Below are 112961 nucleotides of genomic sequence, written 5' to 3'. Positions count from 1 at the left end.
GCGGCCAGGCGTCAAACCCGGGACGCTAGCTGTTGGCGGCCCATTCCAGGGCCTCGACAAGACTCCCGGACGACAGGACGGTCGGCAGGACGCGCGGTTCACCACCTGACGCCGGATAGAGCAGGTAAAGCGGCACGCCCGCCTGGCCATGATCAGCGATCAGATTGGCGATTGTCTCATTGCGATTGGTCCAGTCGGCGCGCAGGCTGGCGACCCCGAAGCGGTCAAACGCATCTTCCACCGATGCCGAGTCCAGCACGGTCAGCTTGTTGATCTGGCAGGTCACGCACCAGGCCGCTGTGACATCCACAAAGACAGGCTGGCCCACGGCCTGGAGCTCGGCGACGCGCTCATGCGACCACGGTTCGACCCGACCCGACAGGGTCTGGGTACTGGTCGTGGTGGGCAGGCGGGCAATGGCCACAACACTGATCACACCGCCAAGCAGCGCTGCGATCGCGATGACCGACCAGATTGTGTGACCCTGGCCATGCGCCCAGATCGCGAAGCTCATCGCCAGCATTGCGGCGCCGAGGAAGACCAGGGCAATCGGACCGGATTGCAGGGTCAAAACCCAGCTCAGCCAGATCACCGAGGCAAACATCGGAAAGGCGAGGAACTGGCGGAACGTGACCATCCAGGCGCCTGGCTTGGGCAGGAAACGGAGCAGGGTCGGCGACATGGAGAAGATGACGAAGGGCGCTGCAAGGCCCAGGCCCATGGCCGCAGCGACCAGCAGCACCACCGGTGCCGGCTGGGTCAGTGCCAGCCCCAGCGCCCCGGCCGCAAGCGGTCCCACGCACGGAGCAGCAACCACGACCGCCAGAACACCGGTAAAGAAGGCACCCTTCCAGCCCGGCTGATCGGCCAGGCCGGCTCCCAGGCCCATCATCCTCGCTCCCACCTCGAAAGCGCCCATCAGATTGAGTCCGATGGCGAACAGCAGGAGCGACAGTATGGCGACGACAACCGGGACCTGAAGCTGAAAACCCCACCCCACCGGCAGGCCGACTTCACGGAGCACGACCAGCGCACCGGCCAGACCGACAAAGCTCAACAGGACGCCGGCAAGGAAGAAGCCGCCCTGACGTCTCACTGCGCCGGTGTCGGCATGAGCCGCCTGGACGAATTTCAGCACCTTGATAGACAGGACCGGGAAGACACAGGGCATCAGATTGAGGATCAAACCGCCACCGAAGGCCAGCAGGACAAGCGTGAACAATCCCGTACTCACGCCATCGGCCGATGTCATGTTGCCCGGGACAGGCGCGAGGCCGTAACCGCCACTGCCCGGCTCGGCCTCGACCACGATGGCCTGCCGCACGTCCGACCCGCTGACCTGCCAGCTGACGACACCGTCCTGACGGTCTTGGCCCGCGCTCGACACCGCGTAGCCAGGTTCCATAACGACAAGGGTTGTCCCCTCACCGGCCTGGACCCGCTGCTCGCCGGCATTGCGGATCACGCCTGTTTCATAGGGGAAGTAGCGCAGTTGTTCGATCGCGTCCGGATTGGCGAACTCACCGCCGGCAAGTTCCAGGATGACGCGGCCGCCCTCGATCGAGAGACTCGCCGTTACAGACGGATCCAGCTTGGGTTCGGCGTCCAGCGCCTCGCGGATGAACCAGTAACCGGCCTCGTTCCGCTGGCCCTCAGGGCCGACATCAAGGGTCAGTGAGAGGCTACGCTCTTCCGGGACACAAATGACTTCGCAGACCAACCAGGTCGCGTCAGCCCGCAAGCTGAGCGTATCGGCGGCATAGTCGGCAGGCAGGGAAACCGGCATTGGCAGGACCAGCTCGCCCTTGTAGCCGTAATCCATGATCACATCAGTCAGGGGCAGCTCGATGGGCGTCGGCCAGACAATCTCGCCGACCGACACGCCATCCGGCATGGTCCAGTCGATTTCCACTGGCAGACCGTTATCGCCAGGATTGCGCCAATAGGTGTGCCAGCCCTCCGGCATGATCTGATGCAGCCCGATATGGAAGCTGTCGCCCGGTGCCACGACCGATTGATCGGCAATCAGTTCGGCCTCGACGATGACGTCCCCGCGCGACCAGCCCGATTGGGCAGAGGCGGCGGCAAGGCTGCTCAGGGCAGCCAGCACGGCCATCAGGATAAAACCGGGAAGTCCATTCAGGACGCGCATCAGAAACCTCGTGAAAATCAGCCGAAACCAGCGTTGGCGAGGAGGATATAGTCGGTTTTCGGCAAAGGTCGAACCACGATCCCGCAACCGTGATCACAAATGCAAACGGCCGCGCCAGAAAGGCGCGGCCGTTCGTCATTCGACTGGGTCAGGCGATCAGGCCTGGGCCGGCGCCGCTGCGTTGGCAGCACTCGACGTGCGGCGCAGGATACGTTCCCAGCGCTGCAGCGAAATGATGTGCGAAACAACAGCACCAAGATCGCCATTGGTCTGCATTTCCTTGAGCTTGTCGGCCGGAAGGGCGTCAAACTTTTCCGAGGAGACACCGAAGTACTCGGCGACGGTGACCGGGTTTTCCGGATCCTGCGGATTGGAAACCTTGACGTCTTTCTTCTCGAGGAGGTCCAGCGCGATCATGCGCTCGACGAAAGCTTCCGTCGTGCGGGCGTCATTCTCGAAGGCGGACACGAAGTCGATCGCCTGCTGGGTGTAATCCGTCGGCTCGCCATTGGCGTCGAAAAACGGACGCTCGGCGTTTTCGGAGACAACGAAATCAGCATCGAGATCGACACAGACCGTGGACGGCTGGTCGTTCGGATTGGCCGCGCTCACGAACGGATAGCGACGGACATAAGCCGGAATGTAGTGCTCGGTGTCGAACTGGCCTTCTTCATTGACGAACAGGTTCGAACCCTGACGCAGGCCCATCACCAGAACCGGCATTTTCTTGTCGCCAAGGAAAATGATCGGATAGCTGCCACAGGCAAAGGCAAACTCGGCGCTGATGGCCGGAACGAAATGCCATTCCTTCAGGAAATTGAACGGCTGTGAAACCGTATTCACCCCGTATGTGGCATGCTTTTGACGGTTGAGCGGCTCTACATTCTTGTAGAGCGGAACAGTTCCGGTAAGGCGCGGCTCGGTGGCGGCAGCGTCGACCATGATAGAAACCCCTTCAGTTCTTTGCGCATTGGATAGCGGATTAGCCCTGCTCCGGCAACGGATCGGCGCAGGCCTGTGCATCCGCGTCCACGCAAGAAAAATGCCGGACCGCGAACCGGTCCGGCATTGTCCTGAAACATCGGCCGAAAAAGATCAGAAACGGCGGCCGAAACCGACGCCGAAAACGACCGGATCGATCTGCACGTCGGCGGCAATCGCGCCATTGATCGTCACGTCTGTGTCGATATCGATGTATTTGACGTCGACATTGAAGAACCAGTCCTCATCGATCGCAAAATCCACGCCCGCCTGGGCGGCCAGGCCAAAGCTGGCATCATAATCGATCGAGGTCAGCGTGGTTCCCGAAGGCAGGTCCTCGTTGAAAAAATGGGTGTAGTTCACGCCGGCGCCGAGATAGGGGCGCACCTGACCGTCCGGATTGAAATGGTATTGCAGCGTCAGCGTCGGCGGGAGCAGGGTGACATCACCCAGATCAACATCGCCGAGCGCAGTCCCGACTGCCATGACATCATGCGGCGTGACGCCGAGAATGAGTTCGACTGCCCACTGATCCCGGACGAAATAGGTGATGTCCAGTTCCGGCACGATCGAGCTGTCGATATCAACATCGCCGCCGATCGTCGCAATGTCGGCCGACTCATTCGGCGCAACATTGATGGCGCGCAGGCGGACCAGCCAGTCACCGCTCTCGGCAGAGGCGGGCGCAGCCGCGGCAAGCGCGGCGAGAGCAGCGGTGCAAAACAGGCGTTTCATGGGGTGATCCTTTCGTCCCTAGAATTTCTAGGGCCTTTCTGGACCGTCCCGCCTGTCAGCGGGAGTGCGCGTTTCGCCGCGCGTCAGCCCGCCGCGCGGCAGGCTGACGCAGGCCAATGCCGGATCAGAAATCGAGGACCAGGGCAGCGCGGAAATTCCGACCTGGCAGCGGCACCTGGTCCTTGAGGAAGGATGTGTGCAGTCGGGCTTCAGCGTCATTCAGGTTCCGGGCTTCGAGAATGACCCGCACGTCACGCGTGGGGATTGGCTCGAAAGACCAGCGTGCATTGACCAGAACATAGGACTGGGACTTGAATTCGAACGGTGCGGTATTGTCCTGAACATCCGCCCACTCGGTCTCGAGATGGAGCTGATGCCCCTCTCGCGAGGCCGTGACACCGGCCGTGAAAGACAGCGGCGGCAGGCGCGGCAGGTCACCGCCGGCATCGAGGCTGGCCTCGACATATTCACCGGTCAGTTCGCCGTCAAAGTCCCAACCACCCCAAGCGCCCAGCGGGCCCTCGAGACGACCCTCAAATCCGGAAAGCACGGCATCTTCCTGACGATAGGCGTACACCGGGAAGCCATCATCCTCTGCCCCGGTCGCGAAGGCGGCAATGAAGCCGTCATAGTCAGCGCGGAAAAGAGAGGCTTCCAGGGACCAGTCCGCAATTCGTGTACGGGCGGTGATCTCCGCGGAAAAGGCGCGCTCGACATCAAGCGTGGTATCGCCGAGTTCATAGGTCCGGCTTGCGACATGCGGACCATCGGCAAAAAGCTCGACATCGGTCGGCGCGCGCTCGCTCGAAGACAGTGTCAGGGCGAGGAAGGTATCACGGACGGGACGCACAAAGACCGAACCCGACAGGCTGGCCGTCTCGAAACTGCGGCTGTCGGTGGCGGTATCGAGGTCGCGGCTTTCGAAACGCAGCCCGCCTTCAACTCCCCAGCTCTCCGCATCCCAGCGCTCGACCAGAAAGACGCCCCAGTCGGCGGTCTCGGACGGCGGGACATAGGCTTCCTCGCCAATCGCCGCGAAGTCACGATTGAAAGCCTGGAGCCCGGCCGCGCCCTCCCAGACACCGCCCCACAAATCGATCGGCGTGTGGCGGGCTTCGACCCGGCCTTCCCAGCCCTCATTTGTGAAACGGGTCCCGACTTCGTCGCCTTCCAGCTCGACATGCTCATAGCTGCCGGTTCCGAAAGAGACTTTCACCCGTTCGATATGCTCGCCCAGATCACGCCATTCGCCGCGCAGATCGAAACGGGTCTGCTCGAGATCGATGCGAACCGCCTCGTCATGGCCGTGTTCTTCATCCTCGTGATCATCCCCATGATCGTCATCGTCGTCGTGGTCGTCATGCCCCTCTTCATCGCCATGAGCATGACCGCCCGGGATGCCATAGAGGGCGTTGGATTGTTTGACCGCGACTCCGATGAAGCCGCTCTCGCCGACCCAGGAAATCCCGGCCGAGGCAGATGTGAAATCCAGTCCGGAATTCTCGACCGTGCCGTAAGGATGCTCGTCTTCTCCATGCTCCTCATCATGATCATCATCGCCGTGGTCTTCTTCGGCCTCTTCAAAGAGACGATAGGTTTCAGACTCGGCATAGCCGGGAATGTCATAGGGCTGGGCCGTGCGCATCAGGCCTTCCAGATTGATGACGAAGTCACCGGCGTTGAAACGGACCCGGCCGGCCGCGGTCTCGCCCTCGTCGACCGAGGTCATGGAGCCGTAGAAACGGCCGTCCAGACCGTCCTCGGCCCGTTCTTCGGGAATGCGGCCGTCGATCACATTGACCACTCCGCCAATAGCGGCGCCGCCATAGGCGATGGCCGCCGGCCCGCGCAGGATTTCGACCCGCTGCGCTTCCAGGGCCTCAGACGCGACCGCATGGTCCGGAGAGTTGGTCGAGGCGTCGATCAGACCGACACCATTCACCAGGACGCGGACACGGTCAGCGCCGAGACCACGAATAACCGGACGGCTGGCGGCCGGACCGAAATAGGTAGTCGACACACCTGGCTCATGAGCGATGGTATCGGCAAGGGAACCGGCCAGATTGTCTTCCAGATGGCGGCGGTCGACGACTTCGACCGCACCGGCGATCTCATCCGCGGCAATGCCCAGCGGCGCGGACGTCACAACAATCACATCCTCGGACCCGGTTTCAGACTGGGCAATCGCGGCGCTGCTCGTCCCGGCTCCGGCGAGCAGGGCGATCATGGCGGTGGAGGTGGTAAGGCGCGCAAGCATGGTTTCCCCGATATGTAATAACAGAACAATTGGAAGCGTGATATTATAACATTCGGATCACTGCAATGCCGAAGCGCTGGGAAATGCCGCAAAGCGTGATTAAATATCTGCAAGATGACAGCTGATTCCCTGACCAAGGCGCTCGCCGCCGCAGAAATTCATTGCGTTGAACGGGGCGAGAAACTCACCCCGGTCCGCAAACGCGTGCTCGAGCTCGTGCTCGAAGCTGACGGGCCGGTGAAAGCCTATGACCTGCTCGAAGCCCTCAAGCCGGGGCCCGGCTCCGCCAAGCCGCCCACCGTCTATCGTGCCCTCGACTTCCTCATGACCGCAGGCCTCGTCCACAAGGTCGAGGCCCTCAATGCCTTTGTCGGCTGCTCCCATGCCCATGATGATGGTGGTGCCGAGCTCTTCATCTGCTCGACCTGCGGCTCGGTCGAGGAACGCCATGGCGCCCCCGAACCCATCAATGCCCCGGCCGGCTTCATGATCCAGCGCTCGGTGGTCGAACATTTCGGACAGTGCGCCAATTGCCGACCCGCTTGAGGGAGTGCCCGCGATGATCGAACTCTGGCGCGGCTGCGTGAATGCCTGGGAATGCGACGAGTTGGGCCATTTCAACGTCCGCTTCTATCTCGCCCGGGCGAGTGAAGCCCTGGCCAATCTGGCCGAAGCCGCCGGCCTGAACCCGATCCAGCGCCCCGATGCTTTGGCGACCCTGATCCCGCAAACCCTGCACATCCGCTTCCTTGCCGAGGCGCACCCGGGTGCGCCGCTCTATATCGAGGGCGGCTTTGTCGACCATGACCGCTCTTCGGCCGACGTGATCCTGGTGATGCGCCATTCCGGCACCGGCAAGCCGGCCGCAAGTTTCGCCATCACGCTCAGCCATGCGGCCCCGGACACGGCCGCAGCTTTCGCCTGGCCGGACCGCTTCGCCAAGGCGGCCAGGGCCCTCAAGACCGACACTCCGGGTTTTGCTGCGCCGCGCGGACTGGCCACGACCCGTGGCACCCGACCGATCTCCTTGAGCGCCGCCGACGCGTTCGGCTTGACCAGGATCGGCCAGGGCCGGTTCGGTCCGTCGGAAATGGATGCCTTTGGCTGGATGCGGACCGAGTTCCTGCTGGGCCGCGTCTCCGACAGCGTGACCAATTTCGCTGCCGCCTTCCCGGAAGAATGGGACATGCATGCCGGTGAACCGTCGGGCAATATCGGCTCGGCCCTGCTGGAGTGCTGCATCCATGTCCACCGCTGGCCTCGCGCCGGCGACGGTTATGCCATCCGCTCCGGCCTCAAATCCGCCGGCAGCAAGGTCCGCAATATCGTGCACTGGGTGCTCGAGCCCGCCACCGGCAAACCCTGGTGGACCATGGAGGGCGTCGCCGCCCCGATGGATCTCGACCAGCGCAAGCTGGCGGTGATTGATCCGGAGACGCAGGCGAAAGTGGAAGCGGCAGTGGTGCCGGGGATTGAGGCTTGAGACGTCGCCTTGCCTCGCTCTGCTGCCTAGCTGTTTTGATGGCCGGCACGCCAGTGCTGGCAGGAAGCGACAACCGAGATCACCAGGAGGGCAACGGCCTGAAAAGCCTTGCCAAGGTCACAGCCGAGCTCGAAAGCCAGCTCTCGCCTTTTCTCGCCGAGATTCCGACGCGCACAGCAGATTGACCCCCACCCGGGCTTCAAGCGACGGCTTCCGGACAGCAGAGCAGGTCCTCGCCCTTGATGGGCGAGGTGGCTTGTCGCGTTAGCGGCAAGCCGGAGTGGGTGACGGGCGGTCGTCGCAGGAACGCTGGCGTTTCACCCGATCCGCCCCCTCCTCCGCCAAGGCTACGGAGGGCCCACCTTCCCCATCAAGGGGAAGGAGCTGGCGTCATGCCCCTGTGCCCCGCAGGCCACACATCTCGCCTCAAACGCGAAACTGTCCCGCCCCTGCCTTGCCCTGCCCGCCCGGTCGGGCTACCCACCGCCTCCCGGATCAATCGGCACAAGTGAGCAGATCCATGCGAACCATCATCTAGGCAAAACAGGTAGCCGGCGCGCTGCCTGACCCTGAATACGCTTCGACCGCAACCCGGTCGCCGCCTTCGGGACTCCGCTGCGTCACTTGCCTGTCTTCCAGATGATGATTGCCATGAGGACGGACCCCGCAGCGCCGCTGCCACCGGGTCCGCTGCTGAGATGTCCGACTTTCAAGACCACGATGAAACACCCCGCGCCCGCAATTTGACCAATCTGCAGGTGCTCGCCTATCTGGGCCGCCAGTGGGGGCGTCGCCCCGTCCTTCTGAGCGGGATGATCACCTTCATGGTTCTGGCCACGATTGCCGAGCTGATGATCCCACTCGCTGCCGGCGGGCTGATCGATGCCCTCGCGGCCGGTCCCGAAGAGGGCGCGCCCTGGCCGGCCTTCGCCATCTATCTGGGTGCGGCGCTGATCTATTACGCCCTGCGCCAGGCGGCCTCGCGCTGCGAAGTGCCCTTCTCCTCGGCCAATATGGCCGATCTGACCACGCATGCCTTCTCGCGCGTCCAGCGCTTCTCGCTGGACTGGCACGCCAACACCTTCGCCGGATCGGTGGTCCGCAAGATCACGCGCGGCATGTGGGCCTATGACAATATCACCGTGCACATCTTCATGGGGATCGCGCCTTCAATCGGTGTGATGCTGGGCATCGCCGCAATGATGGCCCTGCGCTGGCCGCTGGTCGGCGGTGTGGTTTTCTTTGTGATGGCCTGTTTCGTGACCTCGTCCCTGCTCCTGAGCCGCTACTACATCCGGCCGCAGAATATCCGTTCGAACGCGCTCGACAGCGAGATCGGCGGAGCGCTGGCGGATGCCATTGGCGGCGTGGCCACGGTGAAGAGCTTCGGCGCCGAAGGTCGCGAGGATGCCCGTTTTCACGAGCTGGCCTGGCGCTGGCGCGCCGAAACCAAGAAGACCTGGGGCCGGTTCGTGAATTCCTGGCTGGTCAATATCGTCACCGATCTGACCATGCAGGCGGCCCTGGTCGGCCTGCTGGTCTGGCAGTGGTCGCGCGGTGCGGCCTCGGCCGGCGATGTGGTGGCGGCGCTGACCGCCTACATGATTGTGTCCGGCTATATGCGCCGTTTCGGTGAACAGGTGCAGCAGGTCCAACGCGGCATGGACGAGATCCAGGATCTCGCCGTCTTCGACCTGCAGGAAAGCGATGTCGATGATCGCGAGGGTGCGCCCGACTTCCAGCGTCAGCGCGGGGCGATCCGTTTCGACGAGGTCGGCTTCACCTATGCCGGCCAGGCGCGGCCACTCTACAGCGACTTCTCGCTCGATATTGCACCGGGCGAGACGGTGGCCCTGGTCGGTCCGACCGGCTCGGGGAAGTCGACCTTCGTCAAACTGGTCCAGCGCCTTTACGACGTCACCGAGGGCGCGGTGCAGATTGACGGTCAGGATGTGCGCTCGGTGACCCAGGAAAGCCTGCGCCGCAATGTGGCGCTCGTGCCCCAGGACCCGGCCCTTTTCCACCGGTCGATCGCCGACAATATCGCCTATGGAGCGCCCGATGCAACGCAGGCCGATATCATGGCCGCGGCGAAGGCCGCCCATGCCGAGGCCTTCATCGACCGCCTGCCGCAAGGCTTTGACACACTGGTTGGCGAGCGCGGTGTCAAACTGTCCGGCGGCGAGCGTCAACGGGTTGCGATCGCGCGGGCCATCCTCACCGATGCGCCCATTCTCATTCTCGACGAGGCGACATCCAGCCTCGACAATGAGACCGAGCGCGATGTGCAGGCGGCGATGGAAGCGGTGATGGAAGGTCGCACGACCATCCTGATTGCCCACCGCCTGTCGACCATCCGAAACGCCGACCGCATCCTGGTCTTTGATCAGGGCCGGATCGTCGAGCAAGGCACGCATGACGAGTTGGCGGCGAATGATGCGGGTCTCTATGCCCGGCTGGCTGCGCTCGCAGCCGGCTAGGATCACAATCGCGACAGGAACAGGCGGATGCAGCGCGTCCGTCTGTTCCGGCGCGCGTGATCATGCTTGACTGATCCCCGTCAAAACCGAGGAAGTCCTGTCATGCGTCTGGCCGCCCTGTTCGCCGTCCTGAGTCTGATTGTCGCCGGCCCCGCACGGGCGGATGATGAGCACCCGCGTCCCTTCGACGAAAATTTCGAAGCCATGGATGTGGTCGATGCCGCGCTCGCCGAAGCGCTGGCTGCGGACAAGCGCCTCATCCTCGTTCTGGGCGCAAACTGGTGTCACGACAGTCGCGGCCTGGCGCATCATTTCGAGGATGCGGAACTGGCTGCCACGCTTGAAGCCCATTACGTGACCCGCTTCATCGATGTCGGGTGGCGCGACCAGAACCACGATATCATGCGCCGTTTCGGCGTCGCGGCGATCTATGCCACCCCGACCGTCTTCGTGATTGATCCGACCGACGAGACCCTCCTCAATCGGGCTGAACGCAATGTCTGGGGCTCGGCCTATTCCACGCCGATCGAAGAGGCCCGCGCCTGGTTTGTCCGCTGGGCCAATGCCGTACCGGCCACCGGCGGCCTGGTCGAAAGTTCGCTGGTCTACCAATCGATGATGATCGAGATCGATATCTTTGAAGAAGAAGAGGGCCATCGCCTCGCCGCGGCCTATCGGGATGTCGGCGCATGGCGCCTTGCCGATGAGGCGGACCGGCCGGAGAATTATCGCGACCTTGATCGCGAGGTCGAGCAATGGCGCCGCAACCTGCCGCGCGATGTCGCGCAATTGCGTCAGGAAGCCCGGGCGATGATGATTGGCGCGCTGAACGCGCGCGCCGAAGGTGAGGCTTTCACGGTCGAGACCATCGCCGCGCTCGATGCAGAGAATCCCGACCTCGCCCTGCGGTTCCGCCCCCATCAGAGTGAACGCTGGTAGGAGTCGTAACCGCCATGTCCGCGCGCCTGCCCTATTACGAAGTCCACAGCTTTGCCATTCCCGGCCAGCCCCATACCGGCAATCCGGCCGGCGTGGTCCTGATGGAAGCCTTCCTGTCCGACAGCGAGCTGCTGGGCATCGCCAATTCCAACAATCTCTCCGAAACCGCCTTTCTGGTCCCGCAGGCCGAGGATGTCTGGCATCTGCGCTGGTTCACGCCGGCGGTTGAGGTCGATCTGTGCGGCCATGCCACATTTGCGGCTGGCGCCATCGTGCTCGAGGAGGGCCTCGCAAAGGGTCGGACCGCGCGATTTGATACCCGGTCGGGCCGACTGGCCGTGAGCCGGGACAATCAGGGCGATGGCTATGCCATGGACCTGCCCGGCATCGGCTTTGAACCGGCCTGCCGGTCAGACGCGCTGCACGCCGCCCTCGGTCTCGACGCCGCGCCGGAGGCCGTGTTCGACGTTACCCGGATCCACGGCGCGCACTATCAAATGTGGGTCGTCTGTGATGAGGCGGCCGTCCGCCGGGCCGAGCCCGACCACGCCAAGCTTCGCGCCCTTGATACCAATATCATCCTCACCGCGCCGGGTGATCAGAGCGATTTCGTGTCCCGCTTTTTCGCCCCGGCCTCCGGTGTCGACGAGGACCCGGTGACCGGATCGGCGCACTGCACGCTGGCACCCTACTGGTCCGAGCGGCTGGACAAGATGCGGCTCAGCGCCCGCCAGATCGGGCCGCGGCCGGGGGCGCTGCAAGTGGCGCCCAAAGGCGAGCGCGTGACCCTTCTGGGCCACGCGCCACGCTATCTGGACGGGCAGATCACGGTCTAGGACTACCAGCGATTCCGGTCATGGGGATACCGCGATCCCGGCAGGGGGAAACTGTGCCGCCCCGGGAGGAAACGGCGACCGCGGAAATCGCGCGGATAGTGAATCTGGACATCGATCCAGCGTGTTGTACCGCGATAATCGCGGACGAAATAACCACCATTGCCAGCGACATAGACTGTGCCGGGGCTGCGCGGTTGCGCGGCTATGCTCAGATATCGACGGTCGCGCTCATAGCGGTCCGGCTCATAATTCCAGGCATGGGGCGGGCAATCGATGACGCTACGATCACGCCAGTCTTCACGGCGGTCGAAATAACCGGTCATGCGTCGGCTGTCATACCGGTCTTCACGCAGGTCCGGGCAGGCTGCCGCATTGAGATGCCAGGTGCCGGCACTGGCGGCGCCGGTGGCGAACACCGAACCGGCCAAAGCCAGTCCGGCCATTGTCAGGCGGGTCAGGGTGATCGTCATGATGGTCTCCTTCAAAGCGCCGGCGACGGGCCGGTCTGTCAGGCTGACATCCAAACAGAAGCCGGCTGACCCGGGCTTGAAGGCAATGTTCAGCTTCCAGTCATCGACATGAATGTTACATGTCCCGAACACGTCGCTTCGGGGGAAGCGCTTGGTTTCGCCGCACAAACGGCCGATAAGCGGGGGAGCTTCCGGGCAGAGGAGTTGATCATGCGCCATCATTTCTGGATCGCGGCACTGGCCGTGGCATTGGGTTCATCCGCCATCGCCCAGGACGCGTCACCGCCTGCAAATGACACCGTGCCGGAACTGGCCGGCGCGCCGGATGACGACCGCCTTTCCAGCCGGGAAATCCGCAACTGGTTGCGCCAGGCCGGGGTCAAACCGCCCAAGCCCGGTGCCGACACCCGACCGACGTCCCGCTATAGCGGCAATGATAGCTGCCAATGGGCCAATGATGGCGAATGCGATGATCCCGGCATCGGGACCGGCGCCTGCCAGGTCGGGACGGACTACTCCGATTGCTGGCGCCTGGTGGAAGGCGTCGAGGACAATACCTGCCGCTGGGCCAATGATGGCGAATGCGACGAGCCGGGCTTCGGCACCGGGGCCTGCAGCCAGGCGACCGACCTTGCCGATTGCGGCAACATTATCCACCTGCGTTTTCGCAATGACAGCTGTCAAACCGCCTTTGACGGCGTTTGCAACGAACCGGGCATCGGTGATGGCGCGTGCGCCGAGCGCACGGACCGGGCCGATTGCTTCGGCCGGGAACGTCCATTGACCATCAATGACCATTATTTCGGCCGCGATGACCGGGTCTTTCACGACACCACCACCTTCCCGTGGAATGTGGTCGGGCAGGTCGAGTTTGACACCGGCGGCGCGTGCACGGCCACGCTGATCGGACCGGATATCCTCGTCACTGCCTCGCATTGCATTGATGATAATGGCCGCCCGAATTCGCGCGGCACCTTCCACACCGCCTATGGCCGACCGGGCGGCACGCTGTCAGCACGGGTCATCGATCACCTGATCGATCCGGACTGGGATTCCCGGCGCTTCTCGTCCGGCGATGATCTCGATGGCACGGATTGGGCGCTGCTGCGCATCGACCAGCCCCTGGGCGATACGCTGGGCTTTGTCGGTGTGCGAGCCCTGGTCGAGACCGAGGGACGCCGCGGCGCCATGCAGGCAGACCTCTATCAAGGGGGGTATAGCTGGGATACCGGCACCCACCTGTCCGGCAATATCGGCTGCAACATGGTCGAGATCGCCAATGACAACACCATGGCCCACAATTGCGACACCACCCGCGGCGACAGCGGCTCACCCTTCATGGTGCGCGAAGGGGACCAGTATTTCGTGGTCGCAACGGACAGTAATTTCCGCTCCAACCCCAATGGCCCGATGATCTATATCGCCGCCCGTTCGGACCGCTGGATCCCCTATCTGGAAGACTTCGCCTCCGGTCGCCGCAGCTCGACAGCCGCCTCCCGCCCGGCAGGCGGGGTGAAACCGCCGAAATAGGCTAGTCGCCATCAGACCCCAGCAGCGCGACCAGGCCATCGGCCAGCGCGCTGCGCCAACCGGCAATGTCATGACCGCCTGCATAGACCACCAGCTCGGCCTCATAACCCTGCGCGTCGAGCGCTTGGGCCATGGCGCGATTGGTGTCCAGCATCACATGGCCGCGATTGGTCGCCGTCACGACAGTTTCCAACCGGCCGGCGGCAAGGTGGAAGACCGGTGCCGGGACAGGCGCCCGGGACAGCTCGCGGGCCGCCCATTCAGGTGCCTCCCCCTCCGGTGCCCAGTAGAAAGAGCCGGACAAGGCGATCACCCCGCCGATCAACTCAGGCCGCGCCAGCGCTGTCAGGCTGGCTGACAGCCCCCGCCGCGAGGCACCAGCCAGAAGCGTGGTGTCGCGCTGTGGTGCCAGACCGGCCTCGGCGCGCAGGGCAGGCAGGAGGTCGTCGGCGATGAAGACGGCCTGGTCGGCATAGGCACGGGTCGCACTGACCGGATCGAGCTGATCAATCAGGACAAGGTGGGTGGCCGGTATCTCCCCCGCCTCGGCAAGGCGGGCCAGGAGATCACTCACCGGCGCCCGCTGCCCCCACAGGAAGGCATCATAGAGAATCAGAAGCGGCGCATCCGGCGCGGCGTCGGGGGCACGATAGACCGCCACGCTCACCGCCCGGCTCAGCGCCTCGCTCGCGACATGCAGACGGAGCGGCGAAACAGCGGCGTCAAAGGCCAGGGGTCGGTGAATGTCGGCGCGGGGCGCCCGGTCCAGACGCAGCAGCGACTCCCCGTCACGGCCACCCAGGCGCACAGGATTGGCCGGGTCGGACCAGCGTTGTTCCCCCCCGGCATCGCTCACCAGGAAGGAATAGACCGCCTGCACATCACGCGGCACGGACAGGGTCAGTGTCCAGATATCCGCTCCGTCCATACGTCTCATCGGCAGGGTGAAATCGGCGCGATAATCGGTGACCGGCTGACGTGCCCGATCAACATTGATGACGCTGTCGAGGCGCACCGCCCGCGTGGTCGGGCCTCCCCGCCAGGCGAAGGTTACAAGGGCCCGGTCCGGGTCCTGGGGATCCGGCGCCATGCGTGGCAGTCGCGGATCCGACAGGCTGCGCCAGGCCTCGTCGCGCGCATGCGGACGTTCGCGCAGCATCGCCTCGAGCGCCCGCACGGCTGGCGCGTTCAGGCCATCATCGGCATCCATCGCCTGGCCAAGGGCTGGCACGGCCGCACTCGCAGCCAGAACCATCGCGACCAGGACGTGGCGGAAATGCACACCCATTCTGCCCTGTCCCCTTTCCCCGCACATCAAAGCCAGTCTAGCGTGACAGACCGAATTGGGGGGAGAAGAGATGACACTGATCACACAGGCCTGGCCGAAAGACCGCGTCTCACGCCTGATCCTGACGGCATCCGGCCTGTTTGCACTGATCTATCTCTTTGATGATTTCGGCCTTTCCGCGCCCTTCCCCGCCAATGTCGTGATCAAGGCGGCCGGTGTCGCCCTGCTCGCTGTCTACGCGTTTCGGGCCGGGCATCTCGTCCTGGCGGCGGGCCTTGCACTCGGTGCCCTCGGAGACGTCTTCCTGGCGCTGGACCAGAGCGTCCTGCCCCTCGGCATCGCCGCCTTCGGACTGGGGCATCTGGTCTATATCTGGCTGTTTGCCCGCTGGCGCATGGAAGCCGGACCGCGTGGCGGCATTAGCCGGATCGCCGCGCTGGCCGTCGCCCTCGCCGGGCTGGCCATGATGAACTGGCTGCAGCCCCATTTCGGCGAATTGCAGATCGCCGCCTCGGTCTATAACGGCATCATCCTGGTCATGGCCGTGCTGGCCATTCTTGGCCGCTCGCCCTTGCTTGCCATGATCGGCGCCCTGCTCTTCGTGGTCTCCGACAGCGTGCTGGCCGTCCGCCTCTTTGCCGGCGAGCTCGACTGGGCCGGCCCGGTGGTCTGGGTCTGCTATTATCTCGGCCAGGCGGCAATCACATTGGGATTGGTGAACCGGTCCGACACCTGATCGCTTTGCGCGTTACGGCGAAATAGCCCCGCGGTGTGACAGATCACCCTCATGCCGGCTGCCCAGTCGCCCGGCCCTGCTTAGAAGTCGCGGACGATGGAGACGTTGAGATTGCTGTCGGTGGGCTGGGTGCCCGACTGCGGCTCGAATTCATGCTTGATCCGGTAGGCCAGCTCCATGCCCCAATCGCCGGCAATGGCCGTGGTCAGGGCGAAGCGTTGGTCAGCGCGCGAGGCGGGGCCAGCCAGCATGGTGATTTCAGCGGCAAAATCCGTGGTCTCGGTCAGGGCGAGATTGAGGATCGACCCCAACTCGAAGATCCAGTCGGTCTCGGCGTCGCCATCATCGGGTAATCGATAGCGCATGCCGGGACCCGCCCGCACATTCCAGGCGAGGCGGTCACTGTCGACGGGCTGGTGCAGCGCTCCGGCGGTGGCAAAGGCCGAGTGCTGATAGCCGGACAAGCGGTCCTGTTCATAGGTCGCACCGAGATAATAGCCCCAGGCATCAATCCGGTTGCGCTCGCCGCGCACCTCGACCAGCCAATTGTCCCGGGTGACGACTTCGGCGCTCTCGGTGAAATGATACTCAACCTTGCTGTCCAACCCCCAGCCACGCTCAAGGTCCCGGTCGAGTTCCAGGGCGAAATTATAGTCGGTCTGCTCGGTATTGCCGGTATTGATCGTGACGCCGAAGCGCGAGCGGCCGGCCCATTCTTCCGGCTCGATCCAGGCCATGGCCTCCGCCAGCTTCTTGACCGGCAACCAGCCTTCCGGGCCTGAGGAGGCCTCGGCCGTCCGAGCGTCCACCTCCAGCCGGATCGGCGCGGCGAGTGGGCTTGTCGGCGTCGCCGTCAGCGTGGCGTCGACCGGATCCGCATCAGTCTCGACCCAGTCAGCCAGCAGGGCTTGCCGGTCCGGCGCAAGTTCGGAAACGACTGCGAGGACTTCCGCCTCACCGCCCTCGGCGAGGCCGGCAATCAGCTCAACCGTCTTGCGGAAGTCCGGATCGCTCTGCGTCTGGTCGGCGGCCAGGATCAGGACGCGATAATCATCAGACAAGTCCGCGGCGGCCGGCGAAAGACATCCGCCAGCCACTGCCAGAAACAGGGCAATCAGGTAACGCATGGGCAAGTCCTTTCGTCACGTATCGTCCTACTTTTGACGAGTACGCGCGTCCAGTCATGCCTCAGGCAGGGTTTCTGTATTCTTGACGCTAGTTGAGCAGACCTTGCTCGGCGGCCATGGACTTCATGGCCTTTTGCAGCTTCTCGAACGCGCGCACCTCAATCTGGCGGATGCGCTCGCGGCTGACACCATAATGCCCGGCCAGGTCTTCCAGCGTCTTGGGAGCGTCGGAAAGGCGACGCTCCTGCAGGATGTGCTGTTCGCGCTCATTGAGTTCGCCCATGGCCGCCTGCAGCAATTGCATGCGGGTGTCGAATTCATCGCTCTCGACCAGCTCGTCTTCCTGGCTCTCGGCCGTGTCGTCGGACAGCCAGTCCTGCCACTGCCCCTCGCCTTCCGTGCCACGCAACGGCGCGTTGAGTGAGGCATCAGGCCCGGACAGGCGGCCATTCATCGACATCACCTCATCATTGGTAACGCCCAGCTTGGTGGCGATGGCCTCGACCTGTTCCGGCTTGAGGTCACCCTCGTCGAGGGCCTGCATCTGACTTTTCATCCGGCGCAGATTGAAGAAGAGCTTCTTCTGGGCCGCCGTCGTGCCCATTTTCACCAGCGACCAGGAGCGCAGGATATATTCCTGGATCGAGGCGCGGATCCACCACATGGCATAGGTGGCCAGGCGAAAACCCTTGTCCGGGTCGAATTTCTTGACCGCCTGCATCAGGCCGACATTGCCTTCCGAGATCACTTCAGCGATCGGCAGGCCATAACCGCGATAGCCCATGGCGATCTTGGCGACGAGGCGCAAATGGGAGGTCACCAGCTTTTCAGCCGCGCCACCATCCTCATGCTCACGCCAGCGCTTGCCCAGCATGAATTCCTCGTCCTTTTCCAGCATCGGAAAACGACGGATCTCTGACAGATAGCTCGACAGCCCTTGTTCGGGCGAGAGCGTCATTGAAACTGCATTGGCCATGACACGTATCCTATCCCATCAAGACGCTTGTCGACATGCGCAATCTGCACGTCCCCCACGCCTTGTCCGAGACCTATTTGGGGAGCCTGCCCGCCGAATGTAACCCCCTCACGCCGCTGTGATGCGAATGGCTGTCATTCGTGAATGGGGGAAAGGCTACTCGGGGATGGGCACTCCCGCGCTAAACGCTGTCCCTCGCCTGTCCACGCGCTATCTGGAGTTCGACGCGCTTGAGTTCGCGCAGGATACGGTTGTTCTGCATCTGCAGACCCAGCCCGCCCTTCATGAAGAGGCCGACATTGACGGCAACCAGAATGGCGATACCCCAGCGCATCGTCATGACAGGATCCGTGGTCTGGAACATCTTCCAGGCCGCCCAGATAGCCAGGCCGGCCCCGATGATGTTGACGATGTAGGCGATCCACATCACCCAGGCGAGCTTGCCGCGGAACAGGCCGAATGCCTGCGCAAAATAACCCGGCTCCTCGCCCAGTTCGGCAAGAATGCCGCGATCTTCCTCATCGAGCGCTTCCAGGATGAGCCGGTCGAGGTCTTCGGTCTTGGTGGTCATCGCGATCTCCTTTCACGAATGTTCGGTGTCCGGCATGGCCGGGTTGAGCGCCACGGCGAGCTTGCGCCGGGCATGCATGAGGCGGGTCTTGACGGTGCCCGCCGGTGTTTCGGTGATGACGGCGATCTCGGCGACCGAGAGGCCGTCCTGATGATAGAGCGCCAGGGCAAGGCGTTGCTCGTCCGGCAGATCGGTCATGGCGCGTCGGATGGCGCCTGTGTCGGCGCCGCGTTCGGCCTCGCCTTCGCCGTCCACGGTCGCGCCAGCCAGTTCGGCTCGGAGCCCGTCCGCGGTGCGCCGCGAGGATTGCCGCATCCGGATCTCGGCGGCGCACTTGCGCGCCACGATCCGGTAGGCCCAGGCGGGGAAGGCGGCCGGCTCACGCAGACCGGAGAGGCCTTTCAGGATATCGCACCAGGCCTCCTGAAGAATGTCGCGCGCGGCCTCACCATCACCGATCAGACGCGCCGCGTGACGTGTCAGATCGCCGTGCCAGAGCCGGCACAAACGATCCAGCGCCGACCGGTCGCCACCATGCGCCGCGACAATCAGATAGTCCGACAGGACGCGTTTGCGGTCGCGCTTCATGAGGTCTCCCGGGTAATCGCAGAAAATGCGGCCCTTCAAACTCAAGGTGCGCACGGGTCACAAAAGGGTTCAATCAGTTTGCGCCAAACCCTACGCACCCCATGGGTGTGCTGTCGGTCATAATCACCTGAAATTGCCAAAATGGCGATTTTGCGCGAAAATCCGTCCGATCAGACATGGAGGTTGCACGATGGCGATGTCGAAGATCGGAACCGCACTGGCAGGCCTTGTTATGTTCGCTCTGGCAGGCTGCAATACGCTGACCGCCCCGCCGCCACCCGCGGCTTTAAACGGTGCAAGCTTTTGCCTCTCCGTCGCAGGGCCGATTGATAGCGCGAACCCGACCGCAGGTTATGCATTCGAAATTCGGGCGCGTGACTATTCGGACCAAGGCACGGCGCTGGCCGATGATCTGGATTGCCAGCTCAACGAAATCATGGCCCGACAGGCGCTCTACAACCAGCGCTACAATGCGATTGCCGGCGAGCATAGGGCCATCAATCTCGGCAGTATCGGCTCGGCGCTGCTGGGCGCGGGGTTCGCGACGTTTGATGCGCATCAAGACAATGTCAGTGCGGCGGCACTCTCGCTTGGCGGTTTGACCGTGCTTCGCAATGGGCTCAATCAGGCCGAGTTGATGGACGCCTATGCGGATGGCGCCAGCGCCATGGGCTGCTACGCTGAGCCCGGACAACGAATTTATAGCGGCCTCAGGCTCGGTCATGATTCAGAGCTGCAGGCCTACCATGAGGAGTTGGCGGGACTCGTGGCTCAAGGTCATATCCGTCTGGAAAACCAGCCCGAATCGAATGGCGATTCAGATCAGGACAAGGCCGCCCTGCGTCAGGCCATATCGCTAGCGGGCACCGTGGTCACCGAAATACGCACCAGCCGGGCTGCCCTCAATCAATTCTCTACGGAAATCGGGCGCAGTTGGCGCTCAGCCGATCGTGCAACGCTGGCCCGTCTGCGCAATCAGGCCCCAAATATCGCCTCGCTGGTCGAGGCCGCCCAGGCCCTGACCAATCCCGGCAACGGCAATCAGACCAGTGGGAATGCGGCACAGCCACCTGAACGCTCGTCGGCTGCCGCAGCGAACCGAACGGCGGCGGTCATAACACGAAACCTGACCGCCCAGATCGGAGAAGCACGAGCCTTCATGGAGCGGAACAGGTATCCCGCTGCCCTGGCGGCCCTTGCCCAATGCCAAGCCCTGGCAGCGGGTTGACTGGATTGGGCACTCAATGACCGACGCATTAGCCTCCGGCCTCCAAGGTGCCCACGGGGTCAAATGGAGGAATGGCGCAACTCTGCGGTACCACCTCTACGCGCGACCGTCCGCGCGCGCGGCGAACGCGCTGGACCGTGAAGTCTTCGACCACGCCCTCTCGATGTGGATGGCGGGTGGCTCGGGTCTGGCAATGATGGCGGTGGACGACCCCGCACAGGCAGATATCCGGGTCATGTTCAGCCGATCGCGAGGGCGCTGGTCAATGCTGGGTGCCGAAGCGTTGGACATCACCAATAGCAGGGAACCGACCATGAATTTCGACTCGCATCTCGATTATGGCAGCGGATTGATCGCAGCCCTTCACGAGATCGGACACATGTTCGGTTTTCGACACGAGCACCAGACACCGGACACACCGTTGCGCTGGCATGAGGCCGCCGTGGTCGATCATTTTCGCGCTAAATCGGGATGGTCAGAAGCTTATACGCGTCGCAACGTGGTCCGTCGCCACGACATGAAGCGGAAGAGCCGTCACCCCTGGGATCCGAAATCAATCATGCATTATGGATTCGCGACCGACTTGATCGCGGAACCCGCGGGCTGGAAAAACCGGGCGATTGCCTCCCCGACCGAGTTGTCAGTCGGCGACCGCGCCGAATACCGAGCTTGGTATCCGCCGATCTAAACCGCGCCTAGCCCTTGTTCGGCAAGGTTTTGTGGAATTGCAGATAGCCGCGTTCGACCATGCGCCGCATGGCTTCATAAGCTTCGGAGAGCTCATCATAGGCCGAGCGCAACAATTGCAGACGGGCGACTTCCTCGGCGGTCAGGGGCGAGCGCGAGCGGGCCGCTGACATGGCTGCATCGACCCAGGCCGAACGGGCCTTGGAGGCTGACAGGGCCAGATTCTGGAAATCCTCGATCCCGACATGATGGATCGTCTTGGCGATCACCGCCTGATTGGCAGCAAAAATCGTGTAGTCGATCTGTTCCAGATGACCGCGACGTTTCTTCTGCTCGGCCGGGTCCTCGACCAGGTCCGGCTCGAAATGATCCGAGACCCGGCGATAGCTGGACGTTGATATCTTGCCCATGACGACACCTCCTTATCGGGTATCAGGGCCTTATTGTCTCACGCCAGGCCTTAACGGGTGGTTTCACAGCCATTTTTCGCAACCGGATAGCACCCGCGCACGATCAATCGAAGGCGTAGAGCAGGGACACGTCGAGACGGACATCGGTCGGATCAAACCCGGCCCGTTCCTCGAATTCATGCTCGATCCGCAAGCCGGTCTGCACCGCCCAGTCGCCGAACAGCCGGTTGGTCAGGGTGAAGCGCTGGTCAACCCGTGACCCGCCGCCCACAAATGCCGTGGTCTCGGAGCCGAAGCTGGCAGTCTCGGAAATCGTGTAGTGAAAGCTCGATCCGGCCTCGCCGACCCAGTCGGTCAGGGTCTCACCGGTCAGCCCGGCTTCGCGATAGCGTTGGCCCAGGCCGGCGCGGAGCACCCAATTCGCTTTCGGCGTCTCGACCGCATGCCAGATGCCACCGCCTGTGAGAAAGGCCGACTGGGCGTATATCCCGATCAGGTCCCGCTCGTAGGAGCCGCCAGCATAGTAGCCAATGCCGCTGTCGAGCTCGCGGGTGGTCCGCAATTCGACCAGCCAGTTATCCCGCGTGGTCCGGGTCGCGCTTTCTGACAGAAAATACTCGAACTGGCTGTCGATCCGCCAGCCGTCCTCCAGCTCGCGATCGATCTCGATGGCGAAGGAGAAGTCGGTCAGTTCGGAATTGCCCCGCTCGAGCTGGATGCCGGCACGGATATGGCCGGCCCAGCTGTCGTCAGCGAGTTGGCGGATCGAGCCGGCGAGCCAGCCTCCCGACCCATCCGGCGCTTCGCCAAGCACGACCGGGGCGCCGCCAAGATCGCGGTGCTCCTCATGTTGGACGGTCGACGGCGCTGCCACGGCGGCAGGAGCCGGCGCGGCAACGGGTGCAGGCAACGGCCAGTCCGCGACAGCCCCGGATCGATGCGGCAGCTCGGCATTGATATAGGCGTGAACCGCCGCGCGCCCCCCTTCAACGAGAACGGAGACCATGTCGGCCGTTTCCAGAAAACGCGCATCATCGTCCTGGCGGTCGGCGGCTTCCGCGAGCAAGGCCTGGTACGCTTGCGGCACATCGGCGCTGGCCACACCCGGCACTGCCAGAACCAACAACGCCCCACAAACCGGAATTGCTTTCAGCAAAGTCCACATCACATGACCCCTGGGCCCCAGACATTCGTGGCTAGGCCACACCAAATCGGGCGGGATAATGGATGATCAAGCTTAATAATTCATGGCCTTGCGCCCTGGTGGCTTGCGGCGTCCGCGGCCGGCTCTAGTTCGGTTTCACGTTTTCCAGATGGAATGAATACTGGGTCGCGGCGTCCCCTTCACCGCCACCGGTCATGACCAGGTTGGCAGTTGCCCGCCCCTTCTGGTCAACCGGCTGCGCGGCTGGCAGGGGCGCGGTCGCCCGCTCATAATGGGCGGTTTGTGTCTCGACCTGGCGCGGCGCTCCGGCCAGATCACCCTCGAACTTGTCAGCCTGACCCTGCGATTGATGCCGCACCGTCCGCCGCGAATCCGACCGGAGGTCGAGGACATTCGGCACGGCCGGCAGAAGACCCGAGAGATCGTCCTGTGATTGGGCCACAGCCCCGCCCTGCATGAGGAGTGCGGCGCCGGCTGAAAGAATGAGTGTCCGTATCATGATGTCGTCCTTCCCGTGACCACACGCTCGATTGGCGATGGCGGCTTTTGATTTCAGTCTTTTTTAGTCTGGGATTTGTCGATTGATGGCCTACTCGACCCGGCGGATGTTCCACCGCTGCGAAACGTCACCGCCGGTCCAGCATGTACCCTCGGACCCCCATTCCCCGCCGACGTCCTCGATCGGTTCGCCGATCGGGTAGTCTGGCCACGAGTAGCACTCCGGCGCGCCTTCACCGGCCGCGTCGGGATCGAGCCAGAATATGTCCAGATCCACGCGGATGCGTCCGTTGGAGAACTCCACCCAGGCGCCGGTGAACGGGTCCTCTCCCATCGCATCCGTGATACCGCTGACCGTGACATTGCCGCCGCCGTCAAAGGTGATCGTCGCGGTCTGTCCGGTGTAGCGCACCCAATCGCCGTAAGTGGCGACGCCCGTCGCTTCGAAGACCTGGCCTTCCGGTCCATCACTCTCCAGAGCTGCCGCGCCGCCCGTCAGGGCGAGGGCGAGGGTCATCGTCGTCATCAATCCGGTTCGCACCATGTCATCATTCCCCAATCTATCAGGCGACAAACCTGTCGCCCCCCTTCAAGGGCATGAATAGGTGAAGGAATTTAAGATACCCGCCCGAAGATCGATAAAATTCGAACAAACGGAAATCTCGCCATCCGGCCTCGCCTTGACCCAGAGCCGCGCCTATACCCTCGGTCACATCACTCTGCCCAACGGACCCGTTTCATGACGCCAGCCCCCTCGCGATCACCCGCACGCCCTGTCCTCACGGACGGTGGACTGGAGACCTGGCTGATTTTCGATCGCGGCGTCGAGTTGCCGGACTTCGCCGCCTTTCCGCTGTTGGACACCGCCGACGGTCGGCGATTGCTGACGGAATACTGGGACCTCAACCTGACTGTCGCCACGACGCAGGGCCTCGACTTCATCCTCGGTGCACCGACCTGGCGCGCGAGTGCCGATTGGGGCGTGCGGCTGGGCTATGACGCGGCCTCGCTTGACCGTATCAATCGCGACGCCATCGCCTTCATGCAGGCTCTGCGCGACCGGCATCAAACCGCATCCATCTCCCTGCCGGTATGGGGCTCGGTCGGACCCCGGGGCGACGCCTACAATCCGGACCGACCAACCGGCGCCTCGGAGGCCGAAGCCTATCACCGCCCCCAGATCGAGAGTTTCAAGGCGGCTGGCGCCGACGCATTCACCGCCCAGACCCTGACCCATTCCGACGAAGCCATCGGCATCGCCCGTGCGGCGAGGGCGGCCGGCCTGCCCTGCACACTCAGCTTCACAACCGAGACCGACGGACGGTTGCCGGGTGGCGAAGCCCTTGGCGACGCGATCCAGCGCGTTGACGGTGCCACCGATGCCGCGCCGGACAGCTACATGATCAATTGCGCCCATCCCGATCACTTCCGCCAGGCCCTGGCCTGTGGCGAGCCCTGGTTGCAACGCCTTGGCGGTGTTCGCGCCAACGCCTCACGGCTCAGCCATGCCGAGCTGGACAATGCGACCGAGCTGAAGTCCGGCGACCCGGTCGAGCTCGGCGCGCTCTATCGGCAACTGCGTGAGACCGTGCCCGGCTTGACCGTGCTGGGCGGCTGCTGCGGGACGGATCACCGCCACATCGAGCAAATCTGCAAGGCGTGTGTCTAGGCCGCGCCCAATCGCCGCGTCCCCAAAGCGTCAAAACGCACCAGCGACTCGGCCGGCCACTCGGCCTGCATGTCGTAAAAGACCCTGAATTGTCGCGCCTCGGCCGGGATCTTTGTGAAGGAAAGCGCGCTGCGCGTGAAAATGTGCAAATCAGGCGGACACCGCTCGGGGTCATCCAGGGTCGCGACGCGGATGAAGACCATCACCTCGCGGCGACCATAATCGCTCCAAACCGCGCTGCCGCACTCATCGCAGCGCCAGATGTCATGCGGCTTGCCGCTGCCGGTCTTCTGCTCATGCCGCACAGGTTCACCGGCGATCACCTCAACCTCCGACCGTTCGATCAGCGCATTGATGGCATAGGGCCCACCGGTCTGTTTGCGACAGTCCCGGCAATGACAGGCATGCACGATCATCGGATCCCGGCGCAGGCGATATTGAACCTCGCCGCAAAAGCACGAGCCGGTGTGGTCGGTGTCGTCGGTCATGGTGGTTTCCCCGGTGTTCCAACGCGATTGTGCGGGCCGGCCTGATCGCTGTCCAGCGACGCCGACTTGCCTCGGAGCACTGCACTTGTCACCTTCCTGTCGCCCGCGTGTCGTGGGCGACAGGGCGTCCGGCGACTAGACATCGCCCTGCAATCAGGCCTTCACGGGCCTGGCCGAGACAAGAGAGTTACCCGATGGGATTGAAATCACTGCGCCTCGAAAAGGGCTGGTCACAGGAACAGCTTGCCACGATCAGTGGATTGAGTGACCGCACGATCCAGCGCGCCGAACGCGGTGAAACGCCCAGCCTGGAAACCGTGCGCGCCCTGGCCGCCAGTTTCGATCTCTCTTCGGCGCAATTGCGAGACCTGATCCAGTCCCACGAGGAGACCGCCGACATGGCCGCCAACGACACGACGTCCCTTGAGACCGCTGACACCACAGCGCCGTCAGCCGAGCCACTCATCACGCACGAATGGAAGCGGGTCCTGCTCGCCGCCGCCGTCTATGTGGTGATCATGACCTGGCTCGCGCTGATGCAGACCTTTGCCGGCTGGGACCCGGAACTCCTGCCCTTCATCGCACTCGTCGGCGGCGGCCTCATCGCGACCGCAGCCTTCATGGCGCTGGGCGGCGCCGAGGACGAGAAAAAATCCGGATCAGACAAGGACGGGCGAGACCCAGCCGATTGATTGGCCTGCCGGGACCGTCGTTCAGCGGCTCAATAACCCGCTGGCAGGTGGAAAGACACCTCGCCAACCGGCCTCCAGTCCTGTGCACCGCCATACCCGTCGGACTCGCCGACATTGTACTCGAACGCCTCGCCGATATCGGCATAGGTGGCGTCCGGGTCCGGCTGGCCACTATTGAGGGTAATATTATAGCCCCCGCCGCTGGCCGGAACCCAGGCTCCATCGACGACGTCGACAGCAATCGAGGCCTGATGGACGGTCATCTCGACCTGGTCCGGTGCTGAGAAGGTGAGGTTGAGACTGATCTCGTAGGTCAAATTATACTCGACCTGCCCGGGAACGACGTCCTCGGCCAGTGCTGGAGCGCCCGACAGAAGAACCGCCGCCGCTGCGCCCAATACCGCTTTCATCATGTGCCTGTTCCCGTATCTGGTGTGACTTGCGTAAACCTTGACACTCAAAGCCTAAAATCGCGCATGGACGGACCGGATAATTTTAGCGATCACCCCGACAAGCCCGGCTCCGGTCCGACGCTTCGAGCCAGAGGGGGCAGGCGTGAAGCTCCGCCTCAACGCCTACTGCGTGCGTTCCACAGACAACACGTATTCGCTGGTGATCCAGCACAGCGATTGCGGATCCACGCTGGCGCCCGGCTCAACCTGTGGCCAGCGGTCACAGCTCACTTCGCTCTCGCCTTCCGCAAGGAGTTGCAGGTCAGGAGCCGACGGCATCGGGTCGCCGGGATCGGGGTCTGACCGGTCACCGAAAATTGTTACCGCGCCGGTTGACCCGATCCAGTTACCCGTCCCGCCGGGACTGTCGGCCTGGCCGATACCGCCCTCCGTATAGCTGTCGATTATCCCCCCGCTGAACGAGAAATAGATTGCTCCGCCATAGACAGGAGGAACGTCGCTGAAATGCACCCGGTAGACCTGCCCTTCGGGCCCGACTGTGGCCCCGTCCTCAAAGGCCAGTGCGGCGCCACCGGGTCCGACACTCGCCAGTCCGCAACAAGCCAGCACACACACCACCCAATTAGACTCACGTCCTGTCCGCATTTTCATCTGACGCTCTCCCGTTCTGACCGTCAGCGGTTTGCCTAGCAGACAGGCATGAATGGACCGTAAGCGGTTGCTGAAAGGCGGGACAGGAGCGCGGTCAGTCCCTCCCGCTCCTCGCATCCGGATCCCTATCCAGTCGCATCACCGACATGTTCAACAGTCAGAGGATCGAACATGTCTCAGTCACTTTTCGTACAGGCCGTATTGGCGGCCGGCGGCGCGCTCTCGCTCGCCTCTGCCGCCACAGCCCAGCTACCGACCGAAGGGACGTATACCTTCACCCTGAGCTCGGCCCATTACGGCACCCTGCAAGGTCAACTGAGTTTCGAGGCCTCGGATGGCGGGCTGCGCGCCCGAAATGATCAGTATGCCTTCACCTTCGACGAAACGGGTGCCGGCGCCCTGACCTTTGCCGATGGCCGGCACCATGAAGCACGACTGGTTGTTGGAGCGGATGGTCCGGTCATCGTGACGACCAGTGGCCTGCTGCGCGGCGAGTGGCAGCTGGAGGCGCAGGCCCCGGCTCCGGAGCGCGACTATTCCGCCCTTGTTGACGTGATGGAGCAGATCTCGACCGCTTGGATCTATGACCCGAGACTGATCCAGACGCCGGAATTCACCACGTTCCGGCAGGGTTTCACGGCCTGTATCGACACCGTGTCCGATGATGCCGGCCTCATCTATTGCTTTGACCGGAACTGGGATGGCTCGCTCTTCTCCCACTATGAAATCCTGCGGCCGCTCAACACGATGGAAGGCCTGCTCGACGAAGCCGACGCCGCCGCCGAAGACCGTCCGGTCGCCCGCCACGAAGCTGTGGAACCGGGCATCGCCCTGGTCACCATCGACAGTTTCTTCGGGATCGCGATCGAGGCGCAGATCGATGCCGCGATGAGCGCAGCCATCGACTCCGGTGCCCACAGCCTGATCGTCGACCTGCGTGAGAACGGTGGTGGCACGGCCGCAGCCATCCCGGTTGCCGCGCGTATCCTTGAGGAGCGCCAGGTGCTGGGGACTTTCATTGCCAATGCCTGGTGGCGTGACAACGAGACCCTGCCCGGCAATGAGCTGCTGGAGGTCCGGCCGGTGATGAATGGCCGCTCACAACAGGAAGTCATGGGCGAGTTGATCTCGACCGGCTACACCGCCGCATCGCTCGATCCGGCCGAAACCGTATTCGACGGCGATGTTTACGTGCTGATCAGCGAGCGCACGGCCAGCGCTTCGGAAGCCCTGGTCGGCATGATCAAGATGTCGGGTCGCGCCACCCTGATCGGCGAGACCACGGCCGGGGAAATGCTGTCCAGCAACTTCTTCCCCCTGCCCTCCGACTTCTCCCTGCGCCTGCCAGTCGCCGACTTCTATCTCAGCGACGGGACCCGGATCGACGGAAATGGAGTGACACCTGATATCGCTGTCGCCGCCGAGGACGCACTTGATCGCGCACTGGCCGAAGCCCGGGCGCACTAGGACATTGGCAGGGGCCGCTGAGAGACACGGCCCTTCGGGCTATCCGCTACCGTGTCTGCGGCGGCCACTGCAACCATCTGACATGACGGCTTTCCGGCCCCTCAAACGGGCTGGCCCCGCTATTCGATACGCGTGATGTCCCACGCCAGCGAGCCGCCGTCCGGGCCAAGCCAGCACACGCCGGTCGCTTCCCAGTCCCCGCCGACTGACTCGATGTTGGCGCCAATCGGATAGTCCGGCCAGCTGCGGCAGATGGGGCGTTCGCCCCAGGGGTCCATCCAGAAGATATCAGCGTCGACATAGATTTCCCCATTCGACTCTTCACCCCACTCCGAGGTCCAGGGGTCGCTGCCCATCGCGTCCTGGATACCCGAGACCGTGACCTGTCCGCCGGACTCCAAACGGATCGTCGCGGTATCCCCCACGCGGGCAAAGTCTGTGTTGCGCGTGGCGACGGCCTGGAAGGTCTGACCGGCCGGGCCGTCCTGCGCCACCGCGGCGGGAGCGAGCAGGCCAAGGGCGAGGCTGGTGAGGAAGAGTGTTTTCATGGGTCTGTCCTGAAACGGTTGAGTGTCGGCCTCACGTCTAGCGCCACAAAATTAAAATCCGGTCAGCGCGACGGGCCGCTTTTTGACCATCGCGGGAGAGCGTCCAGCCATCCTCCTCCTGACGCCAGACACTCAGGATACGACCCCGGGTCACGGGGTCATGACCTGGGCAAAAGGCTCGAGGATGAACGCCTCCTCCTCCTCCCGCGTCATGGTGCCGGAGCGCGCCGCCTCGATCTGCTCCAGCCTGTCGATCCAGATATTGCCGCGGCGCACCGGCGGCATGGATTTGAGCAGGACCGTCGCGGTGCGCACGGCCTGTGCCGTCTCGCCGGCGTGAAATTGCCGGTAGAGGCATTGCACCATCAGCTTCAGCGCCGCGTGTTCATAATTGGCGAGGACGGCGTCAAACGTGTCCGCCTCCTCGGTGATGGAATTGCTGTCCCGGGCGTGGGCAGCGCCCGAATAGCGCTTGGCGGTTCGCGGCGTGTTCTGTCGTGTCATGGAGAGATCCCTTGTCTTGAAGCCGCGCTGTCTCACCGTTGAGCGCACAGGGGTGTGCGCTTCGCGCGGGGTTCGCCGAAGAAATGGGAGGCAGGCGGGATGCCGGCGATGCCGGTAACCGGTATGGGTAAGTGCGTGACATCGTGACATCCCGCCTGGCGGAGTTTTCCCGGGCTGTCTCCACCCCGTTTCCAATCCTCACACGTACTCGGGTCGGTCGTTTAGTGCCCTCGGACGCGAAGAGAGGACGCCCTGCCAGCGCTCACGATCGTCACATCGATCGCCCGGACAGGCTCCGCTCGCTCCCGGACATCAGTGACGTGGCCAACGCCTCCCGTCCCGGGAACCGCCAACGATTATGCGGGCGAATAGAGGGGGGGCGGACAAGGTGAGGCGGTTTTTTCGGGTTTTGCTGTGTTGGCAGGGGGTTGGGTGGGCGCACAACGGGGATAAGGGAGGGGTTATAGGGGGCCGCAGGTCCTTCTCCCCAGGGAGAAGGTGCCGCGCAGCGGCGGATGAGGGGGATCAGCGCCCTGGCACCGGGATTTGCCCCTCACCCGGCCTCCGGCCACCCTCTCCCGGGGGAGAGGGAAAGAGGCGCCTTTTTGTGCCAGCTTGCGGGGTGAAGGGCGGGTGCGGCTCAAGACGCGGATGTGGCCAGAAACATCGTCTCACCCTGCCCGTCACACCAGAGCTGGAGTGCAACCGGGTCACCAACCTGCAACGCCATGTCCGGACGAGCGATCATGAAACGCTCGCCAGTGCCTGTTTCGGCCAATTGCTGCTGAACGGTATCGGTATGATACCATTTTGACGCCCGCGGTCGTTGGGCAGACTGGATCACGGTCGCCTCAACAACGCCGCACCGGGTCTTGTCGATCCAGTAAGTCTCCTGCGACCAGATCAGCAGGCTGACCGCAACGACCAGAACCACAATCCCGGCCAGCTTCAGCCAGCGCCACGGCGTCATGCCGCGCATGTGATAGTGCCAGTGATCCCTGAATCCCGGTCGCATGAGTCCCTCCCGAATGCCTTGCTTCAGCAGACAATGGCCCGCCCGGCGGCACCAGTGGGACAAGGCAGCCGGGTTTCCCATGGACGTGCAGGTCCTTCCCCTTGATGGGGAAGGTGGGCCGTCGCAAAGCGACGGGTCGGAAGGGGTGAGACGCGCCAGCGTTCCGGATCCGACCGCCCCCACCCACTCCGTCTCGCCCTGGCGGGCGATCCACCTCGCCCGTCAAGGGCGAGGACCTTGTGCGAGCTGGATCACAGGTGGCGCTTCGTCGGCTGTGCTTTCCTCACCTCATGAGAAGTCCGCTCACCCAACGCGCCCGCGCCCTGCGACAGGACATGACACCGCATGAAGTCCGGCTCTGGGCCTGTTTGCGGGCCTGGCGGAGCGAGGGCATCAAGTTCCGGCGGCAGGTGACGCTGGGTCGCTTCATCGTTGATTTCGCCTGTTTTCGCCCGAAACTCGTCGTGGAACTCGATGGCGGCCAGCACACCACGGACGATCATGCGGCAAGGGATGCCAGGCGCGATGCGTGGCTGCGAAGCAAGGGCTTTGTCATCTTCCGGGCCTGGAACCATGAGGTCGATGACAATATCGACGCCGTCCTCGATGGCATTCGCTCGCTTGTCGATGAAGCGCGCCAGGTCCTTCCCCTTGATGGGGAAGGTGGCCCGAAGGGCCGGAAGGGGTGAGACGCGCCAGCGTTCCGGCACTGACCTCCGATCACCCACTCCGTCTGGCCGCTGACGCGCCCAGCCACCTCGCCCATCAAGGGCGAGGACCTGGAACGCCAACCTTTTCTTCCCCATCCCATGGGGACGTGGCCGACGGCAAAGCCGGCGGACAATGGGGCCGAGCGCAGCGAGGAGAGGCCGGAAGGGGTGCCAACTCCCACAAATACCACCGTCATCCCACGGTCGCGGCAGCGCCGCGATCCGGGGGACCCCATCCACCCGGCCAGACGCCCTGCCTCCAACAGCCCGCCCAAGCAAACATCCCGGATAGCCGGGGTCCCCCGGATGCCCGCTGCGCGGTCACCGTGGGATGACGGTGAAGAGAGGACGTTACAGCTCAAAACGCGCGCCCCGGCGCGGAGGGAGGCATAAAACCCTTGCCAGCAAGGGGCCGTATTGAAGTCCCGCGGTCAAGNNCTTGACCGCGGGACTTCAATACGGCGGGGTCTCGGCATGGGGTTTATGGGGTGGTTTGGGGGGGGGACCCCGTTTTCAAGATTAAAATTGGTGTGTGTCCCCATTAATCCAGGAAATTGGTGTGTGTCCCTGTTTCTTATGCAGGACCCGCTTTACAAGTTGGGTCTCGGCATGCGGTCGGGAATTTGTATGTGTCTCTGTTTTTTTCCAAGGCCTAAGGGGTGCACTATTTTCCCTTCCCACTTTTCGTTGTACTCACTGTCCCGGTTCGAAACTAATAAGGCCGACTACGATGCTTCCGAGTCTTAGCGTGAAAAACTATCCAGAAATGCTGGCCAAACTGAGCTTTTTCTTTTTCCTGAGCACGGCATTCTGTTTTTTCTTGATGAGGTATTACATCCCTCCGATTGCAGGGGCATTTGATACCTTAGCGGCCCAATTTCCGGAGAACCTAAAGCTTTGGGATTTGAGCTTGAGTGATGCGATTCCTCTGGTTATTGCGATGGTTCTTGCCTGGCTTGCACACGGCATTCGCTGGCACGACCGGCTATCCGACTGGTTTCGGATACGACAACGCTTTGATATGTATCAGATCGTGATCCCCACCGCACTGTTAGTTGGAGCCAATGTGGATTCAGCTCGCTACGAGCGGATTATGGCTTCCCGCGACCACCTTATGAGACAGATCTTTTATCAGTTCGCTTCCTCTGGTGATGGTGATGAGCGCATCGTATCGAACCACACCCTACGAGAAGCGCTAACCACTTGGTCATGGTACTGGGTCCTTCTCGAAGCAGTATCGGCGTTCATCCCAACCGCAATCATTCTATGGCTCTACGGAGCGTATCACGCCGCCTTCATGCTGGCGCTGGGATCGATCATCTCGATAATTTTAATGCAATATTACTACGGTGAAACAAGTAGATACGCCAAATCGCAAGTATTTGACATCGTTGATGACAAACAGCGCTCAGATCAAATCCGAGATCGAATTGAGGCGCTCTAGTGCGCTACTTCGTGGACGGCGGAACGGAAGTCCGTACAGAAAATGCCGCGCTTCCGATCAATCAGCTCAGCAGCCCGATTGTCGAGAGATTGCGAGCGCTCCCTCGCGTCGGGCTATGTGCGGATTACGGAACTGGTAAAGGTCGATACGCGCCCTTTCTGGCAGATAATGCAGACGAGCTACACCTCGTCGACTCAACTATCCAGTTAGAGCGAAAACAACGGTTTGGAAAAGACTACCACTCGTTGGAGGAGCGGTACCAAGAGCACAACGCGGTATCTACAATGAACACTAAACAGTTCATAGAGTCGGGCGCTAGTTACGAAAGAGTGGCCTTACTCAACGTCCTGCCTGTAATTCCGATTCAGTCCATCGCGGACGAAGTGCTCAAACGGTGCTGCCGCGCCGTGAAAGTGGGTGGCGAAATCTGTGTGGCGGTGAACTACCGAAACTCTGAGTACACAAAATCGATCAAGAGCGAAGCGGCCAAACCTACTCAGGGCGGCTATCTCATTAACGGATATCGCGGTCACTTTTTTCTTCGACTGTTAACACCACCCTACATCGATGAACGACTCTACGCGCTCAACTTTAGGATTGAAGAGCGTATCCGCATCGAGGGAACGATGCTGTACATCGCACGCAAGTTATGAGTCATCCTCGCTGAGATAAATCTCCGACCCCTTCGCCTTGAACTCCTCAGCCTTCTCGGCCATGCCGGCCTCCACAGCATTCGGCGCCCGCGCCGACCCAAACCGGTCCCGGATCTCCCTTGTAATCTCCATCGAGCAAAACTTGGGCCCGCACATGGAGCAGAAATGCGCCACCTTGTGGGCCTCCTTGGGAAGCGTCTTGTCGTGGAAGTCGCGCGCGGTTTCGGGGTCGAGGGCGAGGTTGAACTGGTCTTCCCAGCGGAATTCGAACCTGGCGCGTGACAGGGCGTCGTCGCGGATCTTGGCGGCGGGGTGGCCCTTGGCGAGGTCGCCGGCATGGGCGGCGATTTTATAGGTGATCACGCCGACCTTGACGTCATCGCGGTCGGGCAGGCCGAGATGTTCCTTCGGCGTGACATAGCAGAGCATGGCACAGCCGAACCAGCCGATCATGGCGGCGCCGATGCCGCTGGTGATGTGGTCATAGCCCGGCGCGATATCGGTGGTGAGCGGTCCCAGCGTGTAGAAGGGCGCCTCGTGGCACTCCTTCAACTGCTTGTCCATATTCTCCTTGATCTTGTGCATGGCGACATGGCCCGGCCCCTCGATCATGACCTGGCAGCCTTTTTCCCAGGCGATTTTCGTGAGTTCCCCCAACGTTTCCAGCTCGGCAAATTGCGCGCGGTCATTGGCGTCGGCGATGGAGCCGGGGCGCAGGCCGTCGCCCAGCGAGAAGCTGACATCATAGGCGCGCATGATATCGCAGATGTCCTCGAAATGGGTGTAGAGGAAGCTCTCCTCATGGTGCGCCAGGCACCATTTGGCCATGATCGAACCGCCGCGCGAGACGATGCCGGTGACGCGGTCGGCGGTGAGCGGCACATAGGCCAGGCGCACGCCGGCATGGATGGTGAAATAATCCACCCCCTGCTCGGCCTGCTCGATCAGCGTGTCGCGGAAGACCTCCCAGGTCAGGTCCTCGGCAATGCCATTGACCTTCTCCAGCGCCTGGTAGATCGGCACGGTGCCGATCGGCACCGGCGAGTTGCGCAGGATCCATTCGCGGGTGTTGTGGATATTCTTGCCGGTCGACAGGTCCATCACCGTGTCGCCGCCCCAGCGGATCGACCAGACCATCTTGTCGACCTCTTCCTCGACCGAGGAGGCCACGGCGCTATTGCCGATATTGGCGTTGATCTTGGTCAGGAAATTGCGGCCGATGATCATCGGCTCGAGTTCCGGGTGGTTGATATTGGCCGGGATGATGGCGCGGCCACGGGCGATCTCGTCGCGGACGAATTCCGGCGTGACGTGTTCCGGGATCGAGGCGCCGAAACTCTCGCCATCGGCGAGACGTTCCGCGGCGCCCTCGACAGCCTGCTTGCGGCCAAGATTCTCGCGCTCGGCGACATAGACCATTTCCGGCGTGATGATGCCGGCGCGGGCAAATTCGTATTGCGTGAGCGGTTGACCCGGGGCGCCCTTCAACGGCCTGTGCGTGGCCGGGAATTCGCGGGCGAGATATTTGCCCGTGGCGCCACCATTATCGAGCGGCGAGAGCGGGCGGCCCTCATACTCGACCAGCTGGCGATCCTTGTACCAGGCGAGGCGATGACGCGGCAGGCCGGTCTCGACGGTGATCGTCGCCGCCGGATCGGAATAGGGACCGGACGTGTCATAGACCCGCACCGGCGGCTCATTGGCGGTCGGGTGCAGGTCGATCTCGCGATGCGGCACTTTCAGCGACGGGTCCGCCTTGGGCGAGGTATAGACGCGCCGCGAGCCCGGCAGAGGCCCGGTGGTGACGGTGGGAGTCTCGAATTCGGATTGGGAGGTGGGCTTGTTCATGGGTGACCCTCAAAGGTAGGTGGACTTGACGAAGTCAAAGACCCCTTCCGGGTCATCGACGTACAGAATGGAGAACATGTGTTCGAGATCGGGATCGTTCGGGCGGAAGCAATCGACACTCTTCTCCCCTGGGGACAGAGGGGTGACCTGGGCCTCGGTGATCTCGTCGCGGGCAATTTCGTCCATCACGCGGCCCTGCTCGTCGAGCAGGCTGATGCGTTGATCGGTGAAGACGAAATTGTGCATGTCGCCCCAGTGGGTGGTCGGCGAGCCCCGAAAGAGCAACCAACCGACAAACGCGAGGAGCAGCAGGATCACGACGAGCGACATGATCTGCTCGGCACGCCAGATACCGGACCACATCTCGGGCCCGCGGCTCGCGAGGCTCAACATGGCCAGCAGGAAAGCTGCAACGGCCCAGCCGATACGATTGACCGGACTGCGCCCCTCGCCCTCGTCCCGAGTGTTGGTCACTACAGCCACATCACGAAGCAGGGCTTCTCCCGATCTGAGTCGCCAGACCAGGCGAGGTTGCATGGGTTTCTTCATCGGGGGCGGCTCCCGATCGCCCGAGACTTCGGCTTGGTGACGCCCTTAAAAGACCCAAACGCAGACTGAGTTGCAAACATCGTCACGGGAAACGTCCTTGGGCTCAGTCGTGGCTGTGGGCTGGGATGGGGCGGGTTTCACCGGCTTCGGTGAAGAAGTCCTCGCCGCTCGCATCGAGCCAGTCGGGTTGGTTGATGGGGATGTGGATGCCGGTCACCGCCTGCGCATTGAGGCGGGCGCGCGTGGTCTCGCCGCCCCACTCGCCCAGCACCCAATAGGGCGGGAAGGCGTGCTGGGTGGTGCGGGCCGCGAAATGGTCGCTGTGGGTGTCGTAGATCGCCGGCTCGGGCGTGGCATCGCCGAGATGCATCACCGTCGCCGCACCATTGAGGGTGACCCGGTGGGCCATGTTCTGGATGCCCGCCCGGCCCGGTCCGCCGGCATGGGGGATGTGCACGGTCTCGACGCGGATCGCGTCGGCGACACCGTCCGCCGCGAGGACGAGGTCCTGCGGGCTGGCGATGAAGGGCAGCGCATGGATGCGCGCCTCGAAGGCCGCATCCCAGCCGGCTGCCGCCTGCATGTCCAGCCGCGCCTGCCACGGTCCGACCAGGATCACGTCCGGGTGGGCGGCGAGATAGGCGTTGACCGCCTCGGCATCGAAATGGTCGCCATGGACATGGCTGACGAAGACCGCGTCCACCCCGTCATAGGGCGGCGTGCCGGCCATGATCGCCGCACGCACCTCCGGCGCCACCAGCGGATAGCCGTAGGAGACGCTGAACAGCGGGTCGAACAGGATGCGCGTCTCGCCCGCACTGACCATGATCGCCTCATTGGCCAGGAAATGCGCGGTGGCGGGGTCATCCTCGGAGGGATGGGCGAGGGCGGCGGGGGCGGCCGAAAGGGTCAACGCACACGTCGACGCACACAGGGCGGTCGCCAGTCGCAGGGCAGAACCAGGAAATTTCATCATCGCCGCCTCATCTCGCTCGCAGGCGGTCAGACGGCAGCGGCCAGAAAGCCAGGGCCCGGCCCACAGGCGAACCTGCGACGCAAAGGCCTGCTCCATCCCGACGCCGGCATGACCCGGATCCGGTCCTAAGGGTGATGTCTCAGCCCCGCCACAACATCAGCGGGACACCCCTTGGAACTGTTGCGCGCAGCGTGGACGGGCCGCGCTGATTTGGCAAGCGGGGACGGACGGCAGGACCGATATCACCCTGCCTGGCCGGCATACCCCAGCCAGACAAAGCCGACGCCGATCGCGGCTACCAGCAACGCCCAGATCCGCATCAGGGCCTTGTTGCCGACCAGGCCTTCATAGGCGCCCAGCAGAGCCGGTGGGGCGAGCATGAGGAAAACGCCCTTGAACAGGCTGATCCAGCCAATGATGGTCACGACCATCGCCTTGCCGCCGCCCAAATTGGCATGGGTCGCAAGGATCACCACACCGAAGGCCAGGGCCATGATCCCGGCCATGAAGCGCAGCAGGAAACTGTCGCGAATCTCGGCCGCCAGACCGGCAACCTTGTCGAGTTGAAGGAAAAGGCCCGTCCCGGCGACGAGGAAGTAGAGACCGATGACACGCAGCCAGAAATCGGTCATGGACGCTGTATCGAACATGGGTACACCCTCCGTTCGTTGTGCAACGTCACCCTGCACGAAAGCGGGCCGCTCGCCAATGTGGCTGATTGCCACAAAGGCCAGCGGCCCGCCGCTCGATCATGTCGCGTTCAGGGTCAGTCGGCCCGCGTGAACGTCCCCGTCCCTGCCCAGTTCATACGCACGACAGCACCGCTCTCATCACGTTCGAACCGGAATTCCTGGACCGCTTCGAAGGGCGAGGCCTGACCGGCAAACAGGTCCGCCACGGCCGGCACCATTGTGCCGCTCATATCCCCCCAGTTGAAGACCAGGGCCGGGCCAACCTGGCGCAGCTCGACATCGAAATAGGGGTCACCATTGGTCCAGCGGCCGGCATAATCGGCCAGTTCCTCGGCTCCGGGCGTCCAGCTCCAGCCGCCCCAGCGGTCCTCGGCCATCACCGCATCGCGCCGCTCCATACGGACGTCCAGATAGCGCTGGATACGCTGCGGATACTGCTCGATGCGGATCTGGCGCATGCGATCCGCGGTCTCGTGCTCGGTCAGGAACTGGAAATACATGTTGATGGTGCGGCTGGTCAGCCAGCCGGTCATGTTGTCGGAGTTGGAGAAGGCCGCAACGCCGACACCGAGATCGGGCGAGAAGGCCATCTGGGTGCGGATACCGGTATAGCCGCCGCCATGGACGTAGAAGTCGTGCCCTTCGAAGTCACAGATATTCCAGCCCAGCGTGTATTGTGAACAGGGCAGTTCAGCTGCATTGCGGCGATCCTCCTGATGGGTCTCGACAAAACCGGTCTGGGCCATGCTCACCATGTCGGCCGTGATGCCCGAACCCTCGGGCCCCTCGCCGCGCAGCTGCAACTGCAGCCACACCGCCATGTCATCGACCGATGTAACCAGCCCGCCGGCCGACTGCATCATGCCGTCGGTCTTGGGCCGGATCTCGTACCAGCCATCATCCTCGCCCAGCCAGTGATGCCCCCAGGACAATTCATCCAGCGAGAAGTCCGAGGTCCGGGCCGATGTGCGATCCATCGCAAGCGGCTCGAAAAGATAGGCATCAAGCCAGTCCTGCCAGGACCGACCCGTCGCGGTCTCCAGGATCGCGCCATAGATGTTGTAGCCCAGATTATCGTATTCAAAGCCGGCTTCCCGGGCCCGGGAATAGTCGGCAAGCAGGCGCGGATAGTCAGCCGGATCGACATAGCCGACATAGGCCTCCAAGCCGGTCACAACATCATTCCCGATCGGCACCTGGTGGGTGATCAGGTCGCGCAGGGTCCAGTCCGCCGCGGTCACTCCGTCCGGCAGTGCCAGGTCCGGCCAGTAATCCGTGATGACACTGTCCAGCGGCAGGATGCCCTCGGCGTCGAGCCGCGCCGCCAGAAGGCCCATATAGGCCTTGGTCTGGGAGGCGATATAGATCGGCGTATCGGTCGTCATCGGATCACCCGACGCCGCCCGGCGTTCGCCCTGTACACGGCGCATCAGCACGTCATCGGCGGTCACCACCACGACGGCATAGCCCGGACCCAGGTCCGGAAACTCATCAAGGAAAACGTCAAGGCTGGCGGCGGCGCCTTCCGGCGTCTCTGCGCCGGCATGGGCGGCAAGGCAGAGCGCGGCGGCACTGACAAGGCTCACGGTTCGAAGCATACAATTTCTCCAGATCAGACCCGATAATCGGGGGATTTCTGGCCGCAACCTAGCTGTGCGATGTGAATGCGTCTTGAACACGTGTAACCCGTCGACGCAGCGCCAACCGCGTCTCTTGGTCAGGCTGCGAGCAGCCCGCGCAAATGATGGGGCGTGAAACCGGTCTGGGCCCGGACAGCCCGGGTGAAGTGCGACTGGTCGGCGAAGCCTGCTGACATCGCAGCATCCGCGAGATCGGAGCCATCCACCATGTCGGCAATGGCCCGGCTGACTCGGGATCGCAAACGATATCGACTCGGCGGCAGGCCAAAGCGGGCGCGAAAACTGCGTGAGAGGTGAACGCGATGAACGCCAGCCTGATCAGCAAGGCTGGCAAGATCGGGCTCGTCCGGATCATCGCGCAATTGCTCACGGACGCGCTCGAGCCAGCGCGGGGATACCGGCCCTTCCACAGCTCGGGCATGCGGGTCGTCCAGAGCCGGGTCCAGAACCGGGGCCAGGGCACAGGCCGTGATGTCGGACACGGTCATGGCCGACCCGGCCCCTGCGGCATTGAGTGCGGTCGACAGTTGGAGGATTTCAATCGGCGTGTCTGATGATGCTTCAGCCCAGCTCCAGTCCCCCGGACCAGGCAGATCGGAACAGGCCGGGCCGTCCGGATCCATGTCCACAGCCAGCACCAACGCCCCGCCGGCACCATAGACATTGGCATGGCGGAAACCGGCCGGTTTTACACCCCGGCTGGTGCGGATGACCTCATGTTCATGACGGCCACCGGTTTCGCGCAACTCCCCGCACAGCAGCCAGGATATCTGGTGACAGCCGTGGGTGTGCGGCGCCATCTGCTCGCCCGGGCGGTACCAGGTCAGCCGCACATCCAGGCCCGCACCGGTGATCAATGTTTTTTGCCGTCGCATTTCGCCTCCAATCGACATCGTTACAATACCGATGCAAGCAGCAAGCTTTTTGGATGATGACGAGGCGGTCAGGTGACAGCGATTAGCGTCAATTCACAGCGATTAGCGTCAATTCAATGCCACCCGGCGCGAATGGCAGGCGTCATACAGGCCCAGAAAGGCGGTCGCGTCCGTATTGCCGCGGCGACTGGCGTCCGTGAGATAGGCGCGCGCGCGATAGGGATCGTCAATCCCCTGCCCGTCCGACAGCATCAAGCCGGCCAGCAAGGCTGCGAGATCGCCACCCCGCTCGTCGGAGATGCGCGTCATCGCCCGCTCGGCCCGCTCCGCCTGACCGGGCCAGCGTGCCGTGGCCAGGGTCAGCTGAGCCAGGGTGCGCGTGTCACCGGCCTGCATCAGGGCACCGCCCCAATAGAAGGCCGCCGCCTGGACCGGCACTTGGCGCTGCACGGCCATGGCATCGAGTTGCTGCTCCATGCCGGCACTCACCCCCCTGAGATAGCTGTCCCGGTGCTGGCCGTAGCGCTGGCAATCCGCTGACTGGGCCTCCGCATCGCCAAGACCAATTACCGCGGCACCGACCGCCCAGCCACAGGCCACCAACCACGCAATACTTGTCCGATTTCGGGCCATTTGCCCCTCCCAGATCCACATCTGGCAGGAAACTGGCAGCCCGCTTTTAACGTCGAACCAATTCTGCGGCCCAATATTTCAACAATTTCAATATATTAACCCTAATACCAGATAGAATCTGCGTAACTCGCCTCTAGCGCGAAACTTGCAAGGATCGGGGCAATTGAAAGGCGCGGCGACAATGAAATTCCTGTTTCATGACGGACACGGTCATCTCGAAGAGAAGTCCAATAATTTTACCGCGATGCGGATATTGTTCGCGCTGATCGTCCTGTATGGCCACGCCCTGATGATTCCGCTCGGCCTGCCCTTTGACGGGGCCTGGGCGATGAGTGTGGACTTCATCGTGCAATGCGCCCTGGACGGATTTTTCATCCTGTCCGGCTACATGATCACCGCGAGCGCCATGAAATCACGCAGTATCGGTCATTATGCCAAGGCCCGCTTCTTCCGGATCTTCCCTGGTCTGATCGCCACGGTTCTCATGCTCTGGCTCGTCGTCGGTCCACTTTTTACCACCTTGCCGGCGACCGAATACTGGGCACAGAGCCAGACCTGGCTCTTCCCGCTCAAGCTGATCGCCCAGATCGACCCGATGGCCGGTCTGCCCGGCGTGTTCGACGCCTCGCCGATGGGCGAGAGCATGAATGGCCCGCTCTGGACGATCCGCTATGAGTTGATGGCCTATGTCGGCGTCGGCGTGCTGATGGCTGTCGGCCTGTATCGCAAGAACGCGCAAGTTCTCCTGTGGACCGCGCTCACCCTCGCCTTCGGCATGCTGGTCGAGACGTTCGGCTATCGCGGTATCGGCGAGGAAACGATCGGGACGCTGGCCCGTTTTGCGCCGGCCTTCATGGTTGGCGCCGCTTTCCATGCCGGCCGCCGCTATCTGCGCCTGACTCCGGTTTTTGCCGGCCTGGCCATCCTTGCCGCCATCGCGACACAACATCTGCCAATCGGCTGGATGATGCTGGATATCGCCCTGGCCGCCAGCTATCTCCTGATCGGCTATGCCCGCATTCCGGGCCGGGCCGGCGAGCAGGTCCGCAATGTCGAGGATGTCTCCTACGGCATCTATATCCTGCACTGGCCGCTCGGCATGATGGCTTTCTCCCTTGTGCCTGGCCTGACCACGACAGAATTGGCCATGCTCATGGTCCCGCTGGCGGTCATGGGTGGCTGGGGATTGCGTGTTCTGGTCGAGAAGCCGGCCATGGTCCTGCGCACACGGCTGAGCCGTCGGCAACCTGCCGCCACGCTGACCCCGCCCGCACAGCCAGGCTGAGACACCCCCCGGACTGGGAATCGCTCCCGAAACGTGCAGAACTCATGATCGCACGTTCGGGGGGACGCATGGACAAGCCGAATACCGGGCGATTGTCGGCGTTCTGGGGCTCGCCGCACTCGACCCGGCACTTGCGAGGAGTGGTGTGGACGCCCTTCCGGCGTTCGCCCTGACCGCCGCTATCCTGCTCGGTCCGGCTCTGATTTCCGGCGGTCTTGCCTGGGGCATTTACCGGCATTCGCGGATTGCAAGCCTTGCCGCGATCATCTGGACGCTCACACTCTGCATCGCACCGATTGCCCGTCTGGTGAGCGGCCTGCCACTGGGCGCACTCCTGCCACTCCTGTTCAACGCGGCCATGCTCACCACACTGGCCTGGGCGACCATGGCCAATTTCGCCTGGCACCGCTTCCAGCGCGGCGACCTGGCCGATCCCGACGTATTTGAGTGAGCGGGCCCGCCCCGGATCAGCTCCGGAAGGGGTCCTGCATCAGGATAACATCCTCGCGCTCCGGCGAGGTCGAGACCAGGGCGATCGGGCATTCGATCAACTCTTCGATGCGGCGGACATATTTGACCGCCTCGGCCGGCAGATCGGCCCAGGAGCGGGCACCGGCGGTTGAGCCTTCCCAGCCCTGCAGCTCTTCATAGACCGGCTTGGCCTTGGCCTGGGCTTCCTTGCCCGCGGGCAGATGGTCGAGGCGCTCGCCATCGACCTCATAGGCGACGCAGACCTTGATCGTCTTGAAGCCGTCAAGCACGTCGAGCTTGGTCAGGGCGACGCCATGCACACCGCCGACCTGCAGGGTCTGGCGGGTGATGACGGCATCGAACCAGCCACAGCGACGCTTGCGACCGGTGACGACACCGAATTCATGCCCGCGCTCGCCCAGCATCTGGCCATCGGCGTCATGCAGCTCGGTCGGGAACGGCCCTTCGCCGACGCGGGTCATATAGGCCTTGGCGATGCCCAGGACATAACCGACATCACGCGGACCGACGCCGGTCCCGGCCGAGGCCTGGCCAGAGACGGTGTTGGACGAGGTGACGAAGGGATAGGTCCCGTGATCGACGTCCAGCAAGGCGCCCTGGGCACCTTCAAACAGGACTTTCTGGTCCGACTTGATGGCGTCTTTCAGGACGCGCCAGACCGGGGCCGCATAGGGCAGGATTTTCGGCGCGATCTCGGTCAGCTCGGCGACCAGGGTCTCGGCGCTGTATTCAGCATGGCCCAGGCCGCGACGCAGGGCATTGTGGTGATGGAGGATGTCCTTGACCCGCGCCTCGAGGGCGGCCGGGTCGGCCAGGTCGATGACGCGGACGGCGCGGCGCCCGACCTTGTCTTCATAGGCCGGGCCGATACCACGACGCGTGGTGCCGATCGGCTCGCCATCATCGCGGTTCTCGCGCAGGGCATCGAGCTCGCGGTGGATGGGCAGGATCAGGGTGGCCGTCTCGGAAATCTTGACCACATCCGGGGTGATCATCACCCCCTGCTCGGCGATGCGATCAACCTCGGCCACAAAGGCCCAGGGATCAACGACCACGCCATTGCCGATGACCGACAATTTGCCGCGAACAACACCGGAGGGGAGCAGGGAGAGCTTGTAGACGTTTTCGCCGACAACGAGCGTATGGCCGGCATTGTGACCGCCCTGGAAACGGGCGACCACATCGGCGCGGTGCGACAGCCAGTCGACCAGCTTGCCCTTGCCCTCATCGCCCCACTGGGCACCCACCACGGTAACATTGGCCATGAAAGCCTCCTCGCCTGCGGGTCCGCACGCGCGCGAGCCCTGTCCGCGGGCCGATTATTTGTCACGAAGCCGTTATTGGGGCCAGAGCCGTTTGCAGGAATACGGTGGATTGAGTAGCCTCGTGCCCAGAAAGTCGCTGGGGAGCACGATCAAAGGGGAAAAATCATGGTTTCAGCAAAATCCGTTCTCATCGCTGCCGGCTTCGGCCTTCTGGGCGTGGGCTCGACCTTCGCCCAAGCCGCCAGCCCGGCGCCCGACGCCTGCGTCGGGGCGCCCTGGGACGCCTTCGATTTCTGGGTCGGGACATGGAATGTCTACGCCCCGGACAATGGCGACACGCCCGGCCCCTATCTCGGCCATAACGTGATCGAGCGTATCAATGGCGGCTGCCTGGTGACCGAACACTGGGTCGGCGCCAGCGGCAATGCCGGCGACAGTCTCAATGTCTATGACCCGCTGGTCGGCGCATGGCGCCAGGTCTGGATGAGCAATGGCTGGTATATCGACTATACCGGCGGGCTTGATGATGACGGCGCCATGGTCCTGACCGGCGAGGCCTACACGATCCCGACCGACACCCGCGCCCCGCTGCGCGGACGCTGGACCCCAAATGCCGACGGTACGGTCACCCAGCGATTCGACCAGGGCGATGCGGAGGGCAATTGGACGACGGTCTTTGTGGGACTCTACGTGCCCGAATCAGCCGATCCGCGCGCGGGTGACGCGGCCGCCGCACGCGGCGACTAGCCTCCGGCCTCCGGTCTCGGACCTCAGGCCCCCGGGAGGGTCCGGCCGATGGCGAGGAAGCGTTCGCGGCGCTGCAGGCGCAGGGCTCTGGAATCCATCTGCTCGAGCTGGCCGAGATGCTTCTCGATGGCATTGCCCACTGCGGTCATCGTCGCCTGGGCATGACGGTGAGCCCCGCCAACCGGCTCGGGAATGACCTGGTCCACAATCTTCATCGAGAGGAGGTCCGGCGCGGTGATTTTCATCGCCACGGCGGCATCCTTGGACCGGGTGGAATCATTCCACAGGATGGAAGCACAGCCTTCCGGCGAGATCACCGAATAGATGGAATGCTCCAGCATCATGACCGTATTGGCACTGGCCAGGGCCACGGCCCCGCCGGAGCCGCCTTCACCGGTAATGGTGGAGATGAGCGGCGTGCCAAGCGTCAGGCAGCGCTCGGTCGAACGGGCGATGGCCTCGGACTGTCCGCGCTCTTCCGCGCCAAGGCCGGGATAGGCACCGGCCGTGTCGACAAAAGTCAGAACCGGCAGGTCAAACTTCTCGGCCAGGTCCATCAGGCGGATCGCCTTGCGATAGCCTTCCGGACGCGCCATGCCGAAATTGTGCTTGATGCGGGTTTCGGTGTCGTGACCCTTCTCATGGCCGATCACGACCACGGAACGACCGCGGAACCGGCCCATGCCGCCGACGATGGCGGCGTCTTCGGAGAAACGGCGATCACCGCACATTTCCTCGAAATCCTCGATCAGCGCCTTGCGATAATCGCGGAAATGCGGGCGCTCGGGATGGCGGGCGACCAGCGTCTTGCGCCACGGATCGAGCTTGGAATAGAGCGAGGCGAGCTGTTCATTCGCCTTATGACGCAGACGCGCCGTCTCTTCCGCCGTATCGGGAGCATCGTCACCCGCGAGGGATTCAAGCTCTTCGATCTTGGCTTCCAGCTCGGCCAGCGGCCGTTCGAAATCGAGATAGGTACGAGTGGGGTCGGACATGTCCTGCCAACGCCTGTGATCACAAAAGTGGAGGGCAACCTAACGACCCCGCCGCGGGGCCACAAGTCTCAAAAGCCGCGCTTACGCATACGTCAAGCCGAACCGCCATCCTCACTGTGTCGCGCCAGGGGGTGAGCCGACTGGACGAGAGATTTCAGCCTTTCATCAAGGACATGGGTGTAAATCTGCGTGGTCGATACATCGGCATGGCCGAGCAGCATCTGTACGCTGCGCAAATCGGCACCTCGCGCCAGAAGATGGGTCGCGAAAGCGTGGCGCAGCACGTGCGGCGAAACCCTGGCCGGATCCAGCCCCGCCGCCAATGTCAGATCGCCGAGTATCTGGGCGAAGCGTTCACGCGTGAGATGCCCCCCCTTCGCGGTCTGCGAGGGAAAGAGAAAGCGCCCGGCCTTGCCGGCCTTGCTCTTGTCTGCCGGCATGTGCGCCTCGCGAACCGTCTTGTAGACGGCCACGGCATCCAGCGCCGCCTGGGTCAGCGGAACCAGTCGTTCACGGCCGCCCTTGCCGGTGATCTGGATACAGCGTTCGGCCCGCACGAAAGCCCCCAGCGGCAGGGAGACCAGCTCGGTCACCCGCAATCCGCCGGCGTAAAGCAATTCCATCAGCGCCCGGGTTCTTGCCCCCGCCGGGCCGGGCAGATCGGCCGCCGCCGCGAAAAGTGCATCAACATCGGCTTCGGAGAGAATCTTGGGCAGCGCCCGCCCCTGCTTCGGCGCGCGCAAAGGCGTGGCCGGATTGTCGGCCCGCACACCGTCGGAAAGCAGGAAACGGTAGAAGCGCTTGATCGCCGACAGGCGCCGGGCCGCAGTGGAGGCCGCGAGCCCGTCGGCGGCAAAGCCGGCCAGAACGGATTCGAGATGCGCGGTGTTCGCCGTCTCCAGCTCCGCCCCCTGGCCGCCCAGGCGGCCGGCGACATCCACCAGGTCGCGACGATAGGCATCGAGCGTATTGACCGACGCGCCGCGCTCGGCCGCCATCATGTCGAGAAAGAGCGCAATCAGGGTCCGGTCCTGCGACCGGCGTTCCGACTGCGCATTGCTCATCGCGCCCTCGCGATCACCCGCTCCAGCACGAGGGCGCGGGCATTGTCGCGCAGGCCAGCCGCGTCCAGCGCCGCTATGGCACGGCTGAAGGTGACCGGGTCGGCGGAGGTTTCCGGCCGGTTGAGGAGGCTGACGGCCAGCAGTGTGGATTCCGCGCGGGCGCCGGCCCTTTGGCTCATTTCCATGACCGCCAGATCCGGCGTCCCGGCCATTTGGCCCAGACCCAGGACCGACAGGCGTGCCGAGCCGGGCAATCGGGCACCGAGTTCGGCCAGTGCCAGACGTTCGCCCAATGCCTCATCGCCCTGGCTTTCCAGCCAGGCCGCCAGAACGGCATCGAAATTCCCGCCGCCCAGCGCATCTCGCGCGATGGCAAGAGAGAGATCAAGCGCAACCATGCGGCGCGGCGACGGCGCTTCCCATTCCATTTCGGGCTCGACCGCGTCGACCGGCGTCCCATCGGCATAGACGAGGCGTCCATCGGCCGTTTCCAGAATCGGCTGGCCGACACGTTCGGCCGCTCCCGGCCGACGCGGCGGGCCGTCGATCAACGCATCACGCCAACGCGCAGCGGCCCGCAAATCGCCGACAATCACAGCGGCCAGGGCGAGGTCATAGCCGTGCTCGAGGGTCGCGGCGGTCACCGGCAGGGTTTGGATCTCCCGACCATGATGACGCGCAACATGGATGAAACGCGATGCCTCACGCTCGTCGGACAACAGATAGCCAAGCGCTTGACCGGCCAGTTCCCGGTCCCGGGCCTGCACCATGAGGTCTTCCAGCGCGTGATGGCGATCCGGCCCGCTCAGGGCCAGCGCGGCCTCGAGGGCGGCCACACCGTCGTCAACCGGCACGGGTTCATAGATCGGGCGGTGCGCCAGCGAGGCCAGCCAGGCCGGCGCATCGTCGGCGACAACCGGCAGGAAAGCCTCCGGATCGACCAGATAGCGCGACATCGCAAAGTCCAGCCCGCTATCCGGTGCTGCGACACCATCCGCGACCGGTGTGCCCAGCGTCATGGCGAACAGGCGGGCGTCAAAATCATCATCTTCGGAGGTCGCGCGCGCCAGTTCAGCGGTCAGCTCCGCCGCAGCGCCCTGCCCGTCAAGCGCCAGGCAGAAAGCGCGCCGGCGCAGCCAGTCCGGCGCGTCCCGGTTCTCGATCAGGGCATTCGCAGTCTGGCAGGCCCGGTCGGTATCGCCGAGGGCAAAGCCCAGTTCGGCATGGCTCACGGCAAGGCTCGGGCGCCGATGAATACTCGGCGTGCGCTCCAGCAGATCGAACGCGTCATGCGGCCCGCCTGCAGCGAGCAACCGGTCCACGCGCAATTCGGCGAGTCTGGCATCACCGCGGCCTGCGGCCGGCGGACGCCCCCCGCTCAACAGGATGAGCCGCGCCGTATCGCCAAGCGCTTCGCTGGCATAGCCATTCCCGTCAGTCCCGGGCAATCGGGTCAGGACCGCTTCCGCCATGTCGCGGTCGGTCCCGGACCACAGCCGGTCACCCAGTCCGCGATCCGTCAGCGAGACCTCGAGCGGGTCCAGCGCATCCAGCTGCTCAACCTCGATCGGATTCTGGGCGACGGCAGTGCCGCCCAGGAGCGCTGCCAGCAGGCTAGCGCGGGAAATCGTCTTCCAGCTCGACACGCACATTCTCCCGGGTCGGTTCAAGGCCGTTGGCAATCAGGACCAGCGTGCCGAATCCGATCGCGACGAGACCGGCGATAACCGCCACACCCACCAGAAAACCACGCATGAAACCGACTCCTTGACCCCGTGAAGACCCACCTTCGCACTGCGGGCCGTACCGCGCACGAGCCTAACCCTGATTGCGGCGATTTCCAGACCGTTTATACCGCTAGCATGTCGCGTGTTCACATACCGCAGAAATCGCTCGTCCTGATCGGACTGATGGGCGTGGGAAAAACCACGGTCGGGCGTCGGCTTGCGCATGCGCTGAAGCTGGACTTCCGCGATGCCGACGAGGAGGTCGAAAGGGCCGCCGGTCGCAGCGTGTCCGAGATATTCGAGGATTTCGGCGAAGCCGCCTTTCGGGACGGCGAACGCAAGGTCATTGCCCGCCTCCTCGAGGAACCGCCCCTGGTCCTGGCCCTGGGCGGCGGCGCTTTCGTCGATCCGGAAACCCGCGAGCGGGTGAAGGCACGGGCGACGTCGATCTGGCTGCAGGCGGATGTGGAAACCCTGGTCAAGCGCGTCTCGCGCCGCGACACCAGGCCGCTTTTGCGCGGGGACGATCCGGAAACCGTGCTGCGCGCCTTGCTCGACAAGCGTCAGGCCGCGTATGCAGAGGCTGACATCCATGTGGATGCCTCCGGCGGTTCCCATAATCTGACGCTGGATTTGATTTTGCGGGCTCTGGATGCCCGGGAGACGTCAGCGTGAGCGAGATCTTGCGGGTCAATGTCGGTCTGGGCGAGCGCGCCTATGACGTGCTGGTCGGATCCGGCGCCCTCGCGGCTGCCGGCGCTGAGTTGAGCGAGCGCTTTCCACGCGGCCGGGCCATTCTGGTCACCGACCGCCATGTCGCCGGCCTGCATCTCGAGCGCGTCAGCGACCAGCTCGCCAGCCTGGGCCTGCGCGTGGACCCGATCATTGTTGAACCCGGCGAAACCTCGAAAAGCTGGGCCGGGCTGGAACGTGTGGTCGACGCGCTTCTGGACCGCAATGTCGAGCGTTCCGAAGCCATCATCGCGCTGGGCGGCGGTGTGATCGGGGATCTGACCGGCTTCGCGGCTGCGGTTGCCAAACGCGGCGTCGACTTCATCCAGATCCCGACCACGCTTCTGGCCCAGGTCGACAGTTCGGTTGGCGGCAAGACCGGTATCAATACGCGTCACGGCAAGAATTTCGCCGGCGCCTTCCATCAGCCGCGCCTTGTAATCGCGGACCGCGACTTGCTCGCCACCCTGCCTGATCGCGAAAGACGCGCCGGCTATGCGGAAATCGTCAAGGCGGCGCTGATCGGCGACGCGCCTCTCTTCGACCGGCTCGAAGCGGCCGGCGATCGTGTGCTCGACGGTGCCGATCTGGACGCTGCTGTCGCAGCCGCCATAGCCTTCAAGGCGCGTATCGTCGCCGAGGATGAGCGCGAAGGCGGGGTCCGTGCCCTGCTCAATCTCGGCCATACATTCGGTCATGCCTTCGAAGCCGACGCCCCCAAGGACGCCATCCGGCATGGCGAGGCCGTCGCTGTGGGGATCGCCCTGGCCTTTGCCTATTCAGCGCATCGCGGCGACTGCCCCGGCACCGACGCCGACCGTGTCGCCGCTCATTTGCGGGCCGTGGGCCTGCCGGCGAGCCCCGCCGAGCTTGCCCACACGGATTGGGATGCCGCATCCCTGGTCGCCCGCATGCGCGACGACAAGAAGAATCGTGATGGCCGCATCACCCTCATTCTCGCCCGCGCCATTGGTGACGCCTGGATTGACCCGGCAGCCGATGAAGCCGACCTTCTTGCCTTTATGGAGACCCAGCTCTCATGAGCCTTGACTGGACGATTATCGGACCGGCCCTGACCATTGTCGGCCTGCTCCTTCTGTCAGCCTTCTTTTCCGGTTCCGAAACGTCGCTGACCGCGACATCCCGGGCCCGCATGCTGCAGCTCGAGCGCGACAAGAACCCGGCCGCGGCACGCGTGAATATCCTGATCTCCGACGGCGAAGGCCTGCTCGGCTCGATCCTGCTCGGCAACAACCTCGTCAACATCCTGGCCTCGATGATTGCCGGACAATTGTTCGAAACCCTGCTGGGCGGCAATAGCGTTGTCTGGGCGACGCTGGTCATGACCATCCTGGTCCTCGTCTTCGCCGAGGTGATGCCCAAGACCTACGCCCTGTCCAACCCGGAACGCTTTGCCCTCGCCGTGTCGCGACCCATCCTGCTGGTGGTTCGCGTCTTCGCGCCGGTGGTCGGGGCAGTGCAATTCGTGGTGCGCAATGTGCTGCGGACCGTCGGGGCCGATGTGGACGGTCCGGTCCTGTCCTCGCATGACGAATTGCGCGGCGCGATCGCGCTGCATCACGAGGAAGGCGGCGTGGTCAAGGATGACCGTGACATGCTCGGCGGCGTGCTCGACCTGAGGGACCTGACCGTCGACGACATCATGGTCCACCGCAAATCCATCCTGATGATTGATGCCGACAAGCCGTCCGAGGCGATCGTCACCGAGGCCCTGCACTCGCCGCATACCCGACTGCCGATCTACAAGGGCGACAACGAGAACATCATCGGCATTCTCCATGTCCGCGACATTGCCCGCGCCCTGCACGAGGCGGACGGCAATGCGTCGGTCATCGACATCGACTCATTGCGCCGCGATCCCTGGTTCGTCCCGGAGACGACCGAAGTCCTCGACCAGCTCAATGCCTTCCGCGAAAAGCGCGAACATTTCGCGCTCGTCGTTGACGAGTATGGCGCCCTGATGGGTCTGGTGACGCTGGAAGACATTCTCGAAGAGATCGTCGGTGCCATCGAGGATGAACATGACGTCGCCGTCGAAGGCATCCAGCCCGACGGCGACTCCGTGTGGATCGTGGATGGCACCCTGCCCATCCGCGACCTCAATCGCGCCCTGGACTGGGAATTGCCCGATGACGAGGCGGTCACCATTGCCGGCCTGATCATCCATGAAGCCCAGACCATCCCGGAACGCGGACAGGTCTTCGGCTTCCATGGTGCCCGGTTTGAAGTCGTCGAACGGCGTCGTAACCAGATCACCAAGCTGCGCGTCTCTGTCAGCCCGGACGATGTGGAAACCGGCGCCTAGGACGGCGGCATGTCCGGGCCGGGTGTGGCGTCCGCATCGACCAGGTCGCGATAGGCATCACAAGTGCCGCGCGGCGTCTCTGTCTCGACCGTGTCCTGCCCGGCGCGGGCTTCGTCGACCAGATCGCCCAGCGCATCGGCGAACACGCTCGACAAATCCATCACATCGGCAAGATTGGTGAAGGCATCGGGGCCATCCAGAATGGTGGTGACGCCGCCACCCGAGGCGAGATGATTGCGGGACGCCCAGCGGATCGCAGCGACCTGGCGACCGTCGCGGTCGAGAATTTCCGCTTCCACGCCCAGGGCGCCGATCCCCAGCGGGACGCGCGGATTGAGCGGGCCCGGCACAGCCGCGCCGAGAAGCCGCGAGACGCCGGTGGTGGCAATATTGTTGCGACGGATGCCACTGACCGCAGCCTGGACCTCACCATCGATGTCGGCATCATGCGCCTCACCGCTATGGCTCATCCCCGACAGCATCGGCCGGACATCGAAACCGGCCCGGGCCAGCCGCTGACAGACATCGCGGGACAAACGCACCCGCACATCATCCAGGCGGGCCGGCGCGAGATCGCCGTCGATATCGGCTTGCGGCGCGATGCTGACCGGCGGGAGGTAGAGGACACCCATTTCGGCGAGCGCAGCACTGTCGGCATACTCCTCGACTGCCAGAAGACGCCGTTCGCCCGGCGCCAGTCGTTCAGTCGAGGACAGCGTGGTGGGCGTTTCGAAACTCGTGCTGCAGGCGGCGGTACCGGCAGCAACAAGTATTGGAAGCGCAAGCGTGCGCGTTTTGCGAAGCATGATGTGGTCCCTTGTTGCCAGAGCGCCGCCTCGCCTGACCCGGGACGCGGTTACTCTGCTTATTCGGTTGAAGCCCGTGCCCGGATCACAAGAGCATGGACGGGACCGGCCAACTCCTCGGCCAGCGCCTCATTGACAAGGCGATGCCGGGCCACCCGGGTCAGCCCGTCAAACCGGCTGGCGGTGATCTCTACGGTGAAATGGCTTTGACCGCCGGGCCTGGCCCCGGCATGACCGGCATGCAGATGGCTGTCATCGATCACCGACAAAGTGCTCGGCGTGAAGGCTTTTTGCAGCTTGCTCTCGATCCGCGCGGCGACGTCGCCCATAAATACACCTCTTTGTTCATCGGCTTCATTGCCGCTTTACAGACGCATGACCATAATTGGGGATCATGTCTGAAGCCTACAATTATAAACCGCGGTTCCGCGACATCCGCATCAAGCCGCCCAAGGACAAGCCGGCGCCGGAAGAGCGTGTCTGCGAGTGGCCGGGCTGCCGCAAGCACGGCGATAGCCGGGCGCCGAAATCCAATGATCGCCTGAATGATTTCTACTGGTTCTGCCAGAGCCACGCGTCTGAATACAACAAGTCGTGGAACTTCTTCGAAGGCATGAGCGAGAACGCGGCCCAGTCCTTCCGCGAAAGCGCGGCCTATGGTCACCGCCCGACCTGGGGCTGGAAGAATACGCATTCCGCGTCGGCAAAGGCTGCGAAAGCCAGCCGTGACTTCGCTGACGGGTTCAATGATCCCTACGGCATGTTCGGCGACCGCAAGGACCCGCACACCGAAGCACCGCGCGAGAAATCACTGGGTCGACTGCAGACCAAAGCCCTCGAGACCATGTCCCTCGATGCCGATGTCGACCCGTCGACCGTTCGCAAGCGCTATGCAGAGCTGGTCAAGCAATTGCACCCGGACGCCAATGGCGGTGACCGTTCCAGCGAGGAACAATTGGGCCGGGTCATCGCCTCCTACCAGATCCTGAAAAATGCCGGCATGGCCTGACCACCGGATGAAAACACGGTCATCAGGCTGACACACAGCCGATAATCAGGCTGTCTATCTTGCGCGGATCAGCAGGCACAAGGGGACTGATACTCATGGACTGTGGAGCAATCGCAGCGGCGATTTTGGCACTGAGCACCCAGACGGGCGAAACTTACGAATGCGCCGACAGCGAGGCCGGGCTGGCAGTGGCGCGCGACAGGGCCAGCGCCGAACATTTTCTGCAGGCGATGGAAACCGGTCAGCAGGCTTTCATCCACCATTTCGACCGGACACCGGCTCCCGCCGCGATCGTGCACGGCAATGCGGCACGCAACAGCCTTACCCCGGCACTTGAAGCTGCGGGCTTTGGGCGCGTTCTGCCCTGGATCGATGTGGCGGAAGAAGCCGAACAGCAACGCCTGCGCATCCGGGCGCAGATCGAAGCCCAGGCACCCGGCCTGCCGGATGCGCAAATCGACGCCATGGTCGCCCGGACCCAGGCCGGGCGCGCCGATGAAATCACCACCATTGAACCCGAGATCGAGCGTGCCGCGATCGCCCATGAACTGGGCCATCTCTGGTATATCGACAATTTCTGGCCGATCGAAAGCCATGGCGCGGCTCACTATGGAGGCCAGGCTCCGGACTGGCTGGACGAGATGGCCGGCGTCGCACTTGAGACCGGCGCCTTGCTGGACGACCGCAGGGCGCAGCTGCGTGACAGCGATGGCCAGACGCCACTCCCGCTCGAGGAATTCCTGCGCATTGAGCATCCGCTGGCAACGCTTGCCGCCGCCATCGCCGAGCGGACGGAAATGATGTCCGGCGGCTCCACCTCGGATGCCGCACCGGAAGGCGGAATGCGGATGATCCGATTGTCCGGTGACGATGCCGAAGCGCTGATGGCCGAAGCGTCGATTGATCCGAGCAGCTACTACATCATGGCCCGCGGCTTCCTCGATTATCTGTCAGATCGCGCAGGCGCGGCGCCGCTCGCAGAAATCTCGACCGCACTGGGCAATGAGACCGATTTCGAGACATGGTTGGCCACCGAGGGCGCCCGCCACGGCCTGCCGACCAGTCTCGACGCGCTCGACGCCGATTGGGAGACATGGCTGGCAAATCGCTGACCCGCGGCCGAGCGCCCCGGAATGGCGGCGCACGGCCACGCATCAGGGCTAACACTTTGTTTGCCTTCCCGACCGATCCTCGGTCCGGGTCAGCAAGCCGGGACATTTCATGTCTGACAGTTCAGGGACAGCCCTGCCAATACGACTCATTGCGATCGGTCTCGCGACGCTGCCCCTGCTCTACATGATGTTGTGGTCCGTCATGATTATCGGCAGCTTTACCGGCCTGTGGCATCCGCGCCTCGGGGATCTGGATGTCGGCAGGGCAATCCTGCGCGCCGCGCCCATCGAAATCATCGGCTTTGGTGCCATGTCCCTGTTCTGGCTTGTCGGCGTCAACCTGCTCGTGCGGAACCATCGGGCCACCGTTTTCGCCCTGAGCGCCGGCAGCCTTGTCCATATCGCGGTCTGGCTGAAAATCACCGATGGCCAGTATTATGCCGGCCAGTTCGGCCTGGTCATCATCCTGCTGGAAATGCTCGCGATCACCCTCGCTCACTACATCACCCGCGGCCGCCGGGTGATCTGAGCGGCATGCAGTGTCTGTCATTGACTTGAAGCCGGTGCGGGCGTGCGATACCTCCGTAATGTCCGACGATCACGCACCGCAGCAAATGACGTGTGCGTCCAGCCATAAAGACCGGTTCGATGAGCGATAGTTTCCCCCTCTCCACGCCTGATGCCAAAGCCAATTGCGAGGCGCTGTTCGGTTTCGATCCGGGCTTTGAGGTGGCGATGTTCTCGACACCCGACGAACACACGCCGATCCTGGATCCGGACTATGTCTTCGATCCGGCCACCACGCGCGCCATCCTGTCGGGCTTCGCCTTCAACCGCCGCGTCATGGTCCAGGGCTATCACGGCACCGGCAAGTCGACCCATATCGAGCAGGTCGCCGCGCGCCTCAACTGGCCGATGGTCCGGGTCAATCTGGACAGCCATGTCAGCCGGATCGACATGGTCGGCAAGGACGCGATCGTGGTGAAGGACGGCAAGCAGATCACCGAATTCCAGGAAGGCATCCTGCCCTGGGCCCTGCAGCGCCCGGTCGCCCTCCTGTTTGACGAATACGATGCCGGCCGTCCGGACGTGATGTTCGTGATCCAGCGCGTGCTGGAAGCCTCGGGCTCGCTGACCCTGCTGGACCAGACCAAGGTGATCCGGCCGCACCCGTCCTTCCGTCTGTTCGCGACCACCAACACGATCGGTCTGGGCGACACGACCGGCCTCTATCATGGCACCCAGCAGATCAATCAGGGCCAGATGGATCGCTGGTCGATTGTCGCCACGCTGAACTATCTGCCACGCGAGACCGAGAATGCCATCGTGCTGTCCAAGATGAAGACGCTGGCTGGAACCGAAGAGGGCCGCAAGCAGGTCGAGGACATGGTCAAGGTCGCCGACCTCACCCGCGAGGCCTTCATCAATGGCGACATTTCCACCGTGATGAGCCCGCGAACCGTGCTGACCTGGGCCGAGAACCACGAGATCTTCGGCGATCTCGGCATGGCCTTCCGCCTCACCTTCCTCAACAAGTGCGACGAACTGGAACGCCCGGTGATCGCGGAAATGTACCAGCGGGTGTTCGGCGTGGATCTGCCGGAAGCCCCGGTGAAGAGCGCGGCCAGCGCGGCTTAGGCGACGAGCGCTTTTTCTCACGCGAAAGTTGACTTAGCATTCCCGAAAAGGGGATGCGAATGAAGCGCTTTTGCCTGGGGGTCGCCCTTCTGATCGGTTTCACAGGCAGCGGCCCAGCGGATGCCTGTCGCGCTTGGCTTGGCAATCCAGCCTACGAACCGACCATGGCAAACTTTGTGGGATCGTATCCGGAAATCTATCTGGCCCGGGCGGTTTCAGCGGTCCGCGCGCCGGCCCCCGAGCAGCCCTATCCCGATCTGGAGCCTCTGTACGATTATCAGTTCGACATCGTCGAAGTGCTGCGAGGCCCTGATCAGGGCCAGATCTTTCAACGCGGATCCACACCGTTCTCAGGTCCGCCAAGCGTCTCCTGCCTCGAACAGGGGCAATCCCTGGATGACCGCGCTTGCAACGTCGAAGTGACCAACTTGACCCGGCGCAATTGGGCTCACCAGCTAGCCGACGGCGGCCACCGGGACTGGTCGAGCTTCCATTCCATGTCGCCCTACGCGCAGGCCGGAATGGGAGCAGCCGAGGCCATTCCTGCTGACGGCGCGGAGGACCTCATCATGATTTCCTGTGGCGGTAAAACGCCCAGCTTCGAGATCGGCGAGACCTTCCTGATCATGCGCGGCAATCCGAACGTCTGGGACGAACGCTTCGGGCTCAACTACCAGCTGATCACGCGCGATGATGACCTCTGGCTGGAGGGCGTTCGCTACCTGGTTGAGAATCCGGACGCAGCCTTCCTCCCGGAGAGGCGCGTTGCCGACATTCTGGCCGAATTCGGCACGCCGGAAGTCGTGACTTTCGGAACCTGCGAGCATGACCCCGACGAGGTGTTTTACGACGAAGTCTACATGGCCGGGTTCAGCCGCATGATGCCGTTCGCGCGTTTCAGCTATCTCGACGACGATACGATCGTGACCTTCCATCAGCGCGATGAATTCGCGAGCGAGGCCCTGACACACTGCCAAAGCGGCGGCGCCTTCGTGCTCTTTTCAGAAGCGCTCGGCTTCGAGCGCGACAATGAATCTTACGCGCTTATCCCGCCCTTCCCGGTTCGCGACGGGGTGGTCGATTTCACCCACCTCCCCTCGCAATGGGCCGTTGAAGGCCCGAACCAGATCCCCTTGCGGGACGTGCTCAGCTGGCCTGCCGTCGTTGCGGTCGAGGCTCCGACGCCTTAACCCACGCTCTCATCCAACTCGGCCGCTATCACTCGCAGCCCATCCTCGCCGCGGGTGACCGTAACGATGAGCGCCGCACCCGGTTGGAACAGCTCGATATCCACCGCCTCATCGATCGCAAACGGCATGACCATGGCGCCCATGCCCAGTTCCGGCATGGCTTCATGGCGCAGGAGCGTGGTGCGGGCCTCCGTATCGACGGTGCGGACATCAGCGGACACGACTGACTGGGCGGCGGTCTCGGCATCGGCCATGGCGTGGCCGCCATGATGGCCGTGATGATCGGCGGCGGAGGCGGCGAGCAGGAGGCTGGTGGCGAGAAGCGTGATCATGGGTGATGTCCTTGATGCGGGTTGGTGGAGGCCGGCGCGTCTGACGTGTCCGTCGTGTCAGGGTCGATCCCGTCGCGGGCCAGCTCGTCGGCGCGGGCTGCACGAGCCTCGCCCTCGGGATTGTCATACCAGCCCGGATCGCCGTCGCCGGTCAGACGGTCGCGGACTTTCAGGATGGTGAACATGCCGCCCATGGTGATGTAGTCGCGCGGACCGGGTGCGCCGACCATGGGCAGGGAGTTGTCCGGCACCGGCATATGGCCCATCTCGATATGCTGCCCCATCTCGCCCATCCCGTCCTGGCCCATCGTCATATAGGTCGGCAGGAGCGCACCGACGGCCCGGTCGATGCGGCGGGCATTGACGCCGGTGAGATTGGGAATGCCATGGCCCATCTGGTTCATGACGTGGTGGGTCATGTGACAATGCATGGCCCAGTCGCCGGGATTGTCGGCCACGAAATCGACCGTCCGGGTCGAGCCGGTCGGCACCAGCACGGTCGTGTCCGGGTGGCGCGCCGAGACGGGGATCACCCCGCCATCGGTCTCGGTGATGGTGAAGGCATAGCCGTGCAGATGGATCGGGTGATGATCCATGGCCGACAGATTGCCGAAGCGGATCCGGACCCGCTCGCCGCGCTCGGCGACCAGGGGCGAAGTGCCGGGATAGCAGCGCGCATTCATGGTCAGGATGTTGAAATCACCCATCGCATTGGGATCGGGACGTTCGGCGCCGGGGTGCAGCACCCATTCCGACAGCATGATGGCGTAATCGCGATCGGGACGCGGTCCCGTCGGCTGGCGCGGATGGACGACGATCATGCCCATCATGCCCAGCGCCATTTGGGTCATCTCGTCATGGTGAGAGTGGTACATGAAAGTGCCGTGCTGGCGGAAGGTCCACTCATAGACGAAAGTCTCGCCGGGATGGATGGCGCGCTGGTTGAGACCGCCCACCCCGTCCATGCCCGACGGCAGGATGACACCATGCCAGTGCACGGTCGTCGGTGCCGGCAGGCGATTGGTGACATAGACCCGCACCCGGTCGCCCTCGACCGCCTCGATGGTCGGGCCGTGGGTGCGGCCATTATAGCCCCAGGTTTTGGCATCCAGACCCGGCGCGAAACTGTGCTCGACCTCTTCGGGGATGAGATGGAAGACCTTCACCCCTTCGACAATCCGGTAGGGCAAGGTCGCCCCGTCCGGTGTGACCACGGGTGTGTAATCGCGGCCCGCCCGTCCCGGGGAATAGGTCCGGTCATGCGGCACTGACGCGCTGTGGGCACGCGGTGGAACCGGCTGGGCGGAGGCCGAGCCTGTGGCGAGCCCCGTCGCAGCGAGGCCGGCGGACCCGGCCAGCAGGGCATCCCGTCTGGAAATCCCCATCAATGGCCTCCCTCGCCCCGGGTCGGGGCTGTATCGCGGACATCACCGACCGCCACCATCGCAGGTGATCCCCCCGCGCGGATCTGGTCGAGCGCAATCCGCGCCCGATGCCAGTCCGCCAGGGCCTCAACATAGGCCTGGCCGGTCCGGCTGCGCATCTGCACCGCGGCCATCAGATCAAAGACGCTGACCTGCATGGCATTATATTGGCGCATCGTCGCATCCATCAGGCGTTCACTGGTCGGCAGGGCCTCGTCCTGAATATGCATGACGCGCCGTTCTGCCAGCCCTGCCACAGCCTGGGCAGACTCCACGGCATTGAGAATCTCATACGCCAGCGCAGCGTGTTGATGGATGGCCTGCTCCGCCCGCAGCTGTGCCGCCGCGCGACGGGCCGAGCCGGCATCAAAGACAGGCAGGGCAAATTCCAGCATCCAGCCGCGGGACCAGTCACCGTCCTCGCGTTCGAAGACGCCGCCCAGCTCGACATGCTCGAGAAGGCTGGCCCAGTTCTCCAGACCGGCCTCGCCGGCGGCGGCCTCGACACTGGAACGCGCGGAGGCGAGTGGAAGGCTGGCGCTCAAGGCTGCCTGCACGTCGAGCCCGTGCAGCGGAGCCTCGCCCGGCTCCAGGCGAACGGGCAGTTGGTCTGCGGAAACGGGGCTCCCGAGTTGGCGGCCCAGGTCGAGCCGAGCCTGGAGGGCGGCATGCTCCGCCTCCAGATAATCCAGCTCGGCTTGCTGGGCGAAAATCCGTTCGCGCTCCAGCTCGACGAGCGGCGCATTGCCTGCCGCGCGAATCTCCTCGGCCACGACCAGGCTGGCCGCCGCGGCATCGCGAATGCGCTGCTGAAGGTCCAGGCGCTGGCGCGCGGCGACAGCAGCGACCCAGGCCCGGCGGGTTTCGGCGACGAAATCCAGGGTCGCCAGGACTGTCTCGGCCTGCTGTTCCTCATACCGGTCCTGCGCAGCGGCAGCCCGCCACGGCGTGGCCGCAATCCCCAGCAGGGAGGCGCCGAGATCAATATCCCAGACCCGGCCATGGCCATCACCCGGCAGCGTCACGACCTCGACAACCGGATTGACCGGACGCGATGCCATCACCTGATCGGCCCGGGCCAGGCCCGCCTCGTTCAGGCGGGCAAGAAGACGGTGATTATTGGTCAGCGCCAGACTGACCGCCCCGGCTTCACTGAGCGTTTCACCCTCGCGCGGCAGGACCGGGTCGGCGACCGAGCCGGTCCGTTCGGCGAGGCTGGCCATCACATTGGCTCGCTCGGCCGCCGGATCAACGGTCATGCAGGCTGAAACCACAAGAAGGCTCGCCAGGATTGGCAGGGCGTTGAGACGTGTTCGGTTCATGCTCTTGCGCTATCATACCCCCCGGGGGTATACAAGATGAATGTCGGAAACCCACACACCCCTCACCCCTGCCCGGGAAAAATCCCTGGCCCGGCTCAAACGCATTGAAGGCCAGGTGCGCGGTATCGGCCGCATGCTGGAAGACGACCGGTATTGCATCGACGTGCTCACGCAATTGTCAGCCGTGAAATCGGCCCTGGCGGCTGTCGAAGGCGAAATCCTGCGTGATCACGCCGGTCATTGCGTCGCCCACGCCATCGAGAGCGGCAATGCTGAAGCGCAAAAAGCCAAGATGGACGAGCTGATCGGCCTGCTGGCCAAGCATTACCGCCTCTGATCATCCATCATGCGCTCGGCCAATGCCCGTCCTGACATGAAGGCGGCCTCGACCCGCGGCCCGAGACACCAGTCTCCGGCCAGTCCGATCCCGGTCTCGCCATCCCATAGACAGGGCGTTTCCAAGGCTTTGAGGACCCGCGCATAGCGCCAGCGGTGAACCTGGCTGGCCTTGATCTCAGGCAAGGCACCCGCCCAGGATTCGAAGGCATCGTGAAGCAATCGGCCGACAGAGGCGGCCGGCTCCTCGAGATGGGTTTCGCTCCAGCCCGGTCCGGCCTGGATGACCCAATTCTCGCCATCGCCCGCACGGCCGGGCTTGGTCGCGTCGCAGGCAATCCACGCGCACGGTCCATCCGAGGCGCGATAAACACGGGGCGCCTGTTCAAGCGGTTCCGCCAGCGAGAGCATCAGCGTCCAGCAGGGAGCATAGCCGACACCATCCAGACCATCGGCCAGCGGCGTGACGCCCGTCAGCAGCGTCGCGGCCTGGGGCGCAGGGATCGCGACAGCAAGGCGGTCAGCCTCCAGCGTTTCGCCGCCATCGCAGGCCACGCTCCAGCGTTGACCGGCTCGCTGGACCGACCGGACATGGCAGGACTTGCGGATATCGAGCCCCTCGGCGAGGGGCGCGACCAGCTTGCTCATGCCCGGCGATCCGACCCACCAGGTCCGGTCGACGCCCAATTGCTCCCAGGGGGCTGCCAATGTCGCCGCCCCGGCCCGCTCCAGATAAGCGGTAAAACCGGGATCGCGGGCCGTGACATACTGGGCGCCGTGGTCAAATGAGCCGTGATCGGTCCGGCGCGTGGCCAGACGGCCGCCCAGACCACGCCCCTTGTCCAGCACGATGACGTCCTCCCCGACATCCGCGAGATGCCGGGCGCATGTCAAACCAGCCATGCCGGCGCCAATGATGATTGTGGTCAAGGAAACGTCCCCGAGAAACTGACTTCCCGGCGAACTAGGCCGATTGGCCCAGGCCGACAATACGGGACCTTACTGGAAGAAGCTCAAAATCACCCGTGGTGACCGATTGGCAACTTCCAGGGCCTGCATGCCGAGCTGCTCGCGAACCTGAAGCGCCTGCAGTTTGGCGCTTTCGCGACCGAGGTCGGCATCGACCAGATTGCCAATTCCCGCGCTGGTCACATCCATCTGCTTCACCAGCAATTCTTTCTGGATTTCCAGCGACTTGAGACCGACCCCGAGACGAGAGACCGCGGATGTCACATCGGTCATCGAGCTTTCGAACGCGGTCACATCCGCCGTCGTCGGCTGGGTCACAATGATTGAAGCGTCGGCTTGCGGCAGATTGGCTGCCAGGCCGGCATCGAAAATACCGCCGCCATCGGTGAGGTCCTCGGCGGCAATCGCAAGCGTATTGCCCGGATCCTTGCCGATCAGGACCGACAGGTCGTCACCCCCGCTTTCCAGCAGGTTGCTATCGTTGAAACTGGCATTCTCAGCCAACCGCGTCGCCTGGTTACCCAGGACAATGAAATCGGTCATCAAGCTGCGCCAGCTTTGCTCGTCCAGCGTGGTGTCGGTCGCCGCGACCAGCTTGCCATGCATTTCGACCATCAGGTCCGAAATGCCTTCGGCGGCAGCCAGGGCCGTCTCGACGACGCCGGCACCCAGATCAATGGAATTGAGGGCGCTGCGACGGGAATCATTATCCGCACGCATGACCTGGGCTCTCGCCCAGACTGTGCCATTATCACTGGCACTACCCACCTTAAGCCCCGTCGCGATCCGGTCCTGCACTGCGGCAGTCTGGCTTTGCAGCTTGGTCATGTGCTGCAGCGCGGAGTTCACGGAGGTCATGGAATGGACCGAAAAGGTCATCCGTCGACACTCGCCACCATCATTACGGCCTGTCCGGCATTTTTGCCGGTACGGGTCCACGGACAAGTCTTCCATGATAGGGTTAGCAAGAAGTTGACGCCGTGCCGGCTCGGCGACTGGCAATCGATTGAGTCGATGGCTCGATTTCCGCGTTCAATCGGCTAGATTTGCCGGCATGAGCCAGCCACCTGCCGATCCCGACGCTTTCAAGCGCGCCCTGTCCATCACCACTCGCGTCATTGCCGGCGACCGGGAGCTCGACGTCCGGTTTGGCGGTGAGATCGCCGGCCTGTCGGGTGGACGCATGGTCCTGCCCAATCCGGGCAGCGAGCCATCGCCCGAAGCCGCCGCGGCAGTGCGTGGCCGGGCTGATGCCCTTGCCCTGCGTCTGGCCCATCATGACGAAGCCGCTCATGTCCGCGTCCTGCCGCCCGGCGCAACGGCGCGGGCCATTTTCCACGCGGCCGAACAGGCGCGCGTCGAGGGCCTGGGCGCCCGGGACATGCGCGGTATGGCAGCCAATCTCGATGCCGCCCTGGCCATTCGCTGCAAGCAGAAAGGTTGGCAGCGTGTCGAGGACCGTCAGTCCGCACCGATGGAGGAAGCGCTTGCTCTCCTTGTCCGTGAACGCATAACCGGACACCCCTCCCCGCCCGAAGCCGACGGATTGCTGACACTCTGGCGCGACCAGATGGAAAGCGTGGCCGGGCTCTCGCTCGATGCCCTGGCCGAAAATGCCGACGACCAGAAGGCCTTTGCCGATCTCCTGCGCACCGTGATCCAGGATCTCGACCTGTCTGACGAGCTGGGCGGCGATCCCGAGCAATCGGAAAATCCCGAAGATGAGGATGAAGGCGTCGATCGCGAGGAACGCACCGGTGATGATGCCGAGGGCGATGATCAGCAGGGTGACCAACCCGACACGCCCGATGCCGCTGGCACTGCGGGCGACGAGGAAGAAATCAATGCCGACACGGATGATGCCGACACCCGTGTCGATGCCATGGACGATGAAGGCGCAGCGCAGACGGCCATGCGCCCGAACTGGCAACCCGCCAATGATCCCAACGCCAAGTCCTACAAGGTCTTCACCCGCGAGTTTGACGAGGTCATCCAGGCCTCCGATTTGTGCGAGCCGGATGAATTGGAGCGCTTGCGCAAATATCTCGACAACACGCTGAAAGGTCTCGACCAGGTCGTCGGCCGGCTGGCCAATCGCCTGCAGCGGCGCCTCATGGCGCAGCAGGAACGCGCCTGGAAATTCGACCTCGAGGAAGGCGTACTCGATGGCTCCCGCCTCGCCCGGGTCATCGCCGATCCGACCCTGCCTCTCTCCTACAAGCAGGAGAGCGATACCGAGTTCCGCGACACCATTGTCACCCTGGTGCTGGACAATTCCGGCTCGATGCGCGGCCGGCCGATCATGGTCGCGGCGGCCTGTGCCGACATCCTCGCCCGGACGCTGGAACGTTGCGGCGTGAAGACCGAAATCCTCGGTTTCACCACCAAGGCCTGGAAGGGTGGACGCTCGAAGGAAAAATGGCTGGCCGACGGCAAGCCGCCGCATCCCGGCCGGCTCAATGATCTGCGCCATATCATCTACAAGGCTGCCGATACGCCCTGGCGCCGGGCCCGGGTCAATCTCGGCCTGATGATGCGCGAAGGCCTGCTCAAGGAAAACATCGATGGCGAGGCCCTGCAATGGGCCTGGAAGCGCATGGCCGCCCGACCGGAACAGCGCCGCATCATGATGGTGATTTCAGACGGCGCGCCGGTCGATGACGGCACCCAGTCGGCCAATTCCGCCGGCTATCTGGAACGCCATCTGCGCGAAACCATCGCCATGATCGAGACCCGCTCGGAAGTCGAGCTCATGGCCATCGGCATCGGCCATGACGTCACCCGCTGGTATCGCCGCGCCGTGACCATCAATGATGTCGAGCAACTCGGCGGCGCCATGACCGACCAGCTCGCCGCCCTGTTCGAGGAAAATGGCGGCAAGGGCACGGGCTTCACCAGCGGAGCGCAGGCGATGAACCGCACGGATTTCGCGTCGATTGCTGGACGTGTCTAGGGCCGGGAGAGACCGGGTGGCACAACAGCCGGGAGCTGGCCCCGGAGGGGCTGGTTCGCACCGCCGCACCGGTCTAGACAAGTGACTTCCTCGCCGTTGCGACCAAGGCCTTACCGATGCGCTCATATCTGCTTCCCCTCTTTCCGCTTCTTCTTGCGGCCTGTTCGCCCGACATTGACCTGGCTCCAGCCGGCAGCCAGGTCGTTCCGCTTTATGAGCAATCGCCCGAACGCACCGACCTGGACCGACTGAGCTATCTGGGCGGCGTCGTTCTGAACAACCCGGATGAGCGATTCGGCGGGTTTTCCGCCCTTGCGGTTTCCGCCGATGGGTCCCGCCTTCTGGCGGTGTCCGACAGCGCCTACTGGATGACCGCCAATATCGGATGGAGCGAGGTCGACGGGACCCTCTTGGTCAGCGAGTTTTCGATGGCCTCCATGCTGTCACGAACCGGGAACCAGCTGGACGGGACCGCGGCAGACAGCGAGGCCATCGCCGACTTGGGAGACGGTGTTTTTGCCATCAGTTTCGAACGCGAGCACAGGATCAATACCTATGCGATCGGCGAGGACTGGAGTCGTCTGGACACTGCCGGAGAGGCGCTCCTGTCGCCGCCGGGGGCTGACGAATTCACCAATAATGGTGGCATGGAAGGGCTTACCGCCCTGCCGGGTGGCGGCCTGCTCGCCGGCATCGAGGATGGCAGTTCCGGGGCTTACCCTCTCTGGCTGCGGGAAGCGGGAAGCTGGTCCCTGTCGGAACTGGCGGCCCAGCCGGATTATGGCCTGACCTCGCTGGATTATCATGACGGCCAGATTTACGCGCTCGAACGGTTCTGGCGTTCGGACATCGGGACCCATATCCGCATCCTGCGCTTTGCGGTCGACGCGCTGGGCAGCGGCGAGCGAATCGAACCGGAGCTGCTGGGCACGCTGGAGGCCGGGAAGACCGTCGATAATTTCGAAGGAATCTCCGTTACCGAACGGGACGGACGGACTGTCCTGCTGATCATGTCCGACGATAATTACAACGAGGCCCAGCGGACGCTGCTTCTGGCCTTCCAGCTCGATTGAGGCCCGACCGCGCCACGGCGCTGACCCTTGCGCCGCCGTCCTGCCGATGGCCACGCGGGTCAGGTGATAGGTCCCCCATTGGTCCCGGATGGCGCTGCGCGCCTCCGGGAAAAATGAAATGAAGGCGGCGTATTCCTTTCCCAATCATGGGGAGGAAAGGTGCCCCCTACTCGCCGCCGTGATGGAAACTGTCCGGGCTTTCATACACGACCTCACCATCAACCACGGTCATCCACGCTTGGACGGTGAGAATTTCCGCTTCCGGGATGGTCATGATGTCTGCGGAGAAGACTGTGAAGTCGGCGCGCATGCCGACGGCAATCGTGCCGAGATCGTCCTCGCGGAAAGAGGCATGGGCCGGCCAGGCGGTGAAGAGTTTGAGCGCATCCTCGCGTGAGAGCGCTTCTTCGGCGTGCCAGTTCTCACCCTGGAAACCGGACAGGTCGGCGCGCGCCACGGCGGCGTAGAATTCGATCCGCGGATCGCCCTGCTCGACCGGCGCATCCGAACCGCCGGTGAGATGGGCACCGGCATCGAGCAGGCTCTGCCAGGCATAGGCACCGACCAGACGGTCATCGCCCAGCCGGTCCGGCGCGAAATGAAGATCCCCGATGGCGTGGGATGGCTGCATGGAGGCAATCACGCCGAGCTCGGCAAAGCGCGGGATATCGGCCGGATCAATGATCTGGCTGTGCTCGTCACGCCAGCGCGGATCGGCCAGCGCCCATTCCGCCTCCGGCACCTGGGCACGGGCTTCCTCGACCCAGTCCAGAAGGTAGCGATTCCCCCGATCACCGATTGCATGGACATTCATCTGGATGCCCTGACGCAGCGCGTCGGTGAAGAGGCCGACCGTCTCGTCGGCTTCAGCGATGGCGAGGCCGGAGGTCTCCGGACGGTCGGCATAGGGCTCAAGAAGGGCCGCCCCGCGCGACCCGAGCGCACCGTCCATGTAAAGCTTGACGGCGCGCGTGATGACACGGCCGTCGGCGACATCGCGACGCCCACCGGCCGCCAGCGGCGCATACCCCTCCGGTCCCACCGAGAGATAGCTGCGCAGGGGCAGCTCACCACTGACCGCAAGGTCTTCGATGATCGCCACCATGGACCACGGCACCGACATGTCATGGGCCCCGGTCCAGCCCAGGCTGACCAGACGTTCCGCGCCCTCGGCATAGGTCTCGCGGACGACGTCCGGAGATGGCGCCTCGACCAGGGACGACATCGCGCCCATGGCGGTATCGACCAGGAGGCCGGTCGGTTCACCGGTCTCGTCAAACAGGATCTCTCCGCCGGACGGGGCGACGCTGTCGCGGGTGATGCCCACGGCGTCCAGAGCCGCACTGTTGGCGATCAGGGCGTGCCCGTCGGCGCGGCGCAGGATGACAGGATTGTCCGGTGAGACCGGGTCGAGATCCTGCCGGGTCGGGAAACGGCCTTCCGGCCAATGTGTCTCGATCCAACCGCGCCCGCTCAGCGTCGCGCCCTCCGGGGTGTTGGCGATCGCCGCCTCGACGCTGGCGACCAAATCGGCAATCGAGGTGACACTGTCCAGATTGAGCGTGCGCTCGCGCTGGCCGACGCCATAGACATGGATATGACTGTCAGTGAAGCCGGGATACATCGCGCCGCCATTGAGATCGACAAGGCGGGTCTCCTCGCCAATCCAGGCCTGGGCAGCAGCGTCGTCACCGACAAAGGCAATCCGGTTGCCGCGCACCGCGACGGCCTGGACCATGGGCTGCTCATCCACGGCCGTGTAGATCGAGCCGCCCCAGATCACGAGATCCGCGACATTGCTGGCTGGCGCCTCATGGCCGCCTGCATCGACCGGTGCAACCGGGTCGGTCTGGCCACAACCGACCAGGGCCAGAGCTGACAATGAAATCATCCAGTGATTGGCGCGCATGAAAAAGCCTCCCCGCTTGTTGGCCGGGAGGCTAGCGCGCGTCTTCACACACGACAACGCCCGCGACAGGCCGCGGGCGTTGTTAATTCGTCAGCGTATGACTGGCTTAAGCCGCCATCGCCTTTTTCAGGTCGCGCTTGATCTTCAGGGCCTTGTCCGAGAGCTTCTCGTCACGGGCCTTGAGGAGGAAGGCATCCAGACCGCCGACATGGTCGACAGACCGCAGCGCCTTGGCGGCGACGCGCAGCTTGTAACCACGACCCAGCTTTTCCGAAGCGAGGGTCACGTCACAAAGGTTCGGCAGAAAACGGCGGCGGGACTTGTTCTGAGCGTGAGAAACATTGTTTCCCGTCAAAACGCCAGTTCCCGTCAGTTCGCAACGACGCGCCATAGTCGCACCTTTCAAATATAAAAATCCGTGCACACCGGTATTGCGACCAGTGCGAGAGCGGGCGAGATAAAGGAGGGGAGGCGGGCCGTCAAGCTTGCCACGTTCATCTTGCAGCCGGTTTCGATCAGTTATTGCAGTTAGGTGGACAAATGCGTTAGGGCCTCGGGGGCTCGAACTTGGAGAGTAGATCGTGAAAAAGACTTGGATTTACGGGGCGATGGCCGCGGGCCTCCTGGCCTGCAGTGCGACCGTTGCTGCCGATGATGCCGCTGACGCTGGCGCCGAGGTGGAATCCGCAGCTGCGATACAGGGCGTCACCGTTCAGTATGCCGGCTCGGTCATGGTGTTCCAGGTCGCCAATATCGTGGTGTCCGGTCAATTCGCCGAGGATACCTACCAGGCCTCCGCCCGATTCACCGCTGCAGGGCTCGCCGCGCTCTTCACCGATGCCGATATCGAGGCCGGTGTCAGTGGCTATCGCGATGACAATCAGCTGCGTCCCTGGCGCTACAGCCACCTCAATCATGCCAGTTCCAAGAATCGCATTGTCGCGATCGATTTCCCCGACGGTGTCGCCATGCCCGACATCAATCCGCCCTTCGGCTCGATGGGTGAGCCGCCGGCGACCGACGAAGAGCGCGCTGGCGCCGCCGACCCGCTGTCCGCCCTGCTCGCCATGGGTCTGGGTGCTGTGGCCCGCGGCGAGAGCCATTGCTCGGGCCGCCTGCCCGTTTTTGATGGCCGGGCTCGCTATAATCTGCGCTTCGAGGATGGCGGGACGGACCGGGTCCGCACCCGCGCCTGGTCCGGTGAGGCGCTGGTCTGCCACGCCTATTACGAGCCCGTCTCGGGCTATGAGGCTGACGAGTATCCGTCCGACGAGGATATTTCACGGCCCATCACCTTCTGGCTCGCCCCCGTCCATGACGGCGATGTCCACATCCCGGTGCGCATCCGAACCAATGCCGGTTTTGGCGGCGCGACGATCGTGGCGCGGTCCATCGAGGAAAATTGACAACCTCTCCCCTCGCCAAGTGCGCGCGGATTGCCTAGGTCTGCCAGGAGCACCTGTGCGTGAAGGAGTTGCGGGATGACGTCCCACCGCAACGATCCTGGGCAGATCACCGCTGCCCTTGGTCCCACCAATACCGGCAAGACGCATCTCGCCGTCGAGCGCATGCTGGGGCGTGCCTCCGGCATGATCGGGCTGCCCCTGCGCCTTCTGGCCCGGGAGATCTATGACCGGGTGGTCAAGGCCAAGGGCGTGGGCGCCGCCGCCCTGATCACCGGTGAAGAAAAGATCATCCCGCCCTCGGCGCGCTATTTCATCTGCACGGTGGAATCCATGCCGGTGGAAAAGCGGGTCGCCTTTGTCGCCGTCGACGAGGTCCAGCTGGGCGCCGACCCCGAGCGCGGCCATGTCTTCACGGACCGGCTCCTGCGCGCGCGTGGCTATGAGGAGACCATGTTGCTGGGCGCCGGCACCATGTATCGCATGGTCCGCGAGCTGGTACCGGAAGCGGAGATCACCTTTCGCGAACGCTTCTCCCAGCTCTCCCATGCGGGTCCGGCCAAGCTGACCCGTCTGCCGCGACGTTCAGCCGTCGTCGCATTCTCGGCGGAAGCGGTCTACGCGATTGCCGAATTGCTGCGTCGCCGACGCGGCGGCGCGGCGGTGGTCATGGGCGGATTGTCGCCCCGCACCCGCAATGCCCAGGTCGAGCTCTACCAGTCCGGCGAAGTCGACTTTCTGGTCGCGACCGACGCCATCGGCATGGGGCTGAACATGGATATCGACCATGTCGCCTTTGCCGAGAGCCGCAAGTTCGACGGTCGCCGCCGACGCCGGCTGACCGCCGCCGAACTGGCCCAGATTGCCGGGCGTGCGGGGCGCTTTCGCAATGACGGGACATTTGGCGAAACGGCGGATTGCCGCCCCTTCGATCCCGATCTGGTGGAAGCCGTGGAAAGCCACAGCTTCGCACCGGTCGAGCGCCTGCAATGGCGCAATCCCGATCTCGACGACACGTCGCTGGAAGCCCTGCAATACACGCTTGGCAAACCGTCACGCGACCCGGCGCTGGAACGCGTCGGCGAGGCCTCCGACGAGCGGGCTCTGGGCGTGCTCTCCAGTGATCGAGAGATTCGCGATCGCGCGACCTCACCCGCCGCTGTACGGCGATTGTGGGACGCCTGCCGCCTGCCGGATTTCCGCAAGGCAACGCTGGATGCCCATGCCCGCCTGATCAAGTCGATCTACATGCATCTGACCGGTCCGGGCGGGCGCCTGCCGGACGACTGGATGAACGGCCAGCTCGCGCGTTTCCGCAAGACGTCCGGCGATATCGACGCCCTCGCCGCCCGCCTCGCCCATGTGCGGACCTGGGCCTATGCAGCGCACCGGTCAGACTGGACCCGCGACCCGGGACACTGGCGCGGCGTAACCCGCGAAATCGAGGACAGTCTGTCCGACGCCTTGCACGAACGGCTGATGCAGCGTTTCGTGGACCGGCGCACCAGCGCGCTGGTCAAGGGACTGCGTGATGAAAGAGACTTGCTGGCCGGGGTCGCCAGCAATGGGGAGGTTACGGTAGAAGGCCATTTCGTCGGTCGTCTGGCCGGCCTGACATTCAAACCCGATGCGGACGGTCGCGAACTGGCTGCCCGGACCCTGAAATCCGCAGCGCTGCGTGCCTTGCGACCTGAGATCAACAGACGGCTGGGAGCCCTGGCGAAAACCAAGATGGAAGACCTGACCTTTTCCGATGACGGCAAGATCAGCTGGGGCGGCGATGACGTTGCCCAGCTCATTCCAGGCCCGACCCCGCTGAAACCCGCCGTCAAACTGCTTGGTGGCGACCTTGGTGCGGCCGAGGCCCAGTCCCGTGCCCGGGCCGGCCTCGAAGCCGGCCTGACCGCCCATATCGAGACCCAGCTCGCGCCGTTGTTCAAACTGCGCGAGGCCGGCCAGTCCGACGACATGCCCGGTCTCGCCCGCGGCCTCGCCTGGCGGCTTTATGAAGCCGGTGGCGCCCTGCCTCGCCACGATATCAGCGATGATGTGCGCAATCTGTCCCAGGTCGAGCGGCGCTCCCTGCGCGCTGCCGGCGTGCGGATCGGCGAGCACATGATCTACGTGCCCGAACTGGTCAAACCGGCCCGCGCCCGGCTCAACGCCCTGCTGCACGCCATCGCCGCCGGCCGAACCGATCTCGCCTGGCTGCCCGCGCCGGGCCTGACTTCGGTCGCCAATGACCGCTCGCGAACCCGCGCCGAATACGCCGCCATCGGCTTCCAGCCCTGCGGACCACGCGCCGTGCGTTTCGACATGCTGGAACGCCTGGCCGATACGCTGCGCGAGGCCGGCAAGGATGACGGTCCCGGCTTCCCCTTGACCGCCGACATGACCGCACTGCTGGGCTGTTCCGTCGAGGATATTCGCGGCACGCTGACCGAGCTGGGCTATCGCCGCATCCAGAAGGGTCCCGACCCGGAAAAGGCCGAGGGCGAGCGCTGGGACCGGCGCCGTCGCAAGCATGCCGGCCAGCGCGGCGCGCCGCGAAAGCCGGCCGCCCGCGCGGCCGCGCCCGTCATACCGTCCGACAGCCCCTTCGCCGCCCTGGCGGAACTGGCCCTGCCGGAACAGCCCAAACGCAAGCCACGCCCGCCGCGCAAGCGCCGCAAGGACAAGCCCAAGGCCGACACGGCCCAGGCGACGGCTCAGACTGAGGCGGGCACCCCATCGACATCCGAGGCAGCGGCGCCAGCCGAGACCTCCCCGATCGTGGATGCAAAACCCGACACCAAGGCATGACGGCACGGCGATGAGCGAAACCGCAGAGGCGATCCGCATTGATGTCTGGCTCTGGCATGCGCGTCAGTTCAAGACGCGCAGCCTCGCCACAACGGTGGTCCAGAAGGGCCGTCTGCGGCTGACCAGTGCCGGCACGACACGACGGATCAGCAAGCCCTCCGCCCTGGTGCGCGCAGGAGACACATTGACCCTGCCGCGCAATGGCCGGATCGTACGACTTCAAATCCTCGCCCTGGGCTCGCGTCGCGGTCCGGCTTCGGAAGCGCAGGCGCTCTACCGGGAAGTCGAGGATGAACAGACGGAAGCCAGCCATGTTTGACACCATCCGCAGCTTTTTCGCCCCGGCCGAAGCCGATCTGCGTCCGGAGACCGACCCGCATGTTGCCGCGTGCACCCTGCTGGTGGAGGCCGCCCTGGCCGATGGCATTTATGCCGATTGCGAACAGGACCAGATCCGCACCATTCTCGGCAGCGCCTTCAGCCTGTCCGAGGCCCGTGTCGCCTTCGTGCTGGAACAGGGCGAGGAATTGGCCGAAAGCGCCGTCGATCACCACCGCTTCACCAAGGTGGTGAAAGCCTGCCTGTCACGTCAGGAGCGGATTGGCCTGATCGAACAGCTCTGGCTGGTGGCCCTGGCCGACGGTGAGAAGTCACCTTTCGAGGAAGCGTTCATCCGCCGGATCGGGCCGCTTCTGGGGATTGAGGACCGGGATCGCATCTTCGCGCGCACACGTGCAGAAGCCCAACTGCGCACCCGTTGACAAAAACTCCGTCGCAGCCCATGTCCCGCCCGACATACCTGCCCAAGACACCGTTCCAAACCCCGTTCCAAACGAAGTTCCGGCCAACATGACCTATATTGTCACCGACGCCTGCGTGCGCTGCAAATATACGGATTGCGTGGAAGTCTGCCCCGTCGACTGCTTCTATGAAGGCGAGAATTTCCTCGTCATCCATCCGGATGAATGCATCGATTGCGGTGTCTGCGAACCGGAATGCCCCGTCGAGGCGATCAAACCCGACACCGAGGATGATCCGGACGGCAAGTGGCTGGCCGTGAACTCGAAATTTGCCGAGACCTGGCCCAATATCACGGTTCGCAAGGATGCCCCGGCGGACGCGGATGCAATGGCCGAGGAAAGCGGGAAATACGAGAAATACTTCTCCGAAAAGCCCGGCAGCGGCGACTAGCCCCAAGGGGTTAACCAACGCCTACCGTTTGGAAATAGCCGAATTTTGTGCTATGTTCACTGCATTGATGGGTAGCGCCTGTCGCGCCGCCTGCCTTTCTACACGGTGATTTGCGCGCAGACTTTTCGATCTCAGAGCCGGGTGGGTGCCGGAATTCCTTTGAGAGCGATCTGCGAGCTTTTGTGTTTCCGTGCGAGCAAGGCCCAAAGAGAGAGCATCCATGACGAAAAACGACAAGTCTTTCAAAAAGGGCGACTTTATCGTGTATCCCGCGCACGGCGTTGGCCGCGTAACGGGTGTTGAAAAAGACAGCGTCGCAGGCTTCGACATCGAGGTTTACGTCGTCACCTTCGAACAGGACAAGATGACGCTGCGCGTGCCGACCGCCAAGACCGAAGCGTCGGGCATGCGGCCCCTCTCCAGCGACAAGATCGTCAAGGACGCGCTGAAGACCCTCAAGGGCAAGGCGAAGGTCAAGCGCACCATGTGGAGTCGCCGGGCCCAGGAATACGAAGCCAAGATCAATTCCGGCGACCTGATCCAGATTGCGGAAGTCGTTCGCGACCTGCACCGTGCCGAGGACCAGCCGGAACAGTCCTATTCCGAACGTCAGCTCTATGAGTCAGCGCTGGACCGCATGGTTCGCGAACTGGCCGCTGTTGAGGAAATCGAGCACGAGAAGGCTCGCGAAATGCTGTCCACCTCGCTCGCCAAGAAAGTCGCCGCCTGATCCACGCGATCAAGCCGCGAGACTGATGCGAAACGCCCGGCCCCTTGGCCGGGCGTTTTCGTTTGGGGGGCGCTTATTGCCCCGGCGGTCGATCGGCCCGTCGCGCCGGAGGGGACCAGCCGGGACATACACAATTATTCTGCCCAGCCAGAAAAACCGGGGACAGCCAAAAAACTGGGGACACGTACCGCTTCTCAGACGTGGCTCGCCGCGCGGTCAGCCTGCGGGGAAGCAGGGCCTCGGACACTCCCGCGGCACGCGCGGATCCATCCATACATTCCTTGTCAGCCAGCGGGCCGCATCCGGTTTTCCAGGTCAAGGGCCGCAACGCGGCCGCTTCGCGGTTTCACCCTTGAGCTGGAAAACCGGATACGGCGAGGTCCCGGCAAGAGATGAATGGGATGTTGCGCGCCGCGGGCGCCTATGCCTGAAAGCCCGCCCCTTTTCCCCGGACGCGCGTCAGGGTGATCCTCGGAGATGCGAGGCACAACGCTAGCCAGACCGTTTCGTCGGCCCCGGGTCGTCGCCCGGGAAAAATGAAAACGGGCGGGCATCTCCACTTCCGCGCCACCCGCAGTGATCCGAATGTTCGGTATGGACGTAAGACCTTCTGAAGCGAAGGAGGACCACCATGACGACCCCCAAGGCCGCCACTGCACGTTCTGCCCACCCGTCTGCTGCCCGCGATGCGGGCGAACAACGTTTCGTCAAATCCGCCATGGCGCGGCCCCTGCTCTCCCGCGAGGATGAGAGCGATCTGGCCCGGCGCTGGCGCGATGATCGCGACGAGGTTGCCCTGCACGAATTGACCGAGGCCCACATGCGGCTCGTCATCGCCGTGGCTGCCAAATTCAAGCGCTATGGCCTGCCTTTTTCAGACCTGATCCAGGAAGGCAATATCGGCCTGATGAAAGCCGCCGAGCGGTTCGAGCCGGAACGTGATGTACGCTTCTCGACCTATGTCACCTGGTGGATCCGGTCCTGCATCCAGGACTATGTTCTGCGCAACTGGTCGATCGTCCGGACCGGGACCACATCGGCCCAGAAATCGCTCTTCTTCAATCTGCGTCGGATGCGGGCCCGCATCGGTGACCTGGAGGGCAGTTCGATCTCTCCGGAAAACCGCGAACAGATCGCCCGTGACCTCCGGGTTCGCGAGAGCGATGTCGACACAATGGTGATGCGTCTTGGCGCCTCGGATCGCTCGCTCAACGCCCCGGTCGGCGATGAGGACAATTCCCAGTGGCAGGACTTCCTGGTCGACGAAAATGCGGCACCGGAAGTCGAGGTCATGGAGTCAACCGACAGTCAGAAACGGTCGGCCTGGCTTGGTCAGGCGATTGAGGGGCTCAATCCCCGCGAGCAGTTCATCATCCGCGAACGCCGCCTCACCGAAGAGGGCTCGACCCTGGAAACACTGGGTCAGACACTCGGCATCTCCAAGGAACGGGTCCGCCAGATCGAAAGCGCTGCCCTCGCGAAATTGCGCACCCATTTGTGCAATGCCGTCGGCGACCCGGTCGAGGCTGGCCTGATCCCCAGCCAGTAAACGTCACCGACTATCCCTCGCCAACACGGTGGCGACGGTGTCGCGGAGCCCTCCTTCCGCGGCACCGTCAGCCTGCTCGGCAGCGGACCGCACCATTTCCCGGGCCAGACTGCCGCCGTGACCGTCAGCGGGGCCGCGCCTCGCCGGGATCCTCCGCCACAATTTCCAGCCGCGCACTATGGTCCAGCCGGATCATCGGTCCGTTTTCCTCGACCAGCCAGCCACGCACCCGGACGCGGTGCCCGAGCAAGGCCTCCGGCCCAAGATTGGCATCGATGAAATCCTGGCTGTCAGCCGCGTCGATCCGCACTGTGAAGTCGCTGCGATAATCCGATCCGAAATTGAGATAGATGCGCCCCGAGTCGAGCCGGACGGCATCCGTAACCCGTCCCTCCACGATCTGGGACGAGCCGATATCCTGAGCGCGGGCATCGGGATGGGTGTCGCGGATTGCATGCTCCGGATCGCCCCACATCCCCAGGCGACGACGTCGTGCCTCGGCCTCGAGGATGAGCAATGTGGCGGCCTGCGCCTGATTGTCCGCATGGCTCATCACGCGGGCCAACCCCACAGCAACAAGGCGGGCCTGAACCCAGGCCAGCGCCTCGCCGTCCGCACCCGTCTCACCCTCCGACGTCACCGCGGACACATGCGCCAACGCCCTGTCATAGCGGTCCCGCCGCAGACCGGAATACGTCAGCGATAGCTGCCGGCCTTCCAGCCAGTCGGCCAACCAGGCTTCCGTCTGCTCCGGCACCGGCGTGTCGACCTCCGCCAGACGGACTTCCAGACGGCCATCAGCGGTTTCCAGTTGGAGGGTCAACGCACCGGCCATGCCGAGGAAGCGCCCCGCCTCCCCCGCCTCTCCTTGCGGTGGCGGGACGGCGGGCATGGCCGGGACACCGTCCGGCGCGACACCCAATTCATCGATTGCCTGGATGAGCGTCAGGGCGGGCCCGTCAGGGGCTTGATGGGCAGGCCCGAACAGGGAGGCACCCGGACCGGTTTCGGGGTGGGTGTCCAGCGCGTCTTCCGGTGCCGCTGCGGTTGGACCACAAGCGGCGAGACCCAGGACGAGACAAACAGATCGATGCATCACTGCACCTCCTTTTCTCGCCCCTTGCTGACCCTGATCATTCCATACACTTTATGGTTGCATACCTCAAGTCCATGCTGGCGGAAAACACACCGAATGCGCCGCCGTTTACCATTCCGTTTACTATCTCGCGCTAAATCTGATCGCCAATCTCTCAGCTAGGGACACCCCTTCGATGAACGCCTACGCTTATACCGATGATGCCGCTGCCCCCATGGGCGCCACGACCGACGCTCACGCCATCGCCGAAGCCGTTGGCGAATCCGCGGCGCGCGCCTCCCAAGGCGCCGAAGCAGCGCAGGTGGCCCGCGATGCGATGAACCAGGTCGAGGAATCCAGCCAGGTGCTCGAGCGCCGGGTCGAAGCCCTGACCGATGCCTCCCAGCGAATCAATGCCATCCTTTCAACGATTGAAGCGATCGCCAGCCAGACCAATCTCCTGGCCCTGAACGCGACCATCGAAGCCGCGCGTGCCGGCGATGCCGGCCGCGGTTTCGCGGTCGTCGCCGGCGAAGTCAAAGCCCTGGCCGGTCAGACAGCCAAGGCAACCGAAGACATCGCGGCTCGGATCTCGGCCCTCGACAATGAAGTCAAGGAAATCCTCGACGGCGTGCGCGGCTCCGGCGAGTCGGTGGCCCGCGGCAAGGAAGCTGTCGACCAGATGACCGAAGCGACGCAGGAAGTGGCGCACCAGCTCAGCACGCTGCGCGAACAGGTTCGCTAGACCGCGATCGCTGACACACGCATGAAAGGGGCGGGCGCCGAAAGGCCCCGCCCTTTTGCGTTCTCGAGCGGCCTCCGGTCTGGTGACGCACCGGAACCCGACCGCGCTCATCGCCCACCATGTTGAGCTTTTCCGATCCCTCAGCAGCCCCGAACCCTGTATCGCCCGGCCGCCCCGCAACCGGTCGGGCAAGGCATGGCGCGCAGCGGGCGCTCCGGAAGCGGGACCCGAACCTGTGGTCTCGACGCCAACGCTCTGGTCATCACGGCGCAGACCGGGACGGTGAGGCTGGGCGGCGGTCTGGTGTTGTGGTTGAAGCCATCCGGGCCAAGAACACGCCTCTGGCAGCGCCTCCCCGTCAGCGCATCAAACGAGGCGCGACTTCCGGATTGTCTCCTCCGGCTCGGCAAGAAACTTGGCCAGGCCGTCAATCGGCAGCGGTTTGGACAGGAGGAAGCCCTGGACCCAGTCACTGCCAAGCAGTTTCAGAGCCGCAAAGTCGGTCTCGGTCTCAACCCCTTCGGCGACGACTTCCAGACCGAGATTGTGAGCCAGATCAATTGTTGACTTGATCAGCATGCGCCCGCGCGCATTGGCGTTCAGATTGGACACGAATTGACGGTCCAGTTTCAGCTCGTCGCTCGGGATCATTTGCAGATAGGCCAGCGAGGACTGACCGGTTCCATAATCATCGATCGATATCCGGGCGCCGGATTCGCGCCACATGTTCAGATGTTCGATGGCCTTTTCCGGATTGGTCATCACGGCCGTCTCGGTGATCTCGAACGTGATCGGCCCGCTGGCACTGACAATCAAAGCGCGCGCCTTGCGCGCGAAATCGGGATCGCCCACCAGGGCACCCGAGATATTGATCGCGACGGAGATCGGCTTGCCCTCGGCCAGAAGGCGCTTCTGATCCGCTATACTCTGTCGGATCACCCATTCGGTGAAGGGCCGGATATGCCCGGTTTCCTCGGCCTGGGGGATGAACTGATCCGGCGAAATGAAGCCGCGCTCGGGGTGGAACCAGCGGCTTAGCGCTTCCACGGCTTCAAACCTGCCGGTGCGCACTTTGAGCTTGGGCTGATAGTAGAGCGACATCTCGCCCTTCTCGGTCGCCCGCATCATTTCGCTCATCAGGGACAGGTTCGCGGCAGGATTGCCGTACAATTCCTTGTCGAATTCAGCATGCGGCACATTGAGGTGGCGCGCCTGGTCGATGGCCAGATGAGCCTGACGCACAGCCGTCTCCGGGTCGCTGTCGCAGGCCAGACCACACACGATACCGACATCAATATTGAGATCGTCGACTTGCACCGCGGTTTCGAACAGTCCGGCAACACCCCGGGCCACGGCATTGGCCTCGCGCGTGTCGGCGGAAGGCTGCAGCAACCCGAAAAGACCCGGCAGGAGCCTGTAGACCGTCACCGGATGCGCACCTCCGGCAAGGCGCGCCGCGACGGCCTGCTCGAAGCGCGAGTAAACGCGATAGCCGAGGGCGCCAGACAGATGCTTGCGACGTTTGATCTGTGCCGAGATGACCACCGGCGCCTCGCCTGTCTCGGCCGTGACCTTCGCCAGGTCGCGAAGCATGGCCGCGTGGGTCGGCAGCCCTGTGCTCGCATCCGTATAGAGACTTTCCGACAATGCCATCGCCTTCGCGCGCGCGACGCGGCTTCTCGCGAACACGATGCCGGCGATGCAGATGCAACCCGCCCCCAGACCCAGGGCGATCATCGTATTCCGGGCCTGGCGCGCCCGCGCCAGTTCGAGCGCCTGTTCGAGGCCCTCAGAGCGCAATTGCTGGATCTCGAGTTCCTGTTCTGTGAAATCGAACTGGGCGCCGACGAGGGCGCTGTTGGCCGAGCTCGCGAAGGCCGCACGCTCATCGGTGAGGCGCTTGAAGGCCTGCAGATGAGCATAGGCGGAGACCCAGTCACCATGCGCGGCATATATCTCGGCAGCGCTGCCGTGCAATTCGGTATAATTCTGCGAAGTGGTTTCGACATCGACATCGCGGAAAGCCACGCTCAGGAAGCGGACAGCGCGCCGGGAATCCCCGCGACCGAAAGCGATCTGGGCCCGAACGCCCCAGAAGAAGCGGACCCATTCGAACGTGCCATCATCCTCAACCAGGGCGAAGGCGGCATCAATAGACGCTTCCGCGCCGTCATAATCGGCCTGTTCCAGCTGCATGTTGGACAGATTGTTGAGCACGCGCGCCTCGAGGATGGCGCTGCCCATCGTATTGGCCAGGGTCCGAGCCTGCTCGAAGGAACGGGCGGCCTCGTCATAGCGTTCAAGCTGGGTCAGAGCGTTGGCGAGATTATTGTGGGCGGCGAGGTCCAGCGAGGGATCCTGATAGCGCTCCAGCGCATTCTGGAAATACTCCACCGCGCGCTCATATTGCCTGGCATCGGTATAGATGGACGCCATGGACTGGAGCGCGATCGACTCGCTGCGGCTTTCGCCCAGATCACGATAGATCTCATAGGCGCGCTGATAATTTTCCAGCGCATCGCCGTGCTCGCCCAGCACTTTCTCGATTCGCCCGAGCGAGGTGAAGATGTCCGCCAGGAGTTTGGTCTCGCGCGGCGCCTCGCCCAGACGCGACTGTGCCGCGAGCGCGATCGGATAAGCCTCCTCGGCACGCCCCATTCGGGTCAGCGCCTCGGACTGAAGCCACCAGGCCGTCGCCATCGCTTCATCGCGCTCATTAATCATGAGGCGGCGGGCCAGATCCTCGGCACGTTCTGAGAGTGACAGGGCGGCCGTCGGATCACGCATCATGGCGGCTTGCGACGCGCTCACGGCGTCCGCGAAGCTCTCTATACCTTCGGATTCTTGTGCGCGCACATCCATAGGCGCCAGAGCCAGGGTCAGGCTCAGGACGAATGCAATCACCGCCAGTGGGTTTGCGAGCAAACGCACAAATACTCTCCGAACGCGTCGTTTGGACGGGTTTGATGCTTACCTCTACCAGCGCAGGCTGAAGGAATAGCTAATTTGGCCCACCGGCAGACCCACCGGCGGGCCTGTCGCCCAAACGAAAAGGGCCGCCGGCTTTCGCCGACGGCCCTCTTTCAAGGCGCTGCCGAGTGGATCAGAAGCGCATTTCGAAGCGGACACCGCTGGTCGCGGCGGAGAACTCGGAGACCTGCTCATCACCGGACAATTGCTGGCGACTGAAAAGGCTCACGCGTCGATCCGAAGAGCCCAGCTCGGTCACGTAGATGACCTCGGCATAGACGGGACGGCGGCCACCCAGCTCCCAGACATCGCTCTCGACAGCGAGTTCGCCGGTCTCACGATCGGTGACTGCCATGCCGGTATAGCTCAGCGCACCGCTTTCGATATGGAGCGGCTGAACCATGCTGAACCGGACACCGTCAGCGTTCGAGAACAGGGCCTCGTACCGGACCGAGACCTGGGCCGCAGTGCTGTCGATACGATCGGCAATGTCCAGCAGTCCACCATCAAAGGCGGTGGTCCGCGTCTGGGCCATGGTCACCGAGGCACTCAGCCCGATCCGCGAGGATGGCTGGGCGTCGACACCAAAGGTCAGTGCGGTCGTGTCCGCACCGCCCTCAAGGGCCAGAATACTGCTGCCCTGGGCACCGAGCAGACCGCTCGCCTCATGCAGCTGCGTCAGCGAGCCATTGACCGTGACACGGTCACTCAGCGGATAGCTGAGATCGAGATTGGCAGCGAAGGCCTGATAGGGTGCGACACCATCAAACAGGGCGCGTTCCTCACCAGTCCCCGGCATGACAAAGAGCGCCTGCTCATAGGTCGTTGTGACACCGAAAGAGAGCTCCAGATCACCGAGCAGGTCGACGGTGCTGGCTGCATAGGCACCGCCCGAGGCAAAGCCGAGAACCGGATTGACGCCGCCGCTCTCCGGACGATGGTCCGAGAAGAGGTTGAAGCCGGCCTGGCTGGACAGCGCCAGAGCGCCCTCACCCACACCGAATGTCATGGAGCGGCCGCTCTCCGTATCGGTCAGCTCGACACCGGCATGGAAGCCGAGTTCACGGGCATAGCCGACATTGGACGGATCCAGGGTGGAGGCCGTGGCCGTCACCATCAGATTGCCGCGCTGGGACAGGACCTGCGACGCACGGCTGATATCCGAGAAACTCGTCCCGTTCAGCGACGCGCCGGTCCGCTCATAGATATATTGTTCGGCGTAGGCATTGGCGACCGATTCCGAGAGCGAACTCCCGACAATCAGATCGTCCACCGAGATCGTGAAGTCCCGGAAGCTGTCGCCGATATCCTCGAACACCGTGACATGGTTCCGATTGGCATAGCGCAGGGACAGGCGACCACCAGTGATCATCAGACTGTCGGCCGCGACGCGTCGAGAACGGCGGTCATAGGCATAGAGGTCCGACGCGTTGAGTGGCGACATCGCACCGGCAACATCCAGCATGCCACGGCCATAAACCGGATCCACACCCGGCTCGCCCAGATCACGCGCCGACAACAAAATGGCATCCGCAACTTCACTGCCGTCGAGCCAGAACCACTCGCCCTTGACCAAGGCGGCGGCGCCCGCGACCAGTGGTGCCGCGAAGGATGTGCCCGACGCCCGCGTCACTCCGCCCTCGCCATCATTGACCAGCAGCAACTCACCTGGCGCGACCACGAAACGGTCCATGAGCCGGTATCCCGGTTGACACTCCCCATTCACCAGGAGGCAGGCCTCACCGGGGCGGTTGGAGAAGGACGAGATATTGCCCAGGGGGTCGACGGAGCCGACCAAGATCAGATTGTCGACCACGGACACGCCGGTCCAGTTGAGATTTCGGGTTTGGGTGAGACCATCATTTCCAGCCGCAATCACGAAGGTCAGAGTGTCGGCCCGGCGAGCGACAGCCCGATGCATGAAGACCCGTCTCCACTCGCGATGCAGGGTCCATCCCGGCACGCCCAGAGACATATTGATGATTTTTGCGCCGCCTCTGGAGAGCGACCGAACACCCAGCGCAACATCGCGCCAGCTGGCGGTGTGAGTTTCATCGAAAGGATTGTAGAAGCGCATCGCCGCATGCGGGGCGACACCCATCACTCCAGTGCCGTCCACCGGCGCACCGATCAGGCTGGCGACGGCATTGCCGTGATTGACATTGAGGTAGTCGCGCTCGCCGAGCTGGCCGCGGAAACTGCCGCCATCGACCGAATTCACGCTGAAATCGAGCACGCCGACGGTCGGCGTGTAACCGCGGTCATAGCGCGCGGCCAAGGCAGGAGACCAATTGATGGCCGGCATCCAGTGATCGACATGATCAACGCCGGAGAAATTCATCAGGCTGTCGTAGAACATCAGGAAGAATTCGGAGCGCTCACCGACTGTTACGTCTCCGAGGCTGTCGGGGTTGCCGAGATCAATGCCGAAGCGTTCCAGTAACTCATCCAGAAAAGCTGCATCCATGCTCTCGCCGGTCTGGGCCAGGATGGCGGCGCCAAAGACCTGCTCGGCCTGGTCGAAGACGGACGACATCTCACTCGCGATTGACGTGAAGTTACCGTCAATGGCGGCAGTGCGATTCCATTCGGTGTTGAGGTCGCCCCAGACCGGACCGATGTCCTGCCAGAAGGGGTTGATGTCACCCCAGAACGGATTGATGTCACCACCGAAGGGGTTGATATCGCCCCAGAACGGATTGATGTCCCCGCCGAAGAAGGGATTGATGTCCCCGCCGAATGGATTGATGTCGCCCCAGAAGGGATTGATGTCGCCCCAGAAGGGGGAGATGTCCCCGTAGAAGGGATTGATGTCACCCCGGAAGGGATTGATGTCTCCCCGGAAGGGATTGATATCACCGTAGAAGGGATTGATGTCCCCGCTATAGGGATGAAGAAAGGTGTCTTGATTGCCGTCATTCTCGTCGGAATTCTGCGCGTATGCAGGCATCAATGCCCCTGTCAGGGACATGAGCGCTATCGCCGCAGCTCCGGAATTCAAATACTGACGCATGAGGACCCTCCTAGCCCAATTTCAAGCGTCCACTATTCCCGTCTTGCGTTTCGCCCGCCCTAATAGACGTTGTAAACAAACGCTTAATTGGGCCAATGGTTACCAAAGGGTGGCCAGGATGGACGGCGAACGACGGAGAGCGGCAAGTCGGCGGCCAGCGATGGGAAACCCGCAAAAGACCGCCCTTCGCGCTTGCGTCAGCTTTTCAACTATTCCAGTTAAGCACCCTGGCAGGCCCCGTAGCTCAGTCGGATAGAGCAACGGATTCCTAATCCGTAGGCCACTGGTTCGAATCCAGTCGGGGTCACCAGACTTTCCGGTTCACGGAAACCGGCCGATCTCAGGTGAGCGTCGCCATGTCGATGACGAAGCGGTACTTCACATCGCTTTTGAGCATGCGCTCATAGGCCTGGTTGATATCCGCCATGGCGATCATCTCGATATCCGACTCGATGCCGTGCTCGGCACAAAAATCGAGCATTTCCTGGGTCTCGGCGATCCCGCCAATGGCGGACCCGGCGATCGAGCGGCGCTTGGCAAGGAGGCGACCGACCGAAGGAGAGGGATGAGCCTCATCCGGCACACCAACCAGGACCAGGGCTCCATTGACCTTCAGGCAATCGAGATAGGGGTTGAGATTGTGCGAAGCGGCAACCGTGTCGAGAATGAAGTCGAGCGTATAGCGCTCGGCTTTCATCTGGTCGCGATCCTTCGAGATCACCACCTTGGACGCGCCGAGACGCTTGGCATCCTCGACCTTGCCCGGCGACGTGGTGAAAAGGACGACTTCCGCGCCCATCGCCTTGGCCAGCTTCACGGCCATATGGCCCAGCCCGCCAAGCCCAACAACGCCGACTTTCTGCCCCGGGCCGACCTTCCAGTGGCGCAGCGGGGAATAGGTTGTGATGCCGGCACACAGAAGCGGCGCCGCCCCGGCGCGATCAAGCGTGTCCGGAATACGCAGGACAAAGCTCTCCTTCACGGTCACGCGCTGGGAATATCCGCCGAAAGTGTGGGTGCCGTCGGGAAGGCGGCCATTATAGGTGCCCGTTGAACCGGTATCGCAATACTGCTCCAGCCCCTCATCGCAATGACCGCAGGTGCCACAACTGTCGACCAGGCAGCCAACCCCAACCGTATCGCCCGGCTTGACCTTGCTGACCGAGGCCCCGACCGCCGCCACCGTGCCGACAATCTCATGACCGGGAACACAGGGGTAGATCGTGTTTTTCCAGTCATTCCGGGCCTGATGCAGATCGGAATGGCAGACCCCGCAATGGGTGATCTCGATCAGGACCTCGTGCGGACCGGGTTCACGCCGCTCGAAAGAGATCGGGGCCAGATCGGTGTCGGCGGACTGGGCGGCATAGCCAAGGGATTGCGGCATGGATCGGCTCCGTTTCGATGCTTCGGTATGGAAGTTTAAGCCAGCCGCGCCAAAAACCAAGGGGCAAAGACGGCCTAGCCGGCCGGTGCCAGCGCGATAATCCCCGCCTGTCCGCCGAATTGCCCGCTCTCGCCGCGATGGTGCGACCGCCTTGCCGAAAAGAGCCGCTCTGTCTCGGCATAGGTGCAAAGCCGTGACCGCCAGATCGCCGCCTCGGGGAGACCGGCCATGACAAGCTGACGGCGACAGGCCTCGCCCACATCGAGATTGGCCCCACCTTCCGGATCACGCGGCGACAGGATGCCGCCGGTAACATCGAAAACCGCCTCGAACTCCGCAACGACCTCCGGCCCGACCCGGTAATTGACCGCCGAGATGGATGGCCCGATCGCTGCGAGAAGCCGGGCCGGGTCGGTACCATAGGCGTCGGTCATCGCCGCCACTGTCGTCGCGGCGATATTCTGCACAGTGCCACGCCAGCCGGAATGGATCGCCGCCACCGCCCGGTGCGCGGGATCAAACAGCAGGATGGGTGTGCAATCAGCCGTCTGACAGGCCAAACCGATGCCCGGTCGATCGGTCATGAGAGCGTCGCCCTCACCCACCGCCTGGTCGCCCTTCGGCGGCCCGTCCACGCGCAGCACGGTGCGGCCATGGACCTGATTGGCGAAGGCCAGCGCATGCAAACCCAGCGCCTGGCGGACCGCTTCGCGATTGGCTGCCACATGTGCGGCCTGGTCGCCGCGCGACCGGGTCAGATTGAGCGAGGCATGGACGCCGTCGCTCTCGCCGCCCGGGCGCGTGGTGAAGGCGTGGACCAGGCCTGGATGGTCGAGCGCCTCGGCACGAATGAAATCGAGTGTCATGGCCGAAATCCTACCCGGTCACGACCCAGATCAAAGCCTTTTCCGGTCAGACGGATATCGGCGATCAACGCCTCGAAACCGGACCAGTCATCGGCGTCCGCGATCGACGCCCAACAGGCCTCGACCGCATCTATGACCAGATCCACCGGATCGGCGCGCTCGAACAGGGGGTGGGCCAGACGGTCCGGACGGACCGGCTCATGCGCCAACAAGGCGGCCTGCCAGACCTCGAATGCCTCCCCGGCATAGGCGTGGGCCCGGGGGCCGGCCAGGGCCCGCCTGGCCGAGGCTTCCCCGCAGAACCAGTCATGGAAGGGCGCCTGCCAGCCCATCCTCGAGGTCTCCATGAAGGCGAGAAAGCTGCGCACCAGGGCCTCGTCGGCCTCCTCCCCGGCCGACGCCACACCAAAGCGGCGCAGGAAGGCGTCGAGCAGGGCCTCGCGATAGAGGGTCGGGAATGTATTGAGCGCAGCCTCGAGGGTCGGTCGCTCACCGACTAGCGCCAGGGCATTGGCCAATTGCTGCAACGCCCAGAACACCGCCTCGGGCTGGCGCGCGAAACTGTAAATGCCCTGCTGGTCAAAATAGGCCGCGGTAAAGCCCGGCTCGTAATGCGGCAGGAAACGCCAGGGACCGTAGTCGAAGCTCTCACCGGTCAGATTGAGATTATCGGTATTGAGCACACCATGGACGAAGCCGGCCGGCATCCAGCCGGCGGCCAGGCCTGCACAGGCCGAAACCACAGCTTCCAGCAGCGCGGCGGGCTGGTCAGGCGCGCCCTCGAGATGCGGAAAATAGTGCGCAATGGCGTGATCGATCAATTGGCCAATCCGATCGCTCGCCCCCTCATGGGCGTGTCGCTGGAACGTGCCGAAGCGCAAGTGTGAATGCCCCAGCCGCGTGAGCACGGCCGAGCGGGTCGGAGAGGGTTCGTCATTGCGGGCCAGCTGCTCGCCGGTCTCGAAGACGCAAAAGGCCTTGGACGTGTAAACACCCAGCGCTTCCAGCATTTCGGCGGCCAATACTTCACGCACCGCGCCCTTCAGGGTCAGCCGGCCATCCCCGCCGCGTGACCAGGGGGTCTGGCCGGAGCCCTTGGTGGCGAGGTCGAGCAGGCGATCGCGATCATCCGTCACTTGCGCGAAGAGGAAACCGCGCCCATCACCGAGTTCGGGATTATAGGTGCGAAACTGGTGGCCGTGATAGCGCATCGCCCGCGGCGTCACCTGATTGTCCGGCAGGGGTTCAAAGCGCTGGAAATGCGCCTCGCGAGCGGCCGCATCGAGACCATCCAGCCCGATAGCCGGAGCCCAGCGACCATTCCAGAACCGTTCAATGGCGGCGGGGAAGTCCGCCGGCTCGACCGGATCGGAGAAATCATCGCCCAGACGGGCGAAGGCAGGGTTCGGGCGGTAGCGATCAGAAAAGCTCATGAGCGGGAGCTAAGCCCGACCGGGTCCGATTGCAAATCTCCGCTGCAAGCCTCAGCCACGCAGCCCGTCACCCAGGATCAGTGCCGTCTCATCGACCAGGCCCTTGGCGCCGGGCAGGATCGCGGTGAGATTGAAATAGGCGTGCGGCAATCCCTTGCCGATCTTGTAGGTCACCGGAATGCCCGCAGCCGCGAGACGATCGCGATAGGCCCGGCCTTCATCCAGCAACGGATCCAGCTCGGCCGCGACGATGTGGGCGGGCGGCAAACCGGCGAGGTCATTGTTCAGAAGCGGCGACACGGTCAGCTCGCTGGCCTGGTCCGCATCGCTCAGATAGGCGCGCACGATCTGATCGAGCGTGAAGCTGGAGAGGATATGACCCTCGAGAAGTTTCGGCCTTGGCTTGCGGCGCTCAACCAATTGCAAAAGCGGATATATGAGCAGCTGGAAGCAGATACGGTCGCGTCGCGACTGGGCCAGGATGGCCGCCAGACCGCCACCCGCGGAATCACCGGCGACCGCGATCCGGTCCGGCTGGGCGCCGACGGTTTCGGCGCCGGGGCCGCATAACCAGTCAAACGCCGCCAGACAATCCTCGACACCGGCTGGCCAGACATGTTCCGGCGCCAGGCGGTAGTCGATCGCCAGCACGCGATGACCGGACTTGGCCGCCAGTCGCCGACACAGGCGGTCATGGCTTTCCAGATCGCCGACAACATAACCGCCACCATGCATGTAGAAGGTGCACGGCCCGGGCTCATCCGCGCCATTGGGCCGATAGAGTCGCGCACGGCGCTCACCCTCGGCGCCCGGGACCATCAGATCACGCACCTCGGCAAGGTCTGGCGGGCGCACATCCATATGCGGGGTCGCCGCGAGCAGGGCTTCGCGCATCCGCGGCGCCGCGCGAGCGGGCTCGAGCGGGTCCTGCAATCCGAATTTCGAGAAGGCCTCAGGCCAATTGGGCGTGTCCATAGCTTTCGGTTAGCACGGGCTCGCCGCGCCGCAAACGCGGCATTTGCTCTCGCCGGGCCCCAAGACGGACCTAGTGGACCGTGACACCGGCTTCGCGATCGAGGCGGCCGGCCAGCGCGTCTTCCATCACCGAACGCAGGGCGCGCCAGGCGTCAGCGCTTTCCGGCAGACCCTGACCGTCCAGGTCACTGACCGCCTCATCGGCGTAACCGATCGCCTGAGCGCCATGCAGATCGACCATGGTCCAGGCGATCTGGTGGATGTCTTGGGCGGTGATTTGCACGTGCGGGGTCATTCAGGGCTCCTGCCGGATGGGGCTGTCTCGATCAGGAAGAGCAATCTGCGGGCCAGCCGGACACCGGATTTATATCAATAAAATCATGGCCTTGAGTTTTCCACAGATCGGCGCGCCCTGCCCTGCGGTCGAATTTGCCGAGTCTTTCTGGCCGGGTAGCTGTCAGGCGCGTTTGCGGCCCGGTGCATACCCGCCGCCCTCGAGATAGGCGACTTCCTCCGGCGTCGAGCGTCGCCCCAACGCCTCATTTCGATAGGGGAAGCGGCCAAACTGGCGGATCACCTCGCGATGCTTGATCGCATGGTCGCGCGTCCCGCTACCCGACAGGCGCTCCTCCGCCAGTTCAATGCAGAGGTCCTGGTCGGCGATATCCTCGGAGTGCATGAAAGGCATGTAGACGAAGGCGCGTCGCGCCTCCGGGATGACCCAGTCATAGCCGTTATCGACCATCTGCCAGGCGAGATGGCGAGCCAGGTCATCATGCGCAAAGGCATGGCCCGAACCGCGCCATATATTGCGGGTGAACTGGTCGAACATGAGGATCAGGGCGAACTGGCCATAGGCGGTGTCCTCCCAGGGATGACCGCTCTGCCACCACAGGCGCGCATTGTCTTCCACCGCCCTGGCAAACAGGCGGCGCACCCGCGCATCGAAACCCGGCGAGGCCGCATACCAGCGTTTGGGGCCCGCCGTTTCGAACCAGAAATCTATGACCTCGTCGATGGTCGGATCAGCAATGCTCATACGCGCAGGCTACCGGACTGAACGGCGTCGTACAGCTCCGGGGTCAGCGGCACATATCGACCCTCGCCGGGATGATCGAGCAGGATCGGGTCACTCACCCTGGCCGGATCAAAGCCTTCCTTGACCAGGTCCACCTTGCGGAATTTGAACGTGCCTGTCGTATCGGTCTGCGGCTGCAGCCGCAGGAAGAGCGGACGTGCATAGGCCGGCAATGCGTTGTGGACGTGGGCGTGCAAGGCCTCGAGATCGAGCGGACGCGCCACGTCGGTGACCAGGGCCGCCATGCCAGCACGGCCGGAATGGCCCTTGACTTCAATGCCATAGACATTGGCCTGCTCAACGCCTTCAAAGACCAGCGCCTCGGCAACCTCGCCCGTGGCGACATTTTCCGACTTCCAGCGGAACGTGTCACCGACCCGGTCGACGAAATAATAGTAGCCCAGCTTGTCGCGTGACATGAGATCGCCGGTCCGAAACCAGGCATCGCCTTCGGCATAGACGTCGCGCAACACCTTCTTCTCGGTGTCTTCCTTCGAGCCATAACCGTCAAAGCGGAAACGCGCATCCTTCGGATCGATCCGCCCGATCGCCTCGCCGACCTCGCCCGGCTCACAGGGGATGCAGCGCCCCTTCGTGTCGCGCAGCGGCATTTCCGCATCGAGGTCGAATTTGACCAGGTCGATGTTGAAACGGTGTTTGAGATAATTTGGAACACGACCGACAGCGCCGGGCTGGTTGTAGGCATTCACCAGGCCGACATTGCCTTCCGTGGACCCGTAGAACTCAACGATATCAGGCAGTGCGAAACGCCTCTGGAAAGCCTCCCAGACATCACGGCGCATGCCATTGCCGATCGCGCAGCGCAGGGTGTGATCCTTCTCCTCAGCCACTTCCGGCGAATTGATCAGGAAGCGGCACAGCTCGCCGACATACATGAAGAGGGTCGCCTTGAAGCGCTTCACATCGGGCCAGAAGGCCGAGGCCGAGAAGCGCGGCCGGATGACCAGCGATCCACCGAAGGACAGCGCACACCCGACACCGCACAAGCCGCCGGTCGCATGATAGAGCGGCAGGACCATCATCATCCGGTCTTCCGGCGACGCCTTGGCAATGATGGCGAAGATGTTGAGATAGTAGAGTGCGCGGACATGCGTCATCAGCGCAGCCTTCGGCAGGCCGGTCGTGCCGCTGGTGAACATTTTCAGCACCGGGGCTTCCGGTGTCACATCCGCGCGCACCGACAGGTCAGGGCGGCGATCGCTGACCGCTTCAAGCGCAGGTGCCAATTCCTGTGCGCCCTCGATTGCCCCGTCGACAGACCAGGCCGAAATCTCTCCAATGCCGCACGCCCGCGCAGCGCCATAGGCGTCCGCCAGCTCGGCTTCGACAATGGCGTGTTGGGTGTCACCAATGGTCAGGCAATGGGCCAGCGATGCGCCGGTCAGCTGGTTGTTGATCAGCGAGGTCACGACCCCGACCTTGGACAGACCGAACCAGGTCGCGATGTACTCCCAGCGATTGGTCATGAAAAGGGCGACCGTATCGCCCGGCGTCAGGCCTTGATCGAGCGCCCAGTGGGCTATGCGATTGGCGTAGGCTTCAAACTCGCGATAGCTGATCTCGCCGTCATCGAGGATGGCCATGGGCCGGTCGGGATATCGGTCGACGGTGGCTTCGATATGGTCCGCCACGCGCAGGCCCGATCCTGCGCCCACTTTTCTCACCGTGCTCAGCACTGGCAGCATGCTCGTTACAAAATTGAACTCGCGCGCAATCGCGCCCAGCATGCCCATCCTGTCGACCTCCCATTATCTTTCTTGCGCGAGACGATATGGGGCGCCCTCGCCCGGTCAAGCAAGGCCAGACGCTGACGCCGCAAGTGTGATCACATGTTTCAAAAGATTACCGAGGATCCCCGCGTCAAGCGAGGGGCGGCCGAAAGCCTAGCGACGGCTGAGCGTGCCCTGGCGACCGGTCTCGGACAGCATGGCCAGACAGACCGCCAGCAAGGGCAAATCCTTGAGCAGGAAATGACCCGCCCGCCCCAGCGCCGGGAAACCGCCCAGCTCGCCCGCCCAGCTGCCCGGGAAGGTGATCAGGAAGCTCAGGGTCAGGATGAAAGTGAATATCGCCAGGTAAAGCCCCATCCGGAACAAGGTCGTGTTGAACCAGTAGCCGATCAGTCCGACCACGGTGATCAGTTCGATCATGCCAATGAGATTGGACAGGGTCTGCAACGACATCAGGCCGAGCAGCCAGGCAAAGGCCGGCGAGGTCTGCACCAGCGGTTCGATGCCGGCGGCTTCGACCGCGGTAAATTTCATGCCGCCGATCCAACCCAGCACCAGAACCAGGCCCAGCCACATGACTGGCTGGCTCCACAGCCGCATGTCGGTATGCCGCTGGGCGAACATGCGGGAATTCTCGAAACTCCCGCCCCACAGGGACAGGCCCAGGATGGCGATGTATTTGAGAATGCCCTGGCCGGACCCGATGGCCGGAAAACCACCCGCCGCCTCGATCCAGACCGGATTGGTGAAGAGGACTGTCAGCGCCATCGCCGCATAAAGTCCGCTCATCGCAAAACCGATCCGACGGAAACTGCCCGACGGGATCGGGGCACCGATGAGAATGCCGGCAATGATCTGATAGACCCCGAGTGTCTTGGCCGCTGAGCCGGCTTGGCCGGCCAGGCCCGACAGAAAGGCATGCCCCTCGATCCAGCTGCCGGTGATCTGCGTCCCCACGGCGGTGAAATTCATCGCCCCGAACCACAGGAACATCACCGCCAGAGCAAGGCGGGCCACCAACAACGCATTTCCAGGCGACAGCAAGACACAGGCCTCCGTCCAGGCTCGAAACAGAAGGCTAGCACCAGCAAGGAGGACTGACGAGGGCCGATTTCAAGGACTTGATGACGATGCTGTCAGGTAGGCGGCTCAGCGCCATTCACGGCCAGTTGACAAAAAGCAAGAGCGAAGCGAATTGCCGTGTCACCAAGCCCGGCGCCCATGTGCCGCCCCGTCAGAGGCGTCCGCGACGCGTACGGCGGTGAGATCAGGAATGGTGCCCCTGGCCGGAGCAAGACCAATCTTGGTCACTCCGTGAAGCACTGAGTTTTCAGATCGTTACGCCATGCCGATCCGTGTGGCACACCGACTAATGTTGCTCTGCGTGTACCAGATCTCTGTGACACAGGGCAAGGCAGATCGGATTTTGTTCAGGAACCTGAGCGCCTATAAATGACAAGACCGGCGGCGTGTTCCCCCCCTTGGGGGCCCCGATAGGTCAGTCTTTCAACCCCCTATGCGTCGGCCGACCTAACATTGGCGCCACCCTCACGCCCTACAGTCTCATTTCCAGCGGCGCTGGCAACTACATCGCTTGCAACAAAACAAGACCGCCACCCGTTCCTACCGTTCTCCCTCAACGGGGGACTTGCCTCATTTCACTCCAAGCTTGTGACTTCAATAGCTTTCTTGGTATCGTTGAGGTTGTCCCCTCGTTCCCATGGATACAGCATGTCATTGTCCAACTTTCTCCTCCGCCCTGCTGTCTGGGTTCGTCGCAACCTCGCCTCGAAAGCCTCTGCTCGCTTCTTGGTAGTTCTCGTTGCCGTTTACTGGCTCGCCGCAGTGGCATGGGCATTCCTCTACGGGTTTGGTGTAACATTCATTGGCATTTACTGGGGTTACAACGGGGCCGGGTGGATCACACTCTCGTTGCTCTGGTTTATCATTGGCCCAATGTCACTCTATCTAGTTGCTTGCATAACTGGCTGGGTGCTTTCGGTCAGCGAGGCTGCGCCACCACCTCAATAGACCTTGCCCTAGTGACGCTCCCGGCCGACCTCCACAGGAGGCGTCACACAAGTCCCCGTTGACTTATGACGCCGCTAGCATCACAAGGTCAATCAACCTAGTGAGGCTGAGGAGCGACGCATGATCATCGGATACGCAAGGACATCGACTGCCGACCAAGAGGCTGGACTGGAGGCGCAGGTCAGGGACCTTGAGGCCGCTGGGGCTGACAAGGTCTTCTCCGAACAGGTCTCCGCCACGAAGAAGCGGGACGAGCTGAACAGCGCCATCGACTACCTCCGCGACGACGACGTGCTGGTGGTCACCAAGCTGGACCGCCTTGCCCGATCCATCCGTGACCTCATGGAGATCGTGGAGCGCGTCAGGGCGCGAGGAGCGGCCCTGCGTATCCTTGCCATGGACTTGGACACAGGTTCGGCCACCGGGAAGCTGATGCTTGGCATTCTCGGCTCCGTGGCCGAGTTCGAGCGCGAGATCATGCTGGAGCGCCAGCGAGAGGGTATCGCCAAGGCGAAGGCCGAGGGCAAATACAAGGGGCGCGCACCGACAGCACGGCGGAAGGCCAACGACGTCCTGCGGCTGCTTGGAGAGGGACTTACTGAGGCAGCGGTTGGCGAGGCCCTTGGCATCAGCCGGTCCAGCGTGCAGCGCATCAAGCGCGATCAATCTTGCTCGTTAGGCTCAACAAGCGGGTGATGTTGGACCGTTTGGCCGGGGAAATCGAGAGGCCCTGAAGCCGTGTTGGCTTGCCGTGCTTCGACTGACCGCGGTGGCATGGCGTAGTCCGGCAACGGCCGAGCGTCACCTCGTAGCCTGCTGAGTTCTATGGCTGGAGAGTTCCATCGATACCCCAACGCCGCCCGAACGTACTCAGCGAGATCAGACAAGTCGTTGCGCTCAAAAATGTGCGCGACGATGTAACTAGAGTCGACGAGGGCCACTGCTGGATCATCGTCCACTGTGAAGGCGTCCTGGAGGCTAATCGCTGCCGAGCATTGCCTCCCCGCACCGGCGACTGCAACTGTCATCATGATGAACTCGGCAGGGTACCGGCCGTTGCGAGATGGGGAGTGGAGGCGGACCGCTCGTCCGTCAGTCACTTGATCGACCACGTGGTCCAGATACACACGAACCACATCTGCATCATCGAAACAGCTGTCAGCGATGATGTAGTCCGCGATCACGGCATCAGGATGCAGGTTCGGCACCTCCGACTGAGCGGCAGCTTGCACAAGTGAATTGATCAGCAGGGTGGATAGCAGCATTAGTGTTCTCCAGATCGCTCGATATCTACGGCAGCTCCAAGGCTATACGATTGTGACCGCTCCGGGCAGTGGAGAGGCCACCATCAACGCGTTCGTAGCAGCGACGAGCGCGGTCAGCGGGACGCAGATACTCGCCATCACATCCGAACGCCTCGCGGACTGGACGCGCGGCAACGCTGGACCCGGCTGACGCGACAGGGACGTCGAGATAGCACCTGTCTACTGCGAGGCGTTCAGCAGTTTCACCCCGTGGCAGCTGGAACAGTTATCCTTGTACCGACGGATACGCCCCTGTCGAGCTAGGGAGTTGGCTATCTGGTTCACCTGTTGCCGAGGCGTGATGGCAAGTCGGCTCGACAGGCAATCGTCACACACAGCATCCGGGTGAGACACAAGGTGGTTCAGGACTAGGCCTTCGTTGGTCATAGCGATCTCCTTGCCCCCCAGCTGGCCTCCGCTTGAACGCTAGGCAAGAGACCTACCCAACGATTGTTGGAAGTTTCACAAGCCCACAAGCCTCCTCGATGTCGGCCCCCATGAGCCGCAGCACCCGGCCCCGGCTGTGCGGATATTTGTGCAGCTCTGTCACTTCCTTGATCGGGATGTTCGCGACACCGACCATCCTCGGCACCTCCCGCACCCAACGCTTGTGGGAACCTGATGCAAGCCGGTGGACGGTCTTTGCGGCCTGCACCCGGCGGAACTCGACAGTCTCGACGGGCTGAGGGTCTGCGGTGATCATCCGGTCGACCACAAGCCACGCCTCCAGCACCTTCAATGGGTCCACTCCGGCCGCCCTGAGCCTCGCCCACGCTGCCCGTGATCGCTCTTGGGGTGTCATCCCAGCAAGCCTGTAGGCCTCCACATGAGGCCCTGAGCGGTCATACAGGCCCCTGATGCGCTGGAGAGCATTCTCGACCCATCGGTCCGTGAGGTTCGCCTTCAGCCACCCTCGGGCGGCCTTCCTGTGCGGGGCCAGCTCCTTGGCCGTGTAGGACCGCTTGTAGGGGCTGCCATGGCGCGAGTAGTGATCCGCATGCTTGCGGCAGAAACGCGTGTCGAGGCCCTTGGCCGTGCCAGCGCGCGCCGGGTGTGGGCAGCCGACGACGCGGCAGTAGGTATACATGTGGTTGGGCAGCTTCGCCCTTTCGGAGACTTTCGGTGTTCGGCTAGGCATAGGCAGTGCTCACTCGGACCAACGCGTCGTGACTAGCGCTGCTCGAGCCAGCAGGCCAGCCAACGCAGTAGTATCATGTGGAAACGCACTGGGGAGGCTCGACACAGGCGAAACAACCGGGCGATCTATCTGCCCAAAGGTAGAGGGCTTCCAATATGCTAGACGACGACAGCCAACCCACAGACATCACGTCCGCGTTGGAGCTTCTGGACCTGCACAAGCAAGCTGGCGGCAGTCCCACTCCGACGGTTATCGACGGTCGCCTCCCTCACTCAACCATCGATGTTCTACCGGCTGCCTTCCAACCCCGGACGCTGGGTGATGACACTGTTGACCCCTACCACGCCGAGGAACTCCGGAAGGTCTTGGAGAGACGCGGGGAGCAGGCCCTCGATTCCATCCTCGTGTACTGGTCCGGCCAATCATGGTTCGTCGTGGACGGGCACCACCGCTTGGCGGCCTACAGAAGCTCGGAACATTGGCGAGACAGGAGCATTCCGGTCGAAACCTTCGAAGGCTCCGCGCTTCAAGCCGTATCAGAGGCCACGGAGCGGAACGTGAAGACCACGCTGTCGCTCATGAAGACTGACAAGTCGACAGCCGGTTGGCGTCTGGTCTGCCTGACTGACCTCAAGGTGAAAGAGGTTATGGCCAAGGCCGACCTGAGCCAGTCTCAGGTCAAGAAGATGAGGAGCCGCCTGCGCGAGTTGCTCGCCAAATTTCCCGACAAGTTCACGAAGCAAAGTCTGTCGACGTATCCTTGGCAGCAGGTCCTTCAAGCATCCTTCGGCGGCCCTGAAGAAAGCATCGAGATTGATGAGGACTGGGTGACCAAGCTGGCCCACGACCTCCACGCCCGATTGCGGAAGAACTTCAGCGACAAGCTGGAGAAGAACCCGGACGCGTTCGCCATGGCCATCCGGATGCTCCACAACGGGTTGCCATCAATGCTAATGGAGAGCCCGGACTGGGAGGAGGACCGCAACGCTAAGCTGGACGCGTGGACGGACGAGCGAGACAACGGGTACGACTTCTGAACCGCCAAGGGCTATCCCTTAGAGGGCCATAATGGCCCTTTCCGGCTCCCTTACTCGCCATAGACCTCTCTCCCGGCCCCGCCATACGCCTCGTACACATGCGCGTAGGCGAGCTCGCACTTGGCGTTGTAGATCTCGTCCGTGAACGGGGTCTCGGGGAGCGACTTCCCCAGCGTTCGGTTGATCAGGGACTGTACGGCCGAGCGCGTCTGCTGACGCTTCCACCAGTCGAGCACCAGCTTGTCGGACTTCAGCTTCGCCAGCAGGTCCTTCGCCACCGACTTGACCTGCTCACGCTCCTTGTCGGTCAGGACCGGCTCGGGCTGCGTGAGGATGTCGAAGATGGCGAGTTCCTCTTCGCTGAGCCCTTCACGGATGGTCCGGCCTTCCTCCTCGGTCAGCTCTTGGGCGAACTTCACGAGGTCCTCGAACCAGCTCTCGATGTTCTGGGAACCGGAGTTGTAACGCTCGATCATCGCCTCAAGTTTCTTCACCAGATCTAGCCGGGACTTGTTGAGCTTGGCCATCGCCTGGACCTTGCGTTCCAGCAGGGCCCGCAGCCGTTCAGCCTCGCTGCGTTTACGCCCGCCCGCGAACTTTTCCCGGAGAGCATCGAAGTCGACCTGCGACAGGTCCAGCAATGGCTGCTCGCCCTGCGCCTTCAGCCGGTAGTCCTCGGCCGAGATGGTCTCGTCCAGCAGGGCCTCGATCTGCCCCATCACCGTGTCGACATCCGGCCGCGTCACTTCCGCCCGCAGCCGCTTCACGAGTGCGGAGAGGAGCGAGCCCATCGGCGCGAACGGTGCAGCCCGCTCGTCCGGCAGGATCGCCTTATACACCCGGATCACATCCAGCGCAGAGCGCATGAAGCCGCCACGGACATCCCCGGGTGACACAAGGGCGTCATAGGCTGCCGCGAAGGCCTCCAGCCGCTGGGGCGATCCCGGGGCAGAGGCCAGCACGCCATCAAGGTCCGCCCCCTGCCCGAGGCAATACTCCCGGACCTCCTCGATCAGGACCGCGAGATGGGCCAGCAGCTCGGCCTTGTCGACAATCGGACTGTCACCGCCACCGGTTGGTTGGCCATAGATCGCCAAGGCCAGCTGCAGGTTCCGGAACACGCCGACATAGTCGACGATGAAGCCTGCCTGCTTGTCGTTCAGGGTCCGGTTGGCCCGCGCGATGGTCTGCATCAGGGTGTGATTGCGCATCGGTTTGTCTAGATAGACGGTCGAGATGGACGGGGCATCGAAGCCCGTAATCCACATCGCACAGACGAAGACAAGGCGCAGCGGATCGTCCGGGTCCTTGAACTTCTCGTCGAGCTTCTCGTCCCGCATGCGCACCCGGTGAGGCACGATGTCGAGCCCCTTCTTGGCCAGCTCAGCGGCCTCGTTCTGGGCCGAGGAGACGACCACCGCCATGTCGGTTGTCTGCAGTACCTCCAGCTCGTCGGCGAGTGCGTCCGCCTCTTCATTCGCCGCGCCCGCCCGGGCAGCAACCAGACGGGCCTCGACGTCGGCGGTTCGCTCGGCCCAGACGGTCTGGACATTGTCGTACATCCGCACGGCCGTGGCCTTGTCGATGCAGACCATCATCGCCTTGTCGCGCTTGGAGCGGCCAAGGAAGTGCTCGACCAGATCTTCCGCGATGGTCTTGAGGCGATCCGGCCGTGTGATCAGGTGGTAGTCACGGCCCAGCTTGCGTTCGAGCTCCTTCTCCTGATCCTCATCCAGCTCGGCTGCCTCCAAGATGCCCTGCACCTCGTCATTGAAGGCCGACTGGTCGAGCTGAAGCTCGGGGATGCGGTTCTCGTAGTAGAGCGGGACGGTCGCGCCATCCTCAATGGACTGGGTGAAGTTGTAGATCGAGACATAGTCGCCAAAGACGCCCTTGGTCAGTTCCTCGCCCGCCATCAGGGGCGTGCCGGTGAAGCCAAGGAAGGCGGCGTTGGGCAGCGCCCGCCGCATGTTCAGGGCCAGCGTGTCGTACTGGCTGCGGTGGGCCTCGTCGGTCACCACGATGATGTCGCTGCGCTCGGAAAGCACCGGGTGCGGTTCGCCGCCCTTGGTCTGGAACTTGTGGATCAGGGTAAAGACGAAGCGATGGTCTTCCTGCAGCAGCTGGCGCAGCTCGGCCACGCTGCCCGCATGCGCCTCGGTCTCGGTGACCAGACCGCAGGCGGCGAAGGTCTTGTAGATCTGCTCGTCCAGCTCGGTCCGGTCGGTGACCAGCACGAAGGTCCAGCTGCCCGGCATCGTGCGCAAAACCTTGCCCGCGAAGAAGGCCATGGAAAGCGACTTGCCCGAGCCTTGTGTATGCCAGAAGACACCCAATTGCCGGTTGGTCTCGTCCAGCCCGGCCACGGCCTCCACCGCGTTGTTGACCCCGAGGTACTGGTGGTTCTTGGCCACCTTCTTGACCAGACCACCCCGGTCGGTCTCGAAGACGGTGAAGTTCTCGATCAGGTCCAGCAAACGCTCGGGCGTCGCCACACCGCGGATCAGGCGCTCAAGGCTGACCTTGGGCTCTTCATCCTCACGGTCGACCTTCTTCCACTCATAGAAGTGGGACCACGGCGCAAAGGCCGAGCCCAGCTTGGCATGGGTGCCATTGGTCAACACCGCGATGGCATTGGGCGTCAGGAGCTGCGGGATGTCGGTGCGGTAGGCCGTCAGATTGTCGTCATACGCCTTCTTCAGGCTCTCATGCGGGGCCTTCAGCTCCATGAAAAGCAAGGGCAGCCCGTTGACGAAGCCGACCACATCGGCCCGGCGGTTATAGAGTTCGCCCTTCACCCAGAATTCGGTCGCGGCGAAGAAGTGATTGGCCTCTGGCGACTGCCAGTCGATCACCCGGACGGTCCGCGTCTCGAAGCCGCCATCAGACCCCGGCACTTCGACCTTCACGCCCGCCTTCAGGAGCTTGTGAAAGGCCTGTGCAGCATCCACCGGCGGCATCGCCCGGCGGTCCTCGGTCAGCACCTCGATGGCCTTCTCGATGCCGATCTCGGGCATGTCAGGGTTCAGCTGGACCAAGGCTGGCTGCAGGCGGTCCACCAACACAACCTCGCGCATCGAGCGACGACCTTCGGACGACGTGTCGCCTGCCCATTCATGCATCAGGTCGTCTTGGTCGCGCCAGCCGACACCGGCCAGCAGGTCCATGGCCGCTTTCTTGACGAGATCATCCTCGGCCCAGCCGCTGTGGCTCAGCTGGCTGTGGTGCTCGGGGTAGAGGATGTCATCGTCGCCCGGTGTCATGCAGGCTCACCATCGTCGTCAGCGCGGCTGCCCGCGCTCAGATCAAGCTTGGCGATGCGCGGCTGAAAAGCCCGGCGGTAGCCCTGCATCGTCTCAAGGTACCACGTGAAGTATTCCGGCCACCTGTCCTCTTTGTCAGGCGGACAATCAGGCCGCCGGATGATGACGCGCCACGCTGTCTTGTTGTCGATCCGCTCCCATGAGAGCGATTGCCCGACCTCGGCTTCGATAGCATCCTTCTGAGCGTAGAGCTGGTCAAAGCCGCGCTTCTCGGGGTCGTTTCCGCAATAGAGCTCAAAGGCGATGCGGCTATCCTGCACGCTAGCCAGCGTCGCCAAGTTGAACCCGGCGCGGCCAATGGAGAAAGACCACCACATCGCAGTCGTGGGGACCTTGTCCCGGTGGGCTGTATCATGCTCCAGCAGATAGGCGTTCAGCTCGCCCCACAGTGCCTTGTAGACTTTCGAGGCAGGGGTCAGCCCCTCAGCGGCAAGGCGACGCCCACGTGCAGACACATGACGGCTCCACTCGTTTGGCTTGGCCACAACGTAGTAGTGCGGTGCCGCAGGGCAACTATCGATCTGGAAGAGCTCCAGCTCCACCGCGAAGAAGGCGAAGTCGGTCGGCGTGTGGGCGTTGAGCCAGTCGATGGCCGCCCGGTGCTCTTCGCGCACCTTGGTCGATATCCACACCACGCGGGCCGGTTCGTCGAAGCCGGCGAGGTAGGTGAGGATCTGGCCAAGATGGGTATGATCGGTCTGGGCCAGCTGGTTCTCGATCAGGATCAACCCCTCGCGATCCCGCGCGATGATATCAGCCGAAAAGTCACCAACCGCCGCCTCGGTCGCCTCCACCTCGGCTTCAAAGAAGTGCAGCGCATCGGCCAGCGTCTGGAAGTTCTCGTCCTCGGCCAGCCAACGGGTGAAGTCATGCGCCTCGTGTGGCCACGCCTTGCGGACGTCGACACGGGTGATCTGGCTGAGAGGGAGGTCAGGCATGAGCAAGGTCCTGTTCGGCGACATCGAGTGCGGAGACGTCCAGCTTGCCGGAGACGAGGCGTGGCAGGAGGAGGTCGCGCTGGGCGCGGAGGTTGGCGTTCTGTTGGAGCAGGCAAGACTTCAGGCCCAACATCGGTTGGACCAAGCTGTGGAACTCTTGCATCTTCTGTTCGGGGGGAACCACGAGACTTGCGGCTTCGAAGTCAGAGCCCTTCACGGCTGGATAGGCCGCGCCTGTTGCGGCGTTGTCCAAGTATTTCACGAACTGGTCAGTGGTGACTGCGCAGAACAAGAATGACGAAGGCACTCGTGAGGCCCTCAGCACGGCGAAGCCTGTCGACGCGACGCAACGGTCGGGCAGGTCCAACAGGTATGCGAAGGATCGTCTATTCGGACGAACGCACGACCATATGGTGTCACCATCCCGGACAAGCCGACGTGCCCGCCCCGGGGCGTCTTGAAATGCTAAGCGCTGGATCACGTCCACTCTTCCGGGCGAGACGCTGGCGATATCTATGTAGTTGATATGGCTTGGAGCGGATTTCGGCTTCAGCGCGTCAGGGTTTACTTGCGCGATCTCACACAGTGGCACGTTGCCCCACTCCGGATCAGCCCCGCGCACAAACCACTCCTCATAGATCCGCCGGGCCATCTCCTCGAGGATCGCGATGCGGCGCGTGTTGACCTCGATGAGATCGTCATAGGCCGACAGGATCGCCGCGATGCGCTTCTGGATGGGGAGTGGGGGGAGCGTGAGCGGGACTTGATTGAGCGTGTTGACTGAAAAGAATGGGACAGACGTGCCGGTCGCGTACTGCGGGAGATGAAGGGTCGGCAGTAAGAATGAGAGGAAGACAGTGTCCAGCTGAGCGTCATCAACCGGGCGGGCGGACATCATGTTGTTGTCAATTACAGTAGGCCTCACCAATCTCCTGAAGCGGTTGTGCTTCAAGGCCTCGCCGATCTTGGCGAAAACAACCGCTCCCGCAGGATGCGGCTTCAGCTTCAGACGCTGAATTTGGTCGGCTGTCACATAGTGATCTGCTGCATGGATCGCGAACTCGTTCGGTGACGCATTCATGTCCCGGACCTTGATGAACGGCACGTGGCCGGATCGGCCGCCCTGCTCATCTCGAGGGAATGCTTGACCTCCAACGAATTTCACAAGCTCGCCCAACTCGCGATTGACACTCCCGCCTTTGCTCGCGCTCACGAAAGCACCTCGGCCACGTTGAGGGCAACGTCGGCGCGGAGTGCCTCTGCTCGGTCGCTGAGAATTTCAAACTCCTCAGCCAACTCCGCCATCCGCGCCCCGAACTCGACCTCGTCATCTTCGCCCTCAGCCGCTCCCACAAAGCGCCCAGGATTGAGGGACCAGCCCTGAGCCTCGATCTCGGCCCGGCTGGCAGCCTTGCACAGCCCCGGCACATCGGCATAGCCATCCGAGAGACCGTGCTCGGCCAACATCGCATCGCTCTTCTGGAACAACATGATGTCCTCGCCGCGCCAGAGACGGACGATATTGGCGAGGAACTCGATCTGCTTCGGCGTGAAATCCCGGTGAGCCCGGTCGATCTGGCGGAAGGTGTGACGGGCATCGAGGAAGAGCACCTGATCGGCCCGTGGCCCCTTGGACTTGGCCTTGTCGAAGAACCAGAGCGTACAGGGCAGCGTCACGGTCAGGAACATGTTGGGGCCGACCGAGACGATCACATCGACATCGCCGGTCTCGATCAGCTTCTTGCGGATCTCCATCTCGCTGCCACGGGCATCGCCAGCCGAATTGGCCATCACGAAGCCTGCCCGGCCGTGGTCATTGAGGGCCGAGTGGAACAGGCTGATCCAGATGTAGTTGGCGTTATTGGTCGAGGGCAGGCCGAAGGGGAAGCGTTTGTCCTTCTCCAGCCGGGCCAGATCGACCTCCTTCACATTGAAGGGCGGATTGGCCATCACGAAGTCGAACCCGCCCTCCTCCGCCACACGCGGGAAGAGCTCCTGATGCCGGTCGTAGAAGCTGTTGGCGACGCGCACATCGCCCGACAGGCCATGGACGGCGAGGTTCATCTTGTTGAAGTTGACCGTGACCGGGTCCTTCTCGACCCCGAACACGCTGATCTCGCTGGTCGCCGCCTTGCCCGCCCGCTCCACGAACTGGGCCGAGTGGACGAACATGCCGCCGGACCCGCAGGCCGGGTCAAAGATGCGTCCATGGAAGGGCTCGACGATCTCGACGATCAGGTCGACAATGCTCTCCGGCGTGTAGAACACCCCGCCCTTCTGCCCCTCGGCCATGGCCAGCTTGCCAAGGAAGAACTCATAGACCTGCCCGAAGGCATCGCCGGAGAGCTGCACTGGCGCAAGGATGCGCAAGAGCTCAACCAGCGTCTGGTTGGGTATCTCGGTGAAGCTGCGCGGCAGGGCTCCGGCGAGGTCTTCATTCTCCGCCTCGATGGCCTTCATGGCGTCATTCAGCGCCTGCCCCAGATCGGCCCCTTCAGGCAGCGCTGCCAGATGGCCATAGCGGGCCTCGGGCGGCAGGAAGATCACCCCCTGCGCCTGATAGTCCACCTTCGTCGCCGCCCCGCGCCCGGTTCCCACAGGCCCCAGCTCGGCTTCGGCCGCCGTGTAGATCGTGTCGGCATACCGCAAGAAGATCAGTCCCAGCACAGGCGAAGAGAACTGCGCAGGCCGAAGCCCCGTGTTCGCCCAGAGCTGGTTCGCGGCGGCCCACAGGCGGCTGGCTACTTCACTGTCGACCACTTGTGACACCCCTCTGATTACACTAACGGTTGAGCATGATGTTTCTTCCGCCGTCAAGGCAAGCGGAGTGCGGCGATGCAACAACACGTTCAAAAGATTATGAGGGTCACAGTCGGATTGGTAGGGGCCGCAGCAGGCACTGCACTTGGCTTCTTTCTAATCCTTCTCCTGTTCGCGCTCATCGAGGAGATGTCAGGCCATCGCATGATGCCGCGTGGAGCTGGGTGGCTGTTTGCAATTGTCTTTTGCGGCATCGCCGGTTGGAAAGTGGCGCGGTATTGTTATGCCCGGCTTGCTTCTTCGAACCGGCTTGGAAACCTTCAGCTTGCCGACTTTAGCTGGAACACTCGCCGGGGGCGCATCACCCTAGTCGCATTCATTGTCTACACTGCTGCGTTTACGCTCTATGTGCGCTCGACTGAGCCGTTCGGCTGGCGAATGTACGCTGAGGATTGGTTCGTATTGATTGCGTGGTTCACTGGAGTTCCGCTCGCATTCCTTGGGTCATACCTAGTCTACCTATGGATCATGTCGGCCGAGAAAGACCGTCAGGACGACAACTAGGTGCCACGCGGCGGCAGCTCACCCTCCCGATAGTTCCCCGGATCAACCTTCCCCAGATACGGCAAGGCCTTCTCTACGGCCGCCTGTAGCCGCTCCATGGGAGGCTTTGACGCACCGTATCGGTCTGTCATCGATTTCTCGCCATGTCCCATTAGGTAACGCTGGAGGTCTGGCGCAACACAAGCCTCTCGCATGGCCTGCTCGAAGGCATGCCGGAAGGAGTACGGTACGAGCCGCTCTGACTTCGGCACGCCTGCAGCCCGGATCGCCTTGCTCAAACGCTGCGACAGCGCGTTTACGCTTCGTGCCTGCTCGGAAAAAACCGGTCCGGTCGGGGCGTTGGCCTCCCCTCGCCACTCAATCAAGGCTGCATAGGCGTCGCCGACGAGCGGAAAGTCTCTCGGGCGATGCTTGTTCTTCAGGCCACGAAGGCTGTTGGGCCTAATCTTGATGTGAGGCGCATCACTGTCCAGATCCACATCGCGCCACTCCAGCCCCGCGATCTCGCTTGACCCGGCGGTTGTGCCCCTGAGCAACCGGAGTAGGACGCCCGTCTCGGGCTTGATCGAGCTTTCTCGGAGATACCGGTCGATCAGTTCAAGGTGAGTGGTGTGGAAGGGGAGGCGGTCGGTCGCATCGCCGCTTGTCGCCTCCGGCAAATCTTGGTCCGCGAATGGGTTGGCACATTGAAGCTCAAGGTCCTTGATAGCCTTGTTTACTATCGAGGTCAGAGATGAGAGCCGTCGTCGGATGGTCGAGTAGCTTTGGCCCCGCACGTCGGCGAGATGCTTGATCCACCGCCGAACATCCAGCCGCCTAATCTTGTTAAGTGGGCCGTCACCAGCAAACTCGGTCCACTGCTGCACAGCCGTCCGCTCGGCCGACTTCATGTCCCCGTTCTTGTGGAACTTGTTGTAGTTCTCAGCCGCTATGCCGACGGTGCAAGGGACCTCAACGAGATCGCCGGTCCGCAGCGTCTCCAGACGCATCCACTCATCCTGAGTGTAGTCGGACTGCTTGAGTTCCTCCTCGTGATTGCGTTTCGCCCGCTTGAGGACTTGGTCGATGAGAGCCTCAAGCTCCCTGTCGAAGCGAGACCACTCCCCCGGCTCCGACTGGCGACCAAGGCCGTCCTTGAGCAACTCATTGCGCTTGGCCCACTCAAACGCAGCCTCGGATGCTTCCACAGCCGAGAGCCCTGACGCGAGCTCACGCTCGGCATCCCGGATCATCCGGTCGGTCTCTCGCGTCAAACGGCTGATCTCAGGGATCGCATCAACCTCACTGCCGACGCGCAGCTGCAGCGAAACCTTCCACTCACGCTTACCGATGATTGACCGGAGCTCGTCCGGCACCCTTCGCCGAAAGTAGAGCCGCCCCTCACGCTTGAACAAGAACATCACTTCAACCCACACGACTACGCACTCCCGTGTACCAACGGGTGTACCAGATACAAGCTCACAGCGCCGTAAGATGCTGAAAAATATAGCCACATTTCTGTGAACTATGGTGCCCCTGGCCAGACTCGAACTGGCACTTCCGAAGAAAACGGATTTTGAATCCGTCGCGTCTACCAATTCCGCCACAGGGGCCCTGTGATCGCCGTCCGGGCCTGCATGGGCAGGCTGTGTGGAGCGGGGAAAATCGGAGGCGCAAGCTGCCCATCCGCCCCCACTCTGTCAACAACCCATTCCGCTTGGAGAGGTCTGCGGCTGTCGCTAGTCTGCGGCCCGATCGGGGATGAAGGCATCAATGAGCGAGACACACGCAGAGCGCGGCCTCATCGGGACGCTTGAAGAGATTGCCGAAACGGCGCCGGAAGACGGGCTGAGCCTGGGCGAATTCGTCGACGCGCTGGGCGAGCAGGCCTTCGGCGTGATCCTGTTCGCGATGGCGCTGCCGGTCTGCATTCCCTTCCTTTATGGCGTGCCCCAGGTCATGGCCCTGCCCATGATGGCCCTCTCTGCTCAGATGATGCTGGGCCGGCCAGAACCCTGGCTGCCCAATGGTTTCAAGGCACGGCGGATCGAGAAGGCGGGCCTGACCCGGATGGCGCGCGGCGGGCGCAAATGGTTCGGCTGGCTGGAAGCTCTGGCGCGGCCGCGCCTGACCGCCCTGTCCGGTCCGACGGCGGAACGCCTGGTGGGCGGCATCTTCGTGCTGTTCTGCGCCTCGATCCTGGTCCCGCTGCCGCTGACCAATTCCACGCCGGGCATCGCTCTGGTCATTGGCTCCCTGGGGCTTCTGACCCGCGACGGACTACTGGTCCTGGCCGGGCTCGTGCTCGGCCTCGCCTGGATCCTTCTGCTGATAACATTGTTTTCATTCTTCGGCGCGGCCGCAGCTGATGTATTGAAGGACTTCATCCGGTCGCTGATCTGACGCGCCGGTCTGCAATCTGTGTGCGCATTGGTCGCGGTGCGCGTGTGAGGTGATGCCGTCATGTTGCGTTTCATGAACCCGGTCTTGTCCCAGTTCCCGCTGACGCGCTGGCCGCTCCTGCTGGCCGGGGGCTCCCTGTTGCTGATGCTGGGCGCCTGGGGGTTTGAATATATCGGCGGCTATGCACCCTGCGCCCTGTGCTATGACCAGCGCCACATCCACATGGCAGTGATCGGCTTGGGTCTCGTCTTCGGCCTCGCCCTGATCCTGCGGCCGGCCCTGGCGAAAGCCGCCCCCTGGATGATTTTCGTGATCGCCGCGGTGTTGATCTATTCGGCCGGTTTTGCCGGCTGGCATGCCGGCGTCGAGTATGGCTGGTGGCCGGGTCCGGAAACCTGCACCACGGCAGGCGGCATTCCGCAATTCGACATGTCCTGCCTGATTGATCCGACGCGCGACTGCCCGCCGGTCGTACTGTGCGACGAAGCCGCCTGGACCCTGTTGGGCATTTCAATGGCAGGCTTCAACGCGTTGATCTCGGCCGGCATGGCCGTAATCGCCGGGCTGGTCGGGCTGAAAGGCCTGAAGTCATGACAGCAAACGACCCGGCTGCCACGCCCCCCCTGCCCGGCAAGCGCCGGAATGCCCGCCGGGTCGAGGAAATGGTGCGCGTCGATCACGCCGGCGAATACGGGGCTGTGGCCATCTATCAAGGTCAGCGCGCGGTATTCAAAGGCCTGCCCCACAAGGCCCGCATCGCCCGCCAGCTGGAAGAGATGGAAGCGGACGAACAACATCATCTCGACACGTTCGATCGACTGATCTTCGAACGTGGCACGCGCCCAACCGCCCTCGCGCCGATCTGGGATGTGGCCGGCCATGCGCTTGGCGCGGCCACGGCATTGATGGGCGAGAAGGCCGCCCATGCCTGTACCGAAGCCGTCGAGAGCGTGATCGAAAAGCATTATGCCGGCCAGATCGAGGAACTCCACGCCATGGGCGAGGAAGAGCTGGCCGCCCTGTTCACGAAATTCCGCGAGGAAGAACTTGAACACCGCGACCTCGCGATCGAGGAAGGTGCCAGACAGGCGCCAGGCTATGCCCTGCTCTCCAAGGCCATCGAGGCCGGCTGCCGGGTCGCCATCAAGGTCTCCGAACGGATTTGATCCGGCCGCCGGATCGAGGTCGGGTGGCGTGCAATTCCCCATCAGCGCGATGAGAGGACCCCGCGCCCTGCAGGGCACGGCACCGCCGCTTCGCATCCCGGCCGGGGCCGCCGACTATCGATCATCGGATTCATGATAAAAAACACCGACAAAGGACGACAAATTGCACGAAGCAACGGGTTGTTAAGACTGAATACGAAATGTGCGTGACAGGGAACCCACGCACAGGAATCAGCAATGTTCAACCGCCTCAACCTGTCTTTGAAGTTTGGCCTCATCAGTATGGCGGGTTGCCTGACCCTGGGCATTGCCCTTGGCGTCGCAGCCTCAATCCAGGGCGGAAATGCCGCCCGTGAGGCCACTGAACAACGGTTGAGTGCGATCGCGCTGGAACGGGAAAATGCGCTGGTCGACTACATTGAGCAGATTGATGATGATCTGCGCACGACGGCGACCAATCCCAATACGGTAGCCGCATTGATGGACTTCCACGATGGCTACAACGCGCTGGGCGGCGCTCCGGACCAGCGCCTTCAGCAGCTTTATATCGAGGACAATCCCAATCCGACCGGACAGAAGGAAAACCTCGACCAGGCGCCGGACGGTAGCCGTTACAGCGAGGCGCATGGTCGCCACCACCCCTGGTTCCGACAGCTCCTGCGCGCGCGCGGATATTACGACATTTTCCTCTTCGATGAGGAAGGCAACCTTGTCTACACGGTCTTCAAGGAACTCGACTACGCGACCAATCTGAACGCGGGCCCCTACCGCGACACGGACCTCGGCAACGCCTTCCGCGCTGCCATGGCCGGTGGCGATTCCGAAACCCATTTCTTCGACTTCCAGCCCTATGCACCCAGTCACGGCGCGCCAGCCAGCTTCATCGCGACGCCGATTCTTGACGCGTCTGGCGCGCGGGTCGGCGCTCTGGTCTTCCAGATGCCGATCGACCGGCTCAACCATGTGATGGGGTCTGAGACCGGTCTACTGGAGACGGGCGATGCCTATGCGTTCGGCGCCGATGGACTGATGCGCACAGCGCCGCGTTTCGGCAGCTCGGACTCCATCCTCACCGACGCTGTTCCGGCCGGACTGCTTGACGCTGCGGAGACCGGGGAAGCCCTGTTCGCGCGGATGCGCGACTTCCATGATGAGGACAGCTATCTTTTCCTCGCCCCGACAGATGTCGCCGGAGTCCGGTGGAATCTGGTGGTCTCGCAAAGTGTTGGTGAGGCCCTTGCGGCGTCCCGCCAGACCCAGCTGATCAGCGTCCTCCTGACCGCCGGGCTGACCGTGCTGATCGGGCTGGCGGGCCTGTTCATGGCCAATCGCATAGCCCAGCCCATTCGGCGCATCACCGATATCACCGCCCGCATCGGGGATGGTGATCTGGACCAGGACGTCCCCTCCCAGTCTGCCGGCGACGAAGTGGGCGAACTCGCCCGGACGGTGGAGAGCTTCCGTCTCGCCCTCGTCGACAAGCGCCAGCTGGACACGCAGCAGGCCGATATCGACGCCTCGAACGCGAAGCGCCAGGAGAAGCTGGAAGTCCTGGTTTCCGGCTTCCAGCGCACGATCGCCGGGATAGCCGAGACCGTCTCCAACTCTGCGACCGAGTTTACCGCGACCGCCAATGCGTTGACGCAAATGTCGAGCACCACGACGCATCAGGCCCAGTCTGCCTCACACTCAGCCGCCTCCGCGACCGGCAATGTCGAATCCGTCGCCGCGGCGACCGAAGAAATGACAGCAACTGTTGCCGAGATTGGCCGCCGGGCCGCCGAATCGACCGCCGCCGCCGCGACCGCCGAACAAGAGGCCAACCGCACCGTCAGCGAAGTCCAGGATCTGTCGCGCGCCGCGCAGCGGATTGGCGATGTCATCGCGCTGATCCAGCAGATCGCCGAGCAGACCAATCTTCTGGCGCTCAACGCAACGATTGAGGCCGCCCGCGCAGGCGAAGCCGGCAAGGGTTTTGCCATTGTCGCCCAAGAGGTCAAACAGCTCGCATCGCAGACCGATGCCGCGACGGGTGAGATTGCCGAGCAAATTCACTCCATCCAGGCCGCAACCGAGACATCGGCCAACGCCATCAACAGTGTTGCCGGGTCGATCGGTGATCTTAGCGAGATTGCGACCTCGATCGCCGGAGCTGTCGAAGAGCAGACCGCCGCGACACGCGAGATTGCCGGGAACATCCAGACGGCTGCCTCGAGCACGCGTTCGGTCTCGAATGACATCTCTGATGTCGCCCACGCCATCGAGGATGCGTCGGCCTCGGCCACTCAGGTCCTGGGTGCCTCCGAGGAGTTGAGCGGCCTCGCTGAAATGTTGAACCGGGAAGTCAATGTCTTCCTCGATGGCGTGCGCGCCGCCTGATCTGGAGAAATATCATGACATCATACACAACAAGCCTTCTCGGCCTGGCGACCGCCGCTATCCTTTCCAGCACGGCCAGCGCCCAGGAAGTCGATTTCAGCGCCACAGTGGCGAGCGATTATGTCTTTCGGGGCGTGACGCAGACCAATGGCGACGCCGCGCTGCAGCTTGGTGCCGACGTCTCCATGGGCGACTTCTATGTCGGTGTCTGGGGCTCGAATGTCGACTTTGGTGACGGCACCGATGTCGAGATGGATGTCTATGCCGGCTACGCTCCGAGCGTGGCGGGTTTCGACCTCGATTTTGGCTGGATTCGCTACACCTATCCGGGCGCACCCAGCGCTTCGGGCAATCAGGATTTCGACGAATTCTACGCAGCAGTCGGGCGCAGTTATGGCGATCTGAGCTGGGACGCGAAATGGTCCTGGAGCGACGACTTCTATCTTGAGACCGGCAGCGCCAGCTATCTCGAGGCCGGCATTGCCTGGGCCTTGTCGGACGCAGTGAGCCTCGATGCACGCTATGGCACCAGCCAGTTCGATGACCTCGTCGGGGCTGACTATGAAGACTGGCAGCTGGGCGTCAGCTGGCAATCCGGCCCGGTCGCACTCGGTGCGCGCTGGCATGACAGCGATATCGATGACAGCCGCTTCGTCGCTTCGATCAGCTACAGCCTGACCCGCAACTAGCTGGCATGTGTGTCTGCGGGCCCAGGCCCGCAGACATGTCAGCAGTCTCAGACCACGGTAATGAGCTCGCTGATCTTCGCCACATCGAAGATTTGTGCGACCGCGCCCTGCGCCCCCGAAATCCGGAAATCGATACCCGCCTTGCCCAGCCGGTCATTGGCCAGGATCAGCATCCCGATACCCGCTGAATCGATTGCGGGCACCGCGGAAAGATCATACTCGACCGCCTTCGCTTCAGAGCTTTCCAACTGCTCAAGCATGGCCTTGTTCGGCTCGAATTCATCCATCGTCCAGACGCCGGTGAAGCTCACACGCGTCAGGGAGCCTGTCTGGGTCATTTCACGATTCATGCTGTTCTCCTTGACGCCACCAGATAGCATTCTGAATCAGATTTGCCAGACTTTACAATCCCGGTCTCACCGCTCCAGTTCAATGTCCCAATAGAGATAGTCCAGCCAGCTCTCATGCAGGAATTTTGGCGGGAATTTGCGGCCCTGAGCCTGTAGCTCATGCATGGAGGGCCGTTGCGGCGGACGTGGTAGCGGCATGCGCGCTTCACGCGGCGTGCGACCGCCCTTCTTCAGATTGCACGGCCCACAGGCGGCGACGATATTCTCCCAGCTGGTCTTGCCACCGGCGCGACGCGGGATGACATGATCAAAAGTCAGCTGGTCCACGCCATGCTTGCCGCAATAGACGCATTTGAACCCGTCGCGGAGCCAGACATTGTACCGGGTGAAGGCGGGCGTGCGGTTCTGGTGGACATAATCGCGCAGGGCGACGACCGAGGGCACGTGCATCTCGAAACTGGGCGAATGCACGACCTCCGCATAATGCGATATCACGGCCACCCGTTCGAGGAAGACATTCTTGATCGCTTCCTGCCACGGCCAGGTCGACAGCGGCCAATAGCTCAGGGGCTGGTAGTCCGCATTCAGGACCAGACAAGGCCATCCCTGCGGCGCCCGATCAAGCACCTGCATGGCGACCTCCCCCGCTGCGGCAGGCGCGACCCTGTGGGGTGAGCCTGTCCGGGAGGGGGTGGGTATTCCGGACCACAGTCCTGAAAGCACACCTCCCATCGCGCGCAAGACGCGGATCCGCTTCAGCGAATCATTTCACATCCCACGCTCAATCAAGGTTACCCCTGTTCGCGTGTCAGTCCTATGACGGCGCGCAAGAACCTCGATGACGACGAGATGGTGTGGCTCAGCGGTAACGCCCGGCCAGGGCATTGCCGATGAATTGCCGGCCGATATCCAGCCCGTCCTCGCCAATGGAGTGCGGCAGTCCCTGGGAGATATGCCATTGCGCGCCATGGCCGGCGGCGGCGAGGTTTTCCAGCGCGTCGAACATGAAGCCCAGCGGCAGGACGTCGTCCTGGTCACCATGCACCAGCATGATCGGCGGCTTGGCGCGCATTTCTTCCTTCAAGCGTCCACCGCCCGGCAGGGCCCCGGAGAAGCCCATGATCCCGGCCACCGGCCGCTCACGGCGCAGTCCGGTCGCCAGGGACAACATCGTGCCCTGCGAGAAACCACACAGGACAAGGTCCTGCTCGGTCAGGCCATAGCGGGCCAATTCCTGGTCGATGAAGGCATCGACAATCGGCCAGGCGCTCGCCGCGCCGGCCTCGATCCGGTCCGGATCAAGATTGGAGATCGGGAACCATTGATACCCGTCCGGCGCGCCCGGCACCGGGTCCGGCGCGTTCGGCGACACCCATTGGACATGCGGCAAATCCCGGGCCCAGTGCTGGCCAAGTCCGATCAGGTCCTGCCCATTCGAGCCATAGCCGTGCAGGAAAATCACCAGCTTTTTCGGCTTCGATCCGTCGCGCGGCGCCAGGCGCGGTCCGTCAATGGGTCGGGTCATGAAGGGCTCCGTATCCGTTGCCGTCTGGATAGAGGGATGCGGGGGATGGGGGCAAGATCAGTGACCCGTTAAAAATCGGTCCGCCGAACGCCCTCCCCGGCGATCTCCGACGGATCGGTACCGCCGAGGCCCGGATACAGATCGGTCCAGTCGGGATTGTCCTGCTCGATCAGAGCAATCTTCCAGTCGCGCCGCCAGCGCTTGATCCGCTTTTCACGCGCAATCGCTTCGCCGACATCCTGATGCGCCTCCCACCAAACCAGACGGTGGACGTGAAACTTCTTCGTGAAGCCTGAAACCTGTGCCGACTTGTGCTCATACACCCGCCGCAACAGCGCATTGGTCACACCGCAATACAATGTCCCGTGGCGCCGCGAAGCCAGCAGATATACATAATACATGTTTACAATTTATATTTGCATTATGCGGATGTGTCATCCCGGGCGGAAGCCTGCGAAAGCAGGCTGAAGATCCGGGACCCATAAACACGAATGCTGCCGACACCAGGCGTATAGGTCCCGGGTCTTCGCCCCGCGTGTGCGGGGCCTACGCCCGGGATGACAAATGATTTTTTTGCACGCTTTGAGTCACACCGGTCACTTCCAGACACGCTTTGGAGCGAGTTCACAGATCTTCGCAGCCAACTCTTCCGCAGAGGCTTCAAAATACACAGCCGGATAGTGAAACGGTCGGAACCCGAGTGAGCCAATATGTCGCTCAATCCAATCGCGATGTTTCGGCGTGAAACACAAGATGGGCCCCGCCCCACTACCGGTCCATCGGGCGCTTTCCATTTCATCCCATGAAAGGAAACGTGCCGCCCCTGCCCAATGGTCAACAAGCCCATTACTGGTAATTTCGAACAACGGTCCATCAAGCTGGCGGATTTGGCGAAACTGCCACCAATAGGCCCACAGCGAAGCCGCAAACCAGCCCAAAAGCCCAACAATCGCAAAGCCGATCAACATATTCCCGAAGTCACTATCAATCAGAGCCCGCCCGAAGTGAACAACACCCATCAGGACAAAAAACTCGGAAGCGGTGCCAGAAACAAGAAAAACCAATACCCGCCTGAGGCGGAGGATTTGCGCGAATGC

At 63.2% G+C, this 112961-nt stretch carries 111 protein-coding genes, 2 tRNA genes and 1 riboswitch (1 of these 114 cut by a window edge); of the genes, 48 read left to right on the top strand and 65 right to left on the bottom strand.

Translation table 11 applies throughout. The features are described from left to right. Window positions 1-29, top strand: partial view of a hypothetical protein gene (locus tag JXQ94_RS02330; protein WP_421922212.1) — the final stretch only. 469 nt of this gene lie to the left of the window's left edge; the window shows 29 of its 498 coding nt (coding positions 470-498); its start codon lies beyond the left edge, outside the window; the stop codon is at window positions 27-29. On the opposite strand, the gene JXQ94_RS02325 is transcribed toward JXQ94_RS02330, so the two are convergent. The 4 genes from JXQ94_RS02325 to JXQ94_RS02310 form a co-directional block, all read right to left on the bottom strand. Next, window positions 26-2152, bottom strand: a complete 2127-nt coding sequence (locus tag JXQ94_RS02325; protein WP_421922211.1) for a protein-disulfide reductase DsbD family protein — start codon at window positions 2150-2152, stop codon at window positions 26-28. The two genes, JXQ94_RS02330 and JXQ94_RS02325, sit on opposite strands and share 4 nt — an antisense overlap. Window positions 2153-2308: 156 nt before the next feature. Then, window positions 2309-3094: a SapC family protein gene (locus tag JXQ94_RS02320; protein WP_421922210.1), complete on the bottom strand. Its 786-nt coding sequence runs from the start codon at window positions 3092-3094 to the stop codon at window positions 2309-2311. 153 nt (window positions 3095-3247) lie between these two features. Beyond that, a complete protein-coding gene (locus JXQ94_RS02315) occupies window positions 3248-3868 on the bottom strand; it encodes an OmpW/AlkL family protein (RefSeq protein ID WP_421922209.1) in 621 nt (206 codons plus the stop codon). Window positions 3869-3992: 124 nt separating this feature from the next. Next, a complete protein-coding gene (locus tag JXQ94_RS02310; protein WP_421922208.1) occupies window positions 3993-6125 on the bottom strand; it encodes a TonB-dependent receptor in 2133 nt (710 codons plus the stop codon). Window positions 6126-6239: 114 nt separating this feature from the next. Between JXQ94_RS02310 and JXQ94_RS02305 the strand changes: the two genes are divergently transcribed. The 6 genes from JXQ94_RS02305 to JXQ94_RS02280 all read left to right on the top strand — a co-directional run bounded on the left by JXQ94_RS02305 (window position 6240) and on the right by JXQ94_RS02280 (window position 11863). Further along, on the top strand, window positions 6240-6671 hold the full coding sequence (locus JXQ94_RS02305) for a transcriptional repressor (RefSeq protein ID WP_421922207.1): 432 nt from the start codon (window positions 6240-6242) through the stop codon (window positions 6669-6671). A 13-nt stretch (window positions 6672-6684) separates the two neighbouring features. Further along, window positions 6685-7608, top strand: coding sequence for a thioesterase family protein (locus JXQ94_RS02300; RefSeq protein ID WP_421922206.1), 924 nt, complete (start codon window positions 6685-6687; stop codon window positions 7606-7608). Beyond that, on the top strand, window positions 7605-7793 hold the full coding sequence (locus JXQ94_RS02295) for a hypothetical protein (protein WP_421922205.1): 189 nt from the start codon (window positions 7605-7607) through the stop codon (window positions 7791-7793). The genes JXQ94_RS02300 and JXQ94_RS02295 overlap by 4 nt, the downstream gene beginning before the upstream one ends. A 513-nt stretch (window positions 7794-8306) precedes the next feature. Beyond that, on the top strand, window positions 8307-10088 hold the full coding sequence (locus JXQ94_RS02290) for an ABC transporter ATP-binding protein (protein WP_421922204.1): 1782 nt from the start codon (window positions 8307-8309) through the stop codon (window positions 10086-10088). Window positions 10089-10190: 102 nt separating this feature from the next. Then, entirely contained in the window at window positions 10191-11027 is an 837-nt protein-coding gene (locus JXQ94_RS02285) for a thioredoxin family protein (RefSeq protein ID WP_421922203.1), read from the top strand. Window positions 11028-11041: 14 nt separating this feature from the next. Next, window positions 11042-11863: a PhzF family phenazine biosynthesis protein gene (locus JXQ94_RS02280; protein ID WP_421922202.1), complete on the top strand. Its 822-nt coding sequence runs from the start codon at window positions 11042-11044 to the stop codon at window positions 11861-11863. A gap of 2 nt (window positions 11864-11865) precedes the next feature. Here JXQ94_RS02280 and JXQ94_RS02275 read toward each other — a convergent pair whose 3' ends face one another. Beyond that, window positions 11866-12333, bottom strand: coding sequence for a hypothetical protein (locus JXQ94_RS02275; protein WP_421922201.1), 468 nt, complete (start codon window positions 12331-12333; stop codon window positions 11866-11868). A 210-nt stretch (window positions 12334-12543) separates the two neighbouring features. Here JXQ94_RS02275 and JXQ94_RS02270 point away from each other — a divergent pair, with 210 nt between their 5' ends. Beyond that, the gene (locus JXQ94_RS02270) at window positions 12544-13863 is read left to right on the top strand and encodes a trypsin-like serine peptidase (RefSeq protein ID WP_421922200.1); all 1320 of its coding nucleotides are present in this window, start codon (window positions 12544-12546) and stop codon (window positions 13861-13863) included. A 1-nt stretch (window position 13864) separates the two neighbouring features. On the opposite strand, the gene JXQ94_RS02265 is transcribed toward JXQ94_RS02270, so the two are convergent. After that, window positions 13865-15151: an alpha/beta hydrolase-fold protein gene (locus JXQ94_RS02265; RefSeq protein WP_421922199.1), complete on the bottom strand. Its 1287-nt coding sequence runs from the start codon at window positions 15149-15151 to the stop codon at window positions 13865-13867. Window positions 15152-15221: 70 nt separating this feature from the next. Between JXQ94_RS02265 and JXQ94_RS02260 the strand changes: the two genes are divergently transcribed. Then, a complete protein-coding gene (locus JXQ94_RS02260; RefSeq protein WP_421922198.1) occupies window positions 15222-15887 on the top strand; it encodes a lysoplasmalogenase in 666 nt (221 codons plus the stop codon). 80 nt (window positions 15888-15967) lie between these two features. Here the strand turns inward: JXQ94_RS02260 and JXQ94_RS02255 are convergent, their stop codons facing one another. From JXQ94_RS02255 to JXQ94_RS02240, 4 genes are all read right to left on the bottom strand, one after another. Next, on the bottom strand, window positions 15968-17014 hold the full coding sequence (locus tag JXQ94_RS02255) for a DUF481 domain-containing protein (protein ID WP_421922197.1): 1047 nt from the start codon (window positions 17012-17014) through the stop codon (window positions 15968-15970). A gap of 88 nt (window positions 17015-17102) precedes the next feature. Next, entirely contained in the window at window positions 17103-17990 is an 888-nt protein-coding gene (gene rpoH / locus JXQ94_RS02250) for an RNA polymerase sigma factor RpoH (RefSeq protein ID WP_421922196.1), read from the bottom strand. Window positions 17991-18171: 181 nt separating this feature from the next. Further along, a complete protein-coding gene (locus JXQ94_RS02245; protein WP_421922195.1) occupies window positions 18172-18561 on the bottom strand; it encodes a DUF6768 family protein in 390 nt (129 codons plus the stop codon). Between the two features lie 12 nt (window positions 18562-18573). Next, entirely contained in the window at window positions 18574-19149 is a 576-nt protein-coding gene (locus JXQ94_RS02240) for an RNA polymerase sigma factor (protein ID WP_421922194.1), read from the bottom strand. Between the two features lie 190 nt (window positions 19150-19339). Here JXQ94_RS02240 and JXQ94_RS02235 point away from each other — a divergent pair, with 190 nt between their 5' ends. Both JXQ94_RS02235 and JXQ94_RS02230 read left to right on the top strand, forming a co-directional pair. Continuing rightward, window positions 19340-20377, top strand: coding sequence for a hypothetical protein (locus JXQ94_RS02235; RefSeq protein WP_421922193.1), 1038 nt, complete (start codon window positions 19340-19342; stop codon window positions 20375-20377). A gap of 16 nt (window positions 20378-20393) precedes the next feature. Beyond that, entirely contained in the window at window positions 20394-21065 is a 672-nt protein-coding gene (locus tag JXQ94_RS02230) for a M12 family metallopeptidase (protein WP_421922192.1), read from the top strand. Between the two features lie 7 nt (window positions 21066-21072). Here the strand turns inward: JXQ94_RS02230 and JXQ94_RS02225 are convergent, their stop codons facing one another. The 4 genes from JXQ94_RS02225 to JXQ94_RS02210 form a co-directional block, all read right to left on the bottom strand. Beyond that, window positions 21073-21474, bottom strand: a complete 402-nt coding sequence (locus JXQ94_RS02225; protein WP_421922191.1) for a hypothetical protein — start codon at window positions 21472-21474, stop codon at window positions 21073-21075. A 103-nt stretch (window positions 21475-21577) separates the two neighbouring features. Next, entirely contained in the window at window positions 21578-22600 is a 1023-nt protein-coding gene (locus JXQ94_RS02220) for a DUF481 domain-containing protein (RefSeq protein ID WP_421922190.1), read from the bottom strand. 163 nt (window positions 22601-22763) lie between these two features. Next, window positions 22764-23138: a hypothetical protein gene (locus JXQ94_RS02215; RefSeq protein ID WP_421922189.1), complete on the bottom strand. Its 375-nt coding sequence runs from the start codon at window positions 23136-23138 to the stop codon at window positions 22764-22766. 90 nt (window positions 23139-23228) lie between these two features. Further along, complete coding sequence (locus tag JXQ94_RS02210) at window positions 23229-23681, bottom strand: hypothetical protein (protein ID WP_421922188.1); 453 nt, start codon at window positions 23679-23681, stop codon at window positions 23229-23231. Window positions 23682-23876: 195 nt separating this feature from the next. Here JXQ94_RS02210 and JXQ94_RS02205 point away from each other — a divergent pair, with 195 nt between their 5' ends. Next, complete coding sequence (locus JXQ94_RS02205) at window positions 23877-24806, top strand: homocysteine S-methyltransferase family protein (RefSeq protein WP_421922187.1); 930 nt, start codon at window positions 23877-23879, stop codon at window positions 24804-24806. Here the strand turns inward: JXQ94_RS02205 and JXQ94_RS02200 are convergent. Then, entirely contained in the window at window positions 24803-25294 is a 492-nt protein-coding gene (locus tag JXQ94_RS02200) for a GFA family protein (RefSeq protein WP_421922186.1), read from the bottom strand. The genes JXQ94_RS02205 and JXQ94_RS02200 overlap by 4 nt on opposite strands. 194 nt (window positions 25295-25488) lie before the next feature. Between JXQ94_RS02200 and JXQ94_RS02195 the strand changes: the two genes are divergently transcribed. After that, on the top strand, window positions 25489-25986 hold the full coding sequence (locus JXQ94_RS02195) for a helix-turn-helix transcriptional regulator (protein ID WP_421922185.1): 498 nt from the start codon (window positions 25489-25491) through the stop codon (window positions 25984-25986). A gap of 29 nt (window positions 25987-26015) precedes the next feature. On the opposite strand, the gene JXQ94_RS02190 is transcribed toward JXQ94_RS02195, so the two are convergent. Both JXQ94_RS02190 and JXQ94_RS02185 read right to left on the bottom strand, forming a co-directional pair. Beyond that, window positions 26016-26399, bottom strand: a complete 384-nt coding sequence (locus JXQ94_RS02190) for a hypothetical protein (protein ID WP_421922184.1) — start codon at window positions 26397-26399, stop codon at window positions 26016-26018. Between the two features lie 162 nt (window positions 26400-26561). Further along, the gene (locus JXQ94_RS02185) at window positions 26562-27050 is read right to left on the bottom strand and encodes a hypothetical protein (RefSeq protein WP_421922183.1); all 489 of its coding nucleotides are present in this window, start codon (window positions 27048-27050) and stop codon (window positions 26562-26564) included. 171 nt (window positions 27051-27221) lie between these two features. Here JXQ94_RS02185 and JXQ94_RS02180 point away from each other — a divergent pair, with 171 nt between their 5' ends. Continuing rightward, on the top strand, window positions 27222-28517 hold the full coding sequence (locus JXQ94_RS02180) for a S41 family peptidase (protein WP_421922182.1): 1296 nt from the start codon (window positions 27222-27224) through the stop codon (window positions 28515-28517). 119 nt (window positions 28518-28636) lie between these two features. Here the strand turns inward: JXQ94_RS02180 and JXQ94_RS02175 are convergent, their stop codons facing one another. From JXQ94_RS02175 to JXQ94_RS02165, 3 genes are all read right to left on the bottom strand, one after another. Next, window positions 28637-29065, bottom strand: coding sequence for a hypothetical protein (locus tag JXQ94_RS02175; protein WP_421922181.1), 429 nt, complete (start codon window positions 29063-29065; stop codon window positions 28637-28639). Window positions 29066-29215: 150 nt separating this feature from the next. Next, window positions 29216-29569, bottom strand: a complete 354-nt coding sequence (locus JXQ94_RS02170) for a hypothetical protein (protein ID WP_421922180.1) — start codon at window positions 29567-29569, stop codon at window positions 29216-29218. Window positions 29570-30209: 640 nt separating this feature from the next. After that, window positions 30210-30584 (bottom strand): hypothetical protein, encoded by a 375-nt coding sequence (locus tag JXQ94_RS02165; RefSeq protein ID WP_421922179.1) that lies wholly within the window; start codon window positions 30582-30584, stop codon window positions 30210-30212. A gap of 290 nt (window positions 30585-30874) precedes the next feature. On the opposite strand from JXQ94_RS02165, the gene JXQ94_RS02160 reads away from it, so the two are divergent. The 3 genes from JXQ94_RS02160 to JXQ94_RS02150 all read left to right on the top strand — a co-directional run bounded on the left by JXQ94_RS02160 (window position 30875) and on the right by JXQ94_RS02150 (window position 33391). Continuing rightward, window positions 30875-31273: an endonuclease domain-containing protein gene (locus tag JXQ94_RS02160; RefSeq protein ID WP_421922178.1), complete on the top strand. Its 399-nt coding sequence runs from the start codon at window positions 30875-30877 to the stop codon at window positions 31271-31273. 769 nt (window positions 31274-32042) lie between these two features. Beyond that, the gene (locus JXQ94_RS02155; RefSeq protein ID WP_421922177.1) at window positions 32043-32738 is read left to right on the top strand and encodes a hypothetical protein; all 696 of its coding nucleotides are present in this window, start codon (window positions 32043-32045) and stop codon (window positions 32736-32738) included. Then, window positions 32738-33391, top strand: a complete 654-nt coding sequence (locus JXQ94_RS02150) for a hypothetical protein (RefSeq protein WP_421922176.1) — start codon at window positions 32738-32740, stop codon at window positions 33389-33391. The genes JXQ94_RS02155 and JXQ94_RS02150 overlap by 1 nt, the downstream gene beginning before the upstream one ends. On the opposite strand, the gene thiC is transcribed toward JXQ94_RS02150, so the two are convergent. From thiC to JXQ94_RS02115, 7 genes are all read right to left on the bottom strand, one after another. Further along, on the bottom strand, window positions 33386-35239 hold the full coding sequence (gene thiC / locus JXQ94_RS02145) for a phosphomethylpyrimidine synthase ThiC (protein ID WP_421922175.1): 1854 nt from the start codon (window positions 35237-35239) through the stop codon (window positions 33386-33388). The two genes, JXQ94_RS02150 and thiC, sit on opposite strands and share 6 nt — an antisense overlap. 9 nt (window positions 35240-35248) lie before the next feature. Then, window positions 35249-35788, bottom strand: coding sequence for a hypothetical protein (locus JXQ94_RS02140; protein WP_421922174.1), 540 nt, complete (start codon window positions 35786-35788; stop codon window positions 35249-35251). A gap of 103 nt (window positions 35789-35891) precedes the next feature. Further along, complete coding sequence (locus JXQ94_RS02135) at window positions 35892-36764, bottom strand: MBL fold metallo-hydrolase (RefSeq protein ID WP_421922173.1); 873 nt, start codon at window positions 36762-36764, stop codon at window positions 35892-35894. A 78-nt stretch (window positions 36765-36842) separates the two neighbouring features. Continuing rightward, a riboswitch (TPP riboswitch) is annotated at window positions 36843-36946 on the bottom strand. Between the two features lie 60 nt (window positions 36947-37006). Beyond that, complete coding sequence (locus JXQ94_RS02130) at window positions 37007-37414, bottom strand: hypothetical protein (protein ID WP_421922172.1); 408 nt, start codon at window positions 37412-37414, stop codon at window positions 37007-37009. Window positions 37415-37530: 116 nt separating this feature from the next. Next, entirely contained in the window at window positions 37531-39054 is a 1524-nt protein-coding gene (locus JXQ94_RS02125) for a serine hydrolase domain-containing protein (RefSeq protein ID WP_421922171.1), read from the bottom strand. A 119-nt stretch (window positions 39055-39173) separates the two neighbouring features. Beyond that, a complete protein-coding gene (locus JXQ94_RS02120) occupies window positions 39174-39971 on the bottom strand; it encodes a helix-turn-helix domain-containing protein (RefSeq protein ID WP_421922170.1) in 798 nt (265 codons plus the stop codon). 108 nt (window positions 39972-40079) lie between these two features. Then, window positions 40080-40604: a hypothetical protein gene (locus tag JXQ94_RS02115; RefSeq protein WP_421922169.1), complete on the bottom strand. Its 525-nt coding sequence runs from the start codon at window positions 40602-40604 to the stop codon at window positions 40080-40082. Between the two features lie 181 nt (window positions 40605-40785). On the opposite strand from JXQ94_RS02115, the gene JXQ94_RS02110 reads away from it, so the two are divergent. Together JXQ94_RS02110 and JXQ94_RS02105 are read left to right on the top strand one after the other, a co-directional pair. Further along, the gene (locus JXQ94_RS02110) at window positions 40786-41889 is read left to right on the top strand and encodes an acyltransferase family protein (RefSeq protein ID WP_421922168.1); all 1104 of its coding nucleotides are present in this window, start codon (window positions 40786-40788) and stop codon (window positions 41887-41889) included. Between the two features lie 145 nt (window positions 41890-42034). Then, window positions 42035-42340 (top strand): hypothetical protein, encoded by a 306-nt coding sequence (locus JXQ94_RS02105; RefSeq protein ID WP_421922167.1) that lies wholly within the window; start codon window positions 42035-42037, stop codon window positions 42338-42340. Between the two features lie 16 nt (window positions 42341-42356). Here the strand turns inward: JXQ94_RS02105 and JXQ94_RS02100 are convergent, their stop codons facing one another. Further along, window positions 42357-43646, bottom strand: a complete 1290-nt coding sequence (locus JXQ94_RS02100) for an adenylosuccinate synthase (protein WP_421922166.1) — start codon at window positions 43644-43646, stop codon at window positions 42357-42359. A 165-nt stretch (window positions 43647-43811) separates the two neighbouring features. On the opposite strand from JXQ94_RS02100, the gene JXQ94_RS02095 reads away from it, so the two are divergent. Further along, entirely contained in the window at window positions 43812-44393 is a 582-nt protein-coding gene (locus tag JXQ94_RS02095) for a hypothetical protein (RefSeq protein ID WP_421922165.1), read from the top strand. A gap of 23 nt (window positions 44394-44416) precedes the next feature. Here the strand turns inward: JXQ94_RS02095 and JXQ94_RS02090 are convergent, their stop codons facing one another. The 4 genes from JXQ94_RS02090 to JXQ94_RS02075 form a co-directional block, all read right to left on the bottom strand. Next, the gene (locus tag JXQ94_RS02090; RefSeq protein WP_421922164.1) at window positions 44417-45388 is read right to left on the bottom strand and encodes an acetyl-CoA carboxylase carboxyltransferase subunit alpha; all 972 of its coding nucleotides are present in this window, start codon (window positions 45386-45388) and stop codon (window positions 44417-44419) included. Window positions 45389-45480: 92 nt separating this feature from the next. Further along, complete coding sequence (locus tag JXQ94_RS02085; protein ID WP_421922163.1) at window positions 45481-46452, bottom strand: site-specific tyrosine recombinase XerD; 972 nt, start codon at window positions 46450-46452, stop codon at window positions 45481-45483. Beyond that, window positions 46449-48098: a hypothetical protein gene (locus JXQ94_RS02080; protein WP_421922162.1), complete on the bottom strand. Its 1650-nt coding sequence runs from the start codon at window positions 48096-48098 to the stop codon at window positions 46449-46451. The genes JXQ94_RS02085 and JXQ94_RS02080 overlap by 4 nt, the downstream gene beginning before the upstream one ends. Then, window positions 48067-48207, bottom strand: a complete 141-nt coding sequence (locus JXQ94_RS02075) for a hypothetical protein (RefSeq protein WP_295695401.1) — start codon at window positions 48205-48207, stop codon at window positions 48067-48069. The genes JXQ94_RS02080 and JXQ94_RS02075 overlap by 32 nt, the downstream gene beginning before the upstream one ends. A gap of 107 nt (window positions 48208-48314) precedes the next feature. Between JXQ94_RS02075 and JXQ94_RS02070 the strand changes: the two genes are divergently transcribed. From JXQ94_RS02070 to JXQ94_RS02060, 3 genes are read left to right on the top strand one after another with little or no spacing between them, the layout of a single operon-like run. Continuing rightward, window positions 48315-48854, top strand: coding sequence for a shikimate kinase (locus JXQ94_RS02070; RefSeq protein WP_421922161.1), 540 nt, complete (start codon window positions 48315-48317; stop codon window positions 48852-48854). Beyond that, complete coding sequence (gene aroB, locus JXQ94_RS02065; RefSeq protein WP_421922160.1) at window positions 48851-49954, top strand: 3-dehydroquinate synthase; 1104 nt, start codon at window positions 48851-48853, stop codon at window positions 49952-49954. Before JXQ94_RS02070 ends, aroB begins: the two co-directional genes overlap by 4 nt. Next, window positions 49951-51237, top strand: coding sequence for an HlyC/CorC family transporter (locus JXQ94_RS02060; RefSeq protein WP_421922159.1), 1287 nt, complete (start codon window positions 49951-49953; stop codon window positions 51235-51237). The genes aroB and JXQ94_RS02060 overlap by 4 nt, the downstream gene beginning before the upstream one ends. Here the strand turns inward: JXQ94_RS02060 and JXQ94_RS02055 are convergent. Both JXQ94_RS02055 and JXQ94_RS02050 read right to left on the bottom strand, forming a co-directional pair. Then, entirely contained in the window at window positions 51234-52043 is an 810-nt protein-coding gene (locus JXQ94_RS02055) for a hypothetical protein (RefSeq protein WP_421922158.1), read from the bottom strand. The two genes, JXQ94_RS02060 and JXQ94_RS02055, sit on opposite strands and share 4 nt — an antisense overlap. A 59-nt stretch (window positions 52044-52102) precedes the next feature. Then, window positions 52103-52372: a BolA family protein gene (locus JXQ94_RS02050; RefSeq protein ID WP_421922157.1), complete on the bottom strand. Its 270-nt coding sequence runs from the start codon at window positions 52370-52372 to the stop codon at window positions 52103-52105. A 65-nt stretch (window positions 52373-52437) separates the two neighbouring features. Here JXQ94_RS02050 and JXQ94_RS02045 point away from each other — a divergent pair, with 65 nt between their 5' ends. The 5 genes from JXQ94_RS02045 to JXQ94_RS02025 all read left to right on the top strand — a co-directional run bounded on the left by JXQ94_RS02045 (window position 52438) and on the right by JXQ94_RS02025 (window position 56992). Beyond that, window positions 52438-53052, top strand: coding sequence for a J domain-containing protein (locus JXQ94_RS02045; protein WP_421922156.1), 615 nt, complete (start codon window positions 52438-52440; stop codon window positions 53050-53052). Between the two features lie 95 nt (window positions 53053-53147). Further along, entirely contained in the window at window positions 53148-54164 is a 1017-nt protein-coding gene (locus JXQ94_RS02040) for a hypothetical protein (RefSeq protein WP_421922155.1), read from the top strand. 109 nt (window positions 54165-54273) lie between these two features. After that, window positions 54274-54693, top strand: coding sequence for a hypothetical protein (locus tag JXQ94_RS02035; protein WP_421922154.1), 420 nt, complete (start codon window positions 54274-54276; stop codon window positions 54691-54693). Window positions 54694-54812: 119 nt separating this feature from the next. After that, complete coding sequence (gene cobS, locus JXQ94_RS02030; protein WP_421922153.1) at window positions 54813-55802, top strand: cobaltochelatase subunit CobS; 990 nt, start codon at window positions 54813-54815, stop codon at window positions 55800-55802. Between the two features lie 59 nt (window positions 55803-55861). Further along, window positions 55862-56992, top strand: coding sequence for a hypothetical protein (locus JXQ94_RS02025; RefSeq protein ID WP_421922152.1), 1131 nt, complete (start codon window positions 55862-55864; stop codon window positions 56990-56992). On the opposite strand, the gene JXQ94_RS02020 is transcribed toward JXQ94_RS02025, so the two are convergent. The 3 genes from JXQ94_RS02020 to JXQ94_RS02010 are packed head-to-tail and all read right to left on the bottom strand — an operon-like array spanning window position 56989 to window position 60070. Continuing rightward, window positions 56989-57324, bottom strand: a complete 336-nt coding sequence (locus JXQ94_RS02020; protein ID WP_421922151.1) for a copper-binding protein — start codon at window positions 57322-57324, stop codon at window positions 56989-56991. The genes JXQ94_RS02025 and JXQ94_RS02020 overlap by 4 nt on opposite strands. After that, window positions 57321-58703: a multicopper oxidase family protein gene (locus tag JXQ94_RS02015; RefSeq protein ID WP_421922668.1), complete on the bottom strand. Its 1383-nt coding sequence runs from the start codon at window positions 58701-58703 to the stop codon at window positions 57321-57323. The genes JXQ94_RS02020 and JXQ94_RS02015 overlap by 4 nt, the downstream gene beginning before the upstream one ends. Before the next feature lie 5 nt (window positions 58704-58708). Next, a complete protein-coding gene (locus JXQ94_RS02010; protein ID WP_421922150.1) occupies window positions 58709-60070 on the bottom strand; it encodes a TolC family protein in 1362 nt (453 codons plus the stop codon). 40 nt (window positions 60071-60110) lie between these two features. On the opposite strand from JXQ94_RS02010, the gene JXQ94_RS02005 reads away from it, so the two are divergent. After that, window positions 60111-60407: a metal-sensitive transcriptional regulator gene (locus JXQ94_RS02005; protein WP_421922149.1), complete on the top strand. Its 297-nt coding sequence runs from the start codon at window positions 60111-60113 to the stop codon at window positions 60405-60407. Here JXQ94_RS02005 and JXQ94_RS02000 read toward each other — a convergent pair. Both JXQ94_RS02000 and JXQ94_RS01995 read right to left on the bottom strand, forming a co-directional pair. After that, window positions 60395-61336: an NAD(P)/FAD-dependent oxidoreductase gene (locus JXQ94_RS02000; protein WP_421922148.1), complete on the bottom strand. Its 942-nt coding sequence runs from the start codon at window positions 61334-61336 to the stop codon at window positions 60395-60397. The genes JXQ94_RS02005 and JXQ94_RS02000 overlap by 13 nt on opposite strands. Before the next feature lie 69 nt (window positions 61337-61405). Then, on the bottom strand, window positions 61406-62233 hold the full coding sequence (locus tag JXQ94_RS01995) for a flagellin (protein WP_421922667.1): 828 nt from the start codon (window positions 62231-62233) through the stop codon (window positions 61406-61408). Window positions 62234-62429: 196 nt separating this feature from the next. Between JXQ94_RS01995 and cobT the strand changes: the two genes are divergently transcribed. Both cobT and JXQ94_RS01985 read left to right on the top strand, forming a co-directional pair. Then, complete coding sequence (gene cobT / locus JXQ94_RS01990) at window positions 62430-64328, top strand: cobaltochelatase subunit CobT (protein ID WP_421922147.1); 1899 nt, start codon at window positions 62430-62432, stop codon at window positions 64326-64328. 116 nt (window positions 64329-64444) lie between these two features. Next, window positions 64445-65401, top strand: a complete 957-nt coding sequence (locus tag JXQ94_RS01985) for an esterase-like activity of phytase family protein (protein ID WP_421922146.1) — start codon at window positions 64445-64447, stop codon at window positions 65399-65401. 166 nt (window positions 65402-65567) lie between these two features. On the opposite strand, the gene JXQ94_RS01980 is transcribed toward JXQ94_RS01985, so the two are convergent. Together JXQ94_RS01980 and rpmB are read right to left on the bottom strand one after the other, a co-directional pair. Continuing rightward, complete coding sequence (locus JXQ94_RS01980) at window positions 65568-67310, bottom strand: amidohydrolase (protein ID WP_421922145.1); 1743 nt, start codon at window positions 67308-67310, stop codon at window positions 65568-65570. 106 nt (window positions 67311-67416) lie between these two features. Continuing rightward, window positions 67417-67701: a 50S ribosomal protein L28 gene (gene rpmB, locus JXQ94_RS01975; RefSeq protein WP_421922144.1), complete on the bottom strand. Its 285-nt coding sequence runs from the start codon at window positions 67699-67701 to the stop codon at window positions 67417-67419. 190 nt (window positions 67702-67891) lie between these two features. On the opposite strand from rpmB, the gene JXQ94_RS01970 reads away from it, so the two are divergent. The 7 genes from JXQ94_RS01970 to JXQ94_RS01940 all read left to right on the top strand — a co-directional run bounded on the left by JXQ94_RS01970 (window position 67892) and on the right by JXQ94_RS01940 (window position 74985). Continuing rightward, the gene (locus tag JXQ94_RS01970) at window positions 67892-68716 is read left to right on the top strand and encodes a DUF3108 domain-containing protein (protein WP_421922143.1); all 825 of its coding nucleotides are present in this window, start codon (window positions 67892-67894) and stop codon (window positions 68714-68716) included. 75 nt (window positions 68717-68791) lie between these two features. Next, window positions 68792-71515: a helicase-related protein gene (locus JXQ94_RS01965; RefSeq protein WP_421922142.1), complete on the top strand. Its 2724-nt coding sequence runs from the start codon at window positions 68792-68794 to the stop codon at window positions 71513-71515. A gap of 10 nt (window positions 71516-71525) precedes the next feature. Beyond that, window positions 71526-71834, top strand: coding sequence for an RNA-binding S4 domain-containing protein (locus tag JXQ94_RS01960; protein ID WP_421922141.1), 309 nt, complete (start codon window positions 71526-71528; stop codon window positions 71832-71834). Continuing rightward, complete coding sequence (locus tag JXQ94_RS01955) at window positions 71827-72276, top strand: TerB family tellurite resistance protein (RefSeq protein WP_421922140.1); 450 nt, start codon at window positions 71827-71829, stop codon at window positions 72274-72276. Before JXQ94_RS01960 ends, JXQ94_RS01955 begins: the two co-directional genes overlap by 8 nt. Before the next feature lie 88 nt (window positions 72277-72364). Next, window positions 72365-72706, top strand: coding sequence for a ferredoxin FdxA (fdxA, locus tag JXQ94_RS01950; RefSeq protein ID WP_295691329.1), 342 nt, complete (start codon window positions 72365-72367; stop codon window positions 72704-72706). A 220-nt stretch (window positions 72707-72926) separates the two neighbouring features. Next, the gene (locus JXQ94_RS01945) at window positions 72927-73436 is read left to right on the top strand and encodes a CarD family transcriptional regulator (protein WP_295691327.1); all 510 of its coding nucleotides are present in this window, start codon (window positions 72927-72929) and stop codon (window positions 73434-73436) included. Window positions 73437-74067: 631 nt separating this feature from the next. Further along, on the top strand, window positions 74068-74985 hold the full coding sequence (locus JXQ94_RS01940; protein ID WP_421922139.1) for an RNA polymerase factor sigma-32: 918 nt from the start codon (window positions 74068-74070) through the stop codon (window positions 74983-74985). A gap of 124 nt (window positions 74986-75109) precedes the next feature. On the opposite strand, the gene JXQ94_RS01935 is transcribed toward JXQ94_RS01940, so the two are convergent. Continuing rightward, complete coding sequence (locus tag JXQ94_RS01935) at window positions 75110-76081, bottom strand: thermonuclease family protein (protein WP_421922138.1); 972 nt, start codon at window positions 76079-76081, stop codon at window positions 75110-75112. Window positions 76082-76256: 175 nt separating this feature from the next. Here JXQ94_RS01935 and JXQ94_RS01930 point away from each other — a divergent pair, with 175 nt between their 5' ends. Next, window positions 76257-76805 (top strand): methyl-accepting chemotaxis protein, encoded by a 549-nt coding sequence (locus JXQ94_RS01930; RefSeq protein ID WP_295695708.1) that lies wholly within the window; start codon window positions 76257-76259, stop codon window positions 76803-76805. Window positions 76806-77171: 366 nt separating this feature from the next. Here JXQ94_RS01930 and JXQ94_RS01925 read toward each other — a convergent pair whose 3' ends face one another. Together JXQ94_RS01925 and JXQ94_RS01920 are read right to left on the bottom strand one after the other, a co-directional pair. Beyond that, entirely contained in the window at window positions 77172-79736 is a 2565-nt protein-coding gene (locus JXQ94_RS01925; RefSeq protein WP_421922137.1) for an EAL domain-containing protein, read from the bottom strand. Between the two features lie 172 nt (window positions 79737-79908). Then, a complete protein-coding gene (locus tag JXQ94_RS01920; RefSeq protein WP_421922136.1) occupies window positions 79909-82788 on the bottom strand; it encodes a S8 family serine peptidase in 2880 nt (959 codons plus the stop codon). A 233-nt stretch (window positions 82789-83021) separates the two neighbouring features. Here JXQ94_RS01920 and JXQ94_RS01915 point away from each other — a divergent pair. After that, window positions 83022-83098, top strand: a tRNA-Arg gene (locus JXQ94_RS01915). A gap of 30 nt (window positions 83099-83128) precedes the next feature. On the opposite strand, the gene JXQ94_RS01910 is transcribed toward JXQ94_RS01915, so the two are convergent. From JXQ94_RS01910 to JXQ94_RS01875, 8 genes are all read right to left on the bottom strand, one after another. Beyond that, window positions 83129-84175, bottom strand: a complete 1047-nt coding sequence (locus JXQ94_RS01910) for an NAD(P)-dependent alcohol dehydrogenase (RefSeq protein ID WP_421922135.1) — start codon at window positions 84173-84175, stop codon at window positions 83129-83131. A 74-nt stretch (window positions 84176-84249) separates the two neighbouring features. Next, window positions 84250-85041, bottom strand: a complete 792-nt coding sequence (pgeF, locus tag JXQ94_RS01905) for a peptidoglycan editing factor PgeF (RefSeq protein ID WP_421922134.1) — start codon at window positions 85039-85041, stop codon at window positions 84250-84252. After that, window positions 85038-86474, bottom strand: a complete 1437-nt coding sequence (locus tag JXQ94_RS01900; RefSeq protein ID WP_421922133.1) for a protein adenylyltransferase SelO — start codon at window positions 86472-86474, stop codon at window positions 85038-85040. Before JXQ94_RS01900 ends, pgeF begins: the two co-directional genes overlap by 4 nt. A gap of 51 nt (window positions 86475-86525) precedes the next feature. After that, on the bottom strand, window positions 86526-87449 hold the full coding sequence (locus JXQ94_RS01895) for an alpha/beta hydrolase (protein ID WP_421922132.1): 924 nt from the start codon (window positions 87447-87449) through the stop codon (window positions 86526-86528). Window positions 87450-87519: 70 nt separating this feature from the next. Further along, window positions 87520-87744 carry a hypothetical protein gene (locus JXQ94_RS01890; protein ID WP_295696175.1) on the bottom strand — a complete coding sequence of 75 codons (225 nt, stop codon included), beginning with the start codon at window positions 87742-87744 and terminating at the stop codon, window positions 87520-87522. A gap of 162 nt (window positions 87745-87906) precedes the next feature. Continuing rightward, window positions 87907-88488 (bottom strand): DUF924 family protein, encoded by a 582-nt coding sequence (locus tag JXQ94_RS01885; RefSeq protein WP_421922131.1) that lies wholly within the window; start codon window positions 88486-88488, stop codon window positions 87907-87909. After that, window positions 88485-90281 carry a long-chain-acyl-CoA synthetase gene (locus JXQ94_RS01880; protein ID WP_421922130.1) on the bottom strand — a complete coding sequence of 599 codons (1797 nt, stop codon included), beginning with the start codon at window positions 90279-90281 and terminating at the stop codon, window positions 88485-88487. The genes JXQ94_RS01885 and JXQ94_RS01880 overlap by 4 nt, the downstream gene beginning before the upstream one ends. Window positions 90282-90431: 150 nt before the next feature. Continuing rightward, window positions 90432-91295 carry a YkgB family protein gene (locus tag JXQ94_RS01875; RefSeq protein ID WP_421922129.1) on the bottom strand — a complete coding sequence of 288 codons (864 nt, stop codon included), beginning with the start codon at window positions 91293-91295 and terminating at the stop codon, window positions 90432-90434. A gap of 1134 nt (window positions 91296-92429) precedes the next feature. Here JXQ94_RS01875 and JXQ94_RS01870 point away from each other — a divergent pair. Then, on the top strand, window positions 92430-93005 hold the full coding sequence (locus tag JXQ94_RS01870; protein WP_421922128.1) for a recombinase family protein: 576 nt from the start codon (window positions 92430-92432) through the stop codon (window positions 93003-93005). Here the strand turns inward: JXQ94_RS01870 and JXQ94_RS01865 are convergent. Together JXQ94_RS01865 and JXQ94_RS01860 are read right to left on the bottom strand one after the other, a co-directional pair. Next, complete coding sequence (locus JXQ94_RS01865) at window positions 92972-93574, bottom strand: hypothetical protein (RefSeq protein WP_421922127.1); 603 nt, start codon at window positions 93572-93574, stop codon at window positions 92972-92974. The genes JXQ94_RS01870 and JXQ94_RS01865 overlap by 34 nt on opposite strands. A 478-nt stretch (window positions 93575-94052) precedes the next feature. Then, complete coding sequence (locus JXQ94_RS01860; RefSeq protein WP_421922126.1) at window positions 94053-94700, bottom strand: hypothetical protein; 648 nt, start codon at window positions 94698-94700, stop codon at window positions 94053-94055. A 206-nt stretch (window positions 94701-94906) separates the two neighbouring features. On the opposite strand from JXQ94_RS01860, the gene JXQ94_RS01855 reads away from it, so the two are divergent. Next, entirely contained in the window at window positions 94907-95788 is an 882-nt protein-coding gene (locus JXQ94_RS01855; protein ID WP_421922125.1) for a hypothetical protein, read from the top strand. Between the two features lie 50 nt (window positions 95789-95838). Here JXQ94_RS01855 and JXQ94_RS01850 read toward each other — a convergent pair whose 3' ends face one another. From JXQ94_RS01850 to JXQ94_RS01835, 4 genes are read right to left on the bottom strand one after another with little or no spacing between them, the layout of a single operon-like run. Next, on the bottom strand, window positions 95839-99051 hold the full coding sequence (locus JXQ94_RS01850) for a type I restriction endonuclease subunit R (protein ID WP_421922124.1): 3213 nt from the start codon (window positions 99049-99051) through the stop codon (window positions 95839-95841). Then, window positions 99048-100049 carry a DUF4268 domain-containing protein gene (locus tag JXQ94_RS01845; protein ID WP_421922123.1) on the bottom strand — a complete coding sequence of 334 codons (1002 nt, stop codon included), beginning with the start codon at window positions 100047-100049 and terminating at the stop codon, window positions 99048-99050. The genes JXQ94_RS01850 and JXQ94_RS01845 overlap by 4 nt, the downstream gene beginning before the upstream one ends. Beyond that, complete coding sequence (locus tag JXQ94_RS01840) at window positions 100042-101262, bottom strand: restriction endonuclease subunit S (protein WP_421922122.1); 1221 nt, start codon at window positions 101260-101262, stop codon at window positions 100042-100044. Before JXQ94_RS01840 ends, JXQ94_RS01845 begins: the two co-directional genes overlap by 8 nt. After that, window positions 101259-102809 carry a type I restriction-modification system subunit M gene (locus tag JXQ94_RS01835; protein WP_421922121.1) on the bottom strand — a complete coding sequence of 517 codons (1551 nt, stop codon included), beginning with the start codon at window positions 102807-102809 and terminating at the stop codon, window positions 101259-101261. The genes JXQ94_RS01840 and JXQ94_RS01835 overlap by 4 nt, the downstream gene beginning before the upstream one ends. 75 nt (window positions 102810-102884) lie before the next feature. Between JXQ94_RS01835 and JXQ94_RS01830 the strand changes: the two genes are divergently transcribed. Next, on the top strand, window positions 102885-103373 hold the full coding sequence (locus tag JXQ94_RS01830; protein WP_421922120.1) for a hypothetical protein: 489 nt from the start codon (window positions 102885-102887) through the stop codon (window positions 103371-103373). On the opposite strand, the gene JXQ94_RS01825 is transcribed toward JXQ94_RS01830, so the two are convergent. Both JXQ94_RS01825 and JXQ94_RS01820 read right to left on the bottom strand, forming a co-directional pair. Continuing rightward, window positions 103370-104773: a tyrosine-type recombinase/integrase gene (locus JXQ94_RS01825; RefSeq protein ID WP_421922119.1), complete on the bottom strand. Its 1404-nt coding sequence runs from the start codon at window positions 104771-104773 to the stop codon at window positions 103370-103372. The genes JXQ94_RS01830 and JXQ94_RS01825 overlap by 4 nt on opposite strands. Window positions 104774-104880: 107 nt before the next feature. After that, window positions 104881-104965: transfer RNA gene (locus JXQ94_RS01820), tRNA-Leu, on the bottom strand. A gap of 160 nt (window positions 104966-105125) precedes the next feature. Between JXQ94_RS01820 and JXQ94_RS01815 the strand changes: the two genes are divergently transcribed. The 5 genes from JXQ94_RS01815 (at window position 105126) to JXQ94_RS01795 (ending at window position 109989) form a co-directional block, all read left to right on the top strand. Further along, entirely contained in the window at window positions 105126-105755 is a 630-nt protein-coding gene (locus JXQ94_RS01815) for an exopolysaccharide biosynthesis protein (protein ID WP_421922118.1), read from the top strand. A 60-nt stretch (window positions 105756-105815) separates the two neighbouring features. Beyond that, window positions 105816-106349, top strand: coding sequence for a disulfide bond formation protein B (locus JXQ94_RS01810; protein WP_421922117.1), 534 nt, complete (start codon window positions 105816-105818; stop codon window positions 106347-106349). Continuing rightward, window positions 106346-106921, top strand: a complete 576-nt coding sequence (locus tag JXQ94_RS01805; RefSeq protein WP_421922116.1) for a demethoxyubiquinone hydroxylase family protein — start codon at window positions 106346-106348, stop codon at window positions 106919-106921. Before JXQ94_RS01810 ends, JXQ94_RS01805 begins: the two co-directional genes overlap by 4 nt. Before the next feature lie 237 nt (window positions 106922-107158). Beyond that, window positions 107159-109300, top strand: a complete 2142-nt coding sequence (locus tag JXQ94_RS01800; RefSeq protein ID WP_421922115.1) for a methyl-accepting chemotaxis protein — start codon at window positions 107159-107161, stop codon at window positions 109298-109300. A gap of 14 nt (window positions 109301-109314) precedes the next feature. After that, window positions 109315-109989: a TorF family putative porin gene (locus JXQ94_RS01795; protein WP_421922114.1), complete on the top strand. Its 675-nt coding sequence runs from the start codon at window positions 109315-109317 to the stop codon at window positions 109987-109989. Window positions 109990-110036: 47 nt separating this feature from the next. Here the strand turns inward: JXQ94_RS01795 and JXQ94_RS01790 are convergent, their stop codons facing one another. The 5 genes from JXQ94_RS01790 to JXQ94_RS01770 all read right to left on the bottom strand — a co-directional run bounded on the left by JXQ94_RS01790 (window position 110037) and on the right by JXQ94_RS01770 (window position 112928). After that, window positions 110037-110339 carry an STAS domain-containing protein gene (locus JXQ94_RS01790; RefSeq protein ID WP_421922113.1) on the bottom strand — a complete coding sequence of 101 codons (303 nt, stop codon included), beginning with the start codon at window positions 110337-110339 and terminating at the stop codon, window positions 110037-110039. 66 nt (window positions 110340-110405) lie between these two features. Next, window positions 110406-110972 (bottom strand): HNH endonuclease, encoded by a 567-nt coding sequence (locus JXQ94_RS01785; RefSeq protein WP_421922112.1) that lies wholly within the window; start codon window positions 110970-110972, stop codon window positions 110406-110408. 226 nt (window positions 110973-111198) lie between these two features. Further along, window positions 111199-111864: an alpha/beta hydrolase gene (locus JXQ94_RS01780; RefSeq protein ID WP_421922111.1), complete on the bottom strand. Its 666-nt coding sequence runs from the start codon at window positions 111862-111864 to the stop codon at window positions 111199-111201. Between the two features lie 68 nt (window positions 111865-111932). Beyond that, entirely contained in the window at window positions 111933-112265 is a 333-nt protein-coding gene (locus tag JXQ94_RS01775; protein WP_421922110.1) for a GIY-YIG nuclease family protein, read from the bottom strand. Window positions 112266-112460: 195 nt separating this feature from the next. Then, the gene (locus tag JXQ94_RS01770) at window positions 112461-112928 is read right to left on the bottom strand and encodes a hypothetical protein (protein ID WP_421922109.1); all 468 of its coding nucleotides are present in this window, start codon (window positions 112926-112928) and stop codon (window positions 112461-112463) included. Between the last annotated feature and the right edge of the window lie 33 nt (window positions 112929-112961).

It is taken from the genome of Maricaulis maris, from assembly GCF_049116555.1.
In the GTDB taxonomy this organism is placed as follows: Bacteria; Pseudomonadota; Alphaproteobacteria; order Caulobacterales; family Maricaulaceae; genus Maricaulis; species Maricaulis maris_C.
This window is presented reverse-complemented; position numbering and strand designations above follow the sequence as displayed.

Bases quoted from the DNA above. Each gene is read 5' to 3' on its own strand.
- JXQ94_RS02130 (WP_421922172.1), bottom strand. From the start codon at position 37,414: ATGTTCGATACAGCGTCCATGACCGATTTCTGGCTGCGTGTCATCGGT.
- JXQ94_RS01785 (WP_421922112.1), bottom strand. From the start codon at position 110,972: ATGCAGGTGCTTGATCGGGCGCCGCAGGGATGGCCTTGTCTGGTCCTG.
- JXQ94_RS01865 (WP_421922127.1), bottom strand. From the start codon at position 93,574: ATGCTGCTATCCACCCTGCTGATCAATTCACTTGTGCAAGCTGCCGCT.
- JXQ94_RS02040 (WP_421922155.1), top strand. From the start codon at position 53,148: ATGGACTGTGGAGCAATCGCAGCGGCGATTTTGGCACTGAGCACCCAG.
- JXQ94_RS01870 (WP_421922128.1), top strand. From the start codon at position 92,430: ATGATCATCGGATACGCAAGGACATCGACTGCCGACCAAGAGGCTGGA.
- JXQ94_RS02285 (WP_421922203.1), top strand. From the start codon at position 10,191: ATGCGTCTGGCCGCCCTGTTCGCCGTCCTGAGTCTGATTGTCGCCGGC.
- JXQ94_RS02240 (WP_421922194.1), bottom strand. From the start codon at position 19,149: ATGAAGCGCGACCGCAAACGCGTCCTGTCGGACTATCTGATTGTCGCG.
- JXQ94_RS02110 (WP_421922168.1), top strand. From the start codon at position 40,786: ATGAAATTCCTGTTTCATGACGGACACGGTCATCTCGAAGAGAAGTCC.
- JXQ94_RS01790 (WP_421922113.1), bottom strand. From the start codon at position 110,339: ATGAATCGTGAAATGACCCAGACAGGCTCCCTGACGCGTGTGAGCTTC.
- JXQ94_RS02310 (WP_421922208.1), bottom strand. From the start codon at position 6,125: ATGCTTGCGCGCCTTACCACCTCCACCGCCATGATCGCCCTGCTCGCC.
- JXQ94_RS02235 (WP_421922193.1), top strand. From the start codon at position 19,340: ATGGCGATGTCGAAGATCGGAACCGCACTGGCAGGCCTTGTTATGTTC.
- JXQ94_RS02210 (WP_421922188.1), bottom strand. From the start codon at position 23,681: ATGGTGCGAACCGGATTGATGACGACGATGACCCTCGCCCTCGCCCTG.
- JXQ94_RS02230 (WP_421922192.1), top strand. From the start codon at position 20,394: ATGACCGACGCATTAGCCTCCGGCCTCCAAGGTGCCCACGGGGTCAAA.
- JXQ94_RS02265 (WP_421922199.1), bottom strand. From the start codon at position 15,151: ATGGGTGTGCATTTCCGCCACGTCCTGGTCGCGATGGTTCTGGCTGCG.
- JXQ94_RS01880 (WP_421922130.1), bottom strand. From the start codon at position 90,281: ATGGGCATGCTGGGCGCGATTGCGCGCGAGTTCAATTTTGTAACGAGC.
- JXQ94_RS01775 (WP_421922110.1), bottom strand. From the start codon at position 112,265: ATGTATTATGTATATCTGCTGGCTTCGCGGCGCCACGGGACATTGTAT.
- JXQ94_RS02010 (WP_421922150.1), bottom strand. From the start codon at position 60,070: ATGAACCGAACACGTCTCAACGCCCTGCCAATCCTGGCGAGCCTTCTT.
- JXQ94_RS02035 (WP_421922154.1), top strand. From the start codon at position 54,274: ATGTCTGACAGTTCAGGGACAGCCCTGCCAATACGACTCATTGCGATC.
- JXQ94_RS02225 (WP_421922191.1), bottom strand. From the start codon at position 21,474: ATGGGCAAGATATCAACGTCCAGCTATCGCCGGGTCTCGGATCATTTC.
- JXQ94_RS02260 (WP_421922198.1), top strand. From the start codon at position 15,222: ATGACACTGATCACACAGGCCTGGCCGAAAGACCGCGTCTCACGCCTG.
- JXQ94_RS02140 (WP_421922174.1), bottom strand. From the start codon at position 35,788: ATGAAGAAACCCATGCAACCTCGCCTGGTCTGGCGACTCAGATCGGGA.
- JXQ94_RS02170 (WP_421922180.1), bottom strand. From the start codon at position 29,569: ATGACACGACAGAACACGCCGCGAACCGCCAAGCGCTATTCGGGCGCT.
- JXQ94_RS01780 (WP_421922111.1), bottom strand. From the start codon at position 111,864: ATGACCCGACCCATTGACGGACCGCGCCTGGCGCCGCGCGACGGATCG.
- fdxA (WP_295691329.1), top strand. From the start codon at position 72,365: ATGACCTATATTGTCACCGACGCCTGCGTGCGCTGCAAATATACGGAT.
- JXQ94_RS01960 (WP_421922141.1), top strand. From the start codon at position 71,526: ATGAGCGAAACCGCAGAGGCGATCCGCATTGATGTCTGGCTCTGGCAT.
- JXQ94_RS02195 (WP_421922185.1), top strand. From the start codon at position 25,489: ATGGGATTGAAATCACTGCGCCTCGAAAAGGGCTGGTCACAGGAACAG.
- JXQ94_RS02190 (WP_421922184.1), bottom strand. From the start codon at position 26,399: ATGATGAAAGCGGTATTGGGCGCAGCGGCGGCGGTTCTTCTGTCGGGC.
- JXQ94_RS01980 (WP_421922145.1), bottom strand. From the start codon at position 67,310: ATGCGCGCCAATCACTGGATGATTTCATTGTCAGCTCTGGCCCTGGTC.
- JXQ94_RS02185 (WP_421922183.1), bottom strand. From the start codon at position 27,050: ATGAAAATGCGGACAGGACGTGAGTCTAATTGGGTGGTGTGTGTGCTG.
- JXQ94_RS02095 (WP_421922165.1), top strand. From the start codon at position 43,812: ATGGTTTCAGCAAAATCCGTTCTCATCGCTGCCGGCTTCGGCCTTCTG.
- JXQ94_RS02025 (WP_421922152.1), top strand. From the start codon at position 55,862: ATGAAGCGCTTTTGCCTGGGGGTCGCCCTTCTGATCGGTTTCACAGGC.
- JXQ94_RS02125 (WP_421922171.1), bottom strand. From the start codon at position 39,054: ATGCTTCGAACCGTGAGCCTTGTCAGTGCCGCCGCGCTCTGCCTTGCC.
- JXQ94_RS02090 (WP_421922164.1), bottom strand. From the start codon at position 45,388: ATGTCCGACCCCACTCGTACCTATCTCGATTTCGAACGGCCGCTGGCC.
- JXQ94_RS01995 (WP_421922667.1), bottom strand. From the start codon at position 62,233: ATGACCTCCGTGAACTCCGCGCTGCAGCACATGACCAAGCTGCAAAGC.
- JXQ94_RS01920 (WP_421922136.1), bottom strand. From the start codon at position 82,788: ATGCGTCAGTATTTGAATTCCGGAGCTGCGGCGATAGCGCTCATGTCC.
- JXQ94_RS01825 (WP_421922119.1), bottom strand. From the start codon at position 104,773: ATGTTCTTGTTCAAGCGTGAGGGGCGGCTCTACTTTCGGCGAAGGGTG.
- JXQ94_RS01935 (WP_421922138.1), bottom strand. From the start codon at position 76,081: ATGCATCGATCTGTTTGTCTCGTCCTGGGTCTCGCCGCTTGTGGTCCA.
- JXQ94_RS01955 (WP_421922140.1), top strand. From the start codon at position 71,827: ATGTTTGACACCATCCGCAGCTTTTTCGCCCCGGCCGAAGCCGATCTG.
- JXQ94_RS02200 (WP_421922186.1), bottom strand. From the start codon at position 25,294: ATGACCGACGACACCGACCACACCGGCTCGTGCTTTTGCGGCGAGGTT.
- JXQ94_RS01985 (WP_421922146.1), top strand. From the start codon at position 64,445: ATGCGCTCATATCTGCTTCCCCTCTTTCCGCTTCTTCTTGCGGCCTGT.
- JXQ94_RS02245 (WP_421922195.1), bottom strand. From the start codon at position 18,561: ATGACCACCAAGACCGAAGACCTCGACCGGCTCATCCTGGAAGCGCTC.
- JXQ94_RS01945 (WP_295691327.1), top strand. From the start codon at position 72,927: ATGACGAAAAACGACAAGTCTTTCAAAAAGGGCGACTTTATCGTGTAT.
- JXQ94_RS02075 (WP_295695401.1), bottom strand. From the start codon at position 48,207: ATGCGTGGTTTTCTGGTGGGTGTGGCGGTTATCGCCGGTCTCGTCGCG.
- thiC (WP_421922175.1), bottom strand. From the start codon at position 35,239: ATGAACAAGCCCACCTCCCAATCCGAATTCGAGACTCCCACCGTCACC.
- JXQ94_RS01830 (WP_421922120.1), top strand. From the start codon at position 102,885: ATGCAACAACACGTTCAAAAGATTATGAGGGTCACAGTCGGATTGGTA.
- JXQ94_RS01845 (WP_421922123.1), bottom strand. From the start codon at position 100,049: ATGCCTGACCTCCCTCTCAGCCAGATCACCCGTGTCGACGTCCGCAAG.
- JXQ94_RS02160 (WP_421922178.1), top strand. From the start codon at position 30,875: ATGAGAAGTCCGCTCACCCAACGCGCCCGCGCCCTGCGACAGGACATG.
- JXQ94_RS02120 (WP_421922170.1), bottom strand. From the start codon at position 39,971: ATGCGACGGCAAAAAACATTGATCACCGGTGCGGGCCTGGATGTGCGG.
- JXQ94_RS02135 (WP_421922173.1), bottom strand. From the start codon at position 36,764: ATGATGAAATTTCCTGGTTCTGCCCTGCGACTGGCGACCGCCCTGTGT.
- rpmB (WP_421922144.1), bottom strand. From the start codon at position 67,701: ATGGCGCGTCGTTGCGAACTGACGGGAACTGGCGTTTTGACGGGAAAC.
- JXQ94_RS01900 (WP_421922133.1), bottom strand. From the start codon at position 86,474: ATGAGCTTTTCTGATCGCTACCGCCCGAACCCTGCCTTCGCCCGTCTG.
- cobS (WP_421922153.1), top strand. From the start codon at position 54,813: ATGAGCGATAGTTTCCCCCTCTCCACGCCTGATGCCAAAGCCAATTGC.
- JXQ94_RS01795 (WP_421922114.1), top strand. From the start codon at position 109,315: ATGACATCATACACAACAAGCCTTCTCGGCCTGGCGACCGCCGCTATC.
- JXQ94_RS02180 (WP_421922182.1), top strand. From the start codon at position 27,222: ATGTCTCAGTCACTTTTCGTACAGGCCGTATTGGCGGCCGGCGGCGCG.
- JXQ94_RS01885 (WP_421922131.1), bottom strand. From the start codon at position 88,488: ATGAGCATTGCTGATCCGACCATCGACGAGGTCATAGATTTCTGGTTC.
- JXQ94_RS01965 (WP_421922142.1), top strand. From the start codon at position 68,792: ATGACGTCCCACCGCAACGATCCTGGGCAGATCACCGCTGCCCTTGGT.
- JXQ94_RS02320 (WP_421922210.1), bottom strand. From the start codon at position 3,094: ATGGTCGACGCTGCCGCCACCGAGCCGCGCCTTACCGGAACTGTTCCG.
- JXQ94_RS01800 (WP_421922115.1), top strand. From the start codon at position 107,159: ATGTTCAACCGCCTCAACCTGTCTTTGAAGTTTGGCCTCATCAGTATG.
- JXQ94_RS01810 (WP_421922117.1), top strand. From the start codon at position 105,816: ATGTTGCGTTTCATGAACCCGGTCTTGTCCCAGTTCCCGCTGACGCGC.
- JXQ94_RS02165 (WP_421922179.1), bottom strand. From the start codon at position 30,584: ATGCGACCGGGATTCAGGGATCACTGGCACTATCACATGCGCGGCATG.
- rpoH (WP_421922196.1), bottom strand. From the start codon at position 17,990: ATGGCCAATGCAGTTTCAATGACGCTCTCGCCCGAACAAGGGCTGTCG.
- JXQ94_RS02305 (WP_421922207.1), top strand. From the start codon at position 6,240: ATGACAGCTGATTCCCTGACCAAGGCGCTCGCCGCCGCAGAAATTCAT.
- JXQ94_RS02175 (WP_421922181.1), bottom strand. From the start codon at position 29,065: ATGAAAACACTCTTCCTCACCAGCCTCGCCCTTGGCCTGCTCGCTCCC.
- JXQ94_RS01815 (WP_421922118.1), top strand. From the start codon at position 105,126: ATGAGCGAGACACACGCAGAGCGCGGCCTCATCGGGACGCTTGAAGAG.
- JXQ94_RS01940 (WP_421922139.1), top strand. From the start codon at position 74,068: ATGACGACCCCCAAGGCCGCCACTGCACGTTCTGCCCACCCGTCTGCT.
- JXQ94_RS01930 (WP_295695708.1), top strand. From the start codon at position 76,257: ATGAACGCCTACGCTTATACCGATGATGCCGCTGCCCCCATGGGCGCC.
- JXQ94_RS02275 (WP_421922201.1), bottom strand. From the start codon at position 12,333: ATGACGATCACCCTGACCCGCCTGACAATGGCCGGACTGGCTTTGGCC.
- JXQ94_RS02290 (WP_421922204.1), top strand. From the start codon at position 8,307: ATGTCCGACTTTCAAGACCACGATGAAACACCCCGCGCCCGCAATTTG.
- JXQ94_RS02255 (WP_421922197.1), bottom strand. From the start codon at position 17,014: ATGCGTTACCTGATTGCCCTGTTTCTGGCAGTGGCTGGCGGATGTCTT.
- JXQ94_RS02085 (WP_421922163.1), bottom strand. From the start codon at position 46,452: ATGAGCAATGCGCAGTCGGAACGCCGGTCGCAGGACCGGACCCTGATT.
- JXQ94_RS01855 (WP_421922125.1), top strand. From the start codon at position 94,907: ATGCTAGACGACGACAGCCAACCCACAGACATCACGTCCGCGTTGGAG.
- JXQ94_RS01910 (WP_421922135.1), bottom strand. From the start codon at position 84,175: ATGCCGCAATCCCTTGGCTATGCCGCCCAGTCCGCCGACACCGATCTG.
- JXQ94_RS01895 (WP_421922132.1), bottom strand. From the start codon at position 87,449: ATGGACACGCCCAATTGGCCTGAGGCCTTCTCGAAATTCGGATTGCAG.
- JXQ94_RS02215 (WP_421922189.1), bottom strand. From the start codon at position 23,138: ATGATACGGACACTCATTCTTTCAGCCGGCGCCGCACTCCTCATGCAG.
- JXQ94_RS02020 (WP_421922151.1), bottom strand. From the start codon at position 57,324: ATGATCACGCTTCTCGCCACCAGCCTCCTGCTCGCCGCCTCCGCCGCC.
- JXQ94_RS02280 (WP_421922202.1), top strand. From the start codon at position 11,042: ATGTCCGCGCGCCTGCCCTATTACGAAGTCCACAGCTTTGCCATTCCC.
- pgeF (WP_421922134.1), bottom strand. From the start codon at position 85,041: ATGACACTCGATTTCATTCGTGCCGAGGCGCTCGACCATCCAGGCCTG.
- cobT (WP_421922147.1), top strand. From the start codon at position 62,430: ATGAGCCAGCCACCTGCCGATCCCGACGCTTTCAAGCGCGCCCTGTCC.
- JXQ94_RS02315 (WP_421922209.1), bottom strand. From the start codon at position 3,868: ATGAAACGCCTGTTTTGCACCGCTGCTCTCGCCGCGCTTGCCGCGGCT.
- JXQ94_RS02050 (WP_421922157.1), bottom strand. From the start codon at position 52,372: ATGGGCGACGTCGCCGCGCGGATCGAGAGCAAGCTGCAAAAAGCCTTC.
- JXQ94_RS02115 (WP_421922169.1), bottom strand. From the start codon at position 40,604: ATGGCCCGAAATCGGACAAGTATTGCGTGGTTGGTGGCCTGTGGCTGG.
- JXQ94_RS02045 (WP_421922156.1), top strand. From the start codon at position 52,438: ATGTCTGAAGCCTACAATTATAAACCGCGGTTCCGCGACATCCGCATC.
- JXQ94_RS02060 (WP_421922159.1), top strand. From the start codon at position 49,951: ATGAGCCTTGACTGGACGATTATCGGACCGGCCCTGACCATTGTCGGC.
- JXQ94_RS02100 (WP_421922166.1), bottom strand. From the start codon at position 43,646: ATGGCCAATGTTACCGTGGTGGGTGCCCAGTGGGGCGATGAGGGCAAG.
- JXQ94_RS02205 (WP_421922187.1), top strand. From the start codon at position 23,877: ATGACGCCAGCCCCCTCGCGATCACCCGCACGCCCTGTCCTCACGGAC.
- JXQ94_RS01890 (WP_295696175.1), bottom strand. From the start codon at position 87,744: ATGACCCCGCACGTGCAAATCACCGCCCAAGACATCCACCAGATCGCC.
- JXQ94_RS02325 (WP_421922211.1), bottom strand. From the start codon at position 2,152: ATGCGCGTCCTGAATGGACTTCCCGGTTTTATCCTGATGGCCGTGCTG.
- JXQ94_RS01850 (WP_421922124.1), bottom strand. From the start codon at position 99,051: ATGACACCGGGCGACGATGACATCCTCTACCCCGAGCACCACAGCCAG.
- JXQ94_RS02055 (WP_421922158.1), bottom strand. From the start codon at position 52,043: ATGCTTCGCAAAACGCGCACGCTTGCGCTTCCAATACTTGTTGCTGCC.
- JXQ94_RS01860 (WP_421922126.1), bottom strand. From the start codon at position 94,700: ATGTATACCTACTGCCGCGTCGTCGGCTGCCCACACCCGGCGCGCGCT.
- JXQ94_RS02300 (WP_421922206.1), top strand. From the start codon at position 6,685: ATGATCGAACTCTGGCGCGGCTGCGTGAATGCCTGGGAATGCGACGAG.
- JXQ94_RS02270 (WP_421922200.1), top strand. From the start codon at position 12,544: ATGCGCCATCATTTCTGGATCGCGGCACTGGCCGTGGCATTGGGTTCA.
- JXQ94_RS02070 (WP_421922161.1), top strand. From the start codon at position 48,315: ATGTCGCGTGTTCACATACCGCAGAAATCGCTCGTCCTGATCGGACTG.
- JXQ94_RS01805 (WP_421922116.1), top strand. From the start codon at position 106,346: ATGACAGCAAACGACCCGGCTGCCACGCCCCCCCTGCCCGGCAAGCGC.
- JXQ94_RS02005 (WP_421922149.1), top strand. From the start codon at position 60,111: ATGTCGGAAACCCACACACCCCTCACCCCTGCCCGGGAAAAATCCCTG.